The sequence below is a fragment of the Plantactinospora sp. GCM10030261 genome, assembly GCF_042666615.1.
Lineage (GTDB): Bacteria > Actinomycetota > Actinomycetes > Mycobacteriales > Micromonosporaceae > KBS50.
Genome location: NZ_JBHTDD010000021.1, coordinates 1 through 112,305, shown reverse-complemented (window position 1 = coordinate 112,305; position 112,305 = coordinate 1). Strand labels below are relative to the sequence as shown.

At 71.0% G+C, this 112,305-nt stretch carries 107 protein-coding genes and 1 tRNA gene (1 of these 108 only partly in view); 43 read left to right on the top strand and 65 right to left on the bottom strand.

What is annotated here, in order from left to right; all coding sequences use genetic code 11:
- The 3 genes from ACFQUZ_RS23130 to ACFQUZ_RS23120 form a co-directional block, all read right to left on the bottom strand.
- On the bottom strand, positions 1-599 hold the 5' portion of the coding sequence (locus tag ACFQUZ_RS23130; RefSeq protein ID WP_377445794.1) for a PLP-dependent cysteine synthase family protein. It extends 496 nt beyond the left edge of the window; the window shows 599 of its 1,095 coding nt (coding positions 1-599); its start codon is at positions 597-599; the stop codon falls past the left edge of the window.
- Between the two features lie 127 nt (positions 600-726).
- Positions 727-1,560, bottom strand: a complete 834-nt coding sequence (locus ACFQUZ_RS23125; RefSeq protein ID WP_377445793.1) for an SDR family NAD(P)-dependent oxidoreductase — start codon at positions 1,558-1,560, stop codon at positions 727-729.
- Between the two features lie 174 nt (positions 1,561-1,734).
- A complete protein-coding gene (locus ACFQUZ_RS23120) occupies positions 1,735-2,211 on the bottom strand; it encodes an Lrp/AsnC family transcriptional regulator (protein WP_377445792.1) in 477 nt (158 codons plus the stop codon).
- Positions 2,212-2,450: 239 nt separating this feature from the next.
- On the opposite strand from ACFQUZ_RS23120, the gene ACFQUZ_RS23115 reads away from it, so the two are divergent.
- Entirely contained in the window at positions 2,451-2,723 is a 273-nt protein-coding gene (locus ACFQUZ_RS23115) for a BldC family transcriptional regulator (protein WP_377445791.1), read from the top strand.
- Positions 2,724-2,732: 9 nt separating this feature from the next.
- On the opposite strand, the gene ACFQUZ_RS23110 is transcribed toward ACFQUZ_RS23115, so the two are convergent.
- The 6 genes from ACFQUZ_RS23110 to ACFQUZ_RS23085 all read right to left on the bottom strand — a co-directional run bounded on the left by ACFQUZ_RS23110 (position 2,733) and on the right by ACFQUZ_RS23085 (position 8,498).
- Entirely contained in the window at positions 2,733-3,362 is a 630-nt protein-coding gene (locus tag ACFQUZ_RS23110; protein ID WP_377445790.1) for a UbiX family flavin prenyltransferase, read from the bottom strand.
- A 153-nt stretch (positions 3,363-3,515) separates the two neighbouring features.
- Entirely contained in the window at positions 3,516-4,418 is a 903-nt protein-coding gene (gene mqnP, locus ACFQUZ_RS23105) for a menaquinone biosynthesis prenyltransferase MqnP (protein WP_377445788.1), read from the bottom strand.
- Positions 4,415-5,878: a menaquinone biosynthesis decarboxylase gene (locus ACFQUZ_RS23100; RefSeq protein WP_377445787.1), complete on the bottom strand. Its 1,464-nt coding sequence runs from the start codon at positions 5,876-5,878 to the stop codon at positions 4,415-4,417. Before ACFQUZ_RS23100 ends, mqnP begins: the two co-directional genes overlap by 4 nt.
- A 102-nt stretch (positions 5,879-5,980) precedes the next feature.
- Positions 5,981-6,487, bottom strand: coding sequence for a DUF523 domain-containing protein (locus ACFQUZ_RS23095; protein WP_377445786.1), 507 nt, complete (start codon positions 6,485-6,487; stop codon positions 5,981-5,983).
- A 44-nt stretch (positions 6,488-6,531) separates the two neighbouring features.
- Entirely contained in the window at positions 6,532-7,467 is a 936-nt protein-coding gene (locus ACFQUZ_RS23090) for an SMP-30/gluconolactonase/LRE family protein (protein WP_377445785.1), read from the bottom strand.
- 137 nt (positions 7,468-7,604) lie between these two features.
- Positions 7,605-8,498 (bottom strand): LysR family transcriptional regulator, encoded by an 894-nt coding sequence (locus ACFQUZ_RS23085; RefSeq protein ID WP_377445784.1) that lies wholly within the window; start codon positions 8,496-8,498, stop codon positions 7,605-7,607.
- Positions 8,499-8,579: 81 nt separating this feature from the next.
- On the opposite strand from ACFQUZ_RS23085, the gene ACFQUZ_RS23080 reads away from it, so the two are divergent.
- Positions 8,580-9,590: a DMT family transporter gene (locus ACFQUZ_RS23080; RefSeq protein WP_377445783.1), complete on the top strand. Its 1,011-nt coding sequence runs from the start codon at positions 8,580-8,582 to the stop codon at positions 9,588-9,590.
- A gap of 254 nt (positions 9,591-9,844) precedes the next feature.
- Here the strand turns inward: ACFQUZ_RS23080 and ACFQUZ_RS23075 are convergent, their stop codons facing one another.
- Complete coding sequence (locus ACFQUZ_RS23075; RefSeq protein WP_377445782.1) at positions 9,845-10,567, bottom strand: class I SAM-dependent methyltransferase; 723 nt, start codon at positions 10,565-10,567, stop codon at positions 9,845-9,847.
- Between the two features lie 172 nt (positions 10,568-10,739).
- Here ACFQUZ_RS23075 and ACFQUZ_RS23070 point away from each other — a divergent pair, with 172 nt between their 5' ends.
- Positions 10,740-11,615 carry an esterase/lipase family protein gene (locus tag ACFQUZ_RS23070; protein ID WP_377445780.1) on the top strand — a complete coding sequence of 292 codons (876 nt, stop codon included), beginning with the start codon at positions 10,740-10,742 and terminating at the stop codon, positions 11,613-11,615.
- Between the two features lie 20 nt (positions 11,616-11,635).
- Here the strand turns inward: ACFQUZ_RS23070 and ACFQUZ_RS23065 are convergent, their stop codons facing one another.
- From ACFQUZ_RS23065 to hemL, 7 genes are read right to left on the bottom strand one after another with little or no spacing between them, the layout of a single operon-like run.
- Positions 11,636-12,910 carry an MFS transporter gene (locus ACFQUZ_RS23065; RefSeq protein ID WP_377445778.1) on the bottom strand — a complete coding sequence of 425 codons (1,275 nt, stop codon included), beginning with the start codon at positions 12,908-12,910 and terminating at the stop codon, positions 11,636-11,638.
- 60 nt (positions 12,911-12,970) lie between these two features.
- Entirely contained in the window at positions 12,971-14,005 is a 1,035-nt protein-coding gene (ccsB, locus tag ACFQUZ_RS23060; protein WP_377445777.1) for a c-type cytochrome biogenesis protein CcsB, read from the bottom strand.
- On the bottom strand, positions 14,005-15,603 hold the full coding sequence (locus tag ACFQUZ_RS23055; RefSeq protein ID WP_377445776.1) for a cytochrome c biogenesis protein ResB: 1,599 nt from the start codon (positions 15,601-15,603) through the stop codon (positions 14,005-14,007). The genes ccsB and ACFQUZ_RS23055 overlap by 1 nt, the downstream gene beginning before the upstream one ends.
- The gene (locus ACFQUZ_RS23050; protein ID WP_377445775.1) at positions 15,603-16,499 is read right to left on the bottom strand and encodes a cytochrome c biogenesis CcdA family protein; all 897 of its coding nucleotides are present in this window, start codon (positions 16,497-16,499) and stop codon (positions 15,603-15,605) included. Before ACFQUZ_RS23050 ends, ACFQUZ_RS23055 begins: the two co-directional genes overlap by 1 nt.
- On the bottom strand, positions 16,499-17,068 hold the full coding sequence (locus tag ACFQUZ_RS23045; RefSeq protein ID WP_377445773.1) for a TlpA family protein disulfide reductase: 570 nt from the start codon (positions 17,066-17,068) through the stop codon (positions 16,499-16,501). The genes ACFQUZ_RS23050 and ACFQUZ_RS23045 overlap by 1 nt, the downstream gene beginning before the upstream one ends.
- On the bottom strand, positions 17,068-17,715 hold the full coding sequence (locus ACFQUZ_RS23040) for a histidine phosphatase family protein (protein ID WP_377445772.1): 648 nt from the start codon (positions 17,713-17,715) through the stop codon (positions 17,068-17,070). Before ACFQUZ_RS23040 ends, ACFQUZ_RS23045 begins: the two co-directional genes overlap by 1 nt.
- Before the next feature lie 4 nt (positions 17,716-17,719).
- The gene (hemL, locus tag ACFQUZ_RS23035) at positions 17,720-19,078 is read right to left on the bottom strand and encodes a glutamate-1-semialdehyde 2,1-aminomutase (RefSeq protein WP_377445814.1); all 1,359 of its coding nucleotides are present in this window, start codon (positions 19,076-19,078) and stop codon (positions 17,720-17,722) included.
- A 181-nt stretch (positions 19,079-19,259) separates the two neighbouring features.
- On the opposite strand from hemL, the gene ACFQUZ_RS23030 reads away from it, so the two are divergent.
- A complete protein-coding gene (locus tag ACFQUZ_RS23030; RefSeq protein ID WP_377445771.1) occupies positions 19,260-19,595 on the top strand; it encodes an STAS domain-containing protein in 336 nt (111 codons plus the stop codon).
- 118 nt (positions 19,596-19,713) lie between these two features.
- On the opposite strand, the gene ACFQUZ_RS23025 is transcribed toward ACFQUZ_RS23030, so the two are convergent.
- Positions 19,714-20,337, bottom strand: a complete 624-nt coding sequence (locus ACFQUZ_RS23025) for a DUF4232 domain-containing protein (RefSeq protein ID WP_377445770.1) — start codon at positions 20,335-20,337, stop codon at positions 19,714-19,716.
- A 136-nt stretch (positions 20,338-20,473) separates the two neighbouring features.
- On the opposite strand from ACFQUZ_RS23025, the gene ACFQUZ_RS23020 reads away from it, so the two are divergent.
- Positions 20,474-21,349 carry a glycoside hydrolase family 25 protein gene (locus tag ACFQUZ_RS23020; protein WP_377445769.1) on the top strand — a complete coding sequence of 292 codons (876 nt, stop codon included), beginning with the start codon at positions 20,474-20,476 and terminating at the stop codon, positions 21,347-21,349.
- A 135-nt stretch (positions 21,350-21,484) separates the two neighbouring features.
- Here ACFQUZ_RS23020 and ACFQUZ_RS23015 read toward each other — a convergent pair whose 3' ends face one another.
- Together ACFQUZ_RS23015 and ACFQUZ_RS23010 are read right to left on the bottom strand one after the other, a co-directional pair.
- The gene (locus ACFQUZ_RS23015) at positions 21,485-22,036 is read right to left on the bottom strand and encodes a two-component system response regulator (RefSeq protein ID WP_377445768.1); all 552 of its coding nucleotides are present in this window, start codon (positions 22,034-22,036) and stop codon (positions 21,485-21,487) included.
- A 153-nt stretch (positions 22,037-22,189) separates the two neighbouring features.
- Positions 22,190-26,566 (bottom strand): HAMP domain-containing protein, encoded by a 4,377-nt coding sequence (locus ACFQUZ_RS23010; protein WP_377445766.1) that lies wholly within the window; start codon positions 26,564-26,566, stop codon positions 22,190-22,192.
- Positions 26,567-26,783: 217 nt separating this feature from the next.
- Between ACFQUZ_RS23010 and ACFQUZ_RS23005 the strand changes: the two genes are divergently transcribed.
- Positions 26,784-28,835, top strand: coding sequence for a SpoIIE family protein phosphatase (locus ACFQUZ_RS23005; protein ID WP_377445765.1), 2,052 nt, complete (start codon positions 26,784-26,786; stop codon positions 28,833-28,835).
- A gap of 222 nt (positions 28,836-29,057) precedes the next feature.
- On the opposite strand, the gene ACFQUZ_RS23000 is transcribed toward ACFQUZ_RS23005, so the two are convergent.
- From ACFQUZ_RS23000 to ACFQUZ_RS22990, 3 genes are all read right to left on the bottom strand, one after another.
- Positions 29,058-29,861 carry a hypothetical protein gene (locus ACFQUZ_RS23000; protein ID WP_377445764.1) on the bottom strand — a complete coding sequence of 268 codons (804 nt, stop codon included), beginning with the start codon at positions 29,859-29,861 and terminating at the stop codon, positions 29,058-29,060.
- A 10-nt stretch (positions 29,862-29,871) separates the two neighbouring features.
- Entirely contained in the window at positions 29,872-30,741 is an 870-nt protein-coding gene (locus tag ACFQUZ_RS22995; protein WP_377445762.1) for a hypothetical protein, read from the bottom strand.
- A 104-nt stretch (positions 30,742-30,845) separates the two neighbouring features.
- The gene (locus ACFQUZ_RS22990) at positions 30,846-32,222 is read right to left on the bottom strand and encodes an FAD-binding protein (RefSeq protein WP_377445760.1); all 1,377 of its coding nucleotides are present in this window, start codon (positions 32,220-32,222) and stop codon (positions 30,846-30,848) included.
- Positions 32,223-32,303: 81 nt separating this feature from the next.
- Here ACFQUZ_RS22990 and ACFQUZ_RS22985 point away from each other — a divergent pair, with 81 nt between their 5' ends.
- The gene (locus tag ACFQUZ_RS22985; protein WP_377445758.1) at positions 32,304-34,421 is read left to right on the top strand and encodes a S9 family peptidase; all 2,118 of its coding nucleotides are present in this window, start codon (positions 32,304-32,306) and stop codon (positions 34,419-34,421) included.
- A 112-nt stretch (positions 34,422-34,533) separates the two neighbouring features.
- Here ACFQUZ_RS22985 and ACFQUZ_RS22980 read toward each other — a convergent pair whose 3' ends face one another.
- The 4 genes from ACFQUZ_RS22980 to ACFQUZ_RS22965 are packed head-to-tail and all read right to left on the bottom strand — an operon-like array spanning position 34,534 to position 38,349.
- Entirely contained in the window at positions 34,534-35,514 is a 981-nt protein-coding gene (locus ACFQUZ_RS22980; protein WP_377445756.1) for a threonine/serine dehydratase, read from the bottom strand.
- A 53-nt stretch (positions 35,515-35,567) separates the two neighbouring features.
- Positions 35,568-37,118, bottom strand: a complete 1,551-nt coding sequence (locus tag ACFQUZ_RS22975; protein WP_377445754.1) for an ABC transporter permease — start codon at positions 37,116-37,118, stop codon at positions 35,568-35,570.
- The gene (locus ACFQUZ_RS22970; protein ID WP_377445752.1) at positions 37,115-37,816 is read right to left on the bottom strand and encodes an ABC transporter ATP-binding protein; all 702 of its coding nucleotides are present in this window, start codon (positions 37,814-37,816) and stop codon (positions 37,115-37,117) included. Before ACFQUZ_RS22970 ends, ACFQUZ_RS22975 begins: the two co-directional genes overlap by 4 nt.
- Entirely contained in the window at positions 37,813-38,349 is a 537-nt protein-coding gene (locus tag ACFQUZ_RS22965) for a PadR family transcriptional regulator (protein ID WP_377445750.1), read from the bottom strand. Before ACFQUZ_RS22965 ends, ACFQUZ_RS22970 begins: the two co-directional genes overlap by 4 nt.
- Positions 38,350-38,517: 168 nt before the next feature.
- Here ACFQUZ_RS22965 and ACFQUZ_RS22960 point away from each other — a divergent pair, with 168 nt between their 5' ends.
- Positions 38,518-38,868 carry a DoxX family protein gene (locus tag ACFQUZ_RS22960; protein WP_377445748.1) on the top strand — a complete coding sequence of 117 codons (351 nt, stop codon included), beginning with the start codon at positions 38,518-38,520 and terminating at the stop codon, positions 38,866-38,868.
- Between the two features lie 84 nt (positions 38,869-38,952).
- Here ACFQUZ_RS22960 and ACFQUZ_RS22955 read toward each other — a convergent pair whose 3' ends face one another.
- The 10 genes from ACFQUZ_RS22955 to ACFQUZ_RS22910 form a co-directional block, all read right to left on the bottom strand.
- Positions 38,953-40,515, bottom strand: a complete 1,563-nt coding sequence (locus ACFQUZ_RS22955; RefSeq protein WP_377445746.1) for a DUF6297 family protein — start codon at positions 40,513-40,515, stop codon at positions 38,953-38,955.
- Between the two features lie 64 nt (positions 40,516-40,579).
- Positions 40,580-41,200: an ATP-binding cassette domain-containing protein gene (locus ACFQUZ_RS22950; protein ID WP_377445744.1), complete on the bottom strand. Its 621-nt coding sequence runs from the start codon at positions 41,198-41,200 to the stop codon at positions 40,580-40,582.
- 51 nt (positions 41,201-41,251) lie between these two features.
- Complete coding sequence (locus tag ACFQUZ_RS22945; RefSeq protein ID WP_377445742.1) at positions 41,252-41,854, bottom strand: hypothetical protein; 603 nt, start codon at positions 41,852-41,854, stop codon at positions 41,252-41,254.
- Positions 41,851-42,726, bottom strand: a complete 876-nt coding sequence (locus ACFQUZ_RS22940) for an ATP-binding cassette domain-containing protein (protein ID WP_377445740.1) — start codon at positions 42,724-42,726, stop codon at positions 41,851-41,853. Before ACFQUZ_RS22940 ends, ACFQUZ_RS22945 begins: the two co-directional genes overlap by 4 nt.
- Positions 42,727-42,753: 27 nt before the next feature.
- Complete coding sequence (locus ACFQUZ_RS22935; RefSeq protein WP_377445738.1) at positions 42,754-44,292, bottom strand: SpoIIE family protein phosphatase; 1,539 nt, start codon at positions 44,290-44,292, stop codon at positions 42,754-42,756.
- Complete coding sequence (locus tag ACFQUZ_RS22930) at positions 44,282-45,772, bottom strand: ATP-binding protein (RefSeq protein ID WP_377445736.1); 1,491 nt, start codon at positions 45,770-45,772, stop codon at positions 44,282-44,284. Before ACFQUZ_RS22930 ends, ACFQUZ_RS22935 begins: the two co-directional genes overlap by 11 nt.
- Complete coding sequence (locus ACFQUZ_RS22925) at positions 45,745-46,764, bottom strand: SpoIIE family protein phosphatase (RefSeq protein ID WP_377445734.1); 1,020 nt, start codon at positions 46,762-46,764, stop codon at positions 45,745-45,747. Before ACFQUZ_RS22925 ends, ACFQUZ_RS22930 begins: the two co-directional genes overlap by 28 nt.
- Positions 46,761-47,180 (bottom strand): ATP-binding protein, encoded by a 420-nt coding sequence (locus tag ACFQUZ_RS22920; RefSeq protein ID WP_377445732.1) that lies wholly within the window; start codon positions 47,178-47,180, stop codon positions 46,761-46,763. Before ACFQUZ_RS22920 ends, ACFQUZ_RS22925 begins: the two co-directional genes overlap by 4 nt.
- Before the next feature lie 2 nt (positions 47,181-47,182).
- Complete coding sequence (locus ACFQUZ_RS22915) at positions 47,183-47,596, bottom strand: STAS domain-containing protein (protein WP_377445730.1); 414 nt, start codon at positions 47,594-47,596, stop codon at positions 47,183-47,185.
- Positions 47,596-48,465: an STAS domain-containing protein gene (locus tag ACFQUZ_RS22910; RefSeq protein ID WP_377445728.1), complete on the bottom strand. Its 870-nt coding sequence runs from the start codon at positions 48,463-48,465 to the stop codon at positions 47,596-47,598. The genes ACFQUZ_RS22915 and ACFQUZ_RS22910 overlap by 1 nt, the downstream gene beginning before the upstream one ends.
- A 152-nt stretch (positions 48,466-48,617) precedes the next feature.
- Between ACFQUZ_RS22910 and ACFQUZ_RS22905 the strand changes: the two genes are divergently transcribed.
- Positions 48,618-48,974 (top strand): STAS domain-containing protein, encoded by a 357-nt coding sequence (locus ACFQUZ_RS22905; RefSeq protein WP_377445726.1) that lies wholly within the window; start codon positions 48,618-48,620, stop codon positions 48,972-48,974.
- Positions 48,975-49,040: 66 nt separating this feature from the next.
- On the opposite strand, the gene ACFQUZ_RS22900 is transcribed toward ACFQUZ_RS22905, so the two are convergent.
- Positions 49,041-50,405 (bottom strand): MFS transporter, encoded by a 1,365-nt coding sequence (locus ACFQUZ_RS22900; RefSeq protein ID WP_377445724.1) that lies wholly within the window; start codon positions 50,403-50,405, stop codon positions 49,041-49,043.
- A 49-nt stretch (positions 50,406-50,454) separates the two neighbouring features.
- On the opposite strand from ACFQUZ_RS22900, the gene ACFQUZ_RS22895 reads away from it, so the two are divergent.
- The 3 genes from ACFQUZ_RS22895 (at position 50,455) to ACFQUZ_RS22885 (ending at position 52,448) form a co-directional block, all read left to right on the top strand.
- Positions 50,455-51,147: a FadR/GntR family transcriptional regulator gene (locus ACFQUZ_RS22895; protein ID WP_377445722.1), complete on the top strand. Its 693-nt coding sequence runs from the start codon at positions 50,455-50,457 to the stop codon at positions 51,145-51,147.
- Positions 51,148-51,185: 38 nt separating this feature from the next.
- The gene (mscL, locus tag ACFQUZ_RS22890) at positions 51,186-51,689 is read left to right on the top strand and encodes a large conductance mechanosensitive channel protein MscL (protein ID WP_377445720.1); all 504 of its coding nucleotides are present in this window, start codon (positions 51,186-51,188) and stop codon (positions 51,687-51,689) included.
- Between the two features lie 294 nt (positions 51,690-51,983).
- Positions 51,984-52,448 (top strand): hypothetical protein, encoded by a 465-nt coding sequence (locus tag ACFQUZ_RS22885; RefSeq protein WP_377445718.1) that lies wholly within the window; start codon positions 51,984-51,986, stop codon positions 52,446-52,448.
- A 26-nt stretch (positions 52,449-52,474) separates the two neighbouring features.
- On the opposite strand, the gene ACFQUZ_RS22880 is transcribed toward ACFQUZ_RS22885, so the two are convergent.
- The gene (locus ACFQUZ_RS22880; RefSeq protein ID WP_377445717.1) at positions 52,475-53,176 is read right to left on the bottom strand and encodes a TetR/AcrR family transcriptional regulator; all 702 of its coding nucleotides are present in this window, start codon (positions 53,174-53,176) and stop codon (positions 52,475-52,477) included.
- Between the two features lie 80 nt (positions 53,177-53,256).
- On the opposite strand from ACFQUZ_RS22880, the gene ACFQUZ_RS22875 reads away from it, so the two are divergent.
- The 3 genes from ACFQUZ_RS22875 (at position 53,257) to ACFQUZ_RS22865 (ending at position 54,750) form a co-directional block, all read left to right on the top strand.
- Positions 53,257-54,024 carry an SDR family oxidoreductase gene (locus ACFQUZ_RS22875; RefSeq protein ID WP_377445716.1) on the top strand — a complete coding sequence of 256 codons (768 nt, stop codon included), beginning with the start codon at positions 53,257-53,259 and terminating at the stop codon, positions 54,022-54,024.
- A 76-nt stretch (positions 54,025-54,100) separates the two neighbouring features.
- A complete protein-coding gene (locus ACFQUZ_RS22870; protein ID WP_377445715.1) occupies positions 54,101-54,340 on the top strand; it encodes a hypothetical protein in 240 nt (79 codons plus the stop codon).
- Positions 54,341-54,369: 29 nt separating this feature from the next.
- Positions 54,370-54,750, top strand: a complete 381-nt coding sequence (locus tag ACFQUZ_RS22865) for a hypothetical protein (protein WP_377445714.1) — start codon at positions 54,370-54,372, stop codon at positions 54,748-54,750.
- Here the strand turns inward: ACFQUZ_RS22865 and ACFQUZ_RS22860 are convergent.
- Complete coding sequence (locus tag ACFQUZ_RS22860; protein ID WP_377445713.1) at positions 54,663-55,862, bottom strand: LuxR C-terminal-related transcriptional regulator; 1,200 nt, start codon at positions 55,860-55,862, stop codon at positions 54,663-54,665. The genes ACFQUZ_RS22865 and ACFQUZ_RS22860 overlap by 88 nt on opposite strands.
- A gap of 64 nt (positions 55,863-55,926) precedes the next feature.
- Between ACFQUZ_RS22860 and ACFQUZ_RS22855 the strand changes: the two genes are divergently transcribed.
- The 4 genes from ACFQUZ_RS22855 to ACFQUZ_RS22840 all read left to right on the top strand — a co-directional run bounded on the left by ACFQUZ_RS22855 (position 55,927) and on the right by ACFQUZ_RS22840 (position 58,609).
- Positions 55,927-56,643 carry a PP2C family protein-serine/threonine phosphatase gene (locus ACFQUZ_RS22855; RefSeq protein WP_377445711.1) on the top strand — a complete coding sequence of 239 codons (717 nt, stop codon included), beginning with the start codon at positions 55,927-55,929 and terminating at the stop codon, positions 56,641-56,643.
- Positions 56,644-56,733: 90 nt separating this feature from the next.
- Positions 56,734-57,072 (top strand): PadR family transcriptional regulator, encoded by a 339-nt coding sequence (locus ACFQUZ_RS22850; protein WP_377445710.1) that lies wholly within the window; start codon positions 56,734-56,736, stop codon positions 57,070-57,072.
- On the top strand, positions 57,069-57,926 hold the full coding sequence (locus tag ACFQUZ_RS22845; RefSeq protein WP_377445708.1) for an ATP-binding cassette domain-containing protein: 858 nt from the start codon (positions 57,069-57,071) through the stop codon (positions 57,924-57,926). Before ACFQUZ_RS22850 ends, ACFQUZ_RS22845 begins: the two co-directional genes overlap by 4 nt.
- On the top strand, positions 57,926-58,609 hold the full coding sequence (locus tag ACFQUZ_RS22840) for a hypothetical protein (RefSeq protein ID WP_377445706.1): 684 nt from the start codon (positions 57,926-57,928) through the stop codon (positions 58,607-58,609). Before ACFQUZ_RS22845 ends, ACFQUZ_RS22840 begins: the two co-directional genes overlap by 1 nt.
- Positions 58,610-58,707: 98 nt before the next feature.
- Here the strand turns inward: ACFQUZ_RS22840 and ACFQUZ_RS22835 are convergent, their stop codons facing one another.
- From ACFQUZ_RS22835 to ACFQUZ_RS22825, 3 genes are all read right to left on the bottom strand, one after another.
- Complete coding sequence (locus tag ACFQUZ_RS22835) at positions 58,708-59,889, bottom strand: PQQ-binding-like beta-propeller repeat protein (protein ID WP_377445705.1); 1,182 nt, start codon at positions 59,887-59,889, stop codon at positions 58,708-58,710.
- 120 nt (positions 59,890-60,009) lie between these two features.
- Entirely contained in the window at positions 60,010-60,852 is an 843-nt protein-coding gene (locus ACFQUZ_RS22830) for an aldo/keto reductase (protein WP_377445703.1), read from the bottom strand.
- 153 nt (positions 60,853-61,005) lie between these two features.
- A complete protein-coding gene (locus ACFQUZ_RS22825; protein ID WP_377445701.1) occupies positions 61,006-61,317 on the bottom strand; it encodes a hypothetical protein in 312 nt (103 codons plus the stop codon).
- Between the two features lie 97 nt (positions 61,318-61,414).
- Here ACFQUZ_RS22825 and ACFQUZ_RS22820 point away from each other — a divergent pair, with 97 nt between their 5' ends.
- The gene (locus ACFQUZ_RS22820) at positions 61,415-62,215 is read left to right on the top strand and encodes an inositol monophosphatase family protein (protein ID WP_377445699.1); all 801 of its coding nucleotides are present in this window, start codon (positions 61,415-61,417) and stop codon (positions 62,213-62,215) included.
- On the opposite strand, the gene ACFQUZ_RS22815 is transcribed toward ACFQUZ_RS22820, so the two are convergent.
- On the bottom strand, positions 62,205-63,290 hold the full coding sequence (locus ACFQUZ_RS22815; RefSeq protein WP_377445698.1) for an S-(hydroxymethyl)mycothiol dehydrogenase: 1,086 nt from the start codon (positions 63,288-63,290) through the stop codon (positions 62,205-62,207). The genes ACFQUZ_RS22820 and ACFQUZ_RS22815 overlap by 11 nt on opposite strands.
- Positions 63,291-63,421: 131 nt before the next feature.
- Between ACFQUZ_RS22815 and lon the strand changes: the two genes are divergently transcribed.
- From lon to ACFQUZ_RS22795, 4 genes are all read left to right on the top strand, one after another.
- On the top strand, positions 63,422-65,755 hold the full coding sequence (gene lon / locus ACFQUZ_RS22810) for an endopeptidase La (RefSeq protein WP_377445697.1): 2,334 nt from the start codon (positions 63,422-63,424) through the stop codon (positions 65,753-65,755).
- 177 nt (positions 65,756-65,932) lie between these two features.
- Positions 65,933-67,216: an alpha/beta fold hydrolase gene (locus ACFQUZ_RS22805; RefSeq protein ID WP_377445695.1), complete on the top strand. Its 1,284-nt coding sequence runs from the start codon at positions 65,933-65,935 to the stop codon at positions 67,214-67,216.
- 176 nt (positions 67,217-67,392) lie between these two features.
- The gene (locus tag ACFQUZ_RS22800; RefSeq protein WP_377445694.1) at positions 67,393-67,758 is read left to right on the top strand and encodes an SCP2 sterol-binding domain-containing protein; all 366 of its coding nucleotides are present in this window, start codon (positions 67,393-67,395) and stop codon (positions 67,756-67,758) included.
- A 3-nt stretch (positions 67,759-67,761) separates the two neighbouring features.
- The gene (locus tag ACFQUZ_RS22795) at positions 67,762-69,813 is read left to right on the top strand and encodes a glycogen debranching N-terminal domain-containing protein (RefSeq protein ID WP_377445693.1); all 2,052 of its coding nucleotides are present in this window, start codon (positions 67,762-67,764) and stop codon (positions 69,811-69,813) included.
- Positions 69,814-69,820: 7 nt separating this feature from the next.
- Here ACFQUZ_RS22795 and ACFQUZ_RS22790 read toward each other — a convergent pair whose 3' ends face one another.
- Entirely contained in the window at positions 69,821-70,552 is a 732-nt protein-coding gene (locus tag ACFQUZ_RS22790; RefSeq protein ID WP_377445692.1) for a M15 family metallopeptidase, read from the bottom strand.
- 125 nt (positions 70,553-70,677) lie between these two features.
- Between ACFQUZ_RS22790 and ACFQUZ_RS22785 the strand changes: the two genes are divergently transcribed.
- Positions 70,678-71,343 carry a TetR/AcrR family transcriptional regulator gene (locus tag ACFQUZ_RS22785; protein WP_377445691.1) on the top strand — a complete coding sequence of 222 codons (666 nt, stop codon included), beginning with the start codon at positions 70,678-70,680 and terminating at the stop codon, positions 71,341-71,343.
- Positions 71,344-71,389: 46 nt separating this feature from the next.
- A complete protein-coding gene (locus ACFQUZ_RS22780; RefSeq protein WP_377445690.1) occupies positions 71,390-71,887 on the top strand; it encodes a nitroreductase family deazaflavin-dependent oxidoreductase in 498 nt (165 codons plus the stop codon).
- Here ACFQUZ_RS22780 and ACFQUZ_RS22775 read toward each other — a convergent pair.
- The 3 genes from ACFQUZ_RS22775 to ACFQUZ_RS22765 all read right to left on the bottom strand — a co-directional run bounded on the left by ACFQUZ_RS22775 (position 71,884) and on the right by ACFQUZ_RS22765 (position 73,647).
- A complete protein-coding gene (locus tag ACFQUZ_RS22775) occupies positions 71,884-72,273 on the bottom strand; it encodes a dihydrofolate reductase family protein (RefSeq protein ID WP_377445688.1) in 390 nt (129 codons plus the stop codon). The two genes, ACFQUZ_RS22780 and ACFQUZ_RS22775, sit on opposite strands and share 4 nt — an antisense overlap.
- Positions 72,274-72,719: 446 nt before the next feature.
- Positions 72,720-73,094 (bottom strand): hypothetical protein, encoded by a 375-nt coding sequence (locus tag ACFQUZ_RS22770; RefSeq protein WP_377445687.1) that lies wholly within the window; start codon positions 73,092-73,094, stop codon positions 72,720-72,722.
- Positions 73,095-73,287: 193 nt separating this feature from the next.
- Positions 73,288-73,647 (bottom strand): winged helix-turn-helix transcriptional regulator, encoded by a 360-nt coding sequence (locus tag ACFQUZ_RS22765; protein WP_377445812.1) that lies wholly within the window; start codon positions 73,645-73,647, stop codon positions 73,288-73,290.
- A gap of 66 nt (positions 73,648-73,713) precedes the next feature.
- On the opposite strand from ACFQUZ_RS22765, the gene ACFQUZ_RS22760 reads away from it, so the two are divergent.
- From ACFQUZ_RS22760 to ACFQUZ_RS22725, 8 genes are all read left to right on the top strand, one after another.
- Positions 73,714-74,115: a YybH family protein gene (locus tag ACFQUZ_RS22760; protein WP_377445685.1), complete on the top strand. Its 402-nt coding sequence runs from the start codon at positions 73,714-73,716 to the stop codon at positions 74,113-74,115.
- A 13-nt stretch (positions 74,116-74,128) separates the two neighbouring features.
- Positions 74,129-74,683, top strand: a complete 555-nt coding sequence (locus ACFQUZ_RS22755; RefSeq protein ID WP_377445684.1) for a GNAT family N-acetyltransferase — start codon at positions 74,129-74,131, stop codon at positions 74,681-74,683.
- Positions 74,684-74,844: 161 nt separating this feature from the next.
- Entirely contained in the window at positions 74,845-75,540 is a 696-nt protein-coding gene (locus ACFQUZ_RS22750) for a GAP family protein (RefSeq protein ID WP_377445682.1), read from the top strand.
- Positions 75,541-75,690: 150 nt separating this feature from the next.
- The gene (locus ACFQUZ_RS22745; protein ID WP_377445680.1) at positions 75,691-76,140 is read left to right on the top strand and encodes an iron chaperone; all 450 of its coding nucleotides are present in this window, start codon (positions 75,691-75,693) and stop codon (positions 76,138-76,140) included.
- 141 nt (positions 76,141-76,281) lie between these two features.
- Positions 76,282-76,461, top strand: a complete 180-nt coding sequence (locus ACFQUZ_RS22740) for a hypothetical protein (RefSeq protein WP_377445679.1) — start codon at positions 76,282-76,284, stop codon at positions 76,459-76,461.
- On the top strand, positions 76,461-77,426 hold the full coding sequence (locus ACFQUZ_RS22735) for an N-acetylmuramoyl-L-alanine amidase (protein ID WP_377445678.1): 966 nt from the start codon (positions 76,461-76,463) through the stop codon (positions 77,424-77,426). Before ACFQUZ_RS22740 ends, ACFQUZ_RS22735 begins: the two co-directional genes overlap by 1 nt.
- A gap of 93 nt (positions 77,427-77,519) precedes the next feature.
- Positions 77,520-78,461, top strand: coding sequence for an ATP-binding cassette domain-containing protein (locus ACFQUZ_RS22730; protein WP_377445677.1), 942 nt, complete (start codon positions 77,520-77,522; stop codon positions 78,459-78,461).
- The gene (locus ACFQUZ_RS22725) at positions 78,458-79,207 is read left to right on the top strand and encodes an ABC transporter permease (protein WP_377445675.1); all 750 of its coding nucleotides are present in this window, start codon (positions 78,458-78,460) and stop codon (positions 79,205-79,207) included. Before ACFQUZ_RS22730 ends, ACFQUZ_RS22725 begins: the two co-directional genes overlap by 4 nt.
- Here the strand turns inward: ACFQUZ_RS22725 and ACFQUZ_RS22720 are convergent.
- The 6 genes from ACFQUZ_RS22720 to ACFQUZ_RS22695 all read right to left on the bottom strand — a co-directional run bounded on the left by ACFQUZ_RS22720 (position 79,191) and on the right by ACFQUZ_RS22695 (position 85,575).
- Positions 79,191-82,325: a BTAD domain-containing putative transcriptional regulator gene (locus ACFQUZ_RS22720; protein ID WP_377445673.1), complete on the bottom strand. Its 3,135-nt coding sequence runs from the start codon at positions 82,323-82,325 to the stop codon at positions 79,191-79,193. The two genes, ACFQUZ_RS22725 and ACFQUZ_RS22720, sit on opposite strands and share 17 nt — an antisense overlap.
- Positions 82,326-82,786: 461 nt before the next feature.
- Positions 82,787-83,035, bottom strand: coding sequence for a type II toxin-antitoxin system RelE/ParE family toxin (locus ACFQUZ_RS22715; RefSeq protein WP_377445672.1), 249 nt, complete (start codon positions 83,033-83,035; stop codon positions 82,787-82,789).
- The gene (locus tag ACFQUZ_RS22710; RefSeq protein ID WP_377445671.1) at positions 83,022-83,321 is read right to left on the bottom strand and encodes a type II toxin-antitoxin system Phd/YefM family antitoxin; all 300 of its coding nucleotides are present in this window, start codon (positions 83,319-83,321) and stop codon (positions 83,022-83,024) included. Before ACFQUZ_RS22710 ends, ACFQUZ_RS22715 begins: the two co-directional genes overlap by 14 nt.
- Before the next feature lie 503 nt (positions 83,322-83,824).
- A complete protein-coding gene (locus tag ACFQUZ_RS22705; RefSeq protein WP_377445670.1) occupies positions 83,825-84,253 on the bottom strand; it encodes a hypothetical protein in 429 nt (142 codons plus the stop codon).
- Between the two features lie 516 nt (positions 84,254-84,769).
- The gene (locus ACFQUZ_RS22700; RefSeq protein ID WP_377445669.1) at positions 84,770-85,261 is read right to left on the bottom strand and encodes an N-acetyltransferase; all 492 of its coding nucleotides are present in this window, start codon (positions 85,259-85,261) and stop codon (positions 84,770-84,772) included.
- Between the two features lie 26 nt (positions 85,262-85,287).
- Entirely contained in the window at positions 85,288-85,575 is a 288-nt protein-coding gene (locus ACFQUZ_RS22695; protein ID WP_377445668.1) for a DUF1778 domain-containing protein, read from the bottom strand.
- A gap of 389 nt (positions 85,576-85,964) precedes the next feature.
- On the opposite strand from ACFQUZ_RS22695, the gene ACFQUZ_RS22690 reads away from it, so the two are divergent.
- Positions 85,965-86,327, top strand: coding sequence for a type II toxin-antitoxin system RelE/ParE family toxin (locus tag ACFQUZ_RS22690; RefSeq protein ID WP_377445667.1), 363 nt, complete (start codon positions 85,965-85,967; stop codon positions 86,325-86,327).
- Entirely contained in the window at positions 86,324-86,641 is a 318-nt protein-coding gene (locus tag ACFQUZ_RS22685; protein ID WP_377445665.1) for a helix-turn-helix domain-containing protein, read from the top strand. The genes ACFQUZ_RS22690 and ACFQUZ_RS22685 overlap by 4 nt, the downstream gene beginning before the upstream one ends.
- A 42-nt stretch (positions 86,642-86,683) precedes the next feature.
- Here the strand turns inward: ACFQUZ_RS22685 and ACFQUZ_RS22680 are convergent, their stop codons facing one another.
- Together ACFQUZ_RS22680 and ACFQUZ_RS22675 are read right to left on the bottom strand one after the other, a co-directional pair.
- Positions 86,684-87,517, bottom strand: coding sequence for a hypothetical protein (locus ACFQUZ_RS22680; RefSeq protein ID WP_377445663.1), 834 nt, complete (start codon positions 87,515-87,517; stop codon positions 86,684-86,686).
- A gap of 298 nt (positions 87,518-87,815) precedes the next feature.
- Positions 87,816-87,888, bottom strand: a tRNA-Lys gene (locus ACFQUZ_RS22675).
- Positions 87,889-88,106: 218 nt separating this feature from the next.
- Here ACFQUZ_RS22675 and ACFQUZ_RS22670 point away from each other — a divergent pair.
- Positions 88,107-90,806, top strand: coding sequence for a glycoside hydrolase family 28 protein (locus ACFQUZ_RS22670; RefSeq protein ID WP_377445662.1), 2,700 nt, complete (start codon positions 88,107-88,109; stop codon positions 90,804-90,806).
- A 177-nt stretch (positions 90,807-90,983) separates the two neighbouring features.
- Here ACFQUZ_RS22670 and ligA read toward each other — a convergent pair whose 3' ends face one another.
- Positions 90,984-93,119 carry an NAD-dependent DNA ligase LigA gene (gene ligA, locus ACFQUZ_RS22665; protein WP_377445660.1) on the bottom strand — a complete coding sequence of 712 codons (2,136 nt, stop codon included), beginning with the start codon at positions 93,117-93,119 and terminating at the stop codon, positions 90,984-90,986.
- Between the two features lie 429 nt (positions 93,120-93,548).
- Here ligA and ACFQUZ_RS22660 point away from each other — a divergent pair, with 429 nt between their 5' ends.
- Positions 93,549-97,919, top strand: coding sequence for an ExeM/NucH family extracellular endonuclease (locus ACFQUZ_RS22660; RefSeq protein ID WP_377445659.1), 4,371 nt, complete (start codon positions 93,549-93,551; stop codon positions 97,917-97,919).
- Positions 97,920-98,008: 89 nt separating this feature from the next.
- Here the strand turns inward: ACFQUZ_RS22660 and ACFQUZ_RS22655 are convergent, their stop codons facing one another.
- From ACFQUZ_RS22655 to ACFQUZ_RS22640, 4 genes are read right to left on the bottom strand one after another with little or no spacing between them, the layout of a single operon-like run.
- A complete protein-coding gene (locus tag ACFQUZ_RS22655) occupies positions 98,009-99,934 on the bottom strand; it encodes an IucA/IucC family protein (protein ID WP_377445657.1) in 1,926 nt (641 codons plus the stop codon).
- Positions 99,931-100,500: a GNAT family N-acetyltransferase gene (locus ACFQUZ_RS22650; protein ID WP_377445656.1), complete on the bottom strand. Its 570-nt coding sequence runs from the start codon at positions 100,498-100,500 to the stop codon at positions 99,931-99,933. The genes ACFQUZ_RS22655 and ACFQUZ_RS22650 overlap by 4 nt, the downstream gene beginning before the upstream one ends.
- Positions 100,497-101,783, bottom strand: coding sequence for a lysine N(6)-hydroxylase/L-ornithine N(5)-oxygenase family protein (locus ACFQUZ_RS22645; RefSeq protein ID WP_377445655.1), 1,287 nt, complete (start codon positions 101,781-101,783; stop codon positions 100,497-100,499). The genes ACFQUZ_RS22650 and ACFQUZ_RS22645 overlap by 4 nt, the downstream gene beginning before the upstream one ends.
- Before the next feature lie 59 nt (positions 101,784-101,842).
- Positions 101,843-103,399 carry a pyridoxal phosphate-dependent decarboxylase family protein gene (locus ACFQUZ_RS22640; protein ID WP_377445654.1) on the bottom strand — a complete coding sequence of 519 codons (1,557 nt, stop codon included), beginning with the start codon at positions 103,397-103,399 and terminating at the stop codon, positions 101,843-101,845.
- 118 nt (positions 103,400-103,517) lie between these two features.
- On the opposite strand from ACFQUZ_RS22640, the gene ACFQUZ_RS22635 reads away from it, so the two are divergent.
- Entirely contained in the window at positions 103,518-105,548 is a 2,031-nt protein-coding gene (locus ACFQUZ_RS22635) for a penicillin acylase family protein (protein ID WP_377445653.1), read from the top strand.
- Positions 105,549-105,699: 151 nt separating this feature from the next.
- On the opposite strand, the gene ACFQUZ_RS22630 is transcribed toward ACFQUZ_RS22635, so the two are convergent.
- Positions 105,700-106,008 (bottom strand): hypothetical protein, encoded by a 309-nt coding sequence (locus ACFQUZ_RS22630; RefSeq protein WP_377445652.1) that lies wholly within the window; start codon positions 106,006-106,008, stop codon positions 105,700-105,702.
- A gap of 313 nt (positions 106,009-106,321) precedes the next feature.
- On the opposite strand from ACFQUZ_RS22630, the gene ACFQUZ_RS22625 reads away from it, so the two are divergent.
- Both ACFQUZ_RS22625 and ACFQUZ_RS22620 read left to right on the top strand, forming a co-directional pair.
- Positions 106,322-106,600, top strand: a complete 279-nt coding sequence (locus ACFQUZ_RS22625; RefSeq protein WP_377445650.1) for a hypothetical protein — start codon at positions 106,322-106,324, stop codon at positions 106,598-106,600.
- Positions 106,601-106,675: 75 nt separating this feature from the next.
- The gene (locus ACFQUZ_RS22620; protein WP_377445648.1) at positions 106,676-107,245 is read left to right on the top strand and encodes a GNAT family N-acetyltransferase; all 570 of its coding nucleotides are present in this window, start codon (positions 106,676-106,678) and stop codon (positions 107,243-107,245) included.
- Positions 107,246-107,273: 28 nt separating this feature from the next.
- Here the strand turns inward: ACFQUZ_RS22620 and ACFQUZ_RS22615 are convergent, their stop codons facing one another.
- On the bottom strand, positions 107,274-108,653 hold the full coding sequence (locus ACFQUZ_RS22615; protein ID WP_377445646.1) for an ATP-binding protein: 1,380 nt from the start codon (positions 108,651-108,653) through the stop codon (positions 107,274-107,276).
- A gap of 104 nt (positions 108,654-108,757) precedes the next feature.
- Between ACFQUZ_RS22615 and ACFQUZ_RS22610 the strand changes: the two genes are divergently transcribed.
- Entirely contained in the window at positions 108,758-109,141 is a 384-nt protein-coding gene (locus ACFQUZ_RS22610; RefSeq protein ID WP_377445644.1) for a hypothetical protein, read from the top strand.
- Between the two features lie 33 nt (positions 109,142-109,174).
- Here the strand turns inward: ACFQUZ_RS22610 and ACFQUZ_RS22605 are convergent, their stop codons facing one another.
- Positions 109,175-109,675 carry a VOC family protein gene (locus ACFQUZ_RS22605; protein ID WP_377445643.1) on the bottom strand — a complete coding sequence of 167 codons (501 nt, stop codon included), beginning with the start codon at positions 109,673-109,675 and terminating at the stop codon, positions 109,175-109,177.
- A 126-nt stretch (positions 109,676-109,801) separates the two neighbouring features.
- On the bottom strand, positions 109,802-111,292 hold the full coding sequence (locus tag ACFQUZ_RS22600) for an MFS transporter (RefSeq protein WP_377445641.1): 1,491 nt from the start codon (positions 111,290-111,292) through the stop codon (positions 109,802-109,804).
- Between the two features lie 85 nt (positions 111,293-111,377).
- On the opposite strand from ACFQUZ_RS22600, the gene ACFQUZ_RS22595 reads away from it, so the two are divergent.
- A complete protein-coding gene (locus ACFQUZ_RS22595) occupies positions 111,378-111,947 on the top strand; it encodes a TetR/AcrR family transcriptional regulator (RefSeq protein WP_377445640.1) in 570 nt (189 codons plus the stop codon).
- Positions 111,948-112,305 lie beyond the last annotated feature (358 nt).

The window sequence follows — 112,305 nt, the reverse complement described above, 5'->3', positions numbered from 1 at the left end:
CCACCGGTCCCCGCGCCCACCACCACCCAGACCGGGATCGGATACCGCTCCTGTTCCATCTGGTGATAGATCGACTCGGCGATGTTGTTGTTGCCCCGCCAGTCAGTGGCCCGCTCCGCATAGGTGAACTGGTCCATGAAATGTCCGCCGAGGTCTTCGGCGAGCCAACGAGCCTCGATCACCACCTTGGCGGGATCGTCGACCAGGTGGCAGCGGGCACCCTGGAACTCGATCAGGCTGATCTTCTCCGCCGAGGTGGAAGCCGGCATGACCGCGATGAACGGCAGCCCGAGCATCCGGGCGAAGTACGCCTCGGAGATGGCCGTGGAGCCGGACGAAGCCTCGACGATCGTCGTCTGCGGCCCGATCCAGCCGTTGCACAGGCCGTACAGGAAGAGCGAGCGGGCCAACCGATGCTTGAGCGATCCCGTCGGGTGCACCGACTCGTCCTTGAGGTAGAGGTCGATGCCCCAGTCGCGGGGGAGCGGAAACGGCAGCAGGTGGGTGTCCGCCGAACGGTTGGCGTCGGCCTCCACCGCCGCGATCGCGGCGGTGACCCAGGCCCGGTCTGCGTCATTACACCTGTCGACGTGCGTCACCCGGGCACGGTAACAAGCGCCCGCGGCCGGAAGGCCGCCGGTCAGCCGGCCACTGCGATTCGTCCGGTGCTGTCCGTCAGCCGGCACCGTCCGCCGGCCAGCACTGTCCGCCCGCCGGCACTGCGACTCAGCCGGTGTCTCGGGTCAGCCGGCGCTGTTGCCGACGCTGGCCGGCCCGGCCCACGGCGCCCACCACGGGCGTCAGCCGGATCGCCAGGCCAGGCAGGGCGTCCAGCAGCCGCACCTGGACACCCCGCCAGCGCGGCATGGTGACCACCGGCCGGGGGTGCCGAGCCAGCCGGACCGCGCGGGCTGCCACCCGCTCCGGCCGCAGCAGCGTCCCGGTGAACGAGGCGGCGGCGCCGGGGTCGGTGAGCCGGTCGTACAGCATCGGGGTCCAGATCCCGTCGGGGCACAGGCAGGAGATGTGGACGCCGCGAACACCGTCGGCGCGCAGGTCGGCGAGGGTGCCGAGGCTGAACGCGAGCAGGGCGTGCTTGCTGGCGGCGTACATCGTCTCGCCGGGCGCCGCGACCAGGCCGGCCAGCGAGACCACGTTGAGCACGTGGCCGTGGCCCTGTTCGCGCATGACCTCGAGCGCGGCCAGCGTACCGGCGATGGCGCCGAACGTGTTGACCTCGACGAGCCGCCGCCGGGTGCTGGGTTCCTGGTCCCAGGCCGGACCGGTGGCCAGCACGCCGGCGTTGTTGACCCAAAGGGCCAGCGGACCTCGGTCAGCGGCCTCCCGGGCCACCGTGACGCAGGCTGCCTCGTCGCGTACGTCAAGAGTTGTCGACCAGCCGCCGAGCCGCTCCGCGGCGGCGCTCGCCCCGGTGCCGTCCTGGTCGGTTACCAGGACCGACCAGCCGTCGGCATGCAGGGCGGTGGCGATGGCCCGGCCGAGTCCGCTGGCCGCGCCGGTGACCACCGCGCAGCCGGGGGAAGTCCGCGCCGACCTCATGGCCGCACCATACGGCAACTCCGGCCGGTGACGCCCCTCGATGGGGACGGCACGCCACCCCGAAGATCGCCCTCGATCGGGATGGCGGGCCCTCGGTCGGCCGGGATGAGCCCTACATCCCGATCGAGGGCAATCATGGCCGGTCGCACGGCGAACGGCGAACCGCGCGGACAGTCAGTCCACTGTGGCGGAGCGACCCTGCGCCCCGGGCACCGGCTGCGGCCGGCTCTCCCATTTCGTGGACAGCGCGATGCCGGTACGGGTGGAGGCCACGCCGGGCGTCCGGTTGAGCTGATTGATCAACTGCTCAAGCTGGGCGATGGTGCCGACCCGCGCCTTGAGCAGGAACGACTCCACCCCGGCCATGAAGTAGCAGGACTCGATCTCCGGCAGCTCGCGGAACGCCGCGAGGACGTCGTCGGTGTCCCCGCCGGAGTCCTGCACGATCCCGATCAGGGCTGTGACGCCGAGGCCGATCGCCTCGGGATCGATGTCCGCCCGGTAGCCCCGGATCGTCCCGCTCGCCTCCAGCTTGCCCACCCGCTCGTGTACGGCCGGCGCGGAGAGGCCGACCTGCCGGGCAAGTTCGGCGTAGGAGAGCCGCGCGTTACCCCGCAGCAACTCGACAAGGGCCAGATCGATGGCGTCCACGGGATGAAGACCCTAGCCGGCCGGTCCGGCGGCACCCCGCGGCACCCCGCGGTTAATATGGTCAGATATGCACACAACCCCCCAAAAGGTCGCGCAGTGAGTACGTTTTCGCGTTTGGGGGACACGACACGCCGACGGTGCTTCAATGGCCGTACGTCCCTAACCGACGCTTCATGAGCACCCGGTCTGGGGGACAGTCCTGGCAGTCCGGGGGGCTTCGTCGATGCGAGGAGGGGGCTGTGGAAGCTGGAGATCGTCTGCTGACGCCCGGAGAGGTGGCGGCGTTGTTCCGGGTGGACCCTAAGACGGTTACCCGGTGGGCCGCCGCGGGGCGGATCGGCAGCATCCGCACACCGGGCGGACACCGCCGCTTCCGGGAGTCGGAGGTGCGTGCTCTGCTCGAAGGTGAGGGCATGCTCGACGAGGCCGGGGAGGGCATCGCCGACCGACCGCGCAATGCCGGTCCGGCAGCCGCCGGCAGTCCCGGGCCGGCCAACGCCGGCCTGCACTGACGACGCGGGTCAGGTCCGCTCGGCACCCAACTCACCCGACCACCGCCGGAACAGGTCGTGCGGTACGTCGAGCGCGTCGAGCACCTTTCCGGCCACGAAGTCCACAAGTTGCGCCGCAGTCGCCGTCGCCCCGGCGCCGTAGAAGCCCGGGCTCGCCGGCAGCACCACGGCACCAGCGTCGTGCAACGCGAGGAGATGCTGCAGGTGGCTCCGGGTCACCGGGGTCTCCCGCGGGACCAACACCACCGGCCGTCGTTCCTTGAGATTGACCTCGGCGGCGCGCTGCAACAGATCCTTGGACAACCCGATGGCGATCCCCGCACAGGCCGCGGTGCTCGCCGGCACGACCACCATGCCGCGTACCTGGTAGGAGCCGCTGCTCGGCCCCGCCGCGAGGTCGCCGGCCGGCCAGTAACCCACGTCGGCGGCGGCCAGGTCACGCCCCAACCAGCCGGCGAGATCGTCCTTCCAGTGCGCGTCCCGGAATGGCCGTCCCGTCTCGTCCAGCAGGGTAAGCCGGGCCGCCCGGGACACCACCAAATCGACCGGGTCGCCGGCGTCCAGCAACCCACGCACGACGGCCGCCGCGTACGGCGTACCCGACGCTCCGGAAACCCCCACCACCCACGGCCTGCGCATGCCCTCAAGCCTGCCCGCCCTGCCGCCGCTCGCCCACCCCGACCCACCGCGCCCCCTCCGCGATCTTTCACTTCTGGTCCCGTGAAATGTGGGCAGAAATGACAAAACGGCAGCCACAACTGCAAGATCGCGCGGGAAATGTGGTGGGGTGGGTCAGGGGCGCAGTCCCAGGCGGAAGGTCAGGTCCAGCAGGGCGAAGACGAAGAGGGCTATGCCGACGAAGCCGTTGGCGGTGAAGAAGGCTCTGTTGACCTTGCTGAGGTCGGTCGGGGTGACCACCACGTGCTGGTAACCGAAGGCGACCGCGGTAAGCACCAGACCCAGCCACCACGGCCAACCGTAGCCGACAAGCGCGCCGAACCAGACGAACAACGCGAACGTGACGACGTGCGCGACCGTGGAGGCGTGCAGGGCGAATCGGAGCCCGTACCGGGCGGGCACGCTGCGCACCCCGATCCGCCGGTCGACCTCGGCGTCCTGACACGCGTAGATCAGATCGAAGCCGCCGATCCACAGGCCGACCGCCGCGCCGAGCAACCACGCCGGCCACGATCCGGCGAAGGTGCCGGTGACGGCGAGCCAGGCCCCGACCGGGCCGACGGCCTGCGCCAACGCGAGGATCGCGTGCGGCCAGTCGGTGAACCGTTTGCCGTACGGGTAGACCACCAGTGGGATCACCGCGAGCGGGGCGAGCACCAGGCAGAGCGGGTTGAGCAGCGCGGCGGCCACCAGGAAGACGACAAGCGCGACGACCGCACCGGTCCAGGCGGTCCGGACGCTCACCGCCCCGGTCACCAGTTCCCGCCCGGCGGTACGCGGATTCCGCGCGTCGATGCGGCGGTCGATGATCCGGTTGGCGGCCATTGCGAACGTCCGGGCGCCGACCATCGCCACGGTGATCAAGGCCAGGTCGGCCCAGCGCACCCGTCCGCCGTTGACCTGCATGGCGGTGAGCGCGCTCAGGTACGCGAACGGCAGCGCGAAGACCGAGTGCTCGATGGCCACCAGCCGGAGGAACGCCTTGACCCGGCCGGGCCGCTCCGCGACGGCCGTCATGAGAGCCCGTACTCCTTCCAGCGCTTGTCGACAAGCGAGACGACCTCCGGGGACATGGTCATCTCCTCCGGCCAACCCCGGGTGTACCCCTCGGTGGGCAACTTCCGGGTCGCGTCGACGCCCAGCTTGCCGCCCCAGAACTGCTGGTACGAGGCATGGTCGAGGTGGTCGACAGGCCCCTCGGTGACCAGGATGTCCCGGGCGTAGTCGACGTTGCCGAAGGCCCGGAAGGCGACCTCGTTGTAGTCGTGCACGTCACAGTCCTCGTCGACGATCACGATGAGCTTGGACAGGGACATCAGGTGCGCGCCCCAGATCGCGTTCATCACCTTCTGCGCGTGCTTCGGGTAACGCTTGCGGATCGACACGATCGCGCAGTTGTGGAACACCCCGGCGGCTGGCAGGTCGTAGTCGACGATATCCGGGATGAGGAGCTTGAGCAGCGGCTGGAAGATCCGTTCGGTGGCCTTGCCGAGGCCGTGATCCTCCTGTGGCGGCTTGGAGGTGATGATCGAGTGGTAGAGCGGGTCACGCTGCGTGGTCATCGCCTCGATGTGCAGCACCGGAAACGGCTCGACCGGGGTGTAGAAGCCGGTGTGGTCGCCGAACGGGCCTTCCGGCAGCCGCTCGCCGGGCTCCAGATATCCCTCGAGGACGATCTGCGCGTGCGCCGGGACCTGGAGCGGGACGGTGAGGCAGTCGACCATCTCCACCCGCTCGCCGCGCAGGAACCCGGCGAACAGATATTCGTCGATATCACCGGGGAGCGGTGCGCTGGCCGCGTAGCTGACCACCGGGTCGCAGCCGATCGCGATCGCGACCGGCAGCCGCTGACCGAGCCGCTCGGCGACCGCGTGGTGGGCGGTCGAGTCCTTGTGGATCTGCCAATGCATGCCCAGCGTGTTGCGGGAGTGCTGCTGAAGGCGGTACAGGCCGAGGTTGCGCTTGCCGGTCTCCGGGTGCTTCGTATGGGTCAGCCCGTAGTTGTGGAAGATCCCACCGTCCCCGGGCCAGACCTGGAGGCCGGGAAGCCGGTTGAGGTCGACCTCGTCGCCCCGGTACACCACCTGCTGGCAGGGTGCTGTCCTGACCTTCTTCGGCGGCACCGACTTGAGCTGCATGACCTTGCCGAGCCCTTCGCGGATGCCCGACCAGCCGACCGGGAGTTCCGGCTTGGTCAGGGCACCGATCCGGTCGCCGATCGCGTCGAGCCGGTCCACGCCCAGCGCCATGGCCATCCGCTTCTCGGTGCCGAACAGGTTGATCACCAAGGGCATCTCGCCGCGGGTGGGCCGCTCGAACAGCAGCGCCGGGCCGCCCGCCCGGACGGTCCGGGTGACCACCTCGCTGATCTCCAGCGTGGGGTCCACCGGGACACTCACCCGGCGCAGCTCGCCGGCCCGCTCCAGCGCGGCGACGAAGTCCTTGAGATCGGTGTACGGGAACCCGGGAACGGCCATACGTCAAGTCTCCCGCACCCCGCCGCGCCGCGAGGAAGGCCCCCTTGTTATCGGTTTTCGTATCGGACGGTGTGCGCCGAGCCACCCAAGGCCACACAGCCGCTACGGAGATCGCTCCGCCTGCTCCAGCTCTTCGAGAAGCTCCGCTGCCTGCTGAAGCTGCCCTTCGTGGAACACCGGAATGCCGTGGCGCAGCAGTTCCTCCGCGGTTACTCCCCGGCCGGGAATTGTGCGGCCGGTGAACGATCCGTCATAGACCTTGCTGCTGCCACACGTCGGGCTGCCGTCCACGAGTACCGCGAGCGCGACGCCAGCCGCCGCCGCTCGATCCACCGTTCGCCGAGCGGCGAGCCGAAACAGGCCTGTGACATCCGAGCCGCTGACCTCTCGGACGACGGCGGCGCCGGAAAGCACGTCGGCCGCGGTTCCGCCCACTATCTCGGCTGGTGGCCGAGGGACGGGGAACCCGACTGCGATCTCTGGGCAGAACCGCACGATGCGTCCCTCGGCCGACCACCGCTCCCAAATCGGCGAACTTACGGGCACGTCCGTCGCGTTGTAGCGCAACGCCGGCCCTTGTAGGCATCCGCTGACCAGCACCTTCCGCACCGGCCGGATGTTAGCAGCCCGACGGCCCCCGGGGCCCCGGACTGTCAGGCGGGCAGGCGGACGATGTCGTAGTCGGTCTCCGGCGTGGGTTCGACGTCGAACCGGCCGTTGACGACGTAGAGCCACGGCCCGAACAGGTCGCCGGTCGCCGGGACCCGGAGCTTCGGATCGGTGATCTCCCGGCGCAGCGCCCCTGCCGTGTATGCCGAGTTGAGCTGGAACACGGCGACCACGTTTGTCAGGTTGCGGATGACGTACAGCGTGCGGTCCCGCAACACCAGCCCGTCCGCCCGTGCGACCGAGTACCCACCAAGGTCGAAAACGGTGCTGCTGCCGGTATGCGGATCCACCCGGATCAGTCGACCCGTCAGCATCTGCGCCACCAGCAGGTCACCGTCGGGCAGTTCGACGATCCCGTTGTGGAACGCGTCCGGGGCCGTGCCCGGTCCGGACAGCGGGAGCACCCGGAATCCGGTCGCCGCCGGCAACCGGCCACCCGGGCCCAGCGGTACGACGTACAGCACCGGCCGGGTGGAGTCGGTGAAGTAGACCGCGTCCCGGGTGAGCACCAGATCGTTCACCAGGCTGCCGGGATCATCGGTGAATTGGTAGTGGGCCAACCTGGCCCCGGACCGGGCGTCGTAGACGCTGGCACCGCCGCCGGAGAAGTTCGCCGTCCAGAGCCGGTTGTGCGCGTCTACCTTGATCCCGGCCTTGTCGGTTCCGGATGCCCCGGGAATCAGCACCGAACCGCGCCCGGTACGCAGGTCTCCGCGCCACACCGCGCCGTCCATGATGGAGCTGATGTAAACCGTCGTGCCGCGACCGATTGTCAGTCCCTCCGGCACGAACCCGTCGGGAAGCGCGATGCGGGCCGGGAACGTCCGGTCGGCTGGGTGGGCTGTCGCCACCGCGGGCACGAGGGCCGTCGCTGCCGCCGCGACCAGGGAGACGAGGGAGGTAAAGAGGGTCCTTCGCAAGGGTCACCGCCAGGATCGTCGATAAAGCCAGGATCTGGACGGTGACTGGACGATGTGGACGTCCCGAAAGGTTGTCGTCGCGAAGGTTGTCAGGGAGTCAGCCATTACCGGTGCAGGGGTGACCTCGGGCAGCCCTGCTACGAGATACCCGAGGCGGCCTCCCGGAGGGCGAGGAGCACGATCCGCACGGCCGGGGTGCGCTCGACCGCGTCGGCCACCACCGCGTAGATCGAGCGGATCGGGGTGGGGCGGACCACCCGGACGCGGGTCACGCCGTCGGGCAGCTTGACCGCTCCGAGTGCGGGGAGCACCGTGAGGCCGATGCCGGCTCCGACGAAGGCGAGCGCCGTGGGGAAGTCGTGCGCCTCGACCCGGAATGCCGGGCTGAAGCCGGCGGCGGTGCAGGCTTCGATGAGGATGGCTCGGCACCAGCCACGGGCGAAGTCGTTGTCGACCCAACGCTCGTCGGCGAGGGCGGCGAGGTCCACCTCCTCCTGATCGGCGAAACGGTGCCCGGCTGGCAGCGCGGCGACGTAGGGGTCGTCGAGGAGGTGATGGGCGGTGTAACCCGGACCGGGGTCGAAGCCGGCGGGTCCCACCACCACCTGGACGTCGGCGCGTTCCTCCCGGTCGACCGGGATGTGTTCGAGCATCTCCAGGTCGAGCCGGACGCCAGGGAGGCCGTTGGTGATCCGCCGCACCACGTGCGGCATCCAGGCCGCGCCGACCGACGCGAAGTATGCGATGGACAGGACTCCGGTGCGACCTGCTCGCAGGTCCGCGATCAACGACTCGGCCTCACCGAGTCGGGCGAGCACCCGGTCCGCCTCGGCGGCGAGGGCGTGCCCGGCAGCCGTTGGCCGCAGGCCGCGACCCGCTCGGGCGAGCAGGGTGAGACCCGTCTCCCGCTGCAGCGCGGTGAGGTGCTGGCTGATGGCGGAGGGGGTGTAGCCCAGGTTGGCGGCGGCTGCCTGGACCGAGCCGGACGCCACGACGGAACGGAAGACCCGGAGACGGTGGACGTCGAGCACGCCATCACTATAAAGCTCGACTGAAATGTTGTGAAGGAACAGTAACTGGTACTGAACCATTGGGCGCGTGAGAATCACCCCATGACCCGCGCGGAAAGCACCATCCTGGTCGGGGCCGGGGTCGGCGCCGCCAACCCGTCCCCCGCCGACGACGCCCACGCCCGTCCGCCGGCACCCGCCGGAACCCGGTCCTGGGTCGTCGTCGCCGCAGCCGGGACAACCGTGCTCGTGTGGGCGTCGGCATTCGTCGGCATCAGATTCGCCGGGCACGACTACTCCCCGGGCGCCATGGCGCTGGGTCGCATGGCCTCGGCGTCCATCGCGCTGAGCATCTTCGTGGCGCTCACCAACGGCACCCGACGGCACGGCAGGCGACCGCGACCCGTGACGACGACGGACGGCCGGGCTCACCGGCTCACCGGCGGGACCCTGGGACTCATCACCATCTGGGGCATGGCCTGGTTCGGCGCGTACAACGTGGCACTCAACGCCGCGGAGCGCCTGGTCGACGCCGGCACGGCAGCGTTGCTGGTGTCGGTCGGCCCCATCCTCGTCGCGGTGGTCGCGGTCCTCGTGCTGGGCGAGCGACTCACCGGCCGGCTCGGTGCCGGGATGGCGGTCGCCTTCGCGGGGGTGGCCCTCATCGCCGCCAGCGGCTTCACCGGGCACGCCGACAAGGTCGGCATCGCGCTGGCGGTGCTCTCGGCCATGCTCTACGCCTTCGGCGTACTCCTCCAGAAACGACTGCTGGCACGCGTGGACGCGGTGACGATGACCTGGCTCGGAGCGCTGGCCGGCACCATCGCCCTGTTGCCGTTCGCCCCCACGCTCCTCGGGGAACTTGGCAGGGCCCCGGCCGCAGCCACCCTGGGCATGCTGTACCTGGGCGTTTTCCCGACCGCGATCGGCTTCCTCACCTGGGGCTACGTCCTGTCCCGCTGGACCGCGGGACGCGCCAGCGCCGCGACCTACCTGGCTCCACCGGTGACGGTGCTGTTGTCCTGGACGTTGCTGGGCGAGGTGCCAGCACCGCTCGCCCTGCTTGGCGGGGCGTTCTGCCTCACCGGTGTCATCCTCGCGACCCGTCGCTGACACCGGAGGTCCCACCATCTCGGCTCTCCGCGGGCCGGGATCACGGTTCAGCGCGTACGTCCGGCCGTGATCGCTGATCCGTGGTTGAGACCGACTCGATGTCGGCGAAGTAGCGGGGTCCGACCGAGCTGGACACCCCTACTTCGCCGGCCATGAGTCGATCTTGCCGCGCTCTGCCTGGCCACCCGATGATCAGCGGAGGCGGAGGCGGAGGCGGAGGCGGATTCGTTCGCCCCGGATCCCTGCGTTTCCCGTCAGGGTGACGGATGAGCGACCAGGATGATCTCGGGCGAGTCCGCCGTCAGCGGCGTCCGTTGCCAGTCGCCGTACACGCGGGAAACCGAGAATCCCGCCGCCTTTAGCGAAGCGACAAGCGAGGACGCGTCGCGGAAGGCGAGCACGTCCCGGGTCGACGTCTCCTCGCCGGTCGCGAGATTCCGGGTGAGGGTGTCGTAGCCGACCAGCGGAAGTGACACCCAGGCGGTCTCGTGCCAGAACTCGACGGGACCTTCCGGGGTGTCCAGCGTGCGTAGCGTTGTCTCCCGCGTCCATCGCCGCCACGCGCCCGCGGCCGGGTTGCGGGACTCGAAGGCGAGCGCCCCGCCCGGCACCAGCGCTCGGTGCAGGTCGCGCAGCGCGTCAGACCATGCGCGGTCCTCGCGGAACACCTGGGCCACGTGCCCGGACATGACGGCGAAGTCGGCAGCCCCGGGATCGGCGCGGTCGCTGAACCCGAGTCGCCAGTCAACGCGCTCGCCGCCCGGCGCCTGCCGCGCGACGCGAAGCATGTCCGGATCTGGATCGATACCCACCGCCGTACGCCCGGTCGCGGCGAGCAGCCGCGTCAACGTTCCGGTGCCACACCCCAGGTCGAGCACCCGGGTTGCCCGGAACTCGTCCGCCAACCCGGCGTAGCAGCGGTAGTCGTGGTCGTCCGGGTTCAACCCGTCGTACGCCGCCGCGAAGTCAAAGGCCACTCGCGTAGTCAGCCTCGTGTACCTGATCGGCGCAACCAAGATTTACCGGCCAGTGCTACTGGCCAGTAATTTTTTCATTGACGTTTCTGGATTGTTAAGGGCATGCTATTGCCCACGATCGATCGGATTCCCCCGAGTTCCCACCTGGGACCCTCCGACAGGAGGCGCAGCCATGCTGCTCCGAACGATCCTCGCCCGCCTCACCCTCGCCGCCGCACTCGCCACCACCGCGGCACTCGCCGTGCCGACCAGCGCCGCACTCGCCGTGCCGACCAGCGCCGCCGCCACGCCGACCAGCGCCGTCCCGCCCACCGGCACCGCATCGCCAGCCACCACCACACGGGCCGCCGCCACGCAGGTCGCCTCGGCCACGCCCCGCGTCCTCGCCTCGGCCAATCCGGTGATCGTCGTGGCCGGCCTGTCCGGCCCGGCCATCGCGTACGAACCGCTGGCGGGCCGGCTCCGCGCCGACGGTTACCGGGTCTACATCTACCAACTGCCGGGCCTCGGGTTCGGCGACATCGGGGCCTCGGCCACCGCCTTCCGCGGCTACGTCGGACAGGTCCTGGCCGCCACCGGCGCCGCCAAGGTCGACCTGGTCGCCCATTCCGAGGGCGGCCTGGTCTCCCGCTACTACCTGCGCAACCTGGGCGGGACCGGCAGCGTCGGCCGGTACGTGAGCCTCGGTACGCCGCACTACGGCACCTATGTGGCGAACATCGTCGCGTTTCTCGGCCTCGGCAGCTGTGCCGGAATCGTCGCCTGCCAGCAGATGACGATCGGCTCCAGCTTCCTGGCCGCGCTCAACTCCGGGGACGACACCCCGGGCTCCGTTCGGTACACCACCGTGCGGACGGTGCAGGACGAACTCGTCCGACCGACCTGGAACGCCGCTCTTGCGGACGGGGCCACGAACGTCCTGATCCAGGCGTACTGCCCGCTGCGGGTGGTCGGGCACCTGGGGCTCGTGCTGGACGGTACGACCTACTCGGTGATCCGCAACGCTCTCACGGACGCCCCGGTACGACCGAACTGCTTCGCCGCCTGACCGGAGCCGCCTTGATCGACTCAGTGTCGGCGAAGTAGCGGGCTCCGCGCGACCGGGACACCCCAACTATCGGACCCGGACGCCGGTTCCGGCCCGGACCGGCGGATCGCTGGCGACCGGACCGCCTGGATCGCGGCCAGGGCGGTGCCGCCGGCGCAGAGCAATGTGGCGCCCCGCGCGGACCCGATCTCCGCCACCAGACCGATCAGGTTGCTCGACGCGAGCAGGGGCAGGCTCTGCGCCACCATCAGGATCGCCTGCACCCGCGCCACATGGGTCTTCGGCGCGGTGCCCAACACCAGTGGGGCGGCGTGGCTCGCGAAGAGGCCGTTGCCCACCCCGACCAGTCCGACGCACGCCAGGGCGGCGAGCCGGCCGGTGCTGACGCTCAACGCCGCGAGGCCGGTCGCCGCGAGCGCCAGCCCGCCGGCGATCGCGAACCCCGGCCGGGGCAGCCCGCCGAACACGAGCACCCAGAGGGACACGGCCGCGCTACCCACGGCGAGCCCGGCGGCGGTGGCGCCGGCCACCTCCGGCCGCCAACCGTGCTCCCGCGCCAGCAGCGGAACCAGCAGCGAACCGACCGGGAGGAGGAAGCCGGCGACGGCCACGAGCAGCACCACGACATCGCGGATGACCCGCTGCCGAGCCACGAGCCTGAGCCCGTCCCCGATGAGCCGCAGGTGCGAACTGCCGGCGTACTCCGTCGGCGCCTGGCGGACGCGGTGCCGCAGCGGCCAGACCAGCAGCACCGCCGTCAGGGCCGCGCCGGCCAGCAGGAGCAGCGATCCACGCAACCCGAGCACGCCCACCGCCAACCCACCCAGCGGCGCCGCGAGGACAGTGGTTGCCTGGAGGGTGACCTGCGAGGCGGCCAACGCCCGAGGTAACGCCGTCGCGGGCACCAGCAGCCGGGGCAGCGCGCCGCTGGCCGGCAGTTGGAACGCCGTCACGATGCCCAGCCCGAGCGCGACGGCGAACAGCAGCCAGGTCGGGTCGCTCAGCGCGAGCCCGAACAGGGCTCCGCCCAGCGCCAGGACGCCGGCCGCCACGCCGGACACGACGACCGTCCGCAGCGGTCCCCACCGGTCCGCCGCCGCCCCGCCGAGCAGGGCCAACGCCACCCGCGGCGCGATGGCGGTGGCCAGCACCCCGCCGGCCAGCGCCGGGGACCGTTCGGCGGCACTCCAGGACAGCCCGAAGATCGCCACCTGGGTGCCGAGCGCGGCGCAGGACGCCGCTCCGGTCCAGATCCAGTACCGGCCGGGAACGCGCCGTCGAAGCTCATCTCGCACGCACCGGACTCTGCGGCGTCGACCGGGTCGAGGGTCAAGCCGTAGTTAGGGCATGCGCGGCTACTCGACTCCGGCGTACGAGTGCAGGCCGCTGAAGAACAGGTTCACGCCGAACAGGTTCATCAGCATGGTGGCGAAGCCGAGGATCGCGATCCACGTCGCGACGGTGCGCTTGACGCTCGGTGTGGCACGGGCGTGCAGGTAGCCGGCGTACACCACCCAGGAGATGAACGCCCAGACCTCTTTGGGGTCCCAGCCCCAGTACCGGCCCCAGGCCGCCTCAGCCCAGAGCGGACCGGCGATCAGGGCGCCGAAGGTCCAGATCGGGAAGGCGAAGGTGTGCAGCCGGAACGTCATCCGTTCCAGCGGCGCCGCCGCCGGGACCCGCTTACCCAGCGAGTACGGGAACCGGCGCTTGCCCTTGTCGTACCCGTCCCGGATCAGGAACATGACCGCCGGCACCACGCCGAGCAGGAACAGGCCGGAGGAGAGCGTCACGGCGGCGATGTGGATGATGAACCAGTACGAATCGAGAGCCGGCACCAGCGGGCCGATCGGTGTATAGATCACCAGCCCGGCGACGGCGAGCAGCAGCACCTCGGACAGCGCGACGAACAACCCCAGATGCTGGATGCCGGCGTACCGGTGCAGCACGAACAGCCAACCCACGACCGCGACGAACGTCGCCGCCAGGACGTACTCGTACATGTTGCCCCACGGCACCCGGTCGGCCGCGATGCCCCGGGTGACGATGGTGGCCAGGTGCAGGGCGGCGGCGACCAGCGTGACGATCACCGCGAGCCGGCCGGCCAGCGCCGCGCGGCGCGGCCCCCGGTCCGAACCCGGGGACCCCGGCGGCAGGCCATCGGCATCCAGCGTGGCGGCGCCGGCCACACCGCCGGGGACACCTGGCGCGTCGCGGACAGCGGTTTCGCCAGCGCCGACTCCGGCGCCCACCAGCTCGCGCGTCGGTCGGATCGAACCGCGGCCCACCGCGCTGCGGTTGCCGAAGGCGTACTCGGCGGCATGGAAGATCATCGCGATCAGGTACGCGAGGATCGTCACCACCAGAAGCTGGTCGGACAACGCGGCCATCAGTCGGTCTCCTCGTGCTCTCTGCCACGCTTCACCGCGGCCACGAGCTGGGTGAACTCGTCGGCGAAGCCGGAGTAGTCGGTGCGCGGCAACCCGCCGACCCGGACCACACTACTACGACGCGTCGTGGACTCGTCGCCCGTGCCGGGCTCCACCCGGAACCACACCCGGCGACGCCTGCCGACGAGCGACAGCATCAGCCCGCCCAGCAGGACCGCGGCGCTGACCAGCACGATCATCTGACCCGGGTCGTGCCGGACGGACAGGGTGATGTACCGCTCGGTGCCCAGGAACTCGACCGTGCTGCCATCGTCAAGCGTCCAGCTCTCGCCCGGCTTCAACAGCTTGTTGCCGATCATTGTGAGCCTGCCGTTGTCGATCTGCCCCTGGTCGAGCCGATAGACCGAACCCGGGATGCCGGCGTCCACTCCCAGGTTGCCCCGATAGGCGCTCAGGTTGAGCACGGGCGAGCGCTCCTCCGGGAACACGGACCTGACCCGCGGCCCGGATTCCGGCGCGGTGGGCAGGTAGATCCCGTCGAAGGCCACCTGGAGGTCGGGATTGCGCGCTCCCGTCGTCGGGTCGAGATTCACGTCCGGGAACACCGCCACGCCCTCGCTGGTCAGCAGGTCGTCGATGTTGAGGAACGGCGACGGGACGGTCTGCGCCACACCGTTGCGGTCGGTGTACCGGATCACCGGGGCATACCCGTGGCCGAGCAGGTAGACGTTGGCGCCGTCGAGCCGCAGCGGATGGTTGACGGCGAACGTCGCCGACCTGGTCGGCCGGTCCGCCTCCGCCACGTCCACCGTGGCGAGGAACGACGCGGCCTGGCCCGACTCCCGGAAGGTGGCCTGGAAATCGGTAAGCCTGACGCAGAACGGCGGTAGGTCACCGTCGTCCATCCGGGGTCCGAGGCTGCTCTCGTCGTACTGCTGGAGCGTGTTGCAGAATCCCGTCGGCCCCTCGACGAGCAGCTTGTTGCCGTGCCACCCGTACCAGGATCCGAGCCAGACGCCAACCAGGACGGCGATCAACGCGATGTGGAAGACCAGGTTGCCGGTCTCCTTGAGGTAGCCCTTCTCGGCGGCGACCGTGTCACCGTGCACCTCGACCCGCCAGCGTCGGCGGCGCAGCACCGCGGCGATGGCGGCGGGGTCGGCGGCGTCCGGGTCGGTGATCGTCGCGTGCTGTGGCAACCGGTCCAGCCGGCGCGGGCCCGCTGGCGGCGCGGACCGCATGGCCCGCCAGTGGTCCCGGGCCCGCGGGATGATGCAGCCGGCCAGCGAGGTGAAGAGCAGAACGTAGATCGCCGAGAACCACGGCGAGGCGAAGACCTCGAACCCGCCGAGCCGGTCGACCCACGGATAGAGGTCGGGGTGGTCGGCCCGCCACTGGTTGACGTCCTCGATGTTGACGCCCCGCTGCGGCAGCAGCGAACCCGGGACCGAGGCGAGGGCCAGCAGGAACAGCAACACCAGCGCGGTACGCATGCTGGTCAGTTGCCGCCAGGCGTTGCGCGCCGTGGCGAGCAGCCAGTTGGGGCGGCGGCCCGGTGGCTTGGGTGGCGTGCCGACCCGCTCCCGCACTGCGGACATCAGATGCTCGTCTCCCCCACACCGACGCTGGTCTGCAGCCAGATCACGAAGTCCTGCCAGCCGCCGGTGATGAGAGCGAGACCCACGGCGATGAGCAGCGCGCCACCGATCCGGGTGACCCAGCGGCTGTGCCGGCGGATGATCCGGAACACGCCGATCAGCCGGGAGAAGCCGAGACCGAAGGCGATGAACGGCAGACCGAGACCCAGACAGTACGCGGTGGCCAGCAGCAGCGCCCGGTCGGTCGAGCCGGACACGGTGGCCATGCCGAGCACGGCGCCGAGGGTGGGACCGGTGCACGGCGCCCAGGACAACGCGAACACGGCGCCGAAGACCGGGGCGCCGAGCAGGCCCGCGTCGGGCAGCCGGTGCAGCCGGAACTCGCGTTGCAACCCGGGGATCAGCCCGAGGAAGGCCACCCCGAGCACGACGATCAGCCCGCCCACGACGATCTGGAGAGCCCGCCGGTGCGTCAGCATCGCCTGCCCGATGTTCGCGAACAGGATCGCGGTGAGCAGGTACACGGCCGTGAAGCCGACGATGAACAGCACCGAGCCGGCCAGCACGCGACCCTTGACCGCCCGGCTGGTGCGCGATCGCGCCGCCGGGTCGGCCGGTGCGGTGGTGACAGTGGTGACAGTGGTGGCGATGGTGGCGGTCCCACCGCCGGCCTTGCCGGGGGAACCACTACCCGCGCGATCCGTCGGCGGGGAGCCCTTCCTCGCCGTGCGGCCCTCGAGGTCCGCGCCGGCCAGCCCGGTGACGTACGACAGGTAACCCGGCACCAGCGGCAGCACGCACGGGGAGAGGAAGCTGACCAGGCCCGCCAGCGCCGCCGCCCCGACCGCCAGCAGCAGCGGACCGGACCGGGCCAGCTCGGCGAACGTCTCGCCCATCAGTCACGCACCGGCTGCTCGGCGGCGATCTTCTCCACCAGCGACCGCAGCTCGTCGGCGCGCACCTCGCGACGGACCACCTCCGCGATCCGGCCCTCGCGGTCCAGCACGATGGTGGCCGGGGTGGAGTTCGGCGGCACCGCGAACCCCAGCGCGACCTTGCTGGACGGGTCGAAGACGCTCGGATAACTGATCCGGAAACTCTGCTCGAACGCGCGGGCCTTGTCCCGGCTGTCCTGGGTGTTGACGCCGAGGAAGCGCACCCCGGACGCCTTGGTCGCCTGGTAGGTGGACTCGAGGTCGTCGGCTTCGGCCCGGCACGGGGCACACCAGGAACCCCAGAAGTTGACGACGACGACCTGGCCCCGCTCGTCGGCGACGTCGTACCGACCGCCGTCCAGCAACTCACCGGAGAGCGGGGTGGCCGGCGGGCGGAGGTCCGGGGCGCAGGAGATGACTCCGCGTGGGGTCGTCTCGCACCGGTTCTGCCAGCCGTCGTCGGAGCAGGCGACCGTCCCCGCGGCCAATGCGACCGCGAGCATCCCGCCGTACCACCGCCGAGCGGACATCAGGCGCCCTTGGCCGTCCGGGCACCGGGCGACATGGCGACCAGGTGGGCGGCCGGCTCGGAGTAGCCGATCCCGACCACCTTGGCCCCGTCGAAGTGGAACGAGGTGAGGCTGGCGAGCCCGCACTGCCGGCGCCGCGGGTCGTGCCAGAGCCGCTTGCGTTCGACGTGCCGGCGCAGGGTCCAGATCGGCAGCTGGTGCGAGACGCACACCGCCTCCCGACCCTCGGCCGCGATCCGGGCTGCATGCACCGCCGCGAACATCCGCCCGGCGATCGCCGTGTACGCCTCGCCCCAGGACGGGGTGATCGGGTCGCGCAGCACCCACCAGTTCCGGGGGTCGCGGAACGATCCGTCGCCGGGGGACACGCGCTTGCCCTCGAACCAGTTGGCGCTCTCGATCAACCGTTCGTCCACGCCGACCGGCAGGCCGAACTGGGCGGCGATCGGCTCGGCGGTCTGCTGCGCGCGCTCCAACGGGCTCGCCACCACGTGCACGACGTCCCGGTCGGCGAGCACGTCGGCCGCCGCCTTGGCCATCTGCACGCCGAGTTCGGAAAGTCGGAACCCGGGCAACCGCCCGTACAGGATCTGCTCCGGGTTGTGCACCTCGCCGTGCCGCAGCACGTGCACGATCGTCGTCGCCATCGGACTACCCCCCACCGCCCCCCGGTGCCGTCATCGCCGCGGCGGCCGCGGCCGCCGCCTTCGGCAGCGCATCGGCCACCCAGACCATCGCGTCGTCGTCCAGGGCCAGCGCGTCGGACACGAACCAGGCCTCGAACGCGCTGGGTGGCAGGTAGACGCCGTTGGCCAGCATGGCGTGGAAGAAGGCCCGGTACGCCCCCACGTCCTGGGTGCGGGCCGTGTCGTAGTCGACCACCTCGGCGTCGGTGAAGAAGATCGAGAACATGTTGCCTGCGGTCGACAGCCGGTGCGGCACGCCCGCCGCGAACAGGGCGTCGCTGGCAAGCCAGCCGAGTCGTCCGGCGGTGGCATCCAGCCGGCGGTAGACCGCCTCGTCCGCGAGCCGCAACGTGGCCAGCCCGGCGGCGCACGCCAACGGGTTACCGGACAGCGTGCCGGCCTGGTAGACCGGGCCGGCCGGGGCCAACCGGGACATGACCTCGGCCCGGCCACCGAACGCCGCCGCCGGCAGTCCGCCACCCATCACCTTGCCGTACGTGAACAGGTCGGCGTCGACGGGTTCGTGACCCGCCCAGCCGCCGCGGGAGACCCGGAACCCGGTCATCACCTCGTCGACGATCAGCAGGGCGCCGTACGCGTGCGCGATGCTCGCCAGTTTGGCGTTGAAGCCGGACCGGGGGGCGATGACACCCATGTTCCCGGCCGCCGCCTCGGTGATCACGGCGGCGATGTGCTGGCCCTCGGCGGCGAAGGCGGCCTCCACGGCCGACACGTCGTTGTACGGCAGCACGATCGTGTCGCCGGCCGCGGCGCCGGTGACTCCCGGCGAGTCGGGCAGGCCCAGGGTGGCCACACCGGAGCCGGCCGCGGCGAGCAACGCGTCCGCGTGACCGTGATAACAGCCGGCGAACTTCACGATCTTGGGCCGTCCGGTGAAGCCTCGGGCCAGCCGGATGGCCGACATGGTGGCCTCGGTGCCCGAGTTGACGAGGCGGATCTGCTCGACCGGGGTCCGGTCGACCAGCTCGGTCGCCAACTCCACCTCCCCCGGTGTGGGGGTGCCGAAGCTCGTCCCGTCCGCGGCGGCTGCCTGCACCGCCGCCACGACCTCGGGGTGCGCGTGCCCAAGGATCAACGGCCCCCACGAGCTGACCAGGTCGACATAGCGGCGCCCGTCGGCGTCGTACATCCAGGCGCCGGCGCCCCGGACCATGAAACGCGGGGTGCCTCCCACGCCCCGGAAGGCGCGTACGGGAGAGTTCACCCCGCCCGGCACGATGGCGCGGGCGCGGTCGAACAGTTCTTCGGAGGCCGGTGCGGAGCTCGGGTAGACGCTACCGCCGGCGAAATGCGAGTCAGTCACGGTGCTCTTCATTGTGGCAGCGTCACGTGCGGTGGCGTCCGGCGGCCCCCGCCCTGGTTACCGGGCTCACGCTCCCGGGTTGCCCGGATAACAGCCGGACCGGCGCTACGTGACGGCCGGGTTGCCCGGACCGGCGCCGCTCGACGGGCCAGCTTCCCTAGATCGCGATAGGCTGAGCCGTGTGGAGCGTGCGGAGCTGACCATCGGGGTCCAGCGTACGACCGACGAGGTGATCCTCACCCTCGCCGGTGAGATCGACATGCTCACCGCCACCCGCCTCTCGGCCGTGGTCAACGAGGCGCTCGCCGACGCGCCGCCGCGGATCGTGCTGGATCTGGCGGGGGTGACCTTCTGCGACTCGCAGGGCCTGGGCACGCTCGTGGTGCTCAGCCGCAAGGCCAGCCACGCGCAGAGCCTGTTGATGCTCACAAACGTCGGGGAGTTCCTGCTGCGGGTGCTGGACATCACCGGGCTACGGTCGGCGCTAATGATCAAGAACGAGCAGTCCACCTCCTGACCCGCTGATCGCAGTCCTGCCGGGGCGCCGTTCCGGCCGGGTGGAAACCGAAGCTGATCGACACTGGCCGCATGGTCGGTGGAGATGGTCGATCGGGTCGGCATCGCGGCCGGGACGGTCAGGCCGTCGGGCGGGTGAGGGTGGGTGCCGCCACGCTCATCGCGCCCTGGTTGCACACCGGGCCAGCGGTGAACGTCGTGGTCACCGGTCCGCCGGCGTCCGGGACGGTGATCGCGACCGACGCGGCCGCCGGCTGACAGGGCATCCCGCTCTCCCCCTCACCAGGGATCACCGTCCAGGACAGCACCAGCCAGGCTGACGCCCCGGGCGGTACGGTGATCCGCTCTCCCCGCGCCCGGTGCTGCACCCGGCTCGGGACAGGCCGGCCGGATGCCTCGGCCAAGGCCAGGTTCACCGGCCCCGAGAGCGAGCATGGCGCGGTCGACCTGTTGGTGATCTGGATGGTCCCGAAGCGCTTGCCCATCCCGCCCCCGGTGACGGCGAAAGCGGCCCGCAACGCGTCGGCACGGCAGTTCGGCGGGTCACCTGGCCGAAGCGGCGCCGGACCCATCCCGCCCTCGCCCGGCTCACCGTTGGTCCCCGAGCCCTCGACGACCGTCCCGCCGGAACTGGGCGAGGCGGGTGAATTGGTCCACGCGCTCTGGTCCCCCCGCGATCCGCAGCCTGCGGTTAGGATGCCGACGGCGATGAGCGCCGTTGCCGTCCGTACCAGTCTCGTCATCGCCGACCCCCGTCGATACCGCGCCCGACCGTCGCGACACTGTAACGGCCAGCCAGCCGGTTGTCGTTCACCCCAGTACCGCCGCAGCAAGCCATCCGGACCGACGCCGTCCGGGGCACGACCGTGAGGAGACCCGATGAGGTGGAGAGCGCTCGGCGCCGCCGTGCTGATCGTCCTGGCCACCGCCGGGACCTCTGCCGGCCGGGCGCGGGAGGCCGTGGCCGCTCCCCCGCCGGGTTACCCGATAAGCGGCATCGACGTCTCCCACTGGCAAGGCACGATCAACTGGTCGCAGGTGGCCGCCTCCGGCCGGAAATTCGCGTACGCCAAGGTGAGCGAGGGGATGGACTACGCCGACCCGAGGTACGCGGCGAACCGAACCGCGGCGCGGGCGGCCGGCATCAAGTTCGGCGGCTACCACTACGCCCGGCCGGAGGAGGGCAATCCGCGCGGTCAGGCGGACCGGCTCATCGACCTCGGCGGCTATCCCACCGGCCGGCAGGAGCCGGCGCAGATCGACTCGATGCTGCCACCGATGCTGGACATCGAGTGGCCGTGGGAGGGCGGCGCCCTGGACCCCTGTTACAAGCTCACACCGAACGCGATGGTCGCCTGGATCAGCGAGTTCGTCGATCAGGTACGCCGGCGGACCGGTCAGCCCACCATGATCTACACCAACGTCAACTGGTGGAACCCGTGCACCGCCAACTCGACCGCCTTCGGCTCTCAGCCGCTGTTCGTGGCTCGCTACAACACCTCGCCCGGCACCATGCCCGCGGGCTGGACCAGCTGGACGATCTGGCAGTACACGAACAACGAGAACGTGTCCGGCGTCGCTGGCGGAGTGGACGGAGACGTGTTCAACGGCGACGCCGCGGCCTTCTCCGGGCTCACCCGGCGCGAGCTGTCCCCGCCGTCAAGCGTCCGATCCCCGGTGCCCGGCGGGGCAGATCCGTGTTCCGGCTACCGGACGACAAGATGCCCCACCCCATCCCCCGCCACGGGCGGTTGAGCCGGACTGGCCGCGTGCCCGCCCCGGTCCACGAGCGTGCCGACGGTTGACGGGCGGCATCGCTCGGCCTGACCAGCGCGGCGTCCGCCCGCCCAGGCTGGCGGACGGCCCACGGGCGTGCCGCCGGCCGACCGGTCACTGGGCCGCGCGGCGGGCCTGTTCCAGCAGTTCCGCCGCGCGTTCGCGGGCTTCCGGGTCGGCCGAACGCAGGGCCGTGGTAGCGGCATCCACCAGGGCGGCCAGCTCCCGGAGCCGCTTCTCCCGTTCCCGGGCGATTTGCGACTGAGCCCCGAGCTGGCGGTTCTTCTCCCACAGCTCGACGAACACGGAGACCTTGGCCCGCAGCACCCACGGGTCGAACGGCTTGGTCAGGTAGTCCACCGCGCCCACCGCATAGCCGCGCAGCGCCAACTGGGCATCCCGGTCGGCCGCGGTGAGAAAGATGATCGGGATGTGCCGGGTCCGTTCCCGACGCTTGATGTGGCTGGCGGTCTCGAAGCCGTCCATGTCGGGCATCTGCGCGTCGAGCAGGATCACCGCGAAATCGTCGACAAGCAGCTGCTTGAGCGCCGCCTCGCCGCTTTCCACGGCGACCGGAGTCACCGGAAGCCCCTGCAGGATCGCCTCCAGGGCCATCAGGTTCTCCCGCCGGTCGTCCACCAGCAACGCCTTGGCCATGTCACTCACGTCCGCTCCCCGTCCGCCCGGTCACCCGGTCGCCCCGCACCGCACCCGCCTGCCGCTCGCGAGTGCGGGGCTCGCGAACCCGGTTCACTCCTCGCGCTCACCTCGTCGCCCGTTCGGCACTGGCCGTCGGTCTGTCGCTCGTCTTCTGTCCCGTCACTCGCCGAGTCTCCGTCCATCACCCGACACCCAGCTGGCCATCAGCCCGATCAATTCGTCCAGGTCGACCGGCTTGGTGATGTAGTCGCTGGCACCGGCCGCCAGGGCCGACTCCCGGTCACCCGGCATCGCCTTGGCCGTCAGGAACACCACCGGCAGATCGGTGAACCGGTGATTGCGCCGGATCGTCCGGGTCGTCTCGTAGCCGTCCTGGTCGGGCATCATCGCGTCCATCAACACGATGTCCACCTCGGGATGCTCGGCGAGCAGCCGGACACCATCGCCGCCGTTGTCCGAGTAGAGCACCGTCATGCCGTGCAGCTCCAGGGCGCTGGTCAGGGCGAAGACGTTGCGGACGTCGTCGTCGACGATGAGCACGGTGGCGCCGTCGAGCTGCCGGGACGCCGGCGTGACGACCGGCTCGGCCGCCGCTGGGGTCCGCAGCGCGGGCGACGTCGCACCCAGCGCCGGGCCGCGCGACGCGGGAGCCTGCGGGGCAGGCAGCGGCGGCATCACCGAATCGGGCGCCAGCACATCGGGTACGAAGAGGGTGAACGTCGACCCCTGGCCGGGCGCTGACGATACGGCGATGGTGCCACCGATCAGTTGGGCCAGGTCGCGACTGATGGACAGCCCGAGCCCCGTCCCTCCGTACCGGCGGCTGGTCGTCCCGTCCGCCTGCTGGAACGCCTCGAAGATCAGGTCCAGCTTGTCGTCCGGGATGCCGATCCCGGTATCGATCACGTCGAAGGCGACCACCTGCCGAGCCGCGGCGAGTGCCGGCACATCGAAGTACATGCCCACCGGAGCCGGACCGATGCGCAAGGTCACCGCGCCGTTGTCGGTGAACTTCACCGCGTTGGAGACCAGGTTGCGCAGGATCTGCTGGAGCCGCTGCGCGTCGGTGACAATCGCCTCGGGCAGGTCGCGGGACACCCGTACCTGAAGATCCAGGCCCTTCTGTTCGGTCTGCGGAGCGAACGCCTGGTCGACGTAGCTCTGGATGTCGGCGAAGCGCACCTCCGTCGGCTCCACGTCCATCCGGCCGGCTTCGATCTTCGAGAGGTCGAGGATGTCATCGATAAGCGACAGCAGATCCGACCCGGCGCTGTGGATGGTGCGGGCGAACTCGATCTGCTTCTCGGTCAGGTTCTGTTCCGGATTGTCCGCCAGCAACCTGGCCAGCAGCAGCAGCGAGTTCAGCGGCGTCCGCAGCTCGTGGCTCATGTTCGCCAGGAACTCCGACTTGTACGCCGAGGCGCGGCTGAGCTGCTGGGCCTTCTCCTCCAACCCGATCCGGGCCATCTCGATCTCGCGGTTCTTGGTTTCGATGTTGCCCTTCTGCTCGGACAGCAACTGCGCCTTGTCCTCCAACTCGGCGTTTGTACGCTGCAACTCGGCCGACTGCTCCTGCAACTCGTGCGCCAGCCGCTGCGACTGGGCGAGCAGTTCCTCCGTACGCCGGTTGGCCTGGATGGTGTTCACCGCAACACCGATGGTGAGCACGAGCCGCTCCAGGAAGGCCAGATGCAACTCGGAGAAGGTGGCCACGCTGGCGAACTCGATGACGCCGAGCAGTTCCCCCTCGAACAGCACGGGCAGCACGACCAGGTCGGCGGGCGGGGTCTGGGCGAGCCCCGACCGGACGGTGAGCCGCCCCTCGGGGACGGCCCGCACCCGGATGGTCCGCCGGGACAGCGCGGTCTGCCCGACGAGCCCTTCCCCCGGTGCGAAGGTGACGCCGTGGTCGCGGGCGACGTAGCCGTACGAGGCGGTGAGCCGCAGCCGGGTCGTCGCGTCGGACTGGTCGGCCAGGAAGAACGCGCCGAGCTGCGCGTCGACGAGCGGGGTCACCTCCATCATGATCATGCGGCACACCTCGCCGAGGTCCCGCTGGCCCTGCAGCAGGTCACCGATGCGGGCGAGGTTCGAGTCCAGCCAGCCCTGCTCGGCGTTCTTCTTGGTCGTCTCCCGCAGGGTGACGATCATCTGGTTGATGTTGTCCTTCAGCTCCGCGATCTCGCCTTGCGCCGCGACGGCGATCGCCTGGGTGAGGTCGCCACGGGTCACCGCCGTGGACACCTGCGCGATCGCCCGGAGCTGGGTGGTCAGGGTGGAGGCGAGCTGATTGACGTTCTCGGTGAGGTCCTTCCAGGTGCCGGAGACCCCCTTCACCCGCGCCTGACCACCGAGCTTGCCCTCGATGCCGACCTCGCGGCCGACCCGGGTCACCTCGGTGGCGAACGACGACAACTGATCCACCATCGTGTTGACGGTGTTCTTCAACTCCAGGATCTCGCCCTGCGCGTCGACCGTGATCTTCTGCGACAGGTCACCCTTCGCCACCGCCGTGGTCACCGACGCGATGTTGCGCACCTGCGAGGTCAGGTTCGAGCCCATCGAGTTCACGTTGTCGGTCAGGTCCCGCCAGGTGCCGGAGACCCCCTTCACCTGCGCCTGACCGCCGAGCTTGCCCTCGGTGCCGACCTCGCGGGCCACCCGGGTCACCTCGTCGGCGAACGACGACAACTGATCCACCATCGTGTTGACGGTATTCTTCAACTCCAGGATCTCGCCCTGCGCGTCGACCGTGATCTTCTGCGACAGGTCACCCTTCGCCACCGCCGTGGAGACCTGGGCGATGTTGCGCACCTGCGAGGTCAGGTTCGACGCCATCGAGTTCACGTTGTCGGTCAGGTCCCGCCAGGTGCCCGCCACCCCGCGCACCTGCGCCTGACCACCCAACTTGCCCTCGGTACCCACCTCGCGGGCCACCCGGGTCACCTCGTCGGCGAACGACGACAACTGATCCACCATCGTGTTCACCGTCGACTTCAACTCCAGGATCTCACCCCGGGCATCCACCGTGATCTTCTGCGACAGGTCGCCCTTCGCCACCGCCGTGGTCACCGACGCGATGTTGCGTACCTGGGCGGTCAGGTTCGACGCCATCGAGTTCACGTTGTCGGTCAGGTCCCGCCAGGTGCCCGCCACCCCGCGCACCTGCGCCTGACCACCCAACTTGCCCTCGGTACCCACCTCGCGGGCCACCCGGGTCACCTCGTCGGCGAACGACGACAACTGATCCACCATCGTGTTCACCGTCGACTTCAACTCCAGGATCTCACCCCGGGCATCCACCGTGATCTTCTGCGACAGGTCGCCCTTCGCCACCGCCGTGGAGACCTGCGAGATGTTGCGTACCTGGGAGGTGAGGTTGCCGGCGAGCTGGTTGACGTTCTCGGTGAGGTCCCGCCAGGTGCCGGACAGACCGCGGACCTGCGCCTGACCGCCCAACTTGCCCTCGATGCCCACCTCGCGGGCCACCCGGGTCACCTCGTCGGCGAACGACGACAACTGATCCACCATCGTGTTGACGGTGTCCTTGAGTTCCAGGATCTCGCCCTGTGCCGCGACCGTGATCTTCTGACTGAGGTCGCCGTTCGCCACGGCCGTGGAGACCTGGGCGATATTGCGGACCTGTGCGGTCAGGTTCGACGCCATCGAGTTGACGCTGTCCGTGAGGTCCTTCCAGGTGCCGGCGACGTTGGGCACCTCCGCCTGGCCGCCCAGCTTGCCCTCGGTGCCGACCTCGCGGGCCACCCGGGTCACCTGCTCGGCAAACAGGCGCAGCGTGTCGGTGAGCGAGTTGATCGTGTGCGCCAGTTCGGCCACCTCGCCCTTGGCGGACACGGTGATCTTCTGGGACAGGTCCCCCTTGGCCACCGCCGTCGACACCTGCGAGATGGACCGCACCTGGTGCGTCAGGTTGGAGGCCATCGTGTTGACCGAGTCGGTCAGCTCCCGCCAGGTGCCGGAGACCCCCCGGACCTGCGCCTGACCGCCCAACTCGCCCTCAATGCCCACCTCCCGGGCCACCCGCGTCACCTCGTCGGCGAACGACGACAACTGATCCACCATCGTGTTCACCGTGCGGCCGATCCGCAGGTACTGGCCGCGCAGTGGCCGGTCGTCGATCTCCAGCGCCATGTGCTGAGAGAGGTCACCATTGGCGACCGCGTTGATCACCCGAGCGATCTCGGTGGTCGGCCGGCCCAGGTCGTCGACCAACGAGTTGATCGCCCGGTTGCCCTCCGCCCACGCACCGTCGAGGCCCTCCTCGTCCAGCCGCTCGGTGAGCCGGCCGTCCCGACCCACCGTCCGGGCGATCCGCCGTACGTCCAGGTGCTGGCGCTCCTGGAGCGCCACCACGTCATTGAACGCGTCCACCGCCGCGCCGGCGGCACCCGACCGCCGGGACAGTCGCACCTTGAGGTCGCCCCGTCGGACCCGGCGCAGCGCGTCCGTGATCTCCCCGAGCACGGCCGCCTCGTCGGACGCCGCGCCAGCGGCCAGTTCGTTCGCCGTGGTCATGATCCCTCGCTCAGCTCCGCCGGAGGCGGATCGGTCCGTGGCGCCGACCCGGCCGACCAGCCCTCTCGTCGTCCGGCCAGCCCCCATCATTGTGCCGGGAGCAGCGCGATGCCAATGGCGTGCCGCACTCCAAGCGGTGGAGCCCCGGATCCGGGCCGGGCACGCCCGTGGGGTGCACGGGTTGGAACTCGGCGCCGGTCGGTGGAGGATACGAGGCGTGGCAGCGGAACCGAGCGCACCGGGCATCCCGGACGGGCACGTCCGGCGCGTCCGGCTGCCCGCCGACCGGCGCACCCCGGCCACCGCCCGGGCCCTGGTCCGATCGGTGTTGACCGAGGCGCACCTGGACGAGTTGCTCAACGAGGCGCTCCTGCTCACCACGGAGCTGACCACAAACGCGGTCGAACACGCGCGCACCGAGTTGGACATCGAGGTGGTCGCCGACCAGACCGGCCTCAACGTGCTGGTCTCGGACTTCGCGGCAGGTCCGATCGACGACGTCACCGCGCGGCCACGCAACGACAGCGTCGACATCTCGCAGGTCTCGGAACGGGGCCGGGGACTGCTGCTGGTCGATCACTTCGCCAGCCGGTGGGGCACCACTCACATGCCCACCGGCAAGGGCGTCTGGTTCCACCTCGACCGCAAGACCCGCCCCGCCGTCTCGCTGCCCGTGGCCGGGCCACCGCCGATCGGTGGCGGCACCCCGATGCCCGTGCCGAGCGCTGGCGCGATGGGCACCCTCATGCACATCGCACCCGACTCGTACGCCGACGACCCGTTGCCCGACTTCGCCGCGAACCTGCTGGCCAGCGTGGCCGAGATGGTGGGGGCGGCCGGTGGCAGCGTCCGGCTGGACCGTGGCGACGGCGCGGGCGCCCAGGTGCTCGCCCGCTATGGCCGGCCACCCCGGCCGGAGGATGACCAGCTCCGCGTGCCGCTCGCGGTGAACCGGCCGTACCAGGGCGAGCTGGAACTCGACGTGGCCCCTTCCGGATACGCGGAGCCGCTCGCCTCGCTGGTGGCCGAGCGACTCTCGCTGCACCTGGAGAACGACCGGTTGCGCCGGATCGACCTGCGCCGGCAGACCTGGCTCACCTTCCTCGCCGAGGCGAGCGAGCTGCTCGCCCAGTCGCTGGATGTCGACCTGACCATGGCGCTCGTGCCGCAGTTGGTGGTTCCGCGGCTGGGGCAGTGGTGCGCGGTGCACATCACGGACGAGTGGGGTCGACTCCGCCTTGCCTCCGTCACTCACGCCGACGAGGCGCTCCTGCCCGACCTGCACAAGTTGCTGGGGGAATCCGGCCCGGACTCGGTGCAGGCCACCCTGCGCGAAGCGATCCGGTTGGGTATCCAACTGCCGATCAGCGCGCCGATGGACGGCATCGCGGTCCCGCTGGTGGCGCGCGGGCAGCGGCTCGGCACCCTGGCCGTGGGCCGGCACCAACGTCACCGGCACGACCCGGACGAGGTCGGTGTGCTGGAGGACGTCGCCCGACGGGCGGCGCTGGCCATCGAGAACGCCCGCATCCACGCCGAGCGCCGGCGGGTCGCGCAGACGTTGCAGCAGTCGCTGCTACCGCCGGTGTTGCCGGTGGTGGACGGCATCGGTTTCGCGGCCGAGTACGTACCGACCGGTGACGTGGCCGACGTGGGCGGCGACTTCTACGACGTGGTCCCGCTGCCGGACGGCCGGTGGCTAGTGGTCATCGGTGACGTCTCCGGCAAGGGAGTGCAGGCCGCCGCGGTGACCGGTCTCGTCCGCGACGTGATCCGGGTGCTGGTCGGCGACGGCCGACCGCTGCCCGAGGCGCTCGCCCGGCTGAACGAGACCCTGGTGGAACGCGGGGGCGGCCGGTACTGCACGCTCGCCCTGGCGGCGGTCGACCAGGCCGGTGACGGGAAATTGGACGTCTCGTTGCACCTGGCCGGGCACGACCGGCCGGTCCTGGTCCGGGGAGACGGCCGGGCGGCCTTCGTGGGCACCGGCGGTACGGCGCTGGGCCTGCTGGACACCATCGAGTCGCCGGTCGCGGAGGTGCCGCTGGGGCCCGGTGACGCCCTGGTCTTCTACACCGACGGGGTGACCGAACGGCGACGCGGCCGGGAACTGTTCGGCATCGAACGGCTCCGGGACGCCGCCGCACCGCTGGCGGGCTACTCCGCCGACGTGCTCGCCGCCCGGCTCCGGTCGACCGCGATCGGCTTCTCGGTGGAATCGCCGCGGGACGACATCGCCATCCTGGTGCTGCGCAACGACGCCCGCTGACCGGCCACCCCGGGGTCGACGCTTCCCCGTGCCGGTGAAGATGACGCTGCCTCGTGCCGGTGGAGATGCGGCGGTGCAAACGGTGAGCAGGGCAGGCAGCCCTTTGATCGCGTCGGCGATGCCGCCGTAGCGGTCCCGGACGGATGCCGGTGCGCAAGACCAGCTGATCCGTCCACGTCCCCTACTACGTCGCACGTAGCGACGCATGACGTAGTAGCACGGTCAAGACGTGCCGACTGACTCACGCCGCACCATGCCCGCACCACCGCGCAGCCGGTCGGCGGCGAGCTGCGTGACGGCCAGGGCGCCGAACGCCAGCCAACCGGCGGCGACCGCGACCAGCGGCGACCGGTGTTGAAGGCTCTGGTAGCCGGCGAGAAACCCGACGAGGGCCAGGCTGTTGCGGGCGAGGTGGCGGGTGAACGCCGGAAGGTCGTGCCGGGCCTCCACGGCGGTGAGCACACCCGCATACGGGAAGGTGACCACCATCCCGCGCAACGCCTGGCCCAACAGCATGGTCAGTAACGCGCCGACCAGGATCACGAACGGCTTGGCCGGTAGGGGCAGGCCGCTCCGGCGGGCGGGACGGTCCGACCCCGGTGGGCCCGGAGCCGCAATGCCCGGCGGCACGTGGACCGGAGCCGCGCCGCCCGGCGCCGGGTTCCGGGGCGACACCAGCATGGCAATCGCCCATAGCCCCGCCATCGCGGCCACCGCCGGCCAGAACGGCACCGGGCCGGCGCGCAGGATCAGCCAGCTCACCGCGAGGTATGCGCCGATGCCGCCCGCGTCGGCGGTCGCGATGTGCCAGCGGAGGCGGTCATGGGTCACCGCCACCGTGACGAAGAACAGGTTGAGCGCCCCCACCCCGAGCACCTGAGCCCCGTCCACCGGGACACCCGTGGCCATGAGGGCGACCGTCATCGGCAGCGGGAGGCTGTAGACGAAGGCCCGCCACGCGGTCGACCGGATGACGCTGACCGCCCAGACCACCGCTGTCACCAGCAACACCCCGAGCAGCGTCACGTCGACCCGTTCAGTCGAGCCGGCGGGCCAGCGACAGGCAGGTGCCGAAGGCGTCTCGCAACCGGCGAAGATCGGCGTGGTTGACGGTGAACCGGTTCTCCCGGATCTCCCCGTCGGCGCCGAAACGGCTCTCCCAGGCCTGGGCAGAATCCCAGATGGCGAGGTTCACGTGCAGTTCCGTGGTGGCCGGTCCGCGCTCCAGCAGGAACACCCGGACGCCGGCATCCCGCTGCTCGTCGAGGAGGGATCGCAACTCGTCGGTCATCGCGGCGAAGAGAAAGATTCGGTTGATTTCCGCGCCACGGGCCAGTGCCGCCAGATTGGTCTTCCAGTAATCGCGCCCGGTTCCGCTTCGCCACCAGCTCAGCTCGCCACTGGCCCGGGGCAGCACATTGGTCACGGCGTCCAGCCGGGAAACCACAGCCCGCGTGCCCGCGAAGAGGTCCTGGCTGTCCGCGCCGGGCCGGATGATCCGACCCGCCCGGACCTGGTCCATTTCGGCGACCAGGAGTTCGCACCGGCGTCGCGCCTCCGCCGCGACCGGCGTGCCCGGATAGGTTTCCACCGCCGCACGGGCGCCCTCGGCGATCGACGTGACCGACGTGGGGAGCCACGGCGGTCCCTGCACGAGAGCCCGCAGGTGGAAGCGCCGCTCGGCCCGGGCGATCGAGTCGATCAGCAGCGAGATGGTGGTCCCCATCAACCCGGCCAGCAGCGACTCCACTCCGGACGCGGCGCCACTGAGATCGAGGGCGATCGACAGTGCGATGGACAGCAGGATGCCGACGACGGCCACCGGGTCGAGGTGGGTGAGGACACTTCGCCGACCCGCCGCCGCACGTCGGGCGACCGGCAGGACGCGGCGGACCGGCATCGCCATCTGCGGCTCCTCGCACGTCACGTGTTGTCCCTGTGACGGTAGGTCAGCGACGCAACGATGTCGCTCGCGATCGCGTGTCGACCCGCGTGCCGGGTCCTGACCCGTCAGAGCCCGCCCGGAAAGCGGCCGGGTGCCAGCCGATGGTCCGGATCGAACTGCTCCTTCACCCGACGGAGCAGCGACAGATCCGACCTGTCTCCCCACAGGTCGACGGAGCGGCGGACCGGCGGCGGCGCTGCCACCACCACACACCGGCCGGCACGAGCCAGTAGGACCGCGCGCACCGCCGTCAGGATGCCAGCCACTCGGTCGGGTGGCGTGGTGGCCGGCAACGCCGCGTGCACCACACCGAGCCCGGCCGATCCTCGGACCGGCAGCGGAGTGCCGGCGGCGTCACGGAGCGCGTAGACGGCGGCGTGCAGATCACCGATCGGCACCTCGATGCGGAGGGCGATGTCGGCCGGCCCGAACGGATACTGGCGCCACCAGGCCGGTGGTGCGGCGGACGTCCTGGCGTCGCCGCCCAGCAGGCGGCCGAGCCGGCCCACCCGTTCCGCGACGTCGGAGGGGCCGCCCTCGATCAGTACGGCCAGGGTGCCCGGACCGCGGGGGCCGGAGGGCCGGGGCCGACCGGTTCCCGCCGGGTGGCCGCTGCCCTGCCATGAGCCGTCGGCGGCACCGGCGACCCGCCAGGACGCGTACTGCTGGCCACCCGGCAGGTCGATCTCGATCGCGGCCGGTGCGATCGACCCGGACAGGATCTCGCCGACCAGGTCGTGCATCTCCAATGGCGTCCAGACCGACCGGGTCACCCAGAGTCGGCTGGCCGGCACGGCCTGCACCCGGAGCGTGGCCGAGACCAGCACCCCCAGAGCGCCGTGCGAACCGCAGAGCAGAGCGGCCAGCTCGCGACGAGCGTCCGGGCTGGCCGACCGTCCGCCGATCCGGTTGAGCGCTCCGCCAGCGTCGACGTAGCTCACCTCGGTGACCTGGGCGCAGGACGACCCGTGCCGGTGCCGCAACGGACCGGACTCGTCGGCCGCGACCACGCCCCCGACCGTTGCGCCCTCGGACGGGACATCGATGGCCAGCCGCTGGCCGGATCGCTCGAGCACCGCCTGGACAGCACGGACCGGCGTGCCGGCCCCCACCTCGGCGGTCAGCTCGCCGGTCGACCGGTGCCAGACCCCGGCGAGCCGGCCGGTGTCCAGCAGGATGTCGAGCTGCGCGGGCGGAGCGCCCCAGTCCAACTTGGTCCCGGCGCCGCGCGGGACCACGGAGAGGTCGTACTCGGCGGCGAGGCGAAGGATGTCGCCCACCGCGCGGGGCGAACCCGGCAGCGCGACCCAGCGTGCCGGCTGGCCCGCCACCTCGTCAGCGGCCCCCGCCGGTCGGGCGAAGTCGGCGCCGCATATGTCGGCCAGCCGCCGGCCGACGCCGGCCGACCCCGATCGGTTTCCCACACCCGTCACATCCCCCACTCGGCTATCGTACAGATGTTCGAATGCGTGGCAAGAGGGTGACCAATTCGACACGCTACGGCGAGCGGTAACGTGAGCGGCGTGACGACGCAGACGCCGACCGTGCCGGCCGCCAAGCGGATCCCCACCGAACGCAGCCACCACGGCGACACGGTGGTCGACGACTACGCCTGGCTGGCCGCGAAGGACGACCCGGACACCCTGGCCTATCTCAACGCGGAGAACGCCCACACCGAGGCGCACACGGCCCACCTCGCGGGCCTGCGGGAGAAGCTGTTCACCGAGACCCGTCAACGCACCCTGGAGACCGACCTGACGGTGCCGACCCGCAAGGGGCGTCACTGGTACTACACCCGCACGGTGGAGGGCCAGCAGTACGGCATCCACTGTCGCCGTCCGGTGGCCGAGGGGGAGACCGAGCCGCCGGCCACCGCCGACGCCGGCCCGCCGGCCGACGAGGAGATCCTGCTCGACGGCAACGCGCTGGCCGAGGGACACGAGTTCTTCGCGATCGGCGCGTTCGACGTCAGCCCGGACGGCCGCTGGCTCGCCTACTCCACCGACTTCGCCGGAGACGAGCGGTTCACGCTCCGGATCAAGGATCTGGCCAGTGGTGAGCGGCTGGCCGACGAGGTGCCGGACACCTTCTACGGCACCGCCTGGTCGGCCGACGGCACGACGCTGTTCTACCTGACCGTGGACGAGGCGTGGCGGCCGCACCGGGTGTGGCGGCACCGCGTCGGCTCGCCGGCCGCCGAGGACGTCGTGGTCTTCCAGGAGGACGACGAGCGGTTCTGGGTCGGGGTCTCGCTGAGCCGCTCCGAGAAGTTCATCGTCGTCGACATCCACAGCAAGGTGACGAGCGAGGTCCGGGTCATCCCGGCGAGCGACCCGACCGGCGAGCCGGCGATCGTCGCGCCCCGGCGACAGGGCATCGAATACTCGGTCGAGCACCATGCCGACCCCACCGACCCGGGGCGTTTCCTGATCCTGCACAACGACGGTGCCGAGGACTTCGCCCTGGCCTGGACGCCGGCCGACGCACCCGGCGACTGGATTCCGTTGATCGAGCACACACCCGGCACCCGGTTGGAGTCCGTCGACGCGTTCGCCAACCATCTGGTCGTCTCGTTGCGTACGGCCGGGCTGACCGGGCTCCGGGTGCTGCCCGTCGGCAGCACCGACTCGTACGACATCGACTTCCCGGAGCCGATCTACTCTGTCGGGCTGGACAGCAACCCCGAGTACCGGACCGACACGGTACGGCTGCACTACGCCTCACTCGTCACCCCGGACTCGGTCTACGACTTCGACCTGGTGACGCGGGATCTGCTGCTGCGCAAGCGCAGGCCGGTGCTGGCCGGCCCGGACGGGCGCGCGTTCGACCCGACCGACTACGAACAGCACCGTGACTGGGCGCTGGCCGAGGACGGCAGCCGCATCCCGATCTCCCTGGTCTGCAAGGCGGGTACGCCCCGGGACGGCTCCGCGCCCTGTGTGCTCTACGGCTACGGCTCGTACGAGACGAGCCTCGACCCGTGGTTCTCGGTCCCGCGTCTGTCCATGTTGGATCGCGGGGTGGTGTTCGCCGTGGCGCACGTGCGGGGCGGCGGCGAACTGGGCCGGCGGTGGTACGACGAGGGCAAACTGCTGGCGAAGAAGAACACCTTCACCGACTTCGTGGCCGTGGCCCGGCACCTGAGCACGTCCGGCTGGACCGCGACGGACCGGTTGGTGGCGCGGGGCGGTTCGGCCGGCGGCCTGCTGATGGGCGCGGTCGCGAACCTGGCCCCGGACGCGTTCGCCGGCATCGTGGCCGAGGTGCCGTTCGTCGACCCGCTGACCTCGGTGCTGGACCCGTCGCTACCGCTCACGGTGACCGAGTGGGAGGAGTGGGGCAACCCGCTCGCCGACCCGGAGGTCTACGCCTACATGAGGTCCTACTCGCCGTACGAGAACGTGCGTGCCGTGCGTTACCCGGCAATCCTGGCGGTGACCAGCCTGAACGACACCCGCGTGCTGTATCACGAGCCGGCGAAGTGGATCGCCCGGCTGCGCGCGGTCGCCCCCGAGGGGCAGTACCTGCTCAAGACCGAGATGGAGGCGGGGCACGGCGGGCCGAGCGGCCGGTACGACACCTGGCGTGAGGAGGCGTTCGTGATCGCCTGGATCCTCGACCGCTTCCACCTAACAAACTAACCCCCCGCCCCCCGCTCCCCGCCCCCCGGGGCCGCCCCCCGGGGCCGCCCCCCTGGGGTTGATCAAGAGGTTCGCGTCAGATTTCCGCGAGAATCCGACGCGAACCTCTTGATCAACCCGCCGGAGGAGCTGTCAGAGGAGCCGTCAGAGGAGCCGTCAGCGCCTCGGTCAGCCGGGCGGGCTCGATGTTGCCGCCGGTCACCACGGCCACGGTGGGGCCGGTCGGCAGGTCGGCGGCGCGGAACAGCGCGGCGGCGGGAGCCACCGCGCCGCTGGGCTCCACCACGAGGCGGCTGTCCCGGGCCAGCCGGGCCAGGGCCTCCCGGATCTCGTCCTCGGTCACCGTCACGATGCCGTCCAGCCGTTCTCGCAGGTGGGCGAGGGTGAGTTCGGACAGGTTGGTGCGCAGACCGTCGGCGCTGGTCCGATAGGTCAGTTCGGGCTCCCAGATCACCAGTTCGCCGGCCGTGAGCGAGGCGTGCGCGTCGGCGGCCAGGTCCGGCTCGACCCCGATCACGGTTACCTCCGGCCGGAGCGCCTTGACGGCGGTGGAGACGCCCGAGGCCAGCCCGCCGCCGCCCACTGGCACCAGCACCACCGCGAGGTCCGGCAGGTCGGCGACGATCTCCAGGCCGATGGTGCCCTGCCCGGCGATGATCCGGCGATCGTCGTACGGAGGGACGAGGGTGGCCCCGGTCCGGGCGACGACCCGCTCGGCCTCGGCCAGCCGGCGGGCGTGGTCCACCAGGATCACCTCGGCCCCGAGCCGCCGGACCTGCTCGATCTTGATTGCCGGCGCGCCCTCGGGGATCACCACGACGCACGGAATGCCGGCCGCGGCGGCCGCCCAGGCGAGCGCCTGCCCGTGGTTGCCAGAGGAGTGCGTGACCACTCCCCGCGCGCGCTGCTCGGCGGTGAGCCGGCTGATCGCGTTCGTCGCGCCGCGCAGCTTGAACGAGCCGACGGGTTGCAGGCTCTCCGGCTTGAGGTAGAGCCGGTCGTCCCACCGGCAGGGCAGCAACGGGGTGCGGACGACCCGGCCGGCGATGGCGTCGGCCGCCCCCCGCACGTCATCGAGCGTTACGAGATCCATCCCGCAATCGTGCCACCGCGCGGGAGGGTCCTTTGCCAGCGGCCCTTCCTCGCTCAGCCGACGCGCAGTTCCTCGATGGTGGTGCTGGCGCGCAGGAAGAGCAGGCCGATGGCCACGGTGGCGAGGACCGCGGCGAGCGCGCCGCCGCCCAGCAGCGCCAGTTGCTCCAGCGGCACGTCCACCACCCGGCTGACCTCGGTCCAGCGGGTGTGCTGCCATGCCTTCTCGGGGTCCTGGCACACCGGTCCGGACACCGCCGGGTCACAACTCCCGGTCCGCTCGGTCACCCGGTCGCCACCTGCCATGCGGCCCAGCACCTGACCCACGGTCACCGCCACCAGGATCGCCGGCAACGCCGGTGCGAGCACCTGCCAGGCGATCGACCGGCCGAGGGTCCGGCGTGGCACACCGGTGGCGACCAGGGCGGCGTAGGTGCGCCGCCGCGACACGATGCCCTCGGCGACAGCGACCAGCAGACCGCCGGCCGCGATGATCATCGCGACGACGACCGCGATGTTGATGAGGTCCATGGTTTGCACGTAGAACGGATCAGGCTCGACCATCACCGGCGGCAGCCCGTTGGCCTCGGCGTCGAGCCGCTGCATCTCGGCGCGCACCTCGTCGGTGGTGACGAAGTAGGCCCGGAACGCCGCCGCCCCGGCACCGAAGATGAGGCAGGCCAGCAGCGCGGTGAAGGTGCGGCTGCCGGACCAGGGGTCGGCGAGCAGCCGGCGCGCGGCGAGCAGCGCCGCCGGCCGCCGGGCCGTCCGGTGCAGCAGCCGCCCGACGGTGTACGAGATCCAGGCCGCCCCGGTCACCACGCCGAGCATGGCCAGCAGGCTGCCGCCGGCCAGCAGGGTGGCGAACAGCCAGACCGGCGGTTCCCGATCGGTCCGTCCGTACCACTCGTACAGCGGCTTGGCAGCCCCGATCACGACCAGTCCGAGCACGATCAGGATCCCCGGCAGCGATCCCGGTGCCCTCGTCCGGGTGGTGGAGCGGACCGTGCCGAACGGGCTGACCGTCACCCGGCGCAGCAGGATCGCGGTCGCCAGGGCGGCGAGCAACGGCAGGCCGAGCACCACGACGGCCAGCACCCAGGCCGGCGGCAGCACGTCGGTCGGCAGGGCGAGCTTGCCGTCCGCTCCCGGCCGGTCGAGCAGCCGGCGGCCGACCAGGTACGTCGCCAGGCCGGCCGCGGAGCCGAACAGGCTGGCCAGGCCGGCCTCGGCGACGGCGAGCAGGACGGTCTGCCCGGGTGTCGCGCCGGCCAGCCGGATCGCGGCGAGCCGGCGGTCCCGGGCCGGGGCGCCGAGCCGGGCGCACTGGCCGGCCAGCGCCAGAATCGGGATCATCAGCAGCAGCATGGTGATGGCCACCCCGGGCCGCAGCCCGGGTTCGGCCAGCAGCGCGTTGCGGTACTGCTTGGACCATGCATCGCTGCCGGTCATACCCGGTGGGCCAGGGGTGGGAATCGCCAGCACGGTGGCGGCGGCCAGTGCCGCCAGCGTCGCCAGCAGGGCGCTGAACGCGGTGAGCAGCACCCGCAGGCCGTCCGTGCGGGTGCCGGCCAGGGCGAGCCGGACCAGGGTGGTCGGCCTCACCGCAACCGGCCCGTCAGCGGCTCACCGAGGCCCAGCCCGGTCTGGTCGAGCTGGCCGTCGCGCAGCGCGATCTCGCGATCCGCGTACGCCGCGATCCGTGGCTCGTGGGTGACCAGCAGGACCGTGGTCCGCTGGTCACGGGCCACCCGGATGAGCTGGCCGAGCACCTGCTCGCCGGTGAGCGTGTCCAGCGCGCCGGTCGGCTCGTCGGCGAACAGCACCCGCGGCTCGGTGATCAATGCCCGCGCCACGGCGCAGCGCTGTTGCTGGCCACCGGACATCTCGCCAGGGCGCTTGTCCGCCAGATCAGCGACGCCGAGCCGGTCCAGCCAGGTCAGTGCCGCCGTCCGCGCCTCTCGCCGCCCCGTGCCGGCGAGCAGCAGCGGCAGCGCCACGTTCTCCGCCGCGGTCAGCTCTGGCACGATCTGCCCGAACTGGAACAACACCCCGAACTCGGTACGTCGGAGCCGGGAGCGGGCCGCCTCGGACCAGGTGTCGATCCGGTGCTCGCCGTAGTGCACCTCGCCCGCGTCCGGGCGCAGGATGCCGGCCAGGCAGTGCAGCAGGGTGGACTTGCCACACCCGCTGGGGCCGGTGACCGCGACGATCTCGCCCTCGGCCACCTCCATGGTCACGCCGCGCAGGGCCGGTGTCAGCCCGTACGAGCGGACCACCCCTCGGGCTCGCAGCAGGGTCATGCGCGCACCTCCCGGTGCCAGTCGGCGACCCGGTCCAGGGTGGTTTCCAGCCACCGCAGATCCGCGTCGAGATGAACGATGGCGAAGTCGGCGGCGATGACGTCGCCGAGGTTGGCGTTCGGGTCGGTCATGATCCGGGTCAGCTCCCGGAGCCGTTCGGTATGGGCCCGCCGCTGGGCAATCAGGTAGCCCCGGGCGTGCTCGACGTCGGCGACCAGGAGCGCCACCACGACCTTGGCGAGCAGCGTGCTGCTGACGTAGGGGACCGGTGGCTCCACCTCGCCGAGCCAGGCTGCCACCCGTTCCCGTCCGGCCGCCGTGATGCCGTAGGACGTGCGGTCGGGCCCGGCGGCGCGGTCCTGGCCGGCCTGCTCCACGAGACCGTCCCGTTCGAGCCGGCCGAGGGTCGCGTAGACCTGGCCGTAGGGCAGCGGCTTGGCCCTCGGCAGCCGCTCGTCGTGAGCGCGCTTGAGCTGGTAGCCGTGCAGCGGACCGGCGGCCAGCAGGCCGAGCAGCACGTGCGCGGTGGACATGGGTTCCACTATTCATTGAGTGAATAGCTCCCGTCAAGCGCCGTCGCCTGTCACATCCGGTGGCGCTGTCCCGTCCATGACGCGACAACACTGCCGAACAAGGGGACCGATGACCGTGACGCCCACCCCGTACCGCCGCCGACACCGCACCGCCGGACGGTGGTCGCGGTGACCATCCAGGCCGACCCGGTGTGGCCGGTGCTCGCCCTGGCCGCCCTCCAACTGGTCGACGCGCTGCTGTGCGTCAAGCCGGTCGGATTCGTCGCGCGCTGCCTCGACGACGTCGGCTTCCCCCGGCGTTTCTGGCGGCTGCTGCCGCCGGTGAAGCTGGCCGCCTGCGCCGGACTGCTACTCGGCCTGGTGGTCCCCTACCTCGGCCTGGCGACCTGTCTGGCACTTGTGGCGTACTTCGCGGTGGCCGTCACCATGCACCTGCGCGCCCGCGACATCGGGCGCAACATCACGAACGCCGCACTGATCGGGCTCGCCTCGGCCGCGGTGGTCCTGTGCTTCACCTGACCACCGGGTGACACGGCGCAGACCACCGACGCGGCCCGCCGACCATCCGCCTGCGCCCGCGGCCGGACGGCCGGCCGCGGGTGGTCAGCGCCGCCGGCCGGCGTCGAGGAGGAACCAGGCCGCGCAGACCACTGACGCGACCGCCTGCCCGATCACCACCATCCAGGTCAGCGTCAGCCCGCCGAGCAGCGCGAGCAACGCCGGCAGTCCGAACAGCACGAACAGGTCCACGCCCGACAGCAGCCACAGCAGCGGACCGGTCGCCAGGGCACCCGCCGGTGTGTCGATGTGCGCCAGGTCGTGCCGGACGAAACCGGCCCGGGCGCGGCGCAACGCCGCCGTCCCGACTGTCGGCGCCAGCGCCACGCCCAGCGCCCACCACGGCCCCGGTCGCAGGTCACCGAACCGGCCCGCGAACGCCAGTGCCAGCACCGCCCAGCCGCCGGCCAGCAACGTCGGTACGACCAGACGCCCGGCCAGCGCCTGCCGCGCGGTGAGCCCGAGCAGGCGCAGCAGCGCCGGCTGGGCGCTGTCCTGCCGGACCGCGTCGGTGGTCGTCCCGGCCACCAGCAACGCGCCAAGCGCGACCACGAGGGCCGGCAGCCACCACGGTCCGGCGAACGCGACGGCCGGCGTACTGGCGGCCAGGGCCAGCGCGGCGAGCCGCACCGGGCGACGGCGCAGCACCAGCAGGTCGTGCTGGACGGGCAGCAGCCAGCGCGGCAGCCGGCGCAGCCGGACCGAACGCATGTGGCGGCGCTGCCAGTAGCGTCGCTGCTCCTGCTCGGCCAGAAATCCCGGCTCCGCCGCGATGGTGGCGTCGAGATAACCACCGCGAACCGTCGCGGCCTCGACCACCAGGTGCCCGGGAAACCGCCCGAGCAGCCACCCGACGAGGGCCGACAACCCGGCCACCGCCCCGGCCAGGAGCAGTCCCGCCATCAGGACGGCCGCGCCCGGCCGGATCAGACCGGCGACAACGGCGTCCGGCAACCCCGGGCCGGGCCGCCACAGTCCCGCCGCCACGGCGGTCGGCGGAATCGCCGCCAGCAGCACCGCCGCGTCGACGAGGCGGCCCGGCCGGCCATACCGCTGAGCGACCGTCGCGACCAGACCGACCACCCAGCCCAGGCCGACGCCGGCCAGCGACCAGGAGAGCACGGCGGCCACCTCGACCGGGCGCGGCGCCACCCGGCCCACCAGCAGCAGACCACCGACGGCGCCGAGCACCCCCATGCCGGCGAGCATCCCCAGCACTCCCGGCAGCAGCAGGCCACGCCGGGCCACCGGTGCCGGAAACAACCACGCGAGGTCCGCCCGGCCGATCGAGACCGGCCCGATCCGGCGCAGCACCGCGTACGCCAGGAGCGGCACCAGCGTGAGCAGGGCGGCCGACCGGTCGGCCGGCAACGCGGTCGGGGGCACCGGCTGGTCCGGCCAGAACTCCCCCACCAGCGGCTCGCCGATCATCGCCCCGCCGACAAGCACGGTCAGCAGCACCACGTACGCCGTGCCGAAGGCACCCTCGGCGCCCCCGGCCCGCCTGCGACGACGGACCCAGCGGCGCAGCCGCCACGCCGCGACGGCGCCCACCGGTGTGACGGCGGCGGTCCGGGACGGCGCGGTTTCCGCGGCGCGGACGCTCACAGAACTGCCTTCGTTCGCGACTGGCGCTGAGCCCTGTCTCGCAAAACCGGCTCGCTCCTCGCGCTCACAGTGCCACTCGGTCGCCGCCGACCTCGTCGGCGAACGCCGGATCGTGGCTGGCCATCAGCAGGGTGCCGCCATCGGTCACGTACCGTCGCAGCAGGTCCGCCACCGTACGCTTGATGGTCGTGTCCAGCCGCTGCTCCGGTTCGTCAAGGATCAACAGCCGGCTGGGCCGGACCAGCACCGCCGCAAGCATCAACCGTTGCCGCTGGCCGGACGAGAGGTTCAGCGGGGCGCCGTCCGCCACCTCGGTCAACCCCAGCGACTCGAACAGCTCGTCGATCACGCCGTCCCCCGGGTCGGCGCCGTTCGCCATCCGGATCAGCTCGGCGTGCTCCCGCACCGTAAGTCCGTGATACCAACTCGGGTTCTCCACCGTCGTCGCCACCGCCCGCCAGAACTCCACCGACCGGCCCGGCCGCTCGTCGAACACGTCGACCGTCCCGGCGTCCGGGGCCTGCAGGCCCGCCACGCAGCGCAGCAGCGTCGACTTGCCCGTGCCGTTCTCGCCCGTCAGGCAGGTGGCCGCGCCTTTCCCGGCCGCCAACTCAAAGCCGTCGAAGACGACGGTCGACCCGTACGAGACGAGGAGATCCCGGACCGATACAGCGGCTTCCGACACAAAGATCAGTATGTCAAACGCGGTAAATAGTCCCCTGCCAACAAGCCAACCTCAGTCACCGGACACATCCCGGTGGACCGCGACGGCCGCGCCGAGCAACGCCAGCACCGCCCAGGACACGGCGATCAGCAGCCGCTGTCGATCGCCGGTACTGATCCCGAGCAGTGCCGAGAACGGCAGCGGCGCCGACAACCTGCCGAGCAGGCCCTCGGCGAGAACGATCCAACCGGCGACCGCCAGGAACAGCCACGCCGGCCGGCGTACGACCGCCGTCACGGCCGCCCCCAGCACGGCGGTCAACGACACGGCGATCAAGTTGTTCGCGTACCGATCTCCCTCGCCCCTCGCGAGCACCGCGACGCCGCTCGTGGCGGCGAACCCGACGGCGACCAGGACGGCGGTGATGACCTGTCCCGCCAGCACCGGCAACCGGCCGGGACGGGCCAGATAGAGCAGAACCGCGGTGCGGTGTTGGTGATGCTGGGCGACCACCATGACCGCGAACGCGAACGCCCCCAGCCAGACGAGGAGGCTCCACCCGTCGATGTTGACCCAGCCGACCAGAGCGGCGAGCGGCACGGACACCGCCAGGGAGGCCCGACTGGACCGCACGGTGGCCATGCGGTGCAGTTCGCTGCCGACCAACGCGATCATCGGGCCGCCAGGTCGAGGAAGATCTGTTCCAGGTTCGGCGTCTCGATCGACAGTTCGTAGATGGGGACCCGGGCCCCGAACGCGATCTCACCCGCGTCCTCCGGGGACAGCCCCGAGACGTGCAACGCCGCCCCGTCGGCACTGACCCGGCCACCGGCCCGTTCGTACGCCTGCCAGAGGCGCCCGGGATCGCGACCCCGGACGCGCAGCCGCCGGACCGCGGCGCGGTACAGGGTGTCGAGCGGCGCCGCGTACCGGATCCGACCGTCGGCGACAACGACCACGTCGTCGACCAGTTGGTCCAACTCGGCCAGTAGGTGGCTTGAGATGAGGACGGTTCCGCCCCTACCGGCATGCTCACGCAGCAACCGTCGCAGCCATGCCATGCCCTCAGGGTCGAGCCCGTTCGCCGGCTCGTCGAGTACCAGCACCGGAGGATCGCCGAGCAGCGCGGTCGCCATCGCGAGCCGCTGCCGCATGCCCAACGAGTAGTCGCCACTGCGCCGGTCGGCGGCATGCGTCAGGCCGACGTGCTCAAGCAGCACGTCCACCCGGGACCGGGGCACCCCGGCCAGGACCGCGTGGCTGACGAGATGCGCCCGCCCGGTCTGGCCGGGATGGTTGATGCCCTGGTCCAGCACCGCGCCCACCTGCTGTGCCGGGTTCCGCAGATCCCGGAACCGACGGTTGTTGACCAACGCTGTGCCGGAGGTCGGCCGGCTCAGCCCGAGCAGCATCCGCAGGGTGGTGGTCTTTCCCGAGCCGTTGAGGCCGAGGAAACCGGTCACCCGGCCGGACGCGGCGGTGAACGTGATCCGGTCCACGGCGCGGACGCGACCGTACACCTTGGTGAGATCACGGGTCTCGATCATCGCGACATTATCGCCGCGGGTTCCTTTTCACCGGCGGCGGAGGGCGACCACCGCGACATCGTCCTGGATCTCCGGCGGGGCCAGCTCCGTCAACAGGCGTTCGCAGAACCGGTCGAGGTCGTCCTCGACGTGCCTTGCGGATTGGGCCAACGCCCGCAGCCCCTCGTCGATTGTGGCGTCCCGGCGCTCGATCAGCCCGTCGGTGTAGAGCACAAGCGTCGCGCCGGGCGGCAGCTCGAACTCCAGATCCGCCGGACGATCCGCCAGTACGCCGAGCAGCGCCGCCCGATGGTCCAGGAACTCCACCCGCCCGTCGGCGAGCACCAACGGCGGGAGGTGGCCGGCCGTGGCCATCCGCACCCGGCCGCTCGGCGGATGCAGCAGCAGGACGCAGACCGTGGCCAGCTCGCCCGGCAGCAGGGTGCGCATCAGGTGATCGACCCGGGCCAGCATCTCACCCGGCTGGTGCCCCTCCACGGCGTACGCCCGCAGGGCGTGGCGAAGCTCCGCCATCACGGTCGCGGCGTGCAACGAGTGTCCCGCCACGTCGCCGATCGCCATGAGCAGGTGCCCGTCGAGCATCACCAGCTCGTAGAAGTCGCCGCCGATCTCGGTGTCGGCGCTCGCCGGCTCGTAGCGCACCGCCAGGTCGAGGCCGGCTATCGTCGGGATCTGGCGGGGCAGCAGGCTGCGTTGCAGGGTCACCGCGATCCGGTGTTCCTCGTCGTACGACCGCTGCGCCTCAACCGCCGCGGCGATCGCCTGGGTGAGCTGGATGAGCACCGGGGTGCCCGGCGTCTGGCCGCTCGCCGGCACCGCGACGTACAGCGGCGCCCGATCCGGCCGCAGTCGGGCGGCGGCGACGGTCACCTCCTCCTCGCCGTCCCAGTCGAGCACCGCCCAGTCCCGCGCCGGGCCGACCCGTACGGTGGAGCCGACCGGCACTCCGGTGTCGTCGACGATCCAGGGTCTGATCTCCGGTGGCTGGTCCGGTCCCAGCGCCACGCCGGCCAGGCATTCGCCGTCGGATGTCTCCGCGATGACGGCGACCGGAGCCTTGAAGATCCGCACTCCACCCGCCGCCGCCACCTCCAGCAACTGGGCGAACGAGGACGCGACAGTCACCGCGAGAGTGGTGTCGGCGAGCATGCGGAGCCGGTCGGCGAGCAGTTCGGCCCGTTGCCGGGCGCGGTAGTAGCGCAGTACGGCCTGCGCGGTGGCGACCAGTTCCTCGGGCTCGATCGGCTCGACGAGATACGCGTCGGCGCCCCGGGTCAGCCCTTGGGCGCGATCGGCCACGTCCACCGCGTGCGCCGACACGTGGATCACCGGCATCGCCTCGTCTGCCGCCTTTATCCGCTCGCAGACGTCATAGCCGCTCATGTCCGGCAGCCGGACGTCGAGGACCACGAGGTCGATATCCCCGGCGCCGGCCCGGTCCAGCGCCGCCGCTCCGGTCTCCGCCTCACGGACCGCGAAACCGGCCCGCGTCAGCCAGTTGACAAGCAGATATCGCTTGGTGGCGCTGTCGTCGACCACGAGGAGAGTCGCCGGTTCATTCTCCACGGTCGGCTCCGGACACCGGCAGGACGACAACGAAGGTGCTGCCACGGCCCGGTTCGCTCGTCAGGTCCAGGGTGCCGCCGAGCAGGGTGACCAGCCGCCGGGCGTACGGCAGTCCGAGACCGGTGCCGGTGGCACGGCTACCCGGCACCTGGTAGAACTCCTCGAAGATCCGTCCGTGCAGCTCGGTGGGGATGCCGACCCCGGTGTCGGTGACGGACAGCCGCCACCGGTCCCCGACACGTTCGGCCCACAGCCGGACCTCTCCGCGTTCGGTGAACTTGAGCCCGTTGTGCAGCAGGTTGCGCAGCACCTGGGAAAGCAACACCTCGTCGGAGCGGATGACCGCCGGTTCGGGTGGCTCCGCCACGACCAGCTCCACGTCCGGGTCGGTGGCCAGCGCGCGCAACGTGCCGCGCAACTGCCCGAAGACGACCCGCAGGTCCACCTCCGCCCAGCTGGGCTCGATCCGCCCGGACTCCGCCTTGGCGAGGTCGAGCAGGTCGTTGACCAGGGACAGCAGGTCGGCCGCCGAGCCGCGGATCAGCTCGACCTGGCGGGACTGCTCGGCGGTCAGCGGATCCGACGCGGAGTCGGCCAGCAGCCTCCCGAGACCCATGATCGCCGTCACCGGAGCCCGTAGCTCGTGGCTCACGTTGGCCAGGAATCGACTCTTGGCCTCGCTCGCCGCACGCAACTGTGCCGACTTCTCGTCCAGCTCGGCATAGAGCGCCACCACCCCCTGGTTGGTGGCCTCGAGTTCCTCGGAGAGCTGGGAGTAGAGGGCCATCACGCCGCGGTTGGTGTCCTGCAGTTCCCGATTCAGCACGGCGAGTTCGTCCCGTTGGCTGCGCACCTCGTCCAGGGCGGTGATCAGTTGGTCGTTCTGGAGGGCAAGCTCCTCCAGCGGCGTGCCGGGCAGATGCTGGCTCAGCGCCGTGCGCAGTTCCGCGATCCGCTCCTTGTCGAGCGGACGCGTGGCCGGCGGGATACGGCGGGACATCCGTACGACCGTAACCCGCTCCTCGTCGCTGATCACGAGTTCGTCCACGAGCCGGGGCACGGTTGCCGCCGGGCCGGACCGCAGTTCGGGCACGGGGCCGGAGGCGGTCAGGTCGATCCATAGCGCGGCGTCCGATCGGTCCGTACCGGGAATGGCGCGGAATGTCACGTCAGCGCCACCAGCCTGCGCCAGCAGTTCCCGGGAGACCTCGCTGAGTGCGGTGGCGATCCGGATCTGGTCCTGGTATTCGAGACCGACGGCGGCGGCAACCTCCCGACCGCGCTGCCGGACCACGAAGATGTCGTGCTCCACCCGGATCAGGAACTGCAGTAGCGGCACCCCGGCCGCAATGCCACCCTCCGTCTCGACGCCCCCGTTCGCGCCGTCGGCTCCCGCGCCGTCGACGCCCCCGTCCACCGGACGGCTGCCGGCGGCGTCCCCGCCGTCGGCGGTCATCGCACCCTCGCCACGAGTACGCATGCGTCGTCACGGCGTACCCCGGAATCACGCAGGATGGTCGCCGCCACCACCAGCGGCGCCCGGCCGAGCAGGCCCGGGTAGTCCACCGCCTGCCAGCGGTCGACGACCCCGTCCGAATGCATCACCAGCACGGCGCCCGCCGGGTACGGGTACTCGTACTCCCGGACCTGGCGGCGCTGATGCCCGGCGATTCCGGGCAGCGAGACCAGGCCCCGCCGACTGCTCTCCGTCACCACCGACCCGGCGATGTTGCCGAGCCCGGCATACCGCAGCACACCGGCGGCGGCATCCGGCTCGGCCACCGCGAGCGCCGCCCCCCGAGTGTGGTTGATCGACTTGTGCAGGTGTTCGACCATGCCGGCTGGCGAGGCCGCCGGTCCGGTGAGGAACGCGCGCCGCGCTTCCTGGCTGGCAGCGGCGGCCAGCGGCCCGTGACCCAGTCCGTCGCTGACCAGCACCTGATGCCGTCCGGCCACGGTCCGCACCGCGTACCCGTCCCCGCTGACCTGCTCCCCGGTCAACGGTCGGGTCAGCCCGGCCGCCCAGGCCGGCTCGGGGGCGGGTCCCGTCCAGACCTGTGCCGTCACCACGGTCCCCCGGCCGGGCACCGAGTGGGCGTCGTACCAGGTCGCCTGGCGGGCGATGGATCCCAGGCCGACGCCAAGCGTCCCGGTGGTCGAGTGTCCGTCGCGCGACGAACCGGCCAGATCGGCCATGCCCGGTCCGGAGTCGATCCCCACCAGCTCGACACCGACCTGGACGGAGGTCCGCACCGGGCGCAGCAGCAGCGTGCCCTCCTGCGCGTGCTTCACCATGTTGCTGGCGAGTTCGGCCACCACGATGGAAAGGTCGGCCGTCCGCCGGTCGCCCAGGCCCAGGTCTGCGGCGAGCCGCTCGGCCGCCCGGCGAACCGTGCTACCGGCACTGCCCGACTCGACCCGGAACCAGACACCCTCGTCACCGATCCCGGCAGATGGCGCCACCGGGCTCATCTGGACCACTTGGTGGCGGTGATGCGGGTGCCCCGGCCGACGGCCGTGTCGATGTCGAACTCGTCGACCAGGCGGCGTGCCCCGCTGAGGCCGAGCCCCAGCCCCCCGCCCGTGGTGTAGCCGTCGGTGAGCGCCAGGTCCAGGTCGGCGATGCCCGGTCCCTCGTCGGCGAAGACGATCCGCACGCCGCGCCGCCGACCGTCCTCGAAGACGGCGACCTCCGCCGATCCGCCGCCGCCGTAGACCAGGGTGTTGCGGGCGAGTTCGCTGGCGGCGGTGACCAGCTTGGTCTGGTCGACAAGCGACAGCTTCGCCGCCACCGCGACGGTACGGACCAGTTGGCGGACCCGGACGACGTCCTCGTCGCCGGCGATCACCTGAACCTGCGGTCGGCCGAGATCGATCCCGGCGGTCATGACTACGACGCCACCGCTTCGTTGTCGGCGTGGCCCTCCGGCGCATCGTCGAGCCAGTCGTCGTCCCGGCTCGACGCGATCAGCTCCATCCCGCGCTCGACGTTCAACGCGGTGCGGATGCCGTGCAGCGAGAGGCCGAGTTCCACGAGGGTGATGGCCACCGCCGGGCGCATCCCGACGACCACGGTCTCGGCGTCGAGGACCTTGGACATCGAGGCGATGGTGGACAGCATCCGGCCGATGAACGAGTCGACGATGTCCAGCGCGGTGATGTCGATGATCACGCCGTGGCAGCCGGTCGCGACGATCCGTTCCGCGAGGTCTTCCTGTAACTGGAGGGCCGTCTGGTCCGACATGTCGACCTGGATGGAGACCAGCAGGATGTCGCCGATCTTCAGTACCGGTACCCGGTCCATCAGGTCTCCCGACGCGCCCGGCGCGCGGTGTCCACCCCGCTGAGCCGCAGGACGTGGCGGAGCGCGTCGGCCAGGCTGGCCTTGGTCACGATGTCGCCGAACTCGATGCCGAGCGCCACGATCGTCTGGGCGATCTGGGGTCGGATGCCCGAGATGATGCAGTCGGCACCCATCAGCCGGGCGGCCACCACGGTCTTCAGGACGTGCTGGGCGACCTGGGTGTCAACCGCGGGTACGCCGGTGATGTCGATGATCGCGTACGGCGAACCGGTGTCCACGAGCGTCTGCAGCAGGCGTTCCATGACCACCTGGGCACGCGCCGAGTCGAGGGTCCCGACCAAGGGGACCGCGACGACGCCCTCCCAGAGCTTCACCACCGGGGTGGACAGCTCCAACAGTTGCTCGGCCTGGTCGGCGATCAGTTCCTCGCGGGCACGCGAGTAGCTCTCGAAGGTGAACAGCCCCAGGTCGTCCACGAGCCGGCCGAATGTCACGAAATCGGCGAGTGTGCCGTCCCGCCCGCCGGCTTTTATCGCTTCCAGCAGGGCGTCCTTCAGGGCGAAAACGCTTATCGCCGTCTCGGTGGCGGAGAATCCCTGGCGGGCCCGGCCGCGGGACAGCTCGGACAGCACGGCACGTAGTTCCCGGGCGGTGTCGGCCTGCAGGTCCATCCCGTGCCCGCTGGCTCCGTCCCGGAGCGAACCGGTGAGCGCGTCGTGCAGTTCCCGTACCTGCCGCTCGACCTCACCCTGGCTCAACCGTCCCCGCAGCGAACCGGCAATGATCTCCGTCCACCGCTTGACGATCGAGTCGGTGTGTCGACCCAGCAGATCGGCGAACCGCCCGCTTTCCTCCGCGTTGAGCGCCACCGTTACCTCCCTGGCCCGGACCGGGCGGACTCTATCACCGGGAAACCATAGCTAGTTGCCGCGATGCAAGCAGCATCGGACGCCGGTTGGCGCCCGTCCTGCGCCGCCCCTGGCGGGTCGGGTACCGTTCGACCGATACCAGGAGGTCCCGAATGTCGTTGACGGTGAACACCGAACAGCGTGGCGACGTGGTCGTCGTGTCGGTCGCGGGCGAGCTCGACATGGCCACCGCGCCCCAGTTGCAGGACCAGATCACGGATCTGCTGGAGAAGGGCCGGAGTCGGCTGGTCTTCGACCTGGCCGACGTGTCGTTCTGTGACTCGACCGGGTTGTCGGTGTTTGTCCGGGCGAAGAACAGCTGCGACGAGGCCGGTGGCGTGGTCCGGCTCGCCGCTCCGCAGCGAGGGGTGCTGCGGATCCTTGAGGTGAGCGGTCTGGTCGAGGTGCTCCAGACGTACCCCACGGTCGAGCAGGCGGTGACCGGCGAGCAGAGCCGGGCGTCAAACTGACCGGCACGCGTTGACCGAGGCCAGTCCCGCTACGGGAAGCCGGCAGCGGAGACCCTTCCGCGCCACCTACTCGTCCTCGACGAAACGGGGGCGGGCGATGGCGAATCCCGCGGTGGTCTGCACCGCCAGCGCGCCCAGCAGCAGCGCGATCGGCGCGGTCCAGCCTCCGGTCGCGGAGTAGAGCAGGCCGACGAGCAGCGGCCCGAGCGCCGCCACCAGGTAACCGGTGCTCTGCGCGAAGGCCGACAGGGCAACCGTGCCCGCCGGCGTCCGGGCGCGCAGCCCGATCGTGGCGAGGATCAGCGGAAAGGCCGCCTGGCCGACCGCGAGCAGCGGCACCCAGAGCAGGGCGCCGTCGTGCGGGGCGATGGCCAGTCCGAGGTATGCCACCGCCGACGCCGTGGACAGTGTCGCCACCACCGCGTGCAGCGTGCGAACCCGGGCGACCAGGGTCGCCATGGCCAGCGCCAGCGGTACGCCCATCGCGGTCACGCCGGCGAGCAGCAGGCCGGCCGTCTCCGGCCGGTAGCCGGCGTCCCGGAACAACTGGGCGAGCCAGCCCATGATCGCGTATCCGCTCAGCGACTGCATGCCGAAGTACGCCGCCATCGCCCAGCCCAGCCGGGTTCGTGACGGCCGCACCCGAGCCGCGCTGGGCGACCGGTCCAGCAGCTTCGGCCGGCCGCGCCGCAGCGCCAGCGGGATGAGCGGGAGTACCGCCAGCGCGGCGAGCAGCGCCCAGGCGCCCAGTCCGGCGCGCCAGGAACCGGCGGCGTGCGCGACCGGCACGGCCGCGGCCGCGGCCACCGTGCTGCCGACCGTCAGCGCCATGGTGTACGCCCCGGTCACCAGCCCGGTCCGGTGCGCGAAGTACTGCTTGACCAGCATCGGCAGCAGAATGTTGGCAACCGCGATGCCGGCCAGCGCGAGGGCGCTGGTGGCGAGGAACACCGCGGCCGAGTCCGTGCTGGCCCGCAGCAGTTGACCTGCCGTCAGGGCGACCATCGCCGTCGCCAGGACCCGGGCTGGCGCGTAGCGGCGGACCAACCACGGGGTGAGCGCGCCGAAGCCGGCGAAGGCGATGGTGGGCAGCGTGGTGATCAGTCCGGCAATGGCGCCGGAGAGCTGCAGTCCGGTACGGACCTCGCCGAGGAGAGCCCCGAGGCTGGTGATCGCGGCACGCAGGTTGAGCGCGATGAGCAGCAGCGCCACCAGGGCGAGCAACCCGCCGGCGATCGGCCGACCGGCCGAGTCGACCGCCGGGCCGGCAGGGACGGGCACGGCGCCGGCCGGGACCGATGCGGTGATGGCCGGGGTCGACGGGGAGGTGGCCGGGATCGACGGGGTGCTCGACGCGTCGGCCGGGGCGGGCGACGGGCCGGCGGGCGGCGCGACGGACGGCCCGGCGAGGGTCGCGGATGGCGGTGTCATTGGCTCGACCCTACAATCATGGGATGAATTGGGACGGCGGTTGTAACCGATGACACGGCCCGCTAATTCCACCTCCGCCGCCGGCCGGCAGACCCGGATCCGCCAGACGATTGACCAGCTCAGAGGGCACATCGCGGCCGGCGACTGGCCGCTCGGCAGCAAGATCCCCACGGAGCCGCGGCTGATGGAGGTGCTGGGTGTGGGGCGGAACACGGTTCGCGAGGCGGTCAAGGCGCTGGCCCACGCGGGGGTGCTGGAGTGCCGGCAGGGCTCCGGCACCTACGTCGTCTCCACCGACGAACTGTCCGGCGCCGTGGCCCGCCGGGTCGCCGACGCCCGGTTCACCGAGGCGGTCGAGGTGCGCCGCGCGTTCGAGGTCGAGGCGGCCCGGTTGGCGGCGCTCCGGCGTACCCCCGATGACCTGGCCGCCCTCGACGCCACGCTGGCCGCCCGGGAGGCCGCCTGGGGGTCCGGCCGGCTCGCCGACTTCGTCGCCGCCGACGCCGACCTGCACACCGCGATCGTCGCTGCGGCGCACAACGCCATGCTCGCCGAGTTGTACGCCTCGATCGGGGCGGCCATGCGGGCCACCGTGGCGGAGTCGGTGGGCGGCTCGGACGGCGAGGTGGACCCCGAGCGGTACGTCGACCACGCCCGACTCGTCGCGGCCATCCGGGACCGCGATCCAGCCCGGGCCGCCGACGAGGCCGCCGCGTTCCTGGAGACGCCGCCCGGGGAATAGGGTGTCGCGGCAGTCAACCGGACACATCGGGAGCGTCGATGCTCAAGGGTTTCAAGGATTTCATCATGCGCGGCAACGTCGTCGACCTCGCGGTCGGCGTCGTGATCGGGGCCGCGTTCACCGGGCTGGTGACGGCGTTCACCAGTTCCTTCCTCAAGCCGCTGATCCAGCTGATTGGTGGCGGTGAGGGGATCGCGGCGGGCGCCTGGAAGGTCAAGGACGGTGTCGTCTTCGACTACGCCACCTTCATCAACGCGATAATCACCTTCCTGCTCACCGCGGCCACGCTCTACTTCCTCGTGGTCTTCCCCATGAACAAGCTCGCCGAGCGGCGCCGCCGGGGTGAGGAACCGCCGCCCGCCGCCCCCAGCGAGGAGGTCAAGCTGCTCACCGAGATCCGCGACGCGCTGGTCGCCGCCGGCGCGCACCCGGACCACCGGCACCAGCCGCCGGGCCCGGCCGGCGAGTCCGGCGCCGCCCCGGGTTACCCGGCCCAGCAGCGCGGCGCCCTGGACAACATCCTCGACCGCGACCGCCGCTGACCCCTCCGCGCAAGGAACGGCCCCTTCTTATCGCTTTTCGCATAGGAGGGGGCCCTTTCCAATCCCTGAACTGCGACGCCACCGCGCCCCGGCGCCGCGGGACTCCGTGCCGACTGATGCGCAACCATCGATTAGACGCCTGATCGACAGGGGTGTTGACTTCGATGTCGGGCGATGTATCTGCGGCTTCCCCACTCACACGCGCCGTTGACCATACGAGGCCGATGAAGTCAAGTCTGGAATCGCGATCATGGGTTGAATATGGTCAAGATTCGGGGATGAAAAGGAGTACCCATGTTGGGACCAGGAAAAGTACGGCAGCGCCTTCTGCGGGGCAGGACAGCGATGCGCGCGGCCTTCGTCGCGACGGCTGCGGCTTTGGCGCTCACGGTCACCGCGACGCCCGCTATGGCGGATGTCATCGTCCCGCCCGGAGGAGCCGGACATGTCTGCTCCAACTACGACCGAACAAACCCCGCATTCATCTGGCAATCCTGTGCGTGGGCCGATAACAATGAGGTCTATTTCACCATCCATTATGCGAACAACACGGGCGGCATCCACATCGCCAGACTGAGGCTTGGTTTCATCCAGAATGGCTGGTACTGGAACTGCTTTGATGGGATCTACCTGATCGCCGAGGGATATGGTAACACCAGAACTGCGGACTGTGCGCGGACCAGAATGAGGGCCGCATACCAGGCGACTGGCAGCGTGGATGGCATCACAAAAACCTCGGACACCTTGCAGGTGCAATAAGGGATCAGTATTTTCCCGCCGATCCGTCATCTGTTATCTCGTTGCGTCCGGTCGTCGGCGATGCCGACGACCGGACGCCGGGTATGCCACGTCCGTCCATCGCCTGACGGCGCCCGCCGCCCGCCCGGCCATGCGTCCAACGCCAGCTCCGCCACCGCGGCCAACTCGGCGGCGTCCGCGCCGTCCCGGGCTCGCTGCGACATGCCCTGGATGACCGCGCCGAAGTAGCCGGCCAGCGCCTGCGGGTCCACGTCGGCCGGCAGTTCGCCGGCGCGCTGGGCGGCACGCAACCGGTCGGTGAAGGCGGCCAGGTTCGCGTTGCGCCGGTCCCGCAGATATCCCTGGATCGCGTCATCCTGCCGGGTGACGTTTGTCGCCGCGCTGATGACCAGGCAACCGGCCGGATGCGCCGGGTCCGGATAGCTGCGCGCCGCCTCTCGCAGGATCCGGGCGAAGGCGCCGTAGGCGGTCGGCTCCTCGGCCAACGCGGCACCCATGAACGCGCCCAGCGGCGACCGCCCGTAGGTCTCGACGACTTCTCGGAACAGCGACCGCTTGTCGCCGAACGCCGCGTATAGGCTGGCGGGTCGAATGCCCAGCGCCTCGGTGAGTTCGCCGATCGACGTGGCCTCGTAGCCGCGCTCCCAGAACAGCCGGGTGGCCTGCGCGAGCGCGGCGTCGCGGTCGAAGCCGCGGGGTCGTCCCCGGGGCGCTCCGGTACGAGTCATGCCACCCATTCTATAGCGGCCGTTCAAGAAACCTGCTACTCTCCCTTTCTTGAGTGACCACTCAAGAAAGGGAGAGGACAATGGATCGGCTCATCGACAAGGTCGCGCTGGTCACCGGCGGCAGCCGCGGCATCGGCCGGGCGATCGCGGAGCGGCTCGGCCGGGACGGTGCCGTGGTCGCGGTCGGTTACGCCCAAAACGAGCCCGCCGCGACCGAGGTGGTCCGGCGGATCACCACGGCGGGCGGTCGAGCCTTTCCGGTACGGACCGAACTCGGCACGCACGGCGACGCGGCCGCCCTGTGGGCCGCCTTCGACCAGGGCATCACCGGTTACGCGCCGGATGGCGGGGTCGACATCATCGTCAACAACGCCGCGATCGGACGCAGTTCCAACCTCGAAGCGCTGACCGAGGCGGAGTTCGACCGCGTGTTCGCGGTGAACGTCCGGGCCCCGTTCTTCATCGTCCAGCAGGGTCTGAAGCGGCTGCGCGACAACGGCCGGATCGTCAACGTCTCCAGTGGCGTGGGCCGCATCGCCATGCCCGAGATCAGTGCCTACTGCGCCACCAAGGGCGCTCTCGACAACTTCACCCTGAACCTGGCGAAGGAGCTGGGCCCGCGCGGCATCACCGTGAACTCCGTCGCCCCCGGCATCGTCGACACCGACACCAACGCCGGCTGGCTGCGCGGAAATCCGGAGGCCGAGGCGTACGCCGCGGGACTGGCGGCCCTCGGCCGGATCGGGCGGCCGGAAGACATCGCCGACGTGGTGGCCTTCCTGGTCTCGGACGATGCCCGCTGGGTCACCGGTCGCGTCATCGACGCCACCGGGGGTGCTGCCCTCTGACCAGGAGCCTCCGCCCGACGCCCGCTCGGCGAACCGACACCCATCGTCGTACGTGTGTTCGATAGAGTCTCTCGCCATGGAGCAGCGTAGGCACTGGTGGAACGGCAAGTGGGGACGACTGGCGCGACGAGATGTCTTCCTGCGTGCCGATGCCGATCGGTGGTACGTCGAGCAGCGGGCGGGCGGCGCCGAGGGGATCTCCCGGTTCTTCGAGTACGACAGCGAGGAGGCCGGCTACGACGCCGTCCACGCGTTGCTTGTGGGCCCGGACACCTGGCGGGAGCTGTCTCCCCGGCCACCGGCGGGAGGCGTTTAGCCGTTGCGGCGCTTGGGAATCGGTCCGGTATGCAGCCAGACGTCCCAACCACCGCACACCCGATCGCTCAGGTCAACACGGGGATGATGGTGATCGACGCGACCGGCGCCGAGGTCGGTCGGGTCATCGAGGTCCGGACCGGCGACCCGAACGCGGTCACCGTCCAGGAGCCACCCACGGGTGACGGGGTGCTCGGCGACGCTGTTCCGCACACCGGCACGGGCAACGGCGACGAGCCGGACGTGCCGGCCGACCTCGCCGCGCGCCTGCTGCGCGAGGGGTACGTGAAGGTCGACGCCCCGGAGTTGCTGGCCGACGACGTCTACGTGGCCGCCGGCCAGATCGAGCGGGTCGCCGAAGACGTGGTGGTGCTCGGCGTTTCCGGCGACCAACTCGCCCGGGAGTCCTGACCCCGGCTCGGATCGGCCGGGGCGGGCACCGGCGCGAGCGGTTGGTGCCGGAGCGCCCACAGCGCCGCCTCGGTGCGGGACGCGGTGCCGGTCTTGCGGAGCAGGTTGGAGACGTGCACGGTGACCGTCCGCACCGAGATGCCGAGCGCGCGGGCGATCTGCTTGTTCGACATGCCGGCGGCCAGGTGCGACAGCACCTCCATCTCGCGGGCGGTCAGGTCGGCGGAGGCGACCACCGGCGACGGGGGCGGGTCGGCGCGCACCTCGGGCAACCGCAGGTAAGCCGGGAGCTGGCTGGCCAGCAACGCCTTCGGGCTGCCGGCGCCGGCGGTGGCCAGCAACTCGGTCAGCCAGTACGGATTACCGCCGGTGCGCCGCCAGACCGCCCGGGCCACCTCGTCGGGAACCGGCCCCGCCCCGTCGTCCGGGACCGGCCGCGCCTCGTCGTCGGCGACGGGCCGGTCGGCGTACACCTGGTTGAGGATCTCGGCCACCTCGTCCGGCGTGAGTGGCCCGAGATGCTGGCGGACCGCACCCGGCGCGCCGGTCAACCGGGCCAGTGTGCGCGCCGCCAGGCCGGGATTCACGGCGACCTCGGGCGGGCGGCTCACCACCACCAGCAGGGCTGGCAGGTCGGGCACCGCGGCCAGTTCGCCGATCAGGTTGAGGCTGGCCGGGTCGAGCGCGTGCAGGTCCTCAACGACAAGCACCGCGGGCCCGGCACCCACCAGCGCCCGTACCGCGCGCACCGCCAACCGGAGCAGCGCCGCGGGCGCGTACCGCTCCCGGGACTCGCCGGGCTGCTGGGCGAGCCAGGCCAGCGCGTCGGCCGGCACCGGCAACTCGTCGGGGTTGTCGCGGCCGCTGAGCGTCGCCGCCAACCAGTCATACGGCGCGGGGGTGTGCAGCCGCGCGGCGCCGGCCAGCACCGTCGACGGCGGCGGGGTGAAGCTGTCGAGAGCGGCCGACACCAGCAGGCTCTTGCCCACGCCCGCCGCCCCGGTGAGCACGACCGGCTGCGCGGTGGTCCGGGTCCGGGCCGCGACCACCGACCACGCCCGGGCGAGCTCGGCCAGCTCACCCGACCGTCCCACCATGGCCAACGGCATCATCCATCCCAGCCTACGCAGTAGTTCGTAGAGACAACCGGGCCCCTTCCTTGGCAAGCTTGCGGACATGACCCTGATCATGCGTACGGCCGATGCCAGCGATCCAGGTCTGGTCCGGTCCAACAACGAGGACGCGGCGTACGCCGGCGACCGGTTGGTGGTGGTGGCTGACGGGATCGGTGGCCAGCCGGCCGGCGAGGTGGCCAGCGAGTTCGTGATCCGTGCCCTGCGGCCGCTGGACGGTGCGCCGGTCGTTGACCCGACGACCGATCTGGCGGCGGCCGTCGAGGAGGCCAACCGGCTGATCCGGGAGGCGGGTGGCGCCGATCCGGCGAGCACCGGCATGGGCACGACGGTGACCGCGGTGCTGCTCCACGACGACCGTCTCGCCCTGGCCCACATCGGTGACTCGCGCTGCTATCTGCTGCGCGACGGCCGGCTGCACCAGCTCACCCGGGACGACACCCTGGTCCAGGGCCTGGTCGACGAGGGGGTGCTGACGCCGGAGGAGGCGCGGCGGCATCCGCAGCGGTCGGTGGTGACCCGGGCGGTGCAGGGTGGCGACCTGATGCCGGCGGTGGGAACGGTGGCCGCCGAGCCGGGTGACCGGTTGCTGCTGTGCAGCGACGGGCTCTCCGACGTGGTCGACGACGCCGCCATCGGGCAGGCGCTGATCGCCTACCCGGACCGGCAGCACTGCGTCGAGCAACTGATCAAGCTCGCCCACCAGGCCGGCGCCCCGGACAACGTGACGGCGATCGTCGCCGACTTCAGCCGCGCCTGATCCGCGGGGTCGACTGCGACGCGCCGGTAAACGGGCGCGTCGCCGCACTAGCTGGTTGTGCAATCTAGATTGCTCCGCTACCTTTTCCGGGTGGATCCGGAACGGCGCAGCCAGTGGCTTCGCGGGGTGCTCGACCTCTGCGTTCTCGCCCTGCTGGATGCCGGGGACTCGTACGGTTACCAACTGTCCCAGGCGCTGGAGTCGGCCGGTGTCGGGCAGGTGCAGGGCGGCACGCTCTATCCGGTGCTGCTGCGCCTGCAACGCACCGGCCTCGTCGAGGCGTACTGGCGCGAGGGCACCGCGGGTCCGGCGCGCAAGTACTACCGGATCACCGACGCCGGACGGGCCGCGGTCACCGCCGGGGCCCGGGACTGGCAGGTCTTCACCGGCCCGGTGGAGACCCTGTTGCGAGAGGCGGTCAACCGGTGAACGACGACCAGTGGCTCGGGGCCTTCGCCGCCGAGCTGCACCGACGCGGGATCGGGCCGGACGTCGTCCGGCAGATCGTCGCGGAGGCCGGCGCGCACCTGCGGGACAGCGGGCACCACCCGGCCACCGCGTTCGGCCGACCCGACGGGTACGCCGACCGGATCGTGGACAGCCTCCGGGCCGATGCTCGGCCGCGACCGACCGCGGCGCCGGCGGCGAGGTCCGCGCCGCGCACCCAGCCCGGGCCGGTGCGGCTCGCGGCGCGCGGCATCCGCAAGCGGTACGGGCGCCGCGAGGTGCTGCGCGGGGTGGACCTGACGGTACGGGCCGGCGAGATCGTGGCGGTGGTCGGCGCGAACGGCTGCGGCAAGAGCACCCTGCTGCGGATCTGCGCCGGCCTGATGTCGCCGGACGACGGCGAGGTCACCGTGTCCGGGCGGTTGGCCTTCTGCCCCCAGCAGGGCGGGACCGCCGACTTCCTGCTCCCGGACGAGCATTTCATCCTGGTCGGGGCGGGCCATGGTCTGGATCGGCAACGGTCCCGGCGGTTGGGCCGCGCGGCGGCGGCCCGGCTCGACTGGGAGGTGCCGCGCGACGTCACCGCCCGGCACCTGTCCGGCGGCACCCGGCAGAAGCTCAACCTCACCATGTCCACCCTCGGTGGGCCGGAGGTGCTGCTGCTGGACGAGCCGTACCAGGGCTTCGACCGGGGGGCGTACCTGGACCTGTGGGAGGACCTGGGCCGGCTACGCGCCGATGGGACGGCCATCGTGGTGGTCACCCACCTGCTCACCGAGCTGGACCGGGTGGACGCGGTGCTGGATCTGACCGGCGTGCCGGCGGGGGTGGCCTGATGGGCAAGTCGTTGACCGTCGCCGAGATGACGGTGCGCCAACTGGTGCGGCGACGCGGTGTGCTGCTGCTGTTGCTGCTCCTGCCGTTGGGGTTCTACGTCATGCGTCGGGACGACTCGATCGGCCAGTCGGTCCGTTCCCTGCTGCTCGGCATCGGCTGGGCGGTAAGCGTGGCGGCGCTGTTCGCCACCACCTCGGCGCGGGAGATGGAGACCCGGCTGCGCCTGGGCGGCTACCGCACCCACCACCTCTACGGCGGCCGGATGCTCGGCATCTGGCTGCTCGGGCTCCCGCTCGCGGTGCCGTTCCTCATCCTCCTCGCGGTCGACATGCCGACCCTGCGACTCGGCGCGACGGCGCTCGCATTGCTGACCTGTGTCCTGGTCGCGGCGCCCCTCGGCATGCTGATCGGCGCGCTGCTCTCCCGCGAGATGGAGGGCACCCTGCTGCTGCTGACCATCGTGGGGGTGCAGATGACCATGGACCCGGCGGACAGCGCCGCCAGGATCGCACCGTTCTGGGCCAGCCGGGAGATCACCACGTACGCCGTCGACCACACCGACACCGGTTACCTCACCCGCGGTCTGCTGCACGGTGCGCTCTTCACCGTCGCCCTGGTGCTGCTGGTGGCGCTCATCAGCGGAATCCGGTTGCGCACCCGGCGGCACGTCCGGTTCGGCTGATCCGACCCCGCCCCGTTGATCAAGAGCCGTGCGTCACCGGAAGCGGTTACCGGTGACGCACGGCTCTTGATCAACAACGCTGGAGCATCGGCCAAGCCTCACGGCCGGCCGATGCGCCACACCCCGAGGTGGTCGTCCCCGGTGCGGCAGACCAGCAGCGGCTGGTGGGCACGACAGTCGACGGCAGCCGGCGGCAGGACGCCCACCACCCGTCCCCCCCGATCGTCGAGCACCCCGACCAGGAGGCGCCGCTGCTCGGCGTCCGGACGGGTGGCGATCTCGCCACCGCCGCGGCGGGAAACGGTCCGCCACCCGGTGGCCGCCACCTGCCACCTGGTGACCCCGGTGGACGGGTCGACCGCGCGGATCCCCACGCCGCTCAGCAGGCAGGCCAGCCGGCCGCAGGACCGCACGTCCCCGAGACCGTCGTCCGCCGGCGCAGACCACGTGCGGCGCAGCCCCGGCAACTCGTACGAGCTGACCGTCGGCACCCCATCCACCCGGTGGCGCAGGATGAGCCGGTCGCCCACGACCGCCGGGTTGTCCGGCGCGTAGTCGGTCGGGGGCAACCGGACCGACCCGACCGCGGCGCCGGTGCCCGCGTCGAGCACCTGGGCCTCGCCGGTGTCGTGCACCACGAGCACGCCGGGCGCACCGGACACGACCGGCGCCACGACGGCGGTCCCGGTCACGGTGATGTCCCATCGCGGTGACCCGGTGGCGAGGTCCACGGCGATGACCGGCCCCTCCACCCGTCGGGCCGGCCCCGCCACGCTGCGCACCTCGTTGACCGCGAACCCGGTTGCCAGATCCGTGGAGGTCAGCACCCGACCCGGCCGGGACCAGCGGAGAACGCCGGACGCGGCGGAGCGGGCCACGGTACGCAGCCGCTGCCCGTACGACCCGAACTCGGTCAGCAGGACCAGATCGCCGGCGCGGATGGCGGTGAAGGCCATGACACCGGACATCGGCACCCGCCACCGTGGCCGACCGCCCGGCACGGCGTACCCGGTGAGGGTGGCCGCCGTCCCGTCCGGCTCGCTGACCAGCAGCAGGTCGGAGGTGATCGCGAAGGTGCCCCCGACTGCGATCGGCACTGTGCCGGACGGGCGCACCCCGGTCGTCTCGGGGCCGCTGGGGGCAGCGCCGGCCACCAGCAGCAGGACCAGGAGCAGCAGGGCGCCGATCCGTGGACGCCGATCCAGGCCGGTCCGCCCGGGTCGCTCCCGATCGAGGTCGGGCTCGCGGAGGTCGGTGGTCTCGCCGAGGTCGATGAGCATTCCGCCCGCCTCCGATCGGCTCCGGCGAACGCCGCGCCAGCGGTCGTTCCTCACTGTAGTTCGGCACGCCACCCGTCGCAGTTCGGGCCGGGGCCGGCCGGCTCGGATCGAGACCCCAGCTCAGATCATTTCCAGTGGGCGCGACGCCGTCGGCGCCGGGAAGGCCCTGTCGAGTTCGGCGAGATCCTGCTCGGTGAGGGCGAGATCGAGCGCGGCAGCGTTCTGGCGGACGTGTGCCGGATCCGTGGAGCGAGGGATGGCCGCGACGCCCTCCTGCCGCAGCACCCAGGCCAGCGCCACCTGCGCCGGTGACACACCGTGCCGGGCCGCGACCGCGAGCACCGGCGGATGGTCGAGCAGGCGCCCCTGCTCGATCGGGGAGTAGGCGAGCACCGGGATGCCGCGCTCGCGGTGCCACGGCAGCAACTCGTACTCCGCGCCCCGGCGGCCGAGGTTGTAAAGGATCTGGTTGGTGGCGCAGGCTTCACCCCCGACCGCCATCAGCTCCGTCATGTCGGCGAGGTCGAAGTTGCTCACTCCCCAGTGGAGGATCTTGCCGGCCGCCACCAGGTCGGTGAATGCCTCCACCGTCTCGGCGAGCGGGTGGCGACCACGCCAGTGCAGCAGATAGAGGTCGATGCGATCGGTGCCCAGCCGGCGCAGACTCCGGTCGCACGCCCGTACGACGCCCTGCCGGCTGGCGTTGGACGGCATCACCTTGTCGACCAGGACGACCTCGTCGCGGTGGTCGCCGATCGCCTCGGCGACCAGTTCCTCGGCGGCACCGTCGCCGTACATCTCGGCGGTGTCGATCATCGCGAGGCCGAGGTCCAGGCCCAGCCGGAGCGCGGCGATTTCCGCGGACCGAGCCGCCGGGTCCTCCCCCAGATACCAGGTCCCCTGGCCGAGCGCCGGCATCCGCTGCCGGGACGGCAGCTCGACCGCCCGTATCGCCACCGTCATGACAACCCCTCTCCCACCCTCGAACCGGCTGAGGCGTCCGGACCGGCGGGCCCCGCGCCCGGACCGGCGGGCCCCGCGCCCGGACCGGCGGGCCCCGCGCCCGGACCGGCGGGCCCGGCTACCCGCGCCGTGACCGGCCAAACCATCGTCGCCTCACAACCCGAACACGTCGCGGGAGACGGCGTCGCGAGCACCATCGACGAAGCCGGCGAAGCCAGGCTCGTGCTTCATCGCCGGCACGCTCTCCACCAGCCGGCCGGTGGCGTCCGACACCGCCTCCACCAGCGGCGGATAGCTGAGTTCGACCCCGTCGAGGTCGTCGTCGTCCGCCGCGGCGAGGTTCACCACCTGTTGCAGGTCCTCGGACGGCGTCTCCGGGTCCCGCGCCCACGCCTGCCCGATGCCGTAGCTCTCGTCGTAGACCGCGGACTGCTCCTCGGTCCAGTCGCTGTGGTAGGTCTTCACGCCGCGCCTCCTCGTCCCCACCTGGTCCGAGCATGCCCGGACCGCCGGACCTCCGGGTCGAGACCGGGAAACGCGTACCCGGATTACCATTCCGATCATGGAAGACGACCCTTCGCTCGGCCGACGAGCGGCGCTGGCCGGCGCGACTGTCGGCATGGCCCACTTCGCGGCACTGGCCCGGCTGCGCCACGAGACGAAGCCGGACGGAAGCGTGGTCACCGAGGCCGACCGGGCTGTGGAGTCGGCCATTCGGGCGGTGCTCGGCGAGGCCCGTCCGGAGGACGCGATCCTGGGCGAGGAGACCGGGCAGACCGGAACCGCGAACCGACGCTGGATCATCGACCCGATCGACGGCACCGCGCTGTTCGTCACCGGCGACGACCGCTGGTTGGTGCTGCTCGCCCTGGAATCGGCCGGCGATATCACCGTGGGTGTGGCGGTCGTCCCGGCGCGGCGGGAGATCTGGTGGGCGGAGCGCGGCGGTGGCGCATATCGCGCCGAGTTCGACGGTCCGGCGATCGGCCGGCCACACCGGCTGGCGCTCCCCGCCGACCCGACGACCACGCTCGCCGGCAGCAGGTTCGGCGTGGTGCCCAGCGAGCCGCACCTCACCCCGGCCGACCGGGAACTGATCGCCCCGCTGACCGCGGTGCTGCGGCCGACGCCATGGCGCACCCACGCCGCGCTGCTGGTGGCGGCCGGTGATCTGGACCTGGCCGTGCAGACCCGGGGTCAGCTCTGGGACTTCGCCGCCACCTCCCTGATCGTCACCGAGGCCGGCGGGCGGGTCACCGGACTTGATGGTCGACCCGCGCCGGCACCGGGTCCAACCCTGTTCACCCGCGACCCGGCCCTGCACGACGCGGCGCTGCGGACAGCGGGAGTGCTCAGAAGATGACCACCGACCGGAGGACGTCGCCGGAACGCATCCGGGCGAACGCCTCCTCGACATCGGTCAGCCCGATTTCCTCGGTGACGAAGGCATCCAGGTCGAGCCGGCCCTGCCGGTACAGCTCGGTAAGCATCGGGAAGTCGCGACCCGGCAGGCAGTCGCCGTACCAGCTCGACTTCAGCGAGCCGCCGCGGCTGAACACGTCGAGCAGGGGCAGCTCGATCCGCATCTGCGGGGTGGGCACGCCCACCAGGACAACCGTGCCGGCCAGGTCCCGGGCGTAGAACGCCTGCCGCCAGGTCTCCGGGCGTCCCACGGCGTCGATGACCACGTCGGCGCCGAAGCCGCCGGTCGCCTCCTGGATCGCCGCGACCGGGTCCGTGCTGGACGCGTCGACCGTGTGGGTGGCACCGAAGCCTCGGGCCCATTCCAACTTCCGGGGGTCCGTGTCCACCGCGATGATGGTGGTGGCGCCGGCCAGCGCGGCGCCGGCGATCGCGCCGTCGCCCACGCCGCCGCAGCCGATGACGGCAACCGAGTCGCCCTGGGTCACTCCACCGGTGTTCATGGCGGCGCCCAGACCGGCCATCACGCCGCAGCCGAGCAGCCCCACGGCGGCCGGCCGGGCCGCCGGATCCACCGGGGTGCACTGGCCGGCGTGCACCAGGGTCTTGTCGGCGAAAGCACCGATCCCCAGGGCCGGGCTCAGCTCCGTGCCGTCGGCGAGGGTCATCCGTTGGGCCGCGTTGTGGGTGTTGAAGCAGTACCACGGCCGACCGCGCCGACAGGCCCGGCAGGTGCCGCAGACGGCACGCCAGTTGAGCACCACGAAGTCGCCCGGCGCGACGTTGTCCACACCGGCCCCGACGCGCTCCACCACGCCGGCCGCCTCGTGGCCGAGCAGGAACGGGTAGTCGTCGGCGATGCCACCCTCCCGGTAGTGCAGGTCGGTGTGACAGACCCCACACGCCCGCACCCGCACCACCGCCTCGCCCGGCCCCGGATCGGGGACCAGGATCGGGACCACCTCGACCGGTGCGCCCTTGGCGCGGGAGATGACACCCCGGACTTCCTCGCTCATGGTTCCTCCCCGGCTTTATCCGCGAAGGTACCGGGTGTGTCGTGGATCACTCTAGGCTCACCATGGGGAACAGGGGTGCTCTTTTGTTACTTGAGCCTTTCACGCTCAACTAACTGAATCGCAGGTGTGTGATGGCAACTCTTCCCGTTCTGCCACTGACCGACGCCGTCCTGCTGCCCGGGATGGTCGTCCCGGTGACCCTCGACCCGACCACGCAGGCCGCCGTCGACGCGGCCCGCGCCACCGGCGACCGGAAGGTCCTGGCCGTTCCCCGGGTCGACGGCGAGTACGGCTCGGTGGGCGTGATCGCCCAGATCGACAAGGTCGGCCGGCTGACCAGCGGGGAACCGGCCGCCGTGGTGCGCGGCCTCACCCGGGCCCGGATCGGTGCCGGCGTACCCGGCCCCGGCGCCGCCCTCTGGGTGGAGGCCAGCGTCATCGACGAGCCGGCCCCGGCCGGCAAGGCCAAGGAACTCGCCCGGGAATACCGGGCCCTGATGACCTCGGTGCTCTCCGATCGGGGCGCCTGGCAGGTCATCGACGCCATGGAGCGGATGACCGACCTCGGTGAGCTGGCCGACTCGGCCGGCTACGCACCCTGGCTCAGCCTGTCGCAGAAGGTGGAGCTGCTCGCCGCGCCGGACGTCACGGCCCGGCTGGAACTGCTTGTCGGCTGGGTGAAGGAGCACCTCGCCGAGCAGGAGGTGAACGAGCAGATCAACAGCGACGTCCGGGAAGGGCTGGAGAAGTCCCAGCGGGAGTTCCTGCTCCGCCAGCAGCTCGCCGCCATCCGTAAGGAACTCGGCGAGGACGAGCCGGACGGATCGGCCGACTACCGGTCCCGGATCGAGTCCGCCGAGCTGCCGGAGAAGGTACGCGAGGCGGCGCTGCGCGAGGTGGGCAAGCTGGAACGCGCCAGCGACCAGTCCCCCGAGTCGAGCTGGATCCGGACCTGGCTGGACACCGTCCTGGAGATGCCGTGGTCAACGCGTACCGAGGACAACACCGACCTGGCCGCGGCGCGTGCGGTGCTGGACACCGACCACGCCGGGCTGGCCGACGTGAAGGACCGGATCCTGGAATACCTCGCGGTGCGCAACCGGCGGGCGGAGCGCAACCTCGGCGTCGTCGGCGGGCGCGGCTCCGGCGCCGTGCTCGCGCTTGCCGGCCCGCCCGGGGTCGGCAAGACCAGCCTCGGCGAGTCGGTCGCCCGGGCGCTGGGCCGCAGGTTCGTCCGGGTCTCGCTCGGCGGGATCCGGGACGAGGCCGAGATCCGGGGTCACCGGCGGACCTACGTCGGCGCGCTGCCCGGCCGGATCGTGCGGGCGCTGCGCGAGGCCGGCTCGATGAACCCGGTGGTGTTGCTGGACGAGGTCGACAAGGTCTCCGCGGGGTACGCCGGTGACCCGGCCGCCGCCCTGCTGGAGGTGCTCGACCCGGCGCAGAACCACACCTTCCGGGACCACTACCTGGAGGTCGACCTCGACCTGTCCGACGTGCTGTTCCTGGCCACCGCGAACGTGGTGGAGAGCATCCCCGGGCCGCTGCTGGACCGGATGGAACTGGTCACCCTGGACGGCTACACCGAGGACGAGAAGGTGGCCATCGCCCGGGACCACCTGCTGCCCCGCCAGCTCGAACGGGCCGGCTTAACCGCCGACGAGGCGACCATCTCGGACGAGGCGCTGCACCGGGTCGCCGGTGAGCACACCCGGGAGGCGGGCGTCCGGCAACTGGAACGCGCACTGGCCAGGATCCTGCGCAAGGTCGCGGTCGCGCTGGCGTCCGACCCGGCGCCGGTCCGGGTCGACGCGTCCGACCTGGCCCGCTACCTGGGCCGGCCGAAGTTCACCCCGGAGTCGGCGGAACGCACGGCCGTGCCGGGCGTCGCGACCGGTCTCGCGGTGACCGGTGCCGGCGGCGACGTGCTGTTCATCGAGGCCACCTCGATGGATGGCGAGCCGGGACTGACGCTGACCGGCCAGCTCGGCGAGGTGATGAAGGAGTCGGCGCACATCGCCCTGTCCTACCTGCGCTCGAACGGGCGGCGGTTGGGGTTGGACCCCAACGCGCTCGCCGGGCGGCGGATCCACCTGCATGTCCCGGCCGGTGCGGTGCCCAAGGACGGGCCGAGCGCGGGCATCACCATGGTCACCGCGCTGGCCTCGCTGGCCAGCGGGCGGCCGGTACGCCCCGAATTCGGGATGACCGGCGAGGTGACCCTCTCCGGTCGGGTCCTGCCGATCGGTGGCGTCAAGCAGAAGCTGCTGGCCGCGCACCGGGCCGGGCGCACCGAGGTGATTATCCCGGCGCGCAACGAGCCGGACCTGGACGACCTGCCGGCGGAGGTGCGGTCGGCGTTGACCGTCCACACCCTGGCGGACGTGTCCGACGTGCTGGCCCTGGCGCTGCGGCCGGCCGACGTACCGGCGCCCCTCGACGGTCCGGCGCTCACCGCCGCCTGATTGGCGGGGGAAGGTCCCTTGTTGACGCCCAGGCGTCAACAAGGGACCCACGCGCCGTCCGCGCTCAGCGGTCCAGGGCCTGCCCTCCTCTCGTCGGGCGGGCATCCCACGCCAGGGGGAGCTGGCGGCTCCCCCTGGGGGGACGACACCCGGACGGCCGCGGGCGATCATGGGGCGATGACGCGAACCAGGGGGAACAACCGGTGGCCGGCCCGACTCGGCAGGGCGACCGGCGTCGCCCTGCTGGCCGGCCTGTCGATCCTCATCGCGCTGGCTGGGACCGCGGTGGCCACCCTGGTGACCGACGTGCCGGCGGTGTTCCTGGCCGTCGGCGTGCTCACTGGTCTCGGGACCTGGCTCACCGGTGTCCGGGTCGGGCGGTGGCGACCGATGCGGCACCGGACCGCCGCGCTGGCAGGCGGGGTGGGGACCGTGGTCCTGCTGGGTGCCGTCCTGGTCCCGCTCGGCGACCCGGTACGCGTGCCGGCCCCGCCACCCGGCGCGGGCACCTGGACGCTTCCGGACGGCGGGCGGCTCGCGTACGGGATGGTGCCGGCGCCGGCGGACCGCCGCTCGGGTGCCCCGGTCGTCGTCCTGCACGGCGGACCCGGGGTGCCGGACCTGGCCGGCATGCTCACCACGCTGGGTGCCCTCGCCGTGGACGGGCGTGACGTGTGGGCGTACGCGCAACGCGGCAGCGGCGGGTCAAGCCGGCTGGCCGATCCGGGGGGCTACACCGTCGACCTGGCCGTGGCCGACCTGGAGGAGGTACGCCGCCGGATCGGCGCGGACCGGATGGTGCTGCTCGGTCATTCGTACGGCGGCTTTCTCGCGGCGGCGTACGCCGCGGCGCATCCGCGGCGGGTCGAGCGGCTGGTCCTGTCCTCCCCGGGTGACCTGGCCAAGGACGGGGTGGGTGGCATGCCGCAGCGCCGGCTGGAGGCGGTGGACCGGTGGCGGCTGTACCGCCTGCTCGCGCCGCCACGGGCGCTGCTGGCATACACGCTGTTGCAGGTGAGCCCGGCGGCGGCACACGCCTTCGCCGGTGATCGGGAGTTGGACGCCCGGCAGGACCGGGTTTACGCGGCGACCCGCTCGGCGCTGCACTGCGCCGACGAACCGCCGCCACCGCCGCTGTACGGCAACGGGTTCTTCGCCAACCAGGTCCCCCAGTCGGCCAGCCGACCGCCGGTCCCGGACGTGGCCGGCCGGCTGCGTGGCCTGCCGCTGCCCACCCTGGTCGTCAAGGGCCGGTGTGACTACCTGGACTGGGCCTCCGCCACCGGTTACCTGGACGTACTGCCGGACAGCCGGCTCGCCTACCTGCCCGAAGCCGGCCACGACGCCTGGTCGGACGACCCGGACGGTTTCCGGGCGGTGGTCCGGGCCTTCCTGACCGGTGACGAGATTCCCGGCCTGCTCCCCGATCCGCACCGGCCACCCGCCGACTACCAGGGCTGAGCAAACGGCGGCCGGCAACCGGCCCGCACCGGCGCCCAGCTGTTCCACCGCATCCGCCCGCTGGTCTCATCCGGTCCGGGTGATGGCGGACCACCCGCCGGGCGGCGACGCTGTGCGGGCGGTGACGCCGGACCCTGACCACAGCCTGCCGGCGGCACGAAGGACAAGGGGGGCGGATGACCGACACGATCGGAGACTTCTTCGCCGACCTCGAACGGCACGGTCGCGACCTGATTCCCGACAAGTACAGCGGGACGGTGCGGTTCGACCTCTCCAGCAACCACATCGCCGAGCACTGGGTCCTGGTCATCGAGGAGGGCAGCGTGTCAGTGGTACGGGAGGACTGGGACGCGGACTGTGTGATCCGGACCCGCAGGGACGTGTTCACCCGGATTCTCGCCGGCGAGCAGGGCGTCTATCCGGCCTTCTTCCGCAACCTGGTGAGCGTGGAGGGTGACCTCGCGCTGCTCACCGCCGTACGGGAACTGTTGCCGCTCTCGACCCACTCCGCTCCCGCCGCCTCCCGCGACCGGGAGGTGTGAGCGATGGACCCGAACACCGTCAACCTTATCGACGGCAACCTGTGGGTGTTGAGCGACCGGACCGGCGACATCCGGGCGGCCGAGAACAGCTCAATGGGCATGTACTCCTTCGACATGCGGCACCTGAGCCAGTGGGAGCTGACCCTCAACGGGGAACGGCTGCATCCGCTCTCGGTGGACGACCTGAGTCACTTCGAGGCCCGGTTCTTCCTGGTCCCCGGCGCCGCCACGCACTATGTGGACGCCGCGGTGTCGGTGATCCGGCACCGTTGGGTGGGGGCGAGCTTCGATGAGGAGTTGGCGGTGCTCAACCACGCCAACGAGCCGGCGAGCTTCCGGATCCGGATCGACATGTCGAGTGACTTCGCCGACACGGTGTGGTTGCGACTCGGCGAGCATGGGCCGCGCGTCGGCCACACCTACGCCGCCGTCCAGGACGGTCACCTGCGGCTCACCTACGAGCGGGAGACGTTCGTCCGGGAAACCATCGTGTCGTCGAGCGAGCCGGCGACCGTGGACGAGCGGGGCATGACCTTCGACGTCACCGTGCCACCGCACAGCGGCTGGCGGACCGGGCTGCACGTCGAGGCGGTGTTGCGGGGCGCCCGGGGCCGGGATGTGCGCGCCAGTCTCGCCGCCCACAAGGGCCGCGAACGCGTCCAGATCCGCCAGGAACTCGACGACTGGATCGACGAGGGTCCGCGGCTCAACTCCGACTCGTCCTCGCTGCGCGACACGTACCGGCAGAGCATGATCGACCTGTGCACGCTGCGGTACAGCCCGCTCTCGTCACCACTGCGGCTCCCGATGGCCGGCATGCCGTGGTACATGACGCTCTTCGGTCGGGACGCGCTGTTCACCTGCCTCCAGACCGTTCCGCTGCTGCCGTCGCTGAGCCAGGCCACTCTGGTGTCGCTCGCCACGGCACACGGCACGGTCCGCAACGACTTTCGCGGCGAGGAGCCTGGCAAGGTCATCTACGAGATCCGGTACGGCGAGAGCGGGGCGTTCGAGGAGGTTCCGAACGGCTTCTTCTTCGGCGCGGCCGACACGACGCCGCTGTTCGTGGTGTTGCTCGACGAGTACGAACGGTGGTCCGGCGACGACGACCTCGTCCGCAAGCTGGAGCACGAGACCCGCTCGGCGCTGGCCTGGATCGACCGGTACGCCGACCTGACGGGTCGGGGTTACCTGGCGTTCGATCGTCGGGACGAGCGAACCGGCGTGGTCAACCAGTGCTGGAAAACGTCTCGGGACAGCATTTCCTGGCGCGACGGCCGACTCCCCGGCTATCCGTTGGCCACCTGCGAGTTGCAGGGTTACGCGTACGAGGCGAAGCTGCGCGGCGCGCGGCTGGCCCGTCAGTTCTGGGGTGACCCGGCGTACGCGGACAGGCTGGAGCGGGAGGCCGCCGAGCTGAAGGAGCGGTTCAACCGGGACTTCTGGATCGCCGACCGCGGTTACTACGCGGTGGCCCTGGCTCCCGACGGAACACCCGTGGACGCGCTCACGTCAAACATCGGTCACCTGCTGTGGAACCGGATCGCCGACGAGGACAAGGCGGAGCGGGTCGCCGAACACCTGCTGAGCGATCGGCTCTTCTCGGGCTGGGGGGTGCGGACGTTGGCCACCGACAGCCGCCGCTACAACCCGGTGGGCATGCACACCGGCAGCATCTGGCCGTTCGACAACGCGATCGCGGCCTGCGGGCTGCGCCGGTACGGGATGATGGAACCGGCCGCCCGGATTTCCGGGGGAATCATCGAGGCGGCCGACTACTTCAAGGGTCGGCTGCCGGCGGCCTTCGCCGGGTACGACCGTGCGGTGACCCGGTATCCGGTGACCCGCCCCGGGGTGGCCGCGCCGCGGGGTATGTCGGCGGCGGCACCGCTGATGCTGATCCAGGTCATGCTCGGGATGGAGGTGGTGGAGGGCCACCTGTCGGTGGAGCCGTCGGTCCCGGAGTCCATGGGTTGCATCGAGTTGCTGGGCATTCCCGGTCGGTGGGGTCGGCTGGACGCCTTCGCCCGCGGCCGGCTCCCGGTGCCCGCCTGAGGAGCTGTCACTTCTCCGGCAGCGCGGAGCGGGCCACCGGGAAATCGAAGTAGGTCGCCGGGAACGGCTCGTCGGCCAGCCGGTAGTGCCACCACTCCCGGTCGTAGTTCACGAAACCGACGCTTGTCAGGTAGCGCCGCAGCAGCAGCCGATTGGTCAGCGCCGGAGCGCTCACCCCGGCGGCGGTGGTGTGCGACAACGGATCGAATCGGTCGAACGGGGTGCCCATGTCGACCGGACCGGCACCATCGTCCAGGGTGATGTCCACCGTACTGCCCCGACTGTGCGCGCTCGGTGCGCCGAGATATCCCTCGTCGAACAGCGCCGCCTTGTCCACCCGCGGGTAGTAGGCCGGCTTGGTCCGCTGGTCGGTGAGGTCACGGCCCCAGGCCACGAAGTCGTCCACGGCTCGTCGCGGGCGGTAGCAGTCGTACACCCGGAGGCCTCGGCCGTCCGCGCGGGCGAGCGACCGCGCGCGGCGCAGGGCGTCGGCTGCCGGGCGGGTGAGCAGGCACAGCGGCTCGCGGTAACCGGCGATCGGCCGGCCGACGAAGTTGTCCGCGCCGTGGTAACGGATCTCCTGCCGGATCGTCGGATCCACCTCGTCGAGGGCGACGAATCCGGCGGGGGCGCGCGGCTCCGGGCTCGCCGACGGACCCGGCGGCGGCCGGGACGGCCCGCCGCAGCCGGCGACCGCGGTGAGGGCCAGCACCGCGGCGGCCATCCGGAGGCGCGTCACGCCGGCCGTCTACCCCCTGCGGTACGCCGCACGCATGACAGTCGCACTTGTGTGGGCAGGGCGGTCACGTCGCGCCAGTGAAATTAATGTGGACCAGGCGGTCCACACGGACGTATGGTTGTCGAATGACACCGCGTACCGCCGCAGAAATGGCTCCGCAGCGGCGTCGCCAGCTCATTGAAACGGCGGCTCGGGAGTTCGCCAATGCCGGCTACGAACAGGCATCGCTCAATCGGATCATCCGCGTCTGCTCGATGAGCAAGAGTTCGTTCTACTACTACGTGTCGGCCAAACAGGAACTGTTCGACCTCGTCGTCGAGGAGTTGGCCGCCGCGTTGGCACGGGACCTGGATCCCCCCGCGCCGGCCGAGTTCGCCAGCGGCGACTTCTGGGCCCGGGTCGGCGATGTGCTGGACCGGCTCGCCGAGATCGCCGGGCGGGATCCGGCCGCCCTGCTGCTCGGTCGCATGTTCCACCTACCGGGAGCGCCAACCGGTGCGGACAGCGCGTTGGGCCGGGCCTGGGGGGCGGTCCAGGGGTGGCTGGACCAGACGCTCGCCGTGGGACGCTCGGTCGGAGCGGTACGCGACGACCTGCCTGCGTCGTTGCAGGGTCGGGCCACAATGGCGCTGCTCCGCACGTTCGACGAATGGAGCCTCGCACACCTGGCCGAACTGTCCCCGGTCGACGCGCTGCGCCTTGGCCGGGCGCAACTCGACGGCCTCCGCCGGTTCCTCGCACCCGACCGGGAGTCGCCGGGTGTCGGGAACCTCACCGGCAGGCACCGATGACCAGCGCGCCACGACGTTCCCCGCCGCACCCACCCGGGAGGTCCACATGAGAACTGTACGACCGGCCGCACCGCCGGCAGGTATGCGCCGCCTGCTGTTCCGGTTGCCCGTGTACGTCTACCGGGTCGGCCTCGGCGCGGTCCTCGGTCGGCGCTTCCTCTACCTGGTGCACACGGGTCGGGTCTCCGGCCGCCGGCGCGACGTCGTCATCGAGACGGTCGGCCGGGAGGGCGGTCGGTACCAGGTCTGTTCGGGCTTCGGTACCAGCGCCCAGTGGTACCGCAACATCCGCCACAATCCCGACGTGGCCATCCAGGTCGGCCGGCACCGCGCCCGAGCGACCGCGGTCCTCCTGGACACCGCACGGGGTGCCGATCTGATGGCCCGGTACGCGAGCCGGCACCCGACGCTGGCCCGACGACTCTGCACCGTGATGGGCTTCGAGGTGGACGGCAGTGAGGCGGATTTCCGGGAGGTCGGTCGCCGGGTGCCGTTCGTGGAGTTCGTGCCCCAGCCTCGTGAACACCGGATCGACAACCGCTAGGAAGCATCCCTTACTCGCAGGGAGGCGAACGTCGGCTTTGCCGCGCGGCGATAGGTGGCGGCGATGACACCGCTTCCGGTCACCGCTGTGTCGGCCAGCGTCAAGCCCAGCGGGCAGCCGCTGCCGGGGAAGAGTCGCCGGCCCGCGCCCACCACCACCGGATAGATCCACAGCCGGTACTCGTCGATCAGTTCGTGTTCCAGCAGCGACCGGGCCAGGGCGCCGCTGCCGTGGATCTGCACCTCGCCACCGGGTTGCTCCTTGATCTCGGCGACCCGTTTCGCGATGTCGTCGGCGCCGTCGATGACGATCGTGTTGCTCCACTGCGGATCCCGCAGGGTGCGGGAGACCACGTACTTGGGCCCCTGGTTGAGCCGGCTGGCCACCGGGTCGTCCGGGTGCTATCAGCCCGATCGCGACCGGCAACGACGCGGTACGCCGGGGCGCCGCCGCCGCCGAGTAGAGCGCCACCCAGATCGGGACGGCCGGTGCGCCACCCGGGTAGTTCCGCACGTGGTAGAGGATCCACAGGCCGGCGACCACGGCGAGAACCGCGGCCGGCCAGCGACGCCGGACCAGCAGCGGGACGCTCATCGCCAGCCCGGTGGCATACCCGGCGAGGTCGGGTGGTCGCTCCTCGGGTTCACCGGCACCGGCCCGGATCCGGTAGGCGGTCGCGGCGCCGGCGAGCACCACGATCGCCAGGTCGACAGCCCACTCCGGCGGCGCGGCGCCGAGTCGAGGCAACGCCATCCTCACCGGCTCACGGTATCGAGCCGGTGGGCCGGTCACGTACCACCAACGCGGTAGCCGCACGCCGACGCCGGGCGGGTCAGCCGCTGCGCCGGGGACGGGCCGCCGCCACCCGCCGGACCACCCAGCAGACCGTCTCGGCGACCACCCCGACCACCGAGACGAGTTGGAACACCGCGAGTGCCCGCCCGAGGCCGTCCTGCCACACCGTCTCGGCCAGCGGTTCCCGCGCGAGGATCGCCTGCCGCAGCAGGATCACCACGACCCAGCAGCCGAGTGCCGGCACTGTCGCGATCAGTGGCGGACGGACCAGGACGTGCCAGAGATGCCGGCCGCTGGCCTCGCGTACCGCAAGTACCACGCCGCCGACCAGGAAGAACACGAACATCGTCATGTTGATGGCGCTGGCTCCGGCGATGCCGTGCAGGGGCTGACCGGCGTACGCCAGAAGCATCGCGCCCAGGGTGAGCGTTGCGGCCACGGTGGACGACCGCCAGGGCCACCGGCGGACGATCCGGCGAGGTTGCGGACCCGTACGTCTGGAGGGTTCTTGAACGACGTGTGCCATGAACATGACGCTAGGTAGCGGTGCGGTGTGCGGCTTCCGCCTGTCGACGCGCGCCGCCACGGCGTACGCGGTATTCCCCCTACCGCGGCGGCCGTTCCCCGTCGGCGGCGCGCAGCAGCGCGTCCCCGGTCCGGTACAGCTCGACGAGCAGCGGCCGGAGCTGCCGCCCAGCCGGGGTGAGCCGGTAGCGGGTCCGGGCCGGGAAGCCGCGCTGCCGCTGCCGGTCGACAAGTGCGCGCCGGCACAGGTCGTCCAGCCGGTCGGTAAGCACCTTCGCGCTCAGGGCGGGCAGCGCCGCCCGGAGGTCACCGAACGATCGGGAGCCGTGCATCAGTTCGCGGAGCACAAGCGTTGTCCAGCGGCCGGACACCGCCGCGAGCGCCACCTCGACCGGGCAACCCGGCTCCGGTCGTCGTGTCGCGCCGCGCCGATCCGGCACCAGGTCCCCCGCCCAGACGTCGGTTTCCGTTTGGTGACCCACGGCGGGTCCGGCTTGGCTGAGCACATGACGTTCGACGTTCACCCGGACAGTGTCCCGCTCACCGACGACCCCGCCCAACATCCCTTCGTCTTCGCCCGTGCCTTCAACACCGGCGACGCCCGCCTGGTCGACCGGGTCTACGAGCCCGCCGGGGTCTTCGTGGCCGAGCCGGGCCGACCGGTCGCCGACGCGGCCGCCCGGATGGCCGCCAACCAGCAGTTCCTCGACCAGGGCATGCCGATCGAGGTACGTCCACGGCATGTCTACGTGGCCGGTGACATCGCGCTGCTCATCGTCGACTACACGATCGGGCCGGATCCGACGGGCGGCCGGACGCCGATCACCGGCACCGCCACCGACGTGACCCGGCGCGGGCCGGACGGCCGCTGGCGGTACGTCATCGACAATCCGTTCGGGACGGCGTGAGAAGATCATCGCCATGAGCCCGGTCCTGTCGACGGCGCGGCTGTCCCTGCGCCGGCCGGTGCCGGCCGATATCGGTGCCATCCTCGCCATCCATCGGGACCCGGTCGCCTGCGCGCACAATCCAGGGGACATGCTGGCCACTCGTGCCGAGGCCGAGGAGCGCTACCACCGCTGGGACGAGCACTGGCGGCGGCACGGGTTCGGGTACTGGACGGTCCGGTTCCACGCCGACGAGGACGGCGGCGCCCTGGGCTTCTGCGGCATCAAGCTGATGCGACTCGCGGACCGGGAGGTGCTGAATCTGTTCTACCGGCTCGATCCGGTGGCGTGGGGAGACGGCGTTGCCACCGAGGCCGCCACCTCGGTGGTCTCCTGGGCGCTGACGAACCGGCCGGCGTATCCGGTGATCGCGCGGGTCCGGCCGGACAATGTCGCCTCCGCCCGGGTCGCCGCGCGGGCCGGCCTGCGCCGCGCCGTCCACCTCGACACCATGGGCGAGGACGGCCTGGACTGGATCTTCGAAACACGGTGGTGTGCCGGGCCGAATGAGCGGCGGCACGACCGCTGACGCGGGTCGACAAGTCATAGCGAGCCGGGTTGTGGTGGCCCCAGCTACCACACCCCGGCACGCTTGCCCGGCAGGAGGCGGTGGGTCCGTCGAAGGATGGATCCGGATCCGGTACCCGGTGCGGACGCGATCGGGGGTCGTCCGACCGGAGACTTGGTGACATGAGTGTGGTGCTGCTGCTCTCCCTCGCCGGCCTCGCCCTGGTGGACAGCACCAGCATCGGGACGCTGTTCATCCCGATCTGGTTGCTGCTCAGCCCGGGCCGGGTACGGGTGGGACGGATCCTCAGCTACCTGGGGACGATCTCCGTCTTCTACTACGGCCTGGGTCTGCTCCTCACGTTCGGCGGCACCTGGCTCGTCGATTCGCTCGGTGGCGCGCTCGACCGCCGTCCGGTGCTCTACGCCCAGCTCGCCGTTGGAGTCGGCCTTCTCCTGTTGAGCTTCCGATTCGACGGTAAGCGGGGCGCCGGGTCGTTCCGGCGCTGGCGGGATCGGGCCACCGGTGGTTCGTCGTCGACCGGCTGGTTGATGGGTCTTGCGCTGCTGGCCGCCCTGGCCGAGGTGGCGACGATGCTGCCGTACCTGGGGGCGGTGGGCATGCTCAGCGCCTCCGACGTTGGTGGCTGGGCCAAGGTGGCGCTGCTCGCCGGCTACTGCGTCGTGATGGTGGTGCCGGCCCTGGTGCTGCTGGCCGCGCGGACCATCCGGCCGTCCCTGGTCGAACCGCTGCTGCACCGGCTGGACAGGTGGATCGCCGAGAAGGCGGGCAGCGCCACCGGCTGGATCCTCGGCATCGCCGGGTTCCTGGTGGCCCGGGACGCCGCTGCCCGGCTGTGGTTCCCGGACTGGCTGTGACGGCGCGGGCGGTCTGCGGGCATCCGGCCAGGAGGTTCGTCGCCCCGGGCACCTGGTCAGGAATCGAGAAGTCACCGGCGTGCCGACGGGCCTAGCCTTTTCCCAGTTGGTCGGCATCACGGGATGCCTCGGCCAGGAGAGGAGTCCGACATGCCCGCGAAGAACGCCACCGCCACGTCCGACGGCTTCAGCGCCGAGGAGCGTGCCGCGATGAAGGAGCGCGCCGCCGAGCTACGCGCCGAGGGTAAGAAGGGCGCCAAGAAGGCCGACGGGCTGCAGGCCGTCCTCGACCGGATCGCGGAGATGGCGCCGGACGACCGGGTGCTCGCCGAGCGGGTGCACGTGGCGGTGACCACCACCGCCCCGGAGCTGTCGCCGAAGACCTGGTACGGGATGCCGGCGTACGCGAACGCGGAGGGCAAGATCGTCGTCTTCTTCCAGGACGCGGGCAAGTTTAACTACCGGTACTCGACCCTGGGTTTCCAGGAGGCGGCCAACCTCGACGACGGGGACATGTGGCCGGCGTCGTACGCGCTCCAGAAGTGGAGCCCCGCCGTGGAGAAGAAGGTCGTCGAGCTGGTGAAGGCAGCGGTTTCCTGAGCGGGCGCGGACCGCGAGTGGTCGTCTTTGCAAGAAACCTTCGTCGAACGGTATTCGCACGTAGACTATCGACATCGATGAGGATGAGCGGGTAGCGTCACGGCAACTGATCGGCCCCCGCAGTTGTCCTTGGAGGACGCCATGGCCCCTGCCCGTTCCGTCCGGCTGCGCCGGCGAGGCCTACTCGGCCTACCGGCCCTGGCGGCCGCCGCGATCACCATCGCCGCCCGGCCGGCACCCGCCGCCGCCGCGCCCGCGCCTGTCGCCGAACCCGCCGCGTCAGCCCCCGAGTGCCTCGCCGACCTGCTGCGGGAGTCCTGATGGCCACCATTCCATGGCTGCTGGACGTGCTGCGCGGTGCCGGCGTCGAGACCGTTGTCCACGGGGACTGGCTCAACCGCATGCGACCCGGAAGTTTCAACCCGATCGGCGTGCTGTGGCACCACACCGCCGCCACCTCCAGTGCCAGCAACCCGCACCCGGCGCTCAACATCTGCATCAACGGCCGGTCCGACCTGCCCGGCCCGTTGTGCCAGGCGCTTGTCGACTACCACGGCGTCTTCCACGTCATCTCCGCCGGCCGGTGCAACCACGCCGGGACCGCCCGGGCCAGCGGACCGATCCCCGCCGGCGACGGAAACACCATGCTGATCGGCTGGGAGATCGACTACAACGGCGTCAGCCAGGAGATGACGGCGGCGCAGTACGACGCCTCGGTCGCCGCCACCGCGGCCGTGCTCACCCGGCTCGGCAAGGACTCCAGCTACGCCCGAGGCCACCGGGAAACCAGCACGACCGGCAAGATCGATCCGTCGTTCATCGACCTCAACGTGATGCGTTCCGACGTCGCGGCCGCCATGGGCGGCGGCGGTACGACCTGGAGCGCCATCGTCGACAACAGCACCGCCGGGCGGTTCACCGCCAGCACCGCGTGGGCCAGTTCGTCGTACTCCGGGCAGCGGTACGGCGCCGACTACCGCTACGCGAACCCGACCGCCGCCAGCGACGCGGCCTGGTACAAGTTCGACGTCCCGGCGACCGACACCTACCGGGTCGACGCCTGGTGGCCGGCGAACACCGGCTACAACGCCACCACCCCGTACATCGTCGCGACGTCGACCGGCAACCAGACCGTGTACGCCGACCAGCGGACCAACGGCGGGCAGTGGCGCACCCTCGGCACCTTCACCCTCCCGGCCGGTGACGCCAACCGGGTCGCCGTGAGCCGGTGGAGCGGATCCACCGGATACGTGATCGCCGACGCCGTCCGGCTGACCCGGCTCTGATTCCGCGTCGACCATCTCGTGCGGTGCGCATGGCGGTGGCCGTGTCAGTGACGTGTCAGACGGGTGACAGGTCACCCCTCGACAGTTGGTCGCATGACAACCTCAGCGATCGCGGTCTCCGGACTGCGTAAGGCGTACCGGGACAAGGTCGTGCTCGACGGCGTCGACCTCGAAGTCCCCGAGGGCACGGTCTTCGCCCTGCTCGGTCCCAACGGAGCGGGCAAGACGACCACGGTGAACATCCTGACCACGCTGGTGCGGGCGGACGCCGGTACGGTACGCGTCGCCGGACATGACATCGCGACGCAGGCCAGGGCGGTGCGTGCCGCGATCGGCGTCACCGGCCAGTTCGCGGCGGTGGACGAGTTGCTCACCGGCCGGGAGAACCTGCAACTGATGGTGGACCTGAGTCGGCTGCCCGGCAGGGACGGCAAGCGGGTCGTCGCGGATCTGCTGGAGCGCTTCGACCTGGCGACGGCGGCGGACAAGCCGGCATCGACCTATTCCGGGGGGATGCGCCGCAAGCTCGACCTGGCCATGACGCTCGTCGGAGACCCACGCGTCATCTTCCTCGACGAGCCGACGACCGGCCTGGACCCCCGCAGCCGCCGCACCATGTGGTCGACCATCCGTGAGCTGGTCGCCGACGGGGTGACCATCTTCCTCACCACCCAGTATCTCGAGGAAGCCGATCGCCTCGCCAACCGCGTCGCGGTGCTCGACCAGGGCCGCCTGGTCGCCGAGGGCACCCCCGACGAGCTCAAGCGGCAGATCCCCGGCACCCACGTCCGGCTCCGCTTCGCCACCGTCGCCGAACTCGACGCGGCGGCACGCGTCCTGGACGGCGCCACCCGCGACGACGAGGCACTGGCCCTGCGGGTTTCCGGTGACGGCGGAACGACATCGCTGCGGACCCTGCTGGACCGGCTCGACGAATACTCCATCAGTGCCGAGGAGTGCTCCGTACAGACCCCCGACCTCGACGACGTCTTCCTGGCCCTGACGGGTCGCACCCCGGAGGTGACCGCCCGATGAGCGTCAAGTCCCACTCGCTTGTGATGTTGCGCCGCAACGTCACGCACCTCACCCGCAACCCCACCTCGGTGTTCAACGCGATCCTGATGCCGATCATCATCATGCTGATGTTCGTCTACATGTTCGGAGACGCCTTCGACGTCGGGGTCGACTACATCGACTACGCGACTCCCGGGCTGATCCTGCTGGCCGTCTGCTACGGGCTGGGCGGCATCGCGACGGCGGTGAACTCCGACATGACCAAGGGCATCATCAACCGGTTCAAGGTCATGCACGTCTCCCGAGCCGCGATCCTGGGCGGTCACGTCATCGCGGCCGTGCTGACCAACCTGATCGCCATCGCCGCCCTGGTCGGGGTGGCCTTCCTGCTCGGGTTCGACCCTGCGGCGAGCCTGCTCGACTGGTTCGGCGTCGCCGGCATGGTCGTGCTGCTCGGCTTCGCCGCCAGCTGGTTCACCGTCGCCCTCGGCCTCGCCGCCAAGTCCCCCGAGACGGCGGGCCTGGCCGCCGTACCACTTGTCATGCTGCCATTCTTCAGCAGCGCGATCGTCCCGGCGGAGAAGATGGGACCGGGTCTGCGGCAGTTCGCCGAATACCAGCCCTTCACCCCGATCATCGAGACCATCCGGGGGCTGCTCAACGGGGCGCCGGACACCGGGGACGCGGTCATCGCCGTCGCCTGGTGCGTGGGCATCGCCCTCGTCGGATTCCTGTGGGCGAGGTTCACCTTCACCCGGCGAGCGTGACCTCGGCGAGCTGCCGCCAGCTCGTCTCCGTCCCCGCCCGAGCCGCCTCGACGAACCCCGTGTCGCCGAGGCGGCTCCGCGCCGTCCGCTCGATCCGGGCCACGTCCGGGTGCGAGCGGTCGGCGAGCCCGCGTACGGCGTCGCCGGCCGCCAGCAACCGCGCGGCCTGCGCGGGCTGGTCGCGGCGCAGCGCCAGGTCGGCGATACCGACGAGGGCCTGCGCGAGCATCGTCGCGTGTCCCGCCTCGACGGCCGCTCGGAAGGCCGCGGTGCGGTACTCCCGGGCCCGGTCCAGATCCACGGTCAGGTAGCCGAGCAGGTCGTCAGTCAGCGCTCGGAGCTTGTCCGCCCGGTCACCCATCACCGTCCTCGCCACGTCGATCTGCCGGTACGCCTCCTCGACGTCGCCGCGCAACCGGGCCAGCTCCGCCCTGGACAGGGCCAGCTCCGCCAGCGCCTCCGGCCAGGTGACCCGGGCCGCGTACCGTTCCGCCTCGGCGCCCGCGGTCCTGCTGGCGTCCTCGTCGCCGAGCAGCCAATACAGCTGGGCTTGCCGCGCCCGCATCCTGATGACGTCCTCAACGGCACCGACCTCGGTGACCACCGCCACCGCCTGTTCGTAGTACGCGCAGGCGCCGGCGAGGTCACCCCGGGTGGCGACGCGCTCCGCCAACTCGGTAAGGGCGAACGAGACGCCGAACCGTTCGCCGAGTGCCCGGAACTCGGTGAGCGCCAGCGCGAGATGCTCGTCCGCGTCCCGCCCGGGATGGCCGAGCAGGATCCGGGACTTGCCGAGGTGCAGCCGGGCGAGGGCGCGTACCCAGGGGTCCTCGTTGTCCAGCAGCGACTCCCACGCGGGCAGGAACGCGTCCGGTGCCTCCAGCATGCGTTGCAGCGGAACGACCAGGGCCAGCACCGGGTTCCCGGACCCACTGCGCCGAGCGAACCGGTACGCCTTGTGGATCCACTCCGCGACCTGGGTCTCGTCGGTGGCCCGCCCGGCGCTGGCGAACGTCACGGCGAGCGCGTACACGACGGCCCGGGTCTCGTCGTCCACCTCGCCCGGAAGGGCGGCGGCCGCGCTGATCAGCTCCATGCCCTCGGCCCGGTACCCGCTGAGCCACCAGTACCAGCCGCTGCCCGCCGCGAGCCGCATCGCCGCCTGCGTCTCGCCTGCCGTCAGCGCACCACGCATCGCGGCGCCGATGTTGTCGTGCTCGGTGTCGAGGATCGCGAGCCAGGTCAACTGGTCGGCGCGGCGAAGGTGCCGGTCCGCGGTCTCGGCGAGTTCGGTGAAGTACGCCAGATGCGCGTGGCGCGCCAGGTCGGCTTCCCCCGCCTCCGTCAGCCGGTGCGCGGCGTACTCCTTGATCGTGCCGAGCATCCGGTACCGCAACTCGCTGTCCGCCTCGGTGACCAGCAGCGACTTCTCGGTCAGCGCGGTCAACAGTTCGAGCACCAGTTCGGGTTCCACCGTGTCGCTGGCGCAGACCCGCTCGGCCGCCTCCAGGCTGGCCCCACCGGAGAACACCGACAGCCGGCGCAGGACCACCCGTTCGGCCTCGGTGAGCAGCTCCCAGCTCCAGTCCACCACCGCGCGCAACGTCCGGTGCCGGGGCAACGCGGTCCGGCTGCCGCCGGTCAGCAACCGGAAGCGGTCGTCGAGCCGGTGCGCGAGCTGGTCTATCGACATGGTGCGCAACCGGGCCGCCGCCAGCTCGATCGCCAGCGGCATCCCGTCCAGCGCGCGGCAGATCCGCGCCACCGTCGCCAGGGTGCGGGCGTCGCACACCAGATCGTTGCGTACCGCGCTCGCCCGGTCCAGCAGCAGCCGCACGGCCGGTGCGGATTCGGTCTCGACGGGGCCCGCGTCCTCGGCCGGCAGGCCCAAGGGGACGACGGGCCACAGCGCCTCGCCCGTGATGCCGAGCGGTTCCCTGCTGGTGGCCAGGATCCGCAGCCGTCGGCACTCCCCCAGCATGAGATGGGCGAGCGCGGCCGCCGCATCGATGACGTGCTCACAGTTGTCCAGGATCAGCAGCATCTCCCGCTCGCCGATCGCGGCGATCAGCCGATCCCTCGGTTCGAGGGGTGACGACTCACCCAGCAGGGCGTCACGAAGGCCGAGCGCCGCCAGCGTCGGCTGCGCCACATCGCCGTCGGCGCCGATCGCCGCGAGTTCCACCAACCACACCCCGCCGGACAGGTTGCCGAGCATCGTCCGCCCGATCTCCGCGGCCAGCCGCGTCTTGCCCGACCCGCCCGGCCCGATCAGGGTGGTGAGGCGATGCTCGGCGACGAGCCCGGTGACCGTGGCCACGTCGGCGTCCTTGCCGATGTAGCTGGTCAGCTCGGCTCGCAAGTTCGTCTCGCGGGTCTCCTCCCGCCGCGCCGACCCACCCCGCAGCAACGCGACGTGCAGCGCCGACAGCTCCGGTGACGGGTCGACGCCCAGCGCGTCGACCAGGGCCTCCCTCGTCCGCTCGTACAGCAGCAGCGCCTCGGTGACCCGACCGGCAGCCGCGAGCGCCCGCATCTGCGTGGCGACCAAGCTCTCCCGCAGCGGGTGCGCGGCCACCAGATCGGTCAGCTCCGGGACCAGTTCCGCCCCGTGGCCGAGTTTGATCTCAGCGTCGAACCGATCCTCCACGGCCGTCAGGCGCAGCCTCTCCAACCGGGTGACCGCCGCGTCGAACGCCGCGCTGTCGGTCAGACCGACGTCCTGCATGGCAGCGCCGCGCCACAGACCCAGCGCCTCCCGGAGCCGGCGAAGCCGTTGCTGACCCTCGTCGGCGCGCGCCCGGCCGACGAGGCGCTCGAAACGCACCGCGTCGACGGCGTCCGGTTCCACCCGCAGCCGGTAGCCGTCCGTGTGCCCCTCGACCAAACCCTCCGGTAGCGTCTTGCGCAACCGGGACACGAGGCGGTGCAGGGCGTTCGTCGCGTCGGCGGGCGGTTGCTCGCCCCAGATCCAGTCGACGAGCGTCGCCTTCGGGACCACGCGACCCGGATCGAGCGCCAGGGCGACCAACAGCCCGCGCAGCCGCGCGCCCGGCACGTTCGCGGGAGAGCCGTCGTCCGTACGCACCTCGAACGGCCCGAGCATCCCGATCTGCACCCGACAGATCTTGCCACGAAGGAAGCGGGTTCCCCGGGCGTTGCGGGTCCGCAGGAGCGGGTATCGGAGCCTCTGGGGTGGCGGCCGTCACGGGCAGCCAGCACCCACTCGCCCGCCTCCTCGGCCTCGTCGACGAGAGCGGAACGGATCTTGCGGGCGGCGGCGACGGTCTGCGGGCGCCCGATAAGCGTCGGCGCTATCTGTCGACCCCGGAGTCGACCACCCAGGATTGCGCACGTTGGCGACCTTCGACACACAATGCGATGACGGCACTACTTGCTGCGGCGGGGACTGGCCCCAAAAGCAGCTACCGGTCAACGCACGGGATGAGTGTGTTCGGTGTGGTGGCGTGCCGTCGAGGATCGCGCAACCCGCCTCGGAGGGACCGCCGGTCGGCGACTCGGCCGGTCCTCGACCTCGATCCCATTGCGGCCGGACAAGGCCGCCGCGACCTGGACGGCTTAGGAGTAGACGTCCTTGCGATGCCCGACGGCGTGGATGGTCAACTCGTCGCCGTCGAGGCGGTAGAGGACCCGGTAGTCACCGACGCGCAAACGACGACCGGATCCGTCGCGCATCTCGGTCGAGCTCTGTGGTTCGGGGTCGGAGACCAGGCCGAGGATCGCGCTCAGGACGGTCAGGAAGACGTTGCGGGGCTGCTTGTGCAGCCAGGCCAGCACGTCACGGTCTGGACCTTCACGCCGCCGCACCGCCGGCCCGGTCGGCCAGCAGCGCCTCCACCTCACGAGGATCGACCCCGAGCGACTCCAGCGCCGCCGAAAGCGGCACGAACTCCCCCTCGGCACGGGAACGGGCGATCACCGCAGCGTCCCGGCGGTCCCGGAACGCCTCGATCTCCTCCCACTCGTCGATGCCGACAAGCACGGCCACCGGCCGCTCGTACTTCGTGATGGTGACCGGCTCCCCGGTGCGCTCGACCCCGTCCAGCACCCGACCCGCGCCATCGCGGAACTCCCGCAGCGTAATCCTCGTCATGCACCGAACTGTCCCATGCGGTACCGTGCCGCCCGGGGAGCAACGTTGCAGCTCCGAGACCGACCAAGCGACCAGGCCGCCGGCGGAGCCACTGGGCTAAGAGTTGCTTTACCTAATCAAGAGCGCGGCTACGCCGGACGCACGCGCTACAGCCATCCCGGCCCGCGCGCACGCGCCCACGCAACAGACCGCCCGAACCCGGCAGTCGTCGGCCGAGGGCGTCACGACGAGCACGACCATCGGGACCACCAGGCCGTGACGATCGCATCGCAGGTCAAGCACCGCGACGGTTCCGGCGATCGACGCCACGACGCTACGCGCCGCACCACCGGACGACTTACCGCGCCGTCCGAACCGGACAGTATGCATCCATCAACTTCCTTACGTGCTGCTCAATGATCGACAGCAACGCTGACAGCAACCGAGCCGGACAGCCACGACCACCAACGCACGACGGAGTGGCACCACTACGAATAGTAGCGATGCCACTCCAGTCAAGTTCGTTAGTTGCCGTCCTTTATTGGCGGCATCTCGCCGCGGTCTGTTAGCCGACGAATTGCCTTCTCTGACACCTGGTCCCACGGATATTTTGCGAGTCGCCGCAATGCCGAGCTTGGCGCATTCGGATGGCCCGCAACCAGGGACGCAACGCTGTCATGAGTGTCGTTCGATAGGAGTTCCAGAATGCCACTCGGGCAAGATCTCCTGCTTGCAACTCGGTGACGTACGCGCCACTCCGGATCAACCGCAAGAATCCGCAATACCTCTTCAGGCACAGTGCGGTTATGGGCGACCCAGAACCGCATTTCAGGGTGATCATCCACCAGGGCTTTCCAGACCTGCGGCAACGCGTCTTCCCAGGTCGAGCGCCTTCTCTCGTCCGGGTCGTCGCTCTCGACGAGGCGGATGAACTCCGCAACCGTCTCGATCATCAGCAGAAGCTCCCCGGCGTTACATTGACAGACTTAAGGTTCTTGAATGGGCCCTTCAAGCCCGTGCCACCCTTGTGCTTCCCTTCGATGTAGGTGCCGTTCTTATCCGCGTCTGCATACCATTTCCAAGCCCGTCTTGGTCTCAGTAAAGATCTTCCACTGCGCTTCACCCTTAGCGCCGTGGCCAGCAATATCTCGACTCCACCAATACACGTTACCCAAGCGGTCCGGTGGCATCTGGTAATAAGTCGCGCCGAACGGTCCGCCGCGCATCACCTTGGTGGCAGCACTTGGCGTCCACCCGCCGTTGTCATTGTGGACGAGTACCGGGGTGTTGCCGGTAAGCACATAGTACGTGTGACATATTTACGGCCGACACGGAGAGTGACCTATTTGGGCAGGGCTCTCACCTGGTCTTTCGACGATGGGCCGGATAGCGCATCGGGCTGTCGGGCGGTGTTGACGGCAACCGTACGGCAACGCGCACAGACCACCACGCCCCAAACCGCACGTGGGCTACCCGGCGAGAGCCCGTCGGAGGTCCTTCATCAACAGCAGCAGATGCATCGGGTCCGTGGGGCTCGGCTCGAACTTGGCCAGCCGTAGGTAGAAGTCCTTGGCGGTGTCAGTTTCGCAGTGGATGAGCACCGCCCGGACACCGATGACCTCGGCGGCGGCGGCAATCCGCCGCAGCGCGTCGACCACCAGGGCACGTCCGAGGCCAGCGCCTTGGGCGGTCCGGTCGACGCCGAGGCGGGTCAGGATCACCACGGGCTGGTGGTAGCGGCCGGCACCCTGCCGCAGCCGCGGAGAGGCGTCAGCCGGGGCGACGCTGCCAGCCGCGAGGGCGTAGTAGCCGATCACGCGGCGATCCGGGTGATCGGCGTCGCCGACGACGTACACCCGCGACAGGCCGGCCCGGTGTGCCTGCAGGGCGTGCTCGGCCAGCCAGACGGACTGGGCCGGCGAGCCGCAGTCGAAGCCGCCCACCACATGCGCAGCCGACAACGGCTCGACCGGAGAGAAACGCGAACTCACCGCTGTGCCTCGCCCATGTCGTCGAGGACCGTCGGTGTGCTCAGCAGTTCCCGCAAACCGGCGAGGTCCTGGGCCGGGCGCCCCAGCGCCTCATCGAACACCCGCCACGCGTCCTCGTCCAGCAGGAACGCCCGCCGATCAGCCAGCACATCAGCAGCCGCGTCGGTAGCCGCCTTCAACACGAACGTCGACACACTCGCACCAGCGGCCTGACTGGCCGCCTCCAGCAACGCCTTCTGCTCGGCATCCACCCGCAGGTGCAGCCGCTCCGCCTTCGCATTCATTACCCGAGTGTACGCACAACGTACGCCAGCTCGAAGGGTCGGAACCTAGACTGGTCCAGATTTGCTCTACATAATCAAGAAGGCGGCCCGGCGCAAGGCCGGGCCGCCTTCACGCGCTATCCGCCTACGGCCACTCGCGCACGCCCGCAAACGCCAAGCATCGCCGCTGATCGATGCGCTGCTTGCCGTGACGGCAACCCAAGCCGCCACCGACCTTTCTGCTCGGGCAGAACCTGATCGTTTCCACGCTCTTCGATGTTGACGGCGACGCTGACGGCAACCTGGGAAGACAACATCCCCAAGGTGTCGACAGGGTCGTCAACCTCCGACCTGCGGCATCCGCCTTCGCTGCCAGGCCGCCCGAGTTTACCGTCCGCTATACTCGACGGGTGCGCGGCGATGAGTGGGAGGTCTACCTCGTCAACGAGGTACGTGATTGGCTCGACAGCCTCGACTCGACCACCCATGCCCGCGTCGTGCAAGCCATCGACACCCTCGCCGAAACTGGGCGCGGGCTTGGCCGGCCACTGGTCGACACGATCCATGGCTCGACCATCGCCAACCTCAAGGAGTTGCGCCCCGGCACCGTGCGGATCCTGTTCGTCTTCGACCCGTGGCGCTCCAGCATCCTGCTGGTCGCCGGCGACAAGGCCGGACGGTGGAACGACTGGTACCGCGAAGCCATCCCCCTGGCAGAGCAACGCTACGAGACCTACCTGAAGGAACGCGCTGAGGAGGAGGGCCAGCCATGAGCAGCTACGTGCGTTGGAAGGACATCCGCGCCGCGCAGGTCGAGCGTGCCGGTGGCGAACAGGCCGTCGAAGCGGGCAAGCAGGAACTGCTCGCCAGCGTGGTCGGACACCGCCTCGCCGAGGTACGCCGCGCCCGCGGGCTGACCCAACAGCAGGTCGCCGACCGCATGGGCGTCACCAAGGGCCGCGTATCTCAGATCGAACAGGGCAAGATCTCCGGGCAGGACGTGCTCGCCCGATACGCCGCCGCCCTCGGCGGGCGCCTGCACCAAGCGATCTACTTCGACGACGGCGACATCGCCGCCATCGCGTAGACCCACCGCCACTCCAAGATCCTCGACCAAGATCCGACTGGCTCAAACCACGTCCGCGGCATGGACCGGCTCCCCCGTTATCGGAGACACCCGGGCATCCCACATCCGGGCATCCGACACCACCGTCGAGGATTGCCCGCTACCCGCGACACCGGCGGCCCGCGACCGCTCGTCCGCCGTCACCGCCGCCGGAGCCCCCGATCCGACCCGCCACGGCATCGAGATCGTGGACAGGCCCGCCGCGGCCTGCGGGTTCTTCGCCACCAGAAAGTATTGGTAGCCGGTTCGGCCCACCTCGACAACCAGGTCGACGCCCGGCTTCACCTCCGGGTACGTCGCCGTCGACCCGCTCAGCGTCGGCTCCGGCAACGCTCCTCGCCACCCGAGCGCGGACTGCTCGTCGCCGAACCCGAGCGTCACCAAGGAGTCCGGCTCCGCCGGGCGAGCACCGGACAGCCGCACACCACGCGCGTGGACTCGCGGCTCCACGCTTCCGTCGGACTTGCGCTCCAGCGTCAGGTCCACATCCGCCCATTCACCGGACGACGCCCGCGCCCGCTCCGGAGACGACGTCATCTCCGCCTTCAACGTGCCGTCCGGTTGCGCCCACGTCCGCGAGGACTCGGTGGTCAACCCGGTCACCAGGACCGGCCGACGCTTCCGGTACGCCAACGCCATCGCCGACGCCTGATCCGCCGCCTCCAACGGTTGCGCGACAGCGGCCGGCACCGCTGGTGCCGCCCCAGCCTCCTCCACCGACGCCACGCCGATCGACACACCGAGGACAGCAACCAGCCCGATCACGGCGAGCCGCCGGTAACCCTCGTGTCGGCCGACATCCAGGCACGACTCACCCACCGCGACCCCCATGATCACCCGCAGACAATGCCCGAGACTCTATTGATCGATATCCCACGCTGTAAATGGGCGATCACAAGTTGTGATCGCAACAGTGATACATCGCCTTAATTCGGACACCAACATCACTCCAAGTAGCGAGAATTATTCGCGCAGTTCGGGCCGATGAACTCTCCGCTTGCGCGGTCCCCAACTGCGGCACCGTCGACGGTTGCGAAAGCATTCCTGTGGCTCTGCCGGATGAGCAGCCCGGTCGCCTGGGACGAGTGACCGCTGTTCGGTACATCCGCCATCGCACATATTGACTGCTCAACGGTGGGCCGCCGGGGACTCGAACCCCGAACCCTAGGATTAAAAGTCCTCTGCTCTGCCGGTTGAGCTAGCGGCCCGTTGATCCCTAAGGCTACCGGAGCCCCTGGCGACCGAGCGCGCGGCTTTCCCCTCAGCCCGCACCTACGCAGGGTGGTGGACTGCCGCCCTGAGCGGATGTCCCGTTGCCTCCGGTGACCTTCAGCGCGTGCCACAACCGAAGGTTCTGTTCTGTAGCCTTTCGTCGCTACCGCATGACATCGGACATGCGCCGCTTCGGCAGAGGAGAACAGACCGCATGCGACCTCGCCAGCCCAATGCCTCGGGACCGCTGCGTGCCGTCATGGCCATGGTCGCTGTGCTGACGATCGGAGGGCTGGCCGGCAACCCCGCCAGGGCGGCAGGTGAGACAAGCGGGGTGGCGCCCCTCGCCGTGCCGCCGGGCGCCTCCGGGACGTCCACCGCCCGCGCGGCGGACCCTGGGGTGGACGCCGGGGCGAGCGATCATTTCAACGGCACCGGGATCGGCGCCGTGCCCCCCGGTTGGGGCACGAATACCTCGGGCGGCACCGTCGGCGTCGCGGGCGTGCCCGACAGCGTCGACCGCAGCCTGCGGATGGCCAAGTCCGGCAGCACGGGCAGCGCGCTGGCCGAGCGGCGCCTGGCAACGCCGCTCGCCGGGACGGTGCACGCTGAGGCCCGGGTTCGGGTAAGCGCCACGACCGGGTGGTTCAACGCGCTGTACGTGGCCGGCTCGGACGGAACGCCGGCGGCGAGCGTCGCGATTCAGAACGGCCGGTTCATGGACGCGGGGACGGGCCAACTCGCGGGCACGGCGGCGGCCAATCGCTGGTACGCCCTGCGCGCCGTGCTACGGACCGATTCGCGCCGATTCGACCTCTACGTCGACGGCCAGCGCCTCTTCACCAACCTGCCGTTCCGCCAGGCGTCGACCGATGTCGGCCGGCTCACCTTCGGCATCGGCCCCGGCGGCACCGGCACCCTGCACGTCGACACGGTGAGCCTGCGCCGGACTCCCGATCCGACCGTGGCCTACCAGGTGCTCGACACCTTCGACGAGTCCCCGACGGGCTCGGCGCCCGCCGGATACACGCTGACCACCACCGGCGGCACCGCCGCGGTCAGCGCTGTGCCCAGCGCGCAGGACCAGAGCCTGCGACTGTCCAAGGGCACGCCCGCGGGCGAGGCGGGCGCGGTGCGGACCTTCCCGACCCAGACCGGCACGGTGATCGTCCAGGCGACCCTGCGGACCGAGGAGACCAGCGGTGTCAAGGCCGCCCTGTATGTGCAGAGCAGCAACGGCAGGAACGCTGCCTCGATCCAGTTCAGCAACCGCGTCCTCCAGCATGTGACCGGCTCCGGCGCCCACGTCCTCGTCCCGGACGTGCGCCCGAGCGAGTGGTACACGATCCGGCTGGTCATCGACCTGCCGGCGCAGCGCTTCGCCGCCTTCGTCGACGGCAGGCGGTACCCGCCGGTGACCACCACGGCAGCGCCGGCCTGGCTGCCGTTACGCGACAGCGGCCTGACCGACATCAGCCGGCTCCGGCTCTACGTCGGAGCCGACCAGGTCGGGACCCTGCACGCCGACAAGCTCATGGTCTACCGCAATCCGGTCGCCGCACCCGTCGGCCCGGTCGTTGACGTCCGCGCCCACGGCGCCACCGGCAACGGCAGCACCGATGACACCGCTGCCGTCCAGGCCGCCATCCAGGCCGTGCCGACCGGCGGCACCGTGCTCCTGCGCGGTGGCGTGTTCAAGACGGGCATGATCCGGCTTAAGTCGGACATGACGCTGTGGGTGGCGCCAGACGCGATGCTGCTCGGAACCCAGGACACCACCGCCTATCCGGCCCTTGGGGTGCCAGGGCCCGACCGGCCCCCGTTCAACGGCGGCATCGTCGCCAGAGCGCTGGTCTACGCCCACCGCGCCGACCGCATCGTGATCGAGGGCGGTGGAGTGATCAACGGCAACGGGCACAACCCGCCGTGGATGCCCAGCGACGGCGTCTCCCCGCATGAGAGCACCCGGCCCGTCGGGATGTGGCTCGCCAGGGGCAGCGACGTGACGATCCGCAACGTCCACGTCACCGACGCCGCCATGGGCGCGATCGTGCCGAACGAGATCGACGGGCTGGTCATCGCCGACGTCGACATCGACAGCAACATCGAGGCCGAACGCGACGGCATCGACGTCACCGACAGCGATAATGTGCTGATCGAGCGGGTCAACGCTTTCACCGACGACGACGCCATCTGCTTCAAGAGCCACCGCACCGCCAACGACCCGGCCTCGCCGAGCCTGGGCGTGCATGGCGCGGTGGTGCGGCTGTCCACGGTGGGCGGATCCACCCGGGCCAATGGCGTCAAGTTCGGCACCGCCAGCCACGGCGCCTTCCACGACATCGTGGTCGAGGACGTCCTGGTCAAGCGCACAAAGAACGCGGGCATCGTGATCACCGCCGTTGACGGCGCGACAGTCAGCAACCTCAGCTTCCGGCGGATCACCATTGACCAGACGAAGCGCGCCTTCTTCGTCGTCCTCGGCCGCCGCGTCTGGGTCGATCCTGAGGGTGTCCCTCATCCCAGCCCCGATCCCAGGTGGGTCAGCGGCCTGCGTTTCGAGGACATCACCGCCACCCGCGTCAGCCACGAGCTGCCCTCCAATCACCTTGGCAACGGCTCAGCCATGTCCGGTACGCGCGAGGCCACCGGTGTCACCTACAAGCTGTATGACCTCCTGTTCAGTAACGTGCGGATCTCCCTGGCCAACGGCGGCACCGCCCAGCCGACCGAGCCACGCGAGTACGCCGGCGAGTACCCGGAGAGCACCTACTGGACCACCCTCGCCCCGTACGGGTTCTTCTACCGGCACGTCGACGGGCTTACTGTGCGCGGGTCATCGGCGACCGTGCCCGATCCGCGGGGCCGGCCGATGACCAGCACCAGCGACGTGGTCAACGGCAGCATCAACTGACCCGCGGTGACGGCCGGCCGCGAGCGCCCGGTCGGCGAGGAAGGGCCCCGCTCCCAGGCGTTGCAGCAACGCCTGAGCGACCTCCGCGTGGGACTCCCGTCGTCCCCGCATCCGCGGGGCAACCGGGCAGCCGTTTGCGAGGTCTGCCCGACGTGCCGCCGGAGCGGTCCCGCGGGTTCAGGTGAGAATCCTGTTGATGGTGTCGGTGTCGCCGGAAGTGTGGGCGTGCAGCAGGGCGGCGAACGTATCGGCGGTCATGATCCGGATGCCGAGTTGTTCGGCTTTGGCGGCTTTGCTGCCGGCGCCGTCGCCGACGACGACGAGGTCGGTGCGTTTCGACACCGATCCGGAGGACTTGCCGCCGAGGGTTTCGACGGCCTCGTTGCCCTCGTTGCGGGTCAGGCCGGGGACGGCGCCGGTCACGACGACGGTCATCGGGGTTCCGTCGGGCTTGCGCAGCGGAAGCGGGCTGGGCGCACCGCCCGAGTCGGGGTTGGCGAGGGCGGGACTGCCGGGTTCGGTCATGTTCACCGCGCGTGCGGTGAGCTTGTCGATCACGGGGGCGAGTTCGACAAGCTCGGCGGCGATGGTGACGGCGCGTTCCGGGCCGACGCCGTCGACCCTTTGCAGGTCTTCGACGGTGGCGTCGAGCAGGGCCCGCATGGTGCCGAAGTGTCGGGCCAGGCGGCGGGACATGGACCGGCCGGTCATCCGTATCCCCAGGCCGGTCAGCACCCGCGACAGTGGCCGGTCTTTCGACGCCTGGATGTTCGCGACGAGTTTGCCGGCGGAAATCTCGCCCATCCGGTCGAGCGGGGTCAGGGTCGGCACGTCGAGGTCGTAGAGATCGGCGGGGTCGGTGACCAGACCGGCCGCCACCAGCATGGTGATGATTTTGTCGCCGAGACCTTCGATGTCCATCGAGTCGCGGGCGGTGTAGTAGGCCAGGGATTCGTGTGCGCCGCAGACCCGACCCCTGGTACACCGCCACCGCTTCTGGGAGCGGTCGATGGCACCGCCGCAGCGGGGGCAGGCGGTCGGGGGTTCGAACGGTGCCGAGTCGGCGGGCCGGTCATCGAGCTGGGCGCCGGTGACCTCGGGAATGACGTCACCGGCCCGGCGGACGAACACGGTGTCGCCGGCCCGGACGTTGCGTCGGGTCAGGTCGTCGAAGTTGTGCAGGGTGGCGGAGGTGACAGTGACGCCGCCGACGATCACCGGTTCCAGGACGGCGACGGGGGTGATGACACCGGTGCGACCGACCTGAACGTCGATACGCAGCAGGCGGGTGGTGCGGGTGTCGGCGGGAAACTTGTAGGCGATCCCCCACCGCGGGGCCCGGCTGGAGAAGCCGGCCAGCTCCCGGTCGGCGGGGTGATCGGCCTTGATCACCGCCCCATCCACGCCGAACCCGAGTTCGCCACGGCGGGCGTACAGCGCGTCCACCGCCGTGATGACCTCGTCGACCGTCGCGCACAACGGCATCCCGGCCGTCGACGTCGCGGTGGTCGCGACGCCGAGCCCGCCGATGTGCGCCATCACGGTGGAGTGCGGAACCGGTTCGGCGTCGGCTCCGTCCAGGCCGTGTACGGCGTAGGCGAGAAACGACAGCGGCGCGTCATAGGCGCGACCCTGGGCGCGGAGGGTGCCGGCCGCCGCGCTGCGTGGATGCGCGAACGCCGGCTCACCGTGGCCGGTACGCAGCACGTTCGCGGCGGCGAAGTCGGCATCGGTCATGAACACCTCGCCACGCACCTCCACTGTCAGTGGCTGCGCCAGTCGGGCGGGCAGGCCGGCAGCCCTGCGGGCCTGCCCGGTGACGTCCTCGCCGGTGCGGCCGTCACCGCGGGTGGCGACCTGCGTCAACTGCCCGTCGACATAGCGGGCCGCCACCGCCAGGCCGTCGATCTTCGGTTCCACCGTGTACCCGGCGGCCGGCCGGCCCAGCAGCCGCTCCAGCCGGACCGCCCACCGGCGCAGGGTGTCGGCGTCGAACACGTTGTCCAGGCTGAGCATCGGCGAACTGTGCTCGACGTCGCCGACGACCGCGGCCCCGGCCGCGACCACCTCGGTCGGCGACTCGTCGACCTTCCACCCGGGCTGGGCGACCTCGGTCGCGGCGATCCGGGCCAGCAACGCGTCATAGGTCGCGTCGTCCATGGCCAGGTCGGGTCCGCTGTAGTACGCCGCGGCGGCCGTACGGGCCGCACTGATCGCCGACCGGTACGCCGCCACGGTCTCGAAGGGCTCGGCCCGTGCGGCGTCGACGACCGGTTCCACCAACTCGACACCGTCACTGATCTGGCCAGACACCGGACCGACCTCCTTGACTAGCCGACGACGCAGCGGCCACCCAACCCCTGGAGCACGCATCGCACGCTGCCCAGCGGGCTGACCTGCCGCGCAGCCTAACGACCCGGTACGACAGTTCCGGCCCCGCACCGAGAACGGCCGGGTCCGTTGGAGTCATGTCGGGCAGCGGGAGCCGGCGCAGCACGGTCCAGGCGTCGGCGGTGGCCGTGCCGGACCGTCGCCACCCTCGACACCTGGCGTATCCGGCTCTCCTCGGCTCCGGCCACCGGCCGTCCGGTTGATGTGATCCCTCGGCTCCGGTCGGTGGCATCGGTCGAAGTCGCTGATCTGGCCGGAATCCGTCCTGCTCCGTACACCTGGCCTCTCCTGCTGGGACAGGTGGAGCGATTATTCTCCACCCGCTCACCCCCCACCGGAGGCTGAATCTTGATGGACTGGACCCGGGGCAGACGAACACGGGACGTGTTCGGGCTCCTCCTCGCGAGCGGCACGCTCCTCTTGACCAGTGGAGCCCCCGCGCTTGCCGAACCCGCCGAACCCGCTCCCGCGATCAGTGAGATCCACTACGACAACGCCGGCACGGACACCGGTGAGGCGATCGAGATCGAGGCGCCCGTCGGGTTCGACCTGACCGGCTGGCAGATCGTCCTCTACAACGGAAACAACGGTGCCGCGTACAACACCCGGACCCTGAGCGGCGCGGTCCCGGCTGCCGGTGTGGTGGTTGCCGAGTATCCGGCCAACGGCATCCAGAACGGCGATCCGGATGCCATCGCGCTGGTGTCCCCGACCGGCTCGGTGACGGAGTTCCTCAGCTACGGGGGGACGTTCACCGCGGTCGGTGGTCCGGCCGACGGGATGACCGGCACCGACATCGGGGTCAAGGAGTCCGCCACCACCCCGGTCGGCCACTCGCTGCAGAAGGTCGACGGCACCTGGAACCCGCCGGCGCCGAACAGCTTCGGCGTCCGTAACGGCAGCGGCGACCCCGATCCGGACCCGGACCCGGGCGTCGGCTGCACCGTGACCGTCGACCACACCATCGCCGAGGTACAGGGCACCGGTGACGCCACGCCGCTGGCCGGCACCCGGCTCACGATCGAGGGCGTGGTGACCGCCGACCACCGCGCCGGTGGTTACAACGGGCTCTACGTGCAGACGGTCGGCAGCGGCGGGGAGCGTCCGGTGGCCGCCGGCACCGCCTCGGACGGCATCTTCGTCTACCTGACCACGAACACCGCCAACCACCCGTCGGTCGCGATCGGCGACCGGGTACGGGTCAGCGGCACCGCGAACGAGTTCAACGGTCTCACCCAGCTCACCATCGCCGCGAAGGGTGATGTGCAGGTCTGCGCGAACGGCGAGGCGCTGCCGGCCCCGGTGCCGCTGAGCCTGCCGCTGGCCGGTGACGCCCGCGAGTCGGTCGAGTCGATGGTGGTGGCGCCGGTCGGCGCGTACACCGTCTCCGAGGTCTACAACACCAACCGGTACGGCGAGGTCGTGCTCGCCGCCGGTGACCGCCCGGCGCGGACCGCGACGGATGTCGCCCGTCCGGGCTCGGACGCCGCCAAGCAGGTGGCCGCCGACAATAAGCTCCGCCGGATCCTGGTCGACGACGGCCGGACCACCAACCTGGCCACGGCCGGCCTGCTGCCGCCGTACGTCTCCAAGGAGTCCCCGCTGCGGGTCGGCGACTCGGTCGAGGCGTTCGGGCCCTCGGTGCTGTCGTACGGCTTCAACGAGTGGCGGCTGCAGCCGACCCGCCCGGTCGACGCGGACACCCCGCCGGCTGCCCGGACCACCTTCAAGGTCACCAACCCGCGCACCGCCACCCCGGAGAACGTCGGCGGCGACCTGCGAGTGGCCAGCTTCAACGTGCTGAACTACTTCGTCCACTTCGGTGGCGAGGCGCGTGGTGCCGCGAACGAGGAGGCGCTGGCCAAGCAGGAGGCGAAGATCGTCGCGGCGATCAGCGCCCTCGGTGCCGACGTGGTGGGACTCGAGGAGATCGAGAACTCGGTACGGTTCAACCCGGACGACCCCCAGCAGGCACTGAAGCGCCTGGTCAACGCGCTCAACGCAAAGGACGGCGCGGGCACCTGGGACTACGTGCGCACCCCGGCCGAGCTGCCGCCGGCGGCCCAGCAGGACGTCATCACCACGGCGATCATCTTCAAACCGGCGAAGGTCCAGCCGGAGGGCCCGTCGCGCTCGGTCAACGACGAGACCGTGTGGTCCAACGCCCGCGAGCCGATCGCCCAGACCTTCACCGCGGGCGGGATCTCCTTCTCGGTGTTCGTCAACCACTTCAAGTCCAAGAGCGGCAGCGGGACCGGCGACAACGCCGACTCCGGTGACGGCCAGGGCAGTTGGAACGGCGACCGGGTCCGGCAGGCGACCGCTCTGGCCGCCTTCGTCGACCGGGTCAAGGCCGACAGCGGCACCGACGAGGTGCTGCTGCTGGGCGACTTCAACGCCTACCCGCAGGAGGACCCGATGCAGGTCCTCTACCAGGCCGAATATCGGGATCTGAACGACACCGGCGAGGCCACGTACGTGTTCGGTGGCGAGTCCGGCTCGCTCGACCACGCTCTCGCCTCGCCGTCGCTGGCGTCGCGGGTCACCGGGGTCGACGTCTGGCAGATCAACGCGGTGGAGTCGTACGCCTTCCAGTACGACGGGCTGCCCGCCTTCTACGCGCCGGACCCGTACCGGGCCAGCGACCACAACCCGGTGGTGGTGGGCATCAGCACCGGCGCGAGCCCGGTCGATCTGCAGTTGCTGAGCATCAACGACTTCCACGGTCGGCTGGAGTCTCCGGCCACCGTGGATGGTCAGCCGGCCGGCGGTGCCGCCCAGGTCGCCGGTCTGGTGAACCAGTTGCGGGCGCAGAACCCGAACACGGCGTTCGTCTCCGCCGGTGACAACATCGGCGCCTCCACGTTCATCTCGGCGATCGACGGGGACAACCCGACGATCGACGCGCTGAACCAGATGGGTCTGACCGCCTCGGCGGTCGGCAACCACGAGTTCGACAAGGGCATCGCCGACCTCACCGGCCGGGTGTCCGACCGCGCTGACTTCCCGTACCTGGGCGCCAACGTGTACCGCGGTGACGCCCGGGCGCTGCCCGCGTACTCGGTCAGCACCATCGGTGGGGTCCGGGTGGGCTTCGTCGGCGTGGTGACCGAGCAGACCGCGTCGCTGGTAAGCCCGGACGGCATCGCCGGCCTCACGTTCCGCGAACCGGTCACGGAGGCCAACCTGGTCGCCGGGCAGCTCAAGGACGGCAACCCGGACAACGGCGAGGCCGACGTGGTGGTGCTGCTCGCCCACGAGGGCGCGGCGACGGAGAACATCAACTCCGCCGAGGCACTGGCGAACGACCCGGTCTTCGGCAAGTTCACCAGGGCCGACGCCACCGTCGACGTGATCTTCAGCGGCCACACCCACCAGCCGTACGCGTTCAAGGTCCCGGTGCCGGGCACCGACACGCTGCGCCCGGTGGTGCAGGCCGAGGACTACGGCAAACGACTGGGCAAGGTCACGCTGACCTACGACCCCGAGTCGGGCTCGGTCACCGCGGCCGACGTGTCCCTTGTCGACGTGGTGGGCGTGCCGCAGGACCCGGCGGTGGCCGAGATCGTGGCCGCCGCCAAGGCCAGGGCGGAGGAACTGGGCAAGCAGCGACTCGGTTCGATCACCGCGGACATCAGGCGGGCCTACACCGGCGGTAGCGAGGACCGGGGCAAGGAGTCGGCGCTTGGCAACTTCATCGCCGACGTGCAGCTCGCCGGCACCAGTGACGCGGGTCGGGGTGGGGCGCAGATCGCGTTCATGAACCCCGGTGGTCTGCGCGCCGACCTGCTGTACCGGACCGACGGCACGGTGACGTACGCCGACGCCTTCGCGGTTCAGCCGTTCGCCAACGACGTGGTCACCAAGACCTACACCGGTGCTCAGATCAAGCAGGCGCTGGAGGAGCAGTGGCAGCCCGACGGCGCGTCCCGGCCGGTGCTGTGGCTCGGGGTTTCGAAGGGATTCAGCTACACCTACGACCCGGAGGCGCCGAAGGGCTCCCGGATCACCTCGATGGCGCTGAACGGCACACCGATCAGCCCGGCGGGTGAATACCGCGTCACGGTCAACTCGTTCCTCGCCGCCGGCGGCGACAACTTCGCCGCCCTGGGCGGGGGCACCAACCCGGTCACCACCGGCGACAACGACCTCACCATGCTGGTGAGCTACTTCGCCGCCAACTCGCCGGTCACCGCCGACACCCAACCGCGGTCGACCGTCGGCACGGGCGGACCGACCTGCACCACGACGATCACCGGTAGGCATAGCAGGCCGCTCGTGGTCTCGGCGGGCCTTACCTGTCTGGAGAACGCCACGGCCAGCGGGCCGGTCACGGTCAAGCCGGGCGCCTCACTGATCGTCACCGGCGGATCGATAAGCGGTCCGCTGACCGCGACCCGTCCGGTGCTTGTCGAACTCTCCGGCGCCACCGTGTCCGGCCCGGTCACCGTGTCCGGCGCGACCGGCGCTCTGAAGATCAGCGAGGGCAGGGTCAACGGTCCGGTGTCGGTCACCGCCAGCACCGGTGGGGTGCGGATCGACGCGGTCACCGTCGGTGGTCCGGTCACGGTGAACGGCAACACCGGCGGCCAGCCGGTAATCGTGGCGGCGAACACCATCGCCGGTCCACTGGCCTGCTCGGGCAACACTCCGGCCCCGGTGAACGAGGGCCGGTCCAACAGCGTGCGGGGCCCAGCGTCGGGCCAGTGCGCGCGGCTGTAGGTCGAATTCGATCCCGGGTCAGCGACCGGAGCCAGTCGGGCTCCGGTCGCTGACCCGTTTCGGGTCCGCGCCGGATCAACCAGGGCGCGTCATCGTCGCGGCGCGTAGCGGGCGATCGGGTTGACCAGGGTGCCGGCGAACTGGAGCGCGGCGGACGGGTCGGCCAGGTCCACCATCTGCTGGTTGTCGCGCAGTTGCAGCCGGTTCAGGCAGGACAGCGCGAACTCCGGCGCGAACAGGTCGTGCTGGCGCAGCCGGTCGGCCAGGTGCGGCACGCTGTCGGCGTAGTCGGTGGCGCACTCGGCGACCGTCCGCCAGAAGTCGTCCTGGTCGAGGGTGCCGTCGGTGTGCAGGATGGCGGCCAGGTGCCGCAGGAAGCAGTCGAAGACGTCGGTGAAGATGGACAGGATCTTCTCGTGCTCGGGGATGTCGGCCCGGATCCGGCGCACCCGCTCCGGCAGGTCGGCGTCGGGGTTCATCACGACGATCTCCTCGGCGATGTCCTTGAAGATCGCCCGTTCGACCGTCCCGTCACGCAGGACCAGGATGACGTTCTCGCCGTGCGGCATGAACGCCAGGTCGTGCGCGTAGAGGCTGTGCAGCAGCGGCACCAGGTATGCGTCGAGGTAGCGGCGCAGCCACTCGGCGGGAGCCAGCCCGGAGCCGGCGATCAGCGCGCTGGCCAGCGACCGGCCGTCGCGGTCGAGGTGCAGCAGTGAGGCCATGGTGGCCAGCCGGCGGCCGGCCTCCAATCCGGGTACGGGGCTTTCCCGCCAGAGCGCGGCCAGCATCTTGCGGTACGGGGAGTACCGGTCGGTCGCTGTCTCGTACTGCCGGTGCCGGTAGCCGATCGCGGCCCGTTCCCGGATGATCGACAGTCGGGTGCGCTTGAGCACCGGGTCGTTGTCGATCAGCTGGGCCAGCCAGTCGTTGATGGCCGGGGTGGCCTCCATGTACGCGGCGGACAGGCCCCGCATGAAGCCCATGTTGAGCACCGACAGGGCGGTCTTGACGTAGTGCTTCGCCGGGTGCGTGACGTTGAAGAACGTTCGGATGGACTGCTGGGCGAGGTATTCGTCCGGCCCGTCGCCGAGGCAGACCAGCCGGCGCTGGGCGACCTCACCGGCGAAGGTGACCGCCAGCTTGTTCCACCACTGCCAGGGGTGCACCGGGATGAGCAGGTAGTCGGCCGGGTCGAGACCGAGGTGGGTGAGGGTGCCGGCGAACCGGGCGAGCACGTCGTCGCCCAGTTCGGCCCGCACGAGCGACTGGTAGTCCAGGTCGGCGGCGCAGGTGAACGTGGTGTGCTCGCGGTGGGCGGCGAGCCAGAGCAGCCGGACGGGGGACGCGGCCTCCGGGGCGTACCTGTGGTATTCGTGCACCCCGAACCCGATCCGGCCGTTGTTGGCCACGAAGCAGGGGTGGCCCTCGGTCATGCCGGTCTCGATGGCCTGGAAGTCCGCGCCGGCGAGTTCGGCGGCGCCCGGTGCGGGCTTGCCGAGCTTGTACGCGGTGCCGGCCAGGGTGGAGGTGATCTCCTCCAGATAGACCGGCAGGATCGCGTCGGTGAGGCCGAGTGCGCCGCGCAGCTCGACGCAGAGGTCGACGGCGTCGAGCGGTAGTTCCTCGTCGACGGCCGGACCGGGGCGGCCGGTCTGTGGCGGGTGGGCGCGGTGCCGGGTGATGCTGTCGGCGTCGATCTGCCAGTGGTCGAGGGCGAGCCGGGTGGCCGCGAATCGGTACTCCACCGTTCCGTCGTCGCTGCGGACGATCCACCGCCCGCCTCCGGCCGACCCGACGACACCGGTGGCCGACCCGGCGGCGCCGGTGGCCGACCCGGCGGTGCCGGTGGCCGACCCGGCGGTGCCGGTGGCCGACCCGGCGACACCGGCGACTGGCTCGGGGACGATGAGGCGCTCGTGGGCGAACTCGGCGAGGGCCTTGCGCACCAGCAGCCGGTTGGCCGCGGCCCACGCCTCGGGGGTCAGATGCTCGACGGCCGCGGTCGGGTTCACGCGGGCACCCCTCCTCGGGTCGCCGCCCGGAACTGGTCCCGGGTGCAGACGCTGAGCAGGGCGTCCTTCTCGGGTTTGCGGATCGGGCCGACGACGGTGAAGCCCACGGCGGCGTTGAGCGTGTGTGCCGCGCTGTTGCGCACGTCGGGTTCGACGACGACCCGGCGGGTCGTCGGGTCGGCGAACAGCCAGGTCAGCACGGTGGTGAGCACCGCGCGGGTGAAGCCGTGCACCGGGGTGTCGGCGGGCGCGCAGAGGAAGTGCATGCCGACGTCACCGGGCTCGGGGTCGTACAACCCGACGAGTTCGACCCGGGCGGGGTCGTACCGTTCGGCCAGGAACGCCGGCTCGCCCCGCCACAGACCCAGGTACGCCTCGTGGTGCGGATCGGCGGTGATCCGCCGGTACTCCGCGGCGACGCCTGCCACGTCGGCGTCCCCCATCAGCCAGAACGCGGCCTTGGGGTGGGTGACCCAGCGGTGCAGCAGGGCCACGTCGGTGTCGACGTCCAGGGGGCGCAACGCGAACTCGCCGAGCCGGTCGTCGTTCCGGGTGAACGCCGTCATGACATCGCTCCGGCCGGGGCGCCGAAGTCCTGGAACGCGATGGACTTCTCGATCGGGTAGTGCTCCCGGCCGGTCAGCTCCCGGATGATCCACGAGTTGCGGTACGGGCCCATGCCCAGGTCGGGCGAGGTGATGCTGTGCGTGTGGGTGCCGCCGTTCTGCAGGAAGACCCCCCGGCCGGTGTGGTCGACGCTGTAGTTGCGGGCAACGTCGAACCGGCCGTGGCCGTCGAAGCGGAGCCGGTCCCGGATCGGCTCCAGGAACGGCGGGATCCGGTAGTGGTAGCCGGTGGCCAGCACGAGTCCCTCGGTGTCCAGGCTGAAGTCGCGGCCCTGCTCCACATGGCGCAGCCCGAGCCGGTAGCGGCCGACCTCGTACGCGGCGGTGGCCAGTTCGGTGTTGGTCAACAGCCGGGTCGGCACCGGACCGGTGAGGCTGCGCGCGTAGAGCAGGTCGTAGATGTCGTTGATCACGTCGGCGTTGATGCCCTTGAACAGGCCCTTCTGTTCGGACTCCAGCCGGTAGCGGGTGTCCTCGGGCAGGGCGTGGAAGTAGTCCACGTAGTCCGGTGAGGTCATCTCCAGGGTCAGCTTGGTGTATTCCAGGGGAAAGAAGCGTGGCGAACGGGTGACCCAGGTGAGCTGGTAGCCGTACGTGTCGATGTCGGTGAGCAGGTCGTGGTAGATCTCGGCGGCGCTCTGGCCGCTGCCGACGATCGTGATGCTGCCCTTGGCCCGCAGCGCCTCGCGGTGCTCCAGGTAGCGGGAGTTGTGGATCAGGTCGCCACCCAGGCCGGCGCAGGCGTCCGGAACGTACGGCGGGGTGCCGGTGCCCAGGACCAGGTGTCGCGCCCGATGGCTGACCGGCCCGTCGGGTGTGTCGGCCCATACGACGTAACGATCGTCGGTCTCGTCGTAGTCGACGGCGATGACGGTGTGCCGGAACCGTAGGTTCGGCAGCTTCCCGGCGGCCCAGCGGCAGTAGTCGTTGTATTCGGTGCGCAGCGGGAAGAAGTTCTCCCGGATGTAGAAGGGGTAGAGCCGCCCGTTCTCCTTGAGGTAGCTGAGGAACGAGTACGGCGAGGTGGGGTCCGCGAGGGTGACCAGGTCGGCGATGAACGGCGTCTGCAACCGGGTCGATTCGAGGAGCATCCCCGGATGCCAGTCGAAGCTGTCGCGGGCCTCCAGGAACAGCCCGTCGAGGTCGTCGATCGGCGCGGTGAGGCAGGCCAGGCCGAGGTTGTACGGGCCCAGCCCGACGGCGATGACATCGTGGGTCGACATGCGTTCTCCTCCGCGACGGACAGGGCGACAGGGCTACAGGGACGGGGACGCGGGGCGCGTCAGCCGACCGGGCAGGACAGCTCGGCGGCGGCCGTGGTGCGGGCGTACCAGGCGGCGTGGTCGGCGATGAGGTCGAGGACCCCGACGATGTCTGTGCCGGTCGTTTCGGGGTTGAGCAGGGTGAACTTGAGGTGGTGCGCGCCATCCACCTTGGTCCCGGCGACCAGGGCGGCGCCCGAGGCGGCCAGCGCATCGCGGGCGTGCAGGTTGGCGTCGTCGACCAGGTTCGGGTCGGCCCCGGGCGGCCGGTAGCGGAAGACCACCGTGCTGAGCTGCGACCGGGCTGCGACCTCGAACCGTGGGTCGGCGTCCAGCAGCCGCCAGGCTTCGGCGGCCAGGTCGACGACCCGATCGAAGAGCACGCCGATCGCGTCCGGGCCCATGATCCGCAGCGTGAGCCAGAGCTTGGCCGCGTCGAACCGGCGGGTGGTCTGGATGCTCTTGTCGACCTGGTTCGGGATGCCCTGCTCGACCGCCCGGGCGGGGTTGAGGTAGTCGGCGTGCCAGGTGGCGTGGCGCAGCACCCGGCCGTCCCGGACCAGCAGGGCGCTGGAGCTGACCGGCTGGAAGAACGACTTGTGGTAGTCGACGGTCACCGAGGCGGCCCGGCCGATGCCGTCGAGCAGGTGCCGCCGGGTGGGCGAGACCAGCAGCCCGCAGCCGTACGCGGCGTCGACGTGGAGCCAGATGCCGGCGGCGGTGCAGATGTCGACGATCTGGGGCAGCGGGTCGATGGTGCCGAAGTCGGTGGTGCCGGCGGTGGCGACGACTGCCATCACCACCAGGTTCTCGTCCCGGCAGCGGTCGATGGTGCGGGCCAGTTCGTCGGTCCGCATCCGGCGGTCGACGTCGGTGGGCACGGTGAGCACCGCGTCCGCTCCCAGGCCGAGCAGCTTGGCGGCCTTCTGCACGCTGAAGTGTCCGGCCGTCGACGTGATGATCCGGAAGCGGGCCAGCACGTCGGGGCGGGCCAGGCGGGCGGTTCCGCCGCCGACGACCCGGCGGTACGCCTCCTCCCGGGCCAGCAGCATCGCCTGCAGGTTCGACTGGGTGCCCCCGCTGGTGAAGACACCGTCGGCGGTGCCACCCAGGCCGATCCGGCCGGCCGTCCACTCGATCAGGCGCCGCTCCATCAGGGTGGCGCCGGCGCTCTGGTCCCAGGTGTCCATCGAGGAGTTCACCGCGCTGAGCACCGCCTCGCCGAGCAACGCCGGGATCACCACCGGACAGTTGAGGTGCGCCAGGTAGCGGGGGTGGTGGAAGTACACGGCGTCGCGCAGCCAGACATCGTGCAGTTCGTCGAGGGCGGCGTCGGTGTCGCCCAGCGGCCGGTCCAGGTCGACGCGGTCGATAAGCGCCGCGACTTCCTCCGGGGTGACGCCGGTGAACGGCCGGTCGACGTCGGCCACCCGGCCCGCGATCCGATCGACGCCGCGTGACAGCACCTCCCGGTAGCGTTCGACCGTGCCGGCGTTGAGCAGATGGGCACGAGCGGCGGTCAGGTCAGCCTCGGCGTCGGTCGGCGCGGTGCCGAGCGGGCTACCGATCGAACCCATACGTATCCCCCAACGAGTCCACGCGCTCTCCAGTAAGGTGAGCCTTAGTTAGGGGAGGGTAACCTAAGTTGGCAATGGATACGCATACCCCCGCCGCCCGCCACGCCGAGGTCGACGGATGACACGCGTCGAGCGAGACCCCTGGGGCGTACCGCAGGTGTGGGGCGACGACGTCGACGACCTCGCCCGGCGACAGGGTCGAGTCACCGCGCTGGACCGCGCCTGGCAGATCGAGGTCGAGCGGTGGCGCTCCGAGGGCCGGCTGGCCGCCCACGTCGGCCCGACCGAACTCGCCTGGGACCGCTTCGCCCGCCGGGCGCGGGTGGACGACACCGCCCGGCGCTGCTTCGAGCGCCTCGATCCGCCTACCCGCCGGTGGGTCGAGGCGTATGTCGACGGGGTCAACGAGGGCCTCGCCGAGGCGGTGGCGCCGGAGTTCGCGGCGCTCGGCTGCCGGCCAGGCCGGTGGCGGCCCTGGTCACCGCTCGGCGTCTTCCTCGCCCAGCAGGTGCTGTTCACGAGCTTCCCCACCAAGCTGTGGCGCGCGCACGTGGCCCGGACCCTCGGCCCGGCTGCCGTCGGGCTGTTCGCCACCGAAGGGCCGGCGTCCTCCGGCAGCAACGCCTGGGCGGTGCCCGCCGACCCGGCCACCGGCCGCGGTCCGGTCATCGCCGGCGACCCGCACCGGCTGCTCGAACTGCCCGGCATCTACCAGCAGATCCGGTTGGCCTGCCCGGAGTTCGACGTGGTCGGCCTCGCCTTTCCCGGCGTGCCCGGCGTGCCACACTTCGGTCACGCCGGGCACGTCGCCTGGGCCGTCACCAACGCGATGGGCGACTACCAGGACGTCTACCGCGAACAGTTGCGCCGGGACGGGGACCGGCTGCTGGTCCGGGACGCGGACGGCTGGACGCCCGCGGCGTACCACGTCGAGGAGATCGAGGTCCGCGGCGGCGAGCCGGAGCGGATCGAGATCATCGAGACGCCGCGCGGGCCGGTCGTCGACCACGACCGGGCCACCGGCGACGCGCTCAGCCTGCGCATGCCCAGCCGGGTCGAGGGACGGCTCGGCTTCGAGGCGCTGCTGCCGCTGCTGCGGGCCCGCGGCACCGGCGATATCGCCGCCGCGCTGCGCGCCTGGGTCGAGCCGGTCAACAGCGTGCTCACCGCCGACCGTGACGGATCCGTCCGCCGCCTGGTAACCGGGCTGGTGCCGGAACGGGACGACCGGTGCGGGCGGGAGCCGGTGCCCGGCTGGGAACCGCGCTACCACTGGCGCGGAAGGTACCTGGCACCCGTCGACGAGCCGGTCGACGACGTCACCGTCTGCGCGAACGACCGCCGCGACGACGTGGCCCGATTCGGGGTCGACTTCGCGCCGCCGCACCGGGCGCGACGGATCCGCGCCCTGCTTGCCGAGGGCGCCGACGCACCCACCGTGCACACCGACACCTGGATCGCCGCGGCGGTGCCGCGCGCACTGCTGCGCCGGCTCGACCCGGACCGGCTCGACGAGCCCGCCCGGACGTTGCGGCGCCGGCTGCTCGACTGGGACGGCACGATGGCCGCCGACTCCGACGACGCCGGGGCCTTCGCGGCGTGGCGCACCGCCGTCGCGCGCCGGCTGCACGACCATCCGGGTCTCCGCGCCCTGCGCGAACCATCCGCGTACGACGAGCTGTTCGCGCCGTGGACGGACCCGCTGGCGCGGATCGGGCTCGCCCTCGACGGCCTGCTCGTCGGGCTCGCCGACCTCGGCGTCGACGTCGAACCGGTGGCGGCGCGGGCGCTGGCCGACGTCGCCACGGGACCGGAGCCCGGGCCGTGGGGACAGCGGCACCTGCTGCAGCCGATCCACCTGGGCGTGGCGCCGGCGGTCGATGACACGGTCACCGCGATGCGGGACCGGGTCCGGCTCGCCGGGGACAGCGGCTGCGTCCTGGCCACCAGCAGCGTGCCGGGTGTCTCCGACGCCTGCTGGCGCGGGCCGGTGGCCAGGTACGTGTGGGACCTGACCGACCGGGCCGCCAGCCGCTGGATCGTGCCGTTCGGCGCCTCCGGACGACCCGGCGACCCGCACTTCGACGACCAACTGTCACTGTGGGCCGCCGGTGAACTGATCCCGGTCCCCTCGTTATCCGTCCGTTGACCCATCACAGCGATCTCTGTCAGCGCGCTGGCCAGTGGATGCTTGATTGGCTACGCTGCCACATACCGCACCTCCTGGGTTCTCGCACTACGGCAGGCTGAGCTGGCCAAGGTGATCAACCGATGTGCCGGAGTTACGAGAACCCGGCGGATCAGGCGGCGGCGGACGGACGCCAGCGGGTCTGGTCGGTGTCAAATGCCGCAGCCGGTCGACCGACGCCGGACCGGCGGTCGCCGCCGACGGAAGCGCCACCCCGGGCCTGGGCCAGTGCCTGCTGGGCGCTGTTCCACGCCGCGCAGGGCCAGGACTGGTCGCCGCAGTGCAGCTGGACGCATCGGCCGTCCTCGCCCGGAGCGTGCGCGTCGGCGACGCCCAGCGCGAGCGACCACAGCATCGGGTCGGTCACGTCATCGGGACGCTCGGCGTTCCGGCTCGGCCGGTCGCTGCTGGCTTCAGGCACGACAACCCCCTGGTCAATGATCCCCTGGTGAACATCATGACCCACGGAGGCGCCGGCTAAACGCCCAGCACCTGCGCGACCGTGTGGTCCGCATGACACTCGACGGCGGCAGACCTACAGCGACCGGAGGAACTCGGCCCGATCCCGCGGGTGCGCCCGTCGTTGAATAACGGTGAGTTCACGGGTCGGCACATCGACCGGCGTCGGGCTACCCTGCCGGGGTGGCCACGCCGAGTCCCACGCAGCGGCAGCTGCGCCCGGACGACGTGACGCGCTACGTCCGGGCATCGTTCGGCCCGACGGCGATCCATTGATGGACCTGGTGTCGCCGGTGTTGTTCCGGCGGGCCGAGGACGAGCCGGCGCATCCGTTCCTGGGCGGCTACCGGGCCGCCGCGCGCGACCTTCCGGCCGGCCTCGACGACGCCGGCGGCTTCGACGCCGACGCGCGACGCCGGCTCGGCCTCTACCGGCTGCATCTCTACCTGCTGATGACCGTCGAGATGCCCAGTCGCGGCATCACCCGGGCCGAGCAACCCGTTCGGTACGAGCGGTTGGCGCACCTGCTCGACCACGAACTGGCCAGCGACTGATCCGACCCGGGCGCCGCCCACACGCTGCGTATTCTGTCCCCGTTCGTGACCGGACACAGCCGCGCCAGGAGTGACATGACGGAATTCGAGACGCACCGGTACGAGCGGGATCTCGCCGGCTTCGGCCGGATCACCGTCCGGCCGGTCGACCCCCATGCCGACCTCGACCTCCTCCACGGCTGGGTCAGCCAGGCGCGGGCCCGGTTCTGGGGGATGCGCACCGCCGGCCGGGACCGGGTACGGGAGATCTACGAGTATCTCGACGGTCTCGACACGCACCACGCCTACCTGATGCACCGGGACGGCACGCCGGTGGCGCTCTTCCAGACGTACGAGCCGGCGGCCGATCCCGTCGGGGACTGCTACGACGTGCTCCCCGGCGACATCGGCGTACACCTCATGATCGGTCCGCCGCCGGCCGGTGGGCCGGAGCCGGGCTTCACGGGCACGCTGCTGAGCGCGTTCCTCGACTTCGTGTTGCGGGACCCTGAGCGACGCCGGGTGGTGGCGGAGCCGGACGCCCGCAACGACAAGGCCATCGCCCGGCTGACCCGGGCAGGCTTCGTGCCCGGGCCCCGCGTCCAGTTGCCCGAGAAGCCGGCCCAACTGATGTTCCTCGATCGCGACCGGGCGGCGGCGGGCTGACCGCCTCAGGCCAGGCGGGCTGACCGCCTCAGGCCAGGATGTCGGCTGGCGTGAACGAGAGGACGTCGGGGTGCCGGGTGACGGTGTCCTCCGCGCCGCCGCGCGACCAGAAGGCGTACCGCGCTCCCGGCTGCGGCGGCGGCTGCACATAGGCGGCTCGTCGGCGCAGCTCGGCCAGGTCACGTTCGGTAAACGGCTTGGCCTGCCACCGGCATTCGCCGACCAGGACGGGGCCTTCCGTGGTGAGCCCCAGGACGTCGATCTCGGCCGTCTCGTCCTTCCACCAGCGACCCACGATGGTCTCGGGAGGCAGGGTGCCGTCGGCCACCATGCGCAGGGCGTGATCACGTCCAGCCGACTCGAAGACCCGGGCGACGTGCGTCTGCCACCGGCCCTTGGTGCGCTGCCGGACCGCGGCCCCCTGGCCGCCCTCGACGAGGTCCGCATCGTCCCGGAGCACGGCGAACCAGTAGGCGAGATAATCGTCCGCGATCTCGTACATCGGGTCGGTCGACCCGGCCGCGCCGATAGGCCGCACCGCTCTGACGTAGCCTGCCCGACGCAGCCGATCCAGGGTGTAGTCGATGCGCTGCTGGGCACGTCCAGCGATCTTCGATCTCCTGCGGGCTCCGCCGGCCATCGCGGTGAGCACCCGTTCGTACCCTCCCCGCCAGTCCAGGTCCTCGGAGAGGATGTCCGGCGCGTCCCGGAGCAGCAGCCCACCGGGGGTGAAGGCCAGGTCGAGCAGGTTCTCCTCGACGCTCCCGGCCGCCGACCAACGGCGCAGATGGAGCGGGTAGCCGCCGCACGCCGCGTAGGCCTGGATGAAGTCCTCCGGGCCGAGATCGGGCTGGAAGGCGCGCGCGTCGAGGAGGGGGAACGGATCCATCCGCCGTTCCAGCCCGGCGCGGCGGTGCAGCCCGCCGTGCGGCCCGAGCATCTGCTCCATCACCGCGACCGCGGATCCGGACAGCACCAGCATGAGCCGATGGTCGCGGACGTGGTTCTCCCAGACTGCCGAGACGGTGTCCGCGAAGTCGGTAGGTCGGCCGGTCAGCCTCGGCGCCTCGTCGATGACCAGGAGCAACGGCCGAGTCTCGGCCATCCTGATGACGAACCGCAGGGCCGTCTCCCAACTCGGGAACGTATCGGGAGCCAGGTCTCGGACCTCGTCTCCCAACTGCTCCCGCAGCCGGTCCGCGAACCGCCGGAGCTGCCTCTGCTCGCTGTCCTGCCGGGTGGCGGTGAAGTACACCGCTCGCTTGTCCTGGGCGAAGTAGGTGAGCAGGTAGGTCTTGCCGACCCGCCGACGCCCCCAGATGACCGCCAGTTCCGGCTCACCCCGGCTCGCCCGGTCCCACGCCGTCCGCAGCTCCCGCAGCTCCGCTGCTCTGCCCTCAACGTGCACAAGGTCATGGTAGTACAAACTGCTTGTAGTACAAACTGTTTGTACTACTGCGACTAGGTACGCGGGCTCATCCCTGGCGCGCCGGACCTGGAATGATCACGGGCATGGATGCGACGAGGCGGACGATGATCGCGGCCCTGCTCCTGGCGGTGCTGACCGTGGCGCTGTGGTGGGGCTGGCTGGGTTGGGACACCGAGCGCATCATTGACCCGGTCACCAGCGTGGAGACCGGGCCGTACGAGGTGTGGCAGGTCGCCGGGTGTGTGCTGACCCTCGCGGCGCTGGCCTTCGTCGCCGGCCGGTGGTTGAGCCCGCTGGTGGTGGCTCCGGTGATGACCGTCGCCTTCACCGCCGCCTGGTCCTGGCGGGCCGCGACGAGCAGCGACACCGGAACGTGGGTGATCGGCGCGTTCCTGGTGTTCGTCGGGATGGCGGCCGGCTCGACTCTGGTGAGCTTCGCCGGCCACCGCTTCCTCGGCCGCCGTTGAGCGACGCGGGTCCCGGGGCGCCCGGGTCCGGCGCTATCCGGCCTGCTGCTCGGCCCACTCGGCGACCCGGCGGGCGCTCTCCTGCTCGGAGAGGTCCTCTACCCGGGTCATGATCGACCACCGCACTCCGAATGGATCCCGGACGCTCGCGTAGCGGTCACCGGAGACGAAGGTGGCCACGGGTTCGCGGACGGTGGCGCCGGCCGCCTCGGCGCGGGCGACGACCGCGTCCACGTCGGGGCAGTAGAGGCCGATGGAGTAGCAGGCGTTGTCCGGCTCCGGCGGGGCGACCAGGCCGTAGTCGGGCATCGGCTCACCGAGTTGCAGCATTCCGGTGCCGAAGTCGAGATCGGCGTGCGCGACCACACCCCCCATCTCCGTCACGTCCACGACGCGGGCGCCGAACACCTCGCGGTAGAACTCGATCGCGGCGCGCGCGTTCGGTATCGCCAGGTACGGCGTCAGTGTGGTGTAGCCGTGCGGTACGCCGTTGGTGGTGTGCTCGCCGGTGGCGGGCGTGGTCAGTTCGCTCACGGGTAGGACAGTACTGACGCGGGCATCCGCTGGTCTTGAAGAAATGCGACAGCCGCTCAGGCGGGCGCGGCGAGGATCCGCCGCCCAACCCCGCGGTGTCGACCACCGTGGCGTCGGCGCGAATGGTCAGCCCTGGCGGCGGGCATCGGCTGCCGGCCTGGGCAGTAGTTGCGCCAACCCCACGACGGCGGCGCCGACCGCCATCAGGTAGGCCAGGGCGAGGCTGAACGCCAACGCATGATCTCCGGGCGGAGCCGAGTAGAAGAACACCCCGATGATCGCGACCCCGAGACCGTTTCCAATCTGTTGTGCGGTGGACAGCACGCCAGAGGCCGCCCCCGCGTGCCCGGGGGCGACACCGGACAGGGCGATGGCAACCAGGGGAGCGATGACGAGGCCCATGCCGGCGGCGTGCACCGCCATGGGCGGTAGGAGCCAGCCGATCTCGACAGAACGCCGCACGTCGACGAGCATCCAGAACTCGCCGGCAATCATGAGCGCCGCGCCGAGCGCGATCACCTGCCGGCCGAGCCGTGCCGCTAGCCGCCGGGCGAGGAGTGAGGCAGCGAGGTAGCCAGCACCGAGGCCGGTGAAGAAAACGCCCGACTCCAGCGCGCTGAGTCCCCTCCCCGCCTGCAGATAGAGGGCGAGGACCAGGAAGAACGACGCCTGCCCCAGCCAGAAGGCGAGCTGGGCGAGCAGGCCGGTGACGAACGACCGGGAGCGGAACAGGTGGAGGTCGACCAGCGGTGCCCGGTGCCGCCGGCCTCGCAGACGCTGGTGCCAGGCGAACGCGACGAACAGCACGCCGGACGCCGCGAGACACAGCCAGGTCCAACCGGGCCAGCCCTGTTCCCGACCCTGGATGAGCGGCAGCATGGTGCCCAGGAGAGCGGTGGTTACCAGGACGGCACCGACGAGATCCAGGCGGGCCCGACGGGTTGGCGCGAGTTCGGGCACCACCCGGGGGATCAGCGACACGGCGACCAGGCCGATCGGCAGGTTGATGAGGAAGATGTTCCGCCAGCCCAGGCCCATCAGGTCCGCCTCGATCAACAGGCCGCCGATGAGCTGCCCGAATACGGCGGCCAAGCCAAGGGTGACGCCGTACGCGTTCAGCGCGCCGGCCCGGGCCCGGCCGGCGTAGGCGGTGTTGATGATGGCCAGCACCTGGGGGCCCAGCAACGCCGCCGCGAGGCCCTGCACCACCCGCGCGGTGACCAGCACCTCGACGGTGGGCGCCAGACCGCACGCGACCGAGGCGAGAGTGAACAGCGCCATGGCGACGGCGTACATCCGTCGCCGACCGTAGATGTCACCCAGCCGGCCACCGGTAATGAGACCGGCGGCGATGGCCAACGCGTACCCCGCCACCACCCACTGGATGGCCGCTGGCCCCGCGCGGAGATCTCCGGTCATCGAGGGGATCGCCACGTTGACGATGAAGACGTCGAGGGCGGTCATGAAGGATCCGGTCAGGACCAGGATCAGGGCCGCCGGTCGAGGTCGGGTCGGAGGTTCCGCGGACGTTCCGCCCGTACTCTCGCTCGTTCTCGGCTGGTTGTCCGCCAGCGTCGTGCCGTGCTGCTGCCGTGCCACCGCACCCTCCCGGGCCATAAATAGAACGACCGGTCTATTCGCCGGTCGCCACCATTAGACAGAACGATCGGTCTATAGGCAACTCGCGTGGCAGAATTCCCCCATGAGCGCCCCCGCCCGCCCGGGCCCCCGTGACCGGCTGATCCAAGCCGCCCGCGAACTCACCTACCAGCAGGGGTTCACCGTGGGAGTCGACGCGATCCTGGCGCGGGCTGGCGTCGCCCGGGCCTCCCTCTATCAGCACTTCGGCGGCAAGGACGGCCTGCTGGCCGAGGTGCTGCGGACCGCCACCGACGAGCAGCGCTACCGGGACGCCCTGGCGGCGGGTGGAGATCGTCCTCGGGACCGGCTACGCGCCTTCTTCGACGAGTTGCGTCGCGTGGTGTCCCAGCCCCGGTTCCACGGCTGCCGCTACACGATGGCGGCACTGACCCTGACCGACCCGGAGCACCCCACCCACACGGAGATCCGAAACTTCAAGAACCGGATTCATGCCCTGTTCGAGCAGGAACTTCGTGACCTCGACCACCCGGATCCGGTCTTCGCCGCGGACCAACTGCTCGTGCTGACCGACGGGGTGATGATGCAAGCCGTCACCCGTCGCGGCACAGATCCTGGCCGCGCCGCCAAGGCGCTCGCCGAAATGGTGCTCGATCAAGCGTCGGGCGACTGACCATGGCCCGCCCGGCCGCGCATCCGTCGGACGCCATCAGGCAGAAGGTCGCTCCATGGCGGGCGGGGTTAGCAGCCGCCGCCCCCGGTCGATACCCACCGTGAGCAGCAGCGTGGGCAGCCGGGGCCGGTTCCGTCCCCGCCGGTGACTCGTCGCCATGATCCGGCCGTCCGACCCGGTGTCGGCCGCCGTTGTGGATGGTCACCCCCGGCACCGGGCACGGCTGCCGGGTTGCGCCGCCCCATGACGGCGACGACAGCACGCTAGTGCCGTGACCACCAACGTTCATGGTGTTGGGTGACACGCCGTATGGCCTGTCGGCCGGGCGGCGTGGTGGCGGTCAGGCTGTGGCGGTGGC

What these genes read in the sequence shown, in the direction of transcription:
- ACFQUZ_RS22625 (WP_377445650.1), top strand. Translation starts at nt 106,322, where the DNA reads ATGGACCTGGTGTCGCCGGTGTTGTTCCGGCGGGCCGAGGACGAGCCG.
- ACFQUZ_RS22915 (WP_377445730.1), bottom strand. Translation starts at nt 47,596, where the DNA reads ATGGACCGGGTACCGGTACTGAAGATCGGCGACATCCTGCTGGTCTCC.
- ACFQUZ_RS22885 (WP_377445718.1), top strand. Translation starts at nt 51,984, where the DNA reads ATGTTGGGACCAGGAAAAGTACGGCAGCGCCTTCTGCGGGGCAGGACA.
- ACFQUZ_RS22920 (WP_377445732.1), bottom strand. Translation starts at nt 47,180, where the DNA reads ATGACCGCCGGGATCGATCTCGGCCGACCGCAGGTTCAGGTGATCGCC.
- ACFQUZ_RS23125 (WP_377445793.1), bottom strand. Translation starts at nt 1,560, where the DNA reads ATGAGGTCGGCGCGGACTTCCCCCGGCTGCGCGGTGGTCACCGGCGCG.
- ACFQUZ_RS22660 (WP_377445659.1), top strand. Translation starts at nt 93,549, where the DNA reads ATGGACTGGACCCGGGGCAGACGAACACGGGACGTGTTCGGGCTCCTC.
- ACFQUZ_RS22730 (WP_377445677.1), top strand. Translation starts at nt 77,520, where the DNA reads ATGACAACCTCAGCGATCGCGGTCTCCGGACTGCGTAAGGCGTACCGG.
- ACFQUZ_RS22870 (WP_377445715.1), top strand. Translation starts at nt 54,101, where the DNA reads ATGGAGCAGCGTAGGCACTGGTGGAACGGCAAGTGGGGACGACTGGCG.
- ACFQUZ_RS22940 (WP_377445740.1), bottom strand. Translation starts at nt 42,726, where the DNA reads ATGATCGAGACCCGTGATCTCACCAAGGTGTACGGTCGCGTCCGCGCC.
- ACFQUZ_RS22925 (WP_377445734.1), bottom strand. Translation starts at nt 46,764, where the DNA reads ATGAGCCCGGTGGCGCCATCTGCCGGGATCGGTGACGAGGGTGTCTGG.
- ACFQUZ_RS23020 (WP_377445769.1), top strand. Translation starts at nt 20,474, where the DNA reads ATGAGGTGGAGAGCGCTCGGCGCCGCCGTGCTGATCGTCCTGGCCACC.
- ACFQUZ_RS22905 (WP_377445726.1), top strand. Translation starts at nt 48,618, where the DNA reads ATGTCGTTGACGGTGAACACCGAACAGCGTGGCGACGTGGTCGTCGTG.
- ACFQUZ_RS23100 (WP_377445787.1), bottom strand. Translation starts at nt 5,878, where the DNA reads ATGGCCGTTCCCGGGTTCCCGTACACCGATCTCAAGGACTTCGTCGCC.
- ACFQUZ_RS22830 (WP_377445703.1), bottom strand. Translation starts at nt 60,852, where the DNA reads ATGACGGTGGCGATACGGGCGGTCGAGCTGCCGTCCCGGCAGCGGATG.
- mscL (WP_377445720.1), top strand. Translation starts at nt 51,186, where the DNA reads ATGCTCAAGGGTTTCAAGGATTTCATCATGCGCGGCAACGTCGTCGAC.
- lon (WP_377445697.1), top strand. Translation starts at nt 63,422, where the DNA reads ATGGCAACTCTTCCCGTTCTGCCACTGACCGACGCCGTCCTGCTGCCC.
- ACFQUZ_RS22740 (WP_377445679.1), top strand. Translation starts at nt 76,282, where the DNA reads ATGGCCCCTGCCCGTTCCGTCCGGCTGCGCCGGCGAGGCCTACTCGGC.
- ACFQUZ_RS22875 (WP_377445716.1), top strand. Translation starts at nt 53,257, where the DNA reads ATGGATCGGCTCATCGACAAGGTCGCGCTGGTCACCGGCGGCAGCCGC.
- ACFQUZ_RS22865 (WP_377445714.1), top strand. Translation starts at nt 54,370, where the DNA reads ATGCAGCCAGACGTCCCAACCACCGCACACCCGATCGCTCAGGTCAAC.
- ACFQUZ_RS23055 (WP_377445776.1), bottom strand. Translation starts at nt 15,603, where the DNA reads ATGTCCGCAGTGCGGGAGCGGGTCGGCACGCCACCCAAGCCACCGGGC.
- ACFQUZ_RS22645 (WP_377445655.1), bottom strand. Translation starts at nt 101,783, where the DNA reads ATGTCGACCCACGATGTCATCGCCGTCGGGCTGGGCCCGTACAACCTC.
- ACFQUZ_RS22785 (WP_377445691.1), top strand. Translation starts at nt 70,678, where the DNA reads ATGACACCGCGTACCGCCGCAGAAATGGCTCCGCAGCGGCGTCGCCAG.
- mqnP (WP_377445788.1), bottom strand. Translation starts at nt 4,418, where the DNA reads ATGACGGCCGTCGCGGAGCGGCCCGGCCGGGTCAAGGCGTTCCTCCGG.
- ACFQUZ_RS22855 (WP_377445711.1), top strand. Translation starts at nt 55,927, where the DNA reads ATGACCCTGATCATGCGTACGGCCGATGCCAGCGATCCAGGTCTGGTC.
- ACFQUZ_RS22595 (WP_377445640.1), top strand. Translation starts at nt 111,378, where the DNA reads ATGAGCGCCCCCGCCCGCCCGGGCCCCCGTGACCGGCTGATCCAAGCC.
- ACFQUZ_RS22650 (WP_377445656.1), bottom strand. Translation starts at nt 100,500, where the DNA reads ATGACGGCGTTCACCCGGAACGACGACCGGCTCGGCGAGTTCGCGTTG.
- ACFQUZ_RS22930 (WP_377445736.1), bottom strand. Translation starts at nt 45,772, where the DNA reads ATGCGTACTCGTGGCGAGGGTGCGATGACCGCCGACGGCGGGGACGCC.
- ACFQUZ_RS23025 (WP_377445770.1), bottom strand. Translation starts at nt 20,337, where the DNA reads ATGACGAGACTGGTACGGACGGCAACGGCGCTCATCGCCGTCGGCATC.
- ACFQUZ_RS23040 (WP_377445772.1), bottom strand. Translation starts at nt 17,715, where the DNA reads ATGGCGACGACGATCGTGCACGTGCTGCGGCACGGCGAGGTGCACAAC.
- ACFQUZ_RS22610 (WP_377445644.1), top strand. Translation starts at nt 108,758, where the DNA reads ATGGATGCGACGAGGCGGACGATGATCGCGGCCCTGCTCCTGGCGGTG.
- ACFQUZ_RS22880 (WP_377445717.1), bottom strand. Translation starts at nt 53,176, where the DNA reads ATGACTCGTACCGGAGCGCCCCGGGGACGACCCCGCGGCTTCGACCGC.
- ccsB (WP_377445777.1), bottom strand. Translation starts at nt 14,005, where the DNA reads ATGGCCGCGTTGTCCGACCAGCTTCTGGTGGTGACGATCCTCGCGTAC.
- ACFQUZ_RS22750 (WP_377445682.1), top strand. Translation starts at nt 74,845, where the DNA reads ATGAGTGTGGTGCTGCTGCTCTCCCTCGCCGGCCTCGCCCTGGTGGAC.
- ACFQUZ_RS23110 (WP_377445790.1), bottom strand. Translation starts at nt 3,362, where the DNA reads ATGCGCAGGCCGTGGGTGGTGGGGGTTTCCGGAGCGTCGGGTACGCCG.
- ACFQUZ_RS22820 (WP_377445699.1), top strand. Translation starts at nt 61,415, where the DNA reads ATGGAAGACGACCCTTCGCTCGGCCGACGAGCGGCGCTGGCCGGCGCG.
- ACFQUZ_RS23045 (WP_377445773.1), bottom strand. Translation starts at nt 17,068, where the DNA reads ATGTCCGCTCGGCGGTGGTACGGCGGGATGCTCGCGGTCGCATTGGCC.
- ACFQUZ_RS22755 (WP_377445684.1), top strand. Translation starts at nt 74,129, where the DNA reads ATGAGCCCGGTCCTGTCGACGGCGCGGCTGTCCCTGCGCCGGCCGGTG.
- ACFQUZ_RS22800 (WP_377445694.1), top strand. Translation starts at nt 67,393, where the DNA reads ATGACCGACACGATCGGAGACTTCTTCGCCGACCTCGAACGGCACGGT.
- ACFQUZ_RS22670 (WP_377445662.1), top strand. Translation starts at nt 88,107, where the DNA reads ATGCGACCTCGCCAGCCCAATGCCTCGGGACCGCTGCGTGCCGTCATG.
- ACFQUZ_RS22900 (WP_377445724.1), bottom strand. Translation starts at nt 50,405, where the DNA reads ATGACACCGCCATCCGCGACCCTCGCCGGGCCGTCCGTCGCGCCGCCC.
- ACFQUZ_RS22805 (WP_377445695.1), top strand. Translation starts at nt 65,933, where the DNA reads ATGACGCGAACCAGGGGGAACAACCGGTGGCCGGCCCGACTCGGCAGG.
- ACFQUZ_RS22795 (WP_377445693.1), top strand. Translation starts at nt 67,762, where the DNA reads ATGGACCCGAACACCGTCAACCTTATCGACGGCAACCTGTGGGTGTTG.
- ACFQUZ_RS22840 (WP_377445706.1), top strand. Translation starts at nt 57,926, where the DNA reads ATGGGCAAGTCGTTGACCGTCGCCGAGATGACGGTGCGCCAACTGGTG.
- ACFQUZ_RS22980 (WP_377445756.1), bottom strand. Translation starts at nt 35,514, where the DNA reads ATGGATCTCGTAACGCTCGATGACGTGCGGGGGGCGGCCGACGCCATC.
- ACFQUZ_RS22970 (WP_377445752.1), bottom strand. Translation starts at nt 37,816, where the DNA reads ATGACCCTGCTGCGAGCCCGAGGGGTGGTCCGCTCGTACGGGCTGACA.
- ACFQUZ_RS22780 (WP_377445690.1), top strand. Translation starts at nt 71,390, where the DNA reads ATGAGAACTGTACGACCGGCCGCACCGCCGGCAGGTATGCGCCGCCTG.
- ACFQUZ_RS22860 (WP_377445713.1), bottom strand. Translation starts at nt 55,862, where the DNA reads ATGATGCCGTTGGCCATGGTGGGACGGTCGGGTGAGCTGGCCGAGCTC.
- ACFQUZ_RS22770 (WP_377445687.1), bottom strand. Translation starts at nt 73,094, where the DNA reads ATGCTTCTGGCGTACGCCGGTCAGCCCCTGCACGGCATCGCCGGAGCC.
- ACFQUZ_RS22705 (WP_377445670.1), bottom strand. Translation starts at nt 84,253, where the DNA reads ATGATCGAGACGGTTGCGGAGTTCATCCGCCTCGTCGAGAGCGACGAC.
- ACFQUZ_RS22640 (WP_377445654.1), bottom strand. Translation starts at nt 103,399, where the DNA reads ATGGGTTCGATCGGTAGCCCGCTCGGCACCGCGCCGACCGACGCCGAG.
- ACFQUZ_RS22620 (WP_377445648.1), top strand. Translation starts at nt 106,676, where the DNA reads ATGACGGAATTCGAGACGCACCGGTACGAGCGGGATCTCGCCGGCTTC.
- ACFQUZ_RS23010 (WP_377445766.1), bottom strand. Translation starts at nt 26,566, where the DNA reads ATGACCACGGCGAACGAACTGGCCGCTGGCGCGGCGTCCGACGAGGCG.
- ACFQUZ_RS22635 (WP_377445653.1), top strand. Translation starts at nt 103,518, where the DNA reads ATGACACGCGTCGAGCGAGACCCCTGGGGCGTACCGCAGGTGTGGGGC.
- ACFQUZ_RS22835 (WP_377445705.1), bottom strand. Translation starts at nt 59,889, where the DNA reads ATGCTCATCGACCTCGGCGAGACCACCGACCTCCGCGAGCCCGACCTC.
- ACFQUZ_RS22735 (WP_377445678.1), top strand. Translation starts at nt 76,461, where the DNA reads ATGGCCACCATTCCATGGCTGCTGGACGTGCTGCGCGGTGCCGGCGTC.
- ACFQUZ_RS22945 (WP_377445742.1), bottom strand. Translation starts at nt 41,854, where the DNA reads ATGATCGCGTTGGTCGGCAGCGAACTGCACCGCATGGCCACCGTGCGG.
- ACFQUZ_RS22685 (WP_377445665.1), top strand. Translation starts at nt 86,324, where the DNA reads ATGAGCAGCTACGTGCGTTGGAAGGACATCCGCGCCGCGCAGGTCGAG.
- ACFQUZ_RS22600 (WP_377445641.1), bottom strand. Translation starts at nt 111,292, where the DNA reads ATGGCCCGGGAGGGTGCGGTGGCACGGCAGCAGCACGGCACGACGCTG.
- ACFQUZ_RS23080 (WP_377445783.1), top strand. Translation starts at nt 8,580, where the DNA reads ATGACCCGCGCGGAAAGCACCATCCTGGTCGGGGCCGGGGTCGGCGCC.
- ACFQUZ_RS22895 (WP_377445722.1), top strand. Translation starts at nt 50,455, where the DNA reads ATGACACGGCCCGCTAATTCCACCTCCGCCGCCGGCCGGCAGACCCGG.
- ACFQUZ_RS22995 (WP_377445762.1), bottom strand. Translation starts at nt 30,741, where the DNA reads ATGGCGATGCCGGTCCGCCGCGTCCTGCCGGTCGCCCGACGTGCGGCG.
- ACFQUZ_RS22815 (WP_377445698.1), bottom strand. Translation starts at nt 63,290, where the DNA reads ATGAGCGAGGAAGTCCGGGGTGTCATCTCCCGCGCCAAGGGCGCACCG.
- ACFQUZ_RS23070 (WP_377445780.1), top strand. Translation starts at nt 10,740, where the DNA reads ATGCTGCTCCGAACGATCCTCGCCCGCCTCACCCTCGCCGCCGCACTC.
- ACFQUZ_RS22745 (WP_377445680.1), top strand. Translation starts at nt 75,691, where the DNA reads ATGCCCGCGAAGAACGCCACCGCCACGTCCGACGGCTTCAGCGCCGAG.
- ACFQUZ_RS22760 (WP_377445685.1), top strand. Translation starts at nt 73,714, where the DNA reads ATGACGTTCGACGTTCACCCGGACAGTGTCCCGCTCACCGACGACCCC.
- ACFQUZ_RS23050 (WP_377445775.1), bottom strand. Translation starts at nt 16,499, where the DNA reads ATGGGCGAGACGTTCGCCGAGCTGGCCCGGTCCGGTCCGCTGCTGCTG.
- ACFQUZ_RS22965 (WP_377445750.1), bottom strand. Translation starts at nt 38,349, where the DNA reads ATGTCCACCGCGCACGTGCTGCTCGGCCTGCTGGCCGCCGGTCCGCTG.
- ACFQUZ_RS22695 (WP_377445668.1), bottom strand. Translation starts at nt 85,575, where the DNA reads ATGAATGCGAAGGCGGAGCGGCTGCACCTGCGGGTGGATGCCGAGCAG.
- ACFQUZ_RS22725 (WP_377445675.1), top strand. Translation starts at nt 78,458, where the DNA reads ATGAGCGTCAAGTCCCACTCGCTTGTGATGTTGCGCCGCAACGTCACG.
- ACFQUZ_RS22710 (WP_377445671.1), bottom strand. Translation starts at nt 83,321, where the DNA reads ATGACGAGGATTACGCTGCGGGAGTTCCGCGATGGCGCGGGTCGGGTG.